The following is a 115343-nucleotide window of genomic DNA, read 5'->3' as shown; positions in this document are numbered from 1 at the left end:
CTTTGATAATAAATTTCTAAATCGACTATGACTACAGTTAGCAGTACATTCGATTGAACTTTATTATCGAAGGCTCCTTTCATACATCTTAGTCATATATCTCACATAAGCGCGAGCAGCTGGCGAAGCATGTACATATTTCTTAAGGCTCCAATTAATAGATTTAATTAAAGAAGTTTTATCTGACTTAAATGGTGTTTTTTTACTACTAAAATCAGATGACGAGAAAAAAGGATAACTGGACAAGGAATAAACTTCTGATGCTGAAACTTCAAAGTTCGAAACTTCAAAGCTACCAATAGACTCTACACTAGAAATATCTAATGGCTTATTAAATTTATTTCCCCTATCACTTGACTTAAGAGAATTAGACGGACTATTTATTTCTAGATTACCATCTTTTACAAATTTAAAAGCTTTATTCCATAAACATAACAGCTCTGGTGATACATAAGAAGAAGTTTTCTTAAATGAAAACCTTAATGTCATATAAATATCCAATTCAGGAATTAAATTTTGTAGTTTATCTATTAGGTCATATTTTTCTTTTATCTTACCTAATTCACCAACACCAACTTCATAAATAATACAAAAGTTTATGTTTGATAAACACATGTTTTTAAATTTAAAAACAAATTTATGAATTGTATCCAAATCTAGATCAGATAAATCTAAAAAGAAAATATATTTCTCAGATTTTACAATTTCTAACTTACCTATCTCATTTACAGATAATGTATAACTGTAAAACACATCTTTAGAGCCAGGAAGTTCACCAATTAGGGTAAAATCATCCCCATTATTTTTAATGTAAATTAGTTCTGTTTGCATTAAATTTACAAGCTTCATAAAATTCATCATTATAAAATTGTAACATAAATAATAAGCATAGAATTAGCTATATTTTAATAAAAAAGCTATTCTTTGATATGGACTTCTTGGAGTATAAGAACAACAAAAACTTTTAAAAGAGCCTTTCCACTTAACTGTGTAAATTCACTTACATGAATCTCTGAATTCTATGCTCAAACTCGATAGCGAAATAAGGCATAGCCTCATTCCAATATTTAACAGGCATAGACCATTTTTTAGTCAAATAATCTATAGCCAAGTACAAAGATTTGAAAACAGAGTCATCTTTAGGAAATAGCTTTTTATTCTTAATGACTTTCCTAAACTGGCTATTAAGCGATTCAATCGCATTAGTAGTGTAAATAACTTTACGAATTTTTGGAGGATATTGCAAGAATACAGTTAAATTATCCCAATTATTTATCCATGACTTTGAAATTAAAGGATATTTAGTATCATATTTATTTGCAAAGTTATCAAGCTCAGATTGAGCTATTGCAATGGTATCAGCATCATATATTTTCTTTAACTCTCTAGCTACCTCTTTCTTGTCTTTATATGGCACATACTTAAGACTATTACGAATTTGATGAACGATACAAAGCTGATGCTTTGTCTCAGGGTATATAGCTTGTATAGCATCAGACATGCCTTTTAAATTATCAGTACATGCTATAAATATATCCTGTAAGCCTCTATTCTTTAATTCAGTAAAAACACTAAGCCAATATTTAGCACCTTCATTTTGACTGATCCAAAGACCTAATACATCCTTATGACCAGTTAACGATATGCCAAGAGCCACATACACAGCTTTATTAATAATATGCTTGTCTTCTCTAACTTTAACGACTATACAGTCAAAAAACACTATTGGATAAACTGACTCTAAAGGTCTATTTTGCCATGCTTTAACATCATCAATAATAGCTTCTGTAACATCACTTATAAAGCTTGTACTTATCTTTGTATCATATAACTCAAATAACTGTTGTTGGATATCTGTAGTACTCATACCTTTAGCATACAAAGATATAATTTTTTGGTCTAAGCCGTTTATCTTGGTGACTCTTTTGGGAACTATTTGAGGTTCAAAGTCACTATCTCTATCTCGTGGAACTGATATTTCCAAATTACCTGTGTCTGTAGCTAATGTCTTGTTACTATAGCCATTCCTAGCATTTGATGAATTAGTCCTTTGGTGTTTTGAATAACCAAGATGACTATTCATTTCTGCATCTAGTGCTTTTTCTAATAATCGTTTTGTTAGTTGCTTTAGCAAACCATCTTTCTCAAACATTTGATTAATATCAACACCTGAATCTATTATTTGATCTGCAATAGCTGTGTAAATATCTTCTGACTTCTTATTCTTAGACATTGTTTCTATCCTTAATATTTCGCTAGAAATAATCTAGCAGGTTAATTAAGAATTTACACATTTATTTGGAAAGTCCCTTTTTAAAACGTCCATCCCTTTATTTATGATTCTATTTAAATCAAAGAAATTTGTATACCCAATATAATTCTACTTACTCGTATCCAAGAAAAACTCTTTTCTTTGGAAGGTCTGGTTATTTTTATCCAAATATAGACGATCCCCTTTTAACCAAATAGCTATATCTCTGCCGTCATCAAACCTAGCACCATCGGCCGACACTACTTGAGGTAAGGTATATTCTTTACCTTGGTAAATTAACTTAATAAAACTAAGACTCTTATCCGATAATGAGTAAAACGTTAAAATTATTTCTTCTTTTTTATTATCCACAAAGATACTTTGTGCATCTTTTTCTACATCTAAAGCATAACTATAACATTCTAAACACGCATAAATAAATAATAAGAAGTATATAGATAAACATTTAATTTTTCTCATAATATAGACCTTTTCTTATGGATGCAAGTTAGTAGTACTATTGTAATAACAGATGTAATAATCATGGTTATAGCAATAGGAAGAGAACTAGTTGCTGGAAATATCATCGCAACACTTCCTATCAATCCACTAATAGCAAACTCCATAGTACCAAACAACGCAGCTGCTACTCCTACAATTTCATAAAATGGCTCTAAACTACCACTAGCTCCCGTTCCTGAGGTAAAAGCTGAGCCAAAAGTAGCAAAGAAACAAGGAACAAAAAAACCCCATAAAGATAAACCATAAATAAGATATATTGCCAAAGATAAGACGCCAGCTGTAAATACACAACTGACTCCTAAAATAGCTGTTTTATAAACTCCTATTTTATTTACCACAACACCAGCAAATAATGAACCTACAAGATAAGCAACACCAGCTAAACCAAACATCACATATATCTTAGATAAAGGGTACCCTAAATAAGTAATGATATATGGTGTCATTGAAAATAATACAAAAAATGCTGACATACCTGAGACTGCTGTCAGAGAATAAGCCCAAAATTGCAATGATTTTGAAACCTGCAAATATCTTGCAAAAACATTTAAAGACATTTTTTTACGTCTTTCTATTGGCAAGCTCTCCTTAACAAAAAAAACTATTATTAAAAAAGTTAAAAATGCTAAAAACGTCAGTAAAACAAATGCTGCTTGCCACTCAAAATATATAGCTAACTCGACACCAATAAGAGGGCCTACAATAGGTGAAATGGATATTATCGCATTTATAAAACTATATATCATTGAGCTAGTTTTACCAGAAAAAGCATCTCTTACTATAGCGAAAGCGACTACAGATAAACCACAACACCCTAAAGCTTGAACGACCCTTGAAAAAATTAATAGGCCTATAGTATCTGATAGTGCACATAAAGCTGAACCTAACAGAAATAACAATGATGATAGTAGTATAATTCTAAATCTACCAAACTGATCCGATAACGGTCCAAGAAAAAGCTGACCCACTCCTGTTACTACTAAAAATAACGACAATGTTATTTGTACCATTGACTGAGTTGTTTGTAGAGACTCTTTCATAGCAGGTAGAACAGGCATGTAAACATCCATAGCTAATGCAAAAGCAAAGACCATGGGTCCTAAAATAAGAATAGTTTTAAGCGGAGAATAGTTCCACATAGTAGAGCCCCTTTTTTTTCATTTATCAAGTAACGGATTATACCAGAATAACTTTAGTTTAGAAGGTACTTAAACTAGCTAATCACTTTTTATTAATGTTATAATAGCTTCAAAACATAGTAAACATTAATTTAAAATGTTAAAAAAATTCAACCTAATAATAGTAACCCTTCTTCTGCCCTTACTTAGTTTTGCAAGTGATGGATCATCTTTAGAAGCCATTAGCGTAAATGCTATAAACCAACCACTAGCTATAGCCGCTATTGTGGTTTTTGTTTTAGCTTATTTATTCGTAATGACAGAAGACTATACAAAGCTTAATAAATCCAAGCCAGTTATACTTGCAGCTGGTGTTATCTGGATACTTGTTGCTATTGTAGGCGAATCTTTTGGAGCTAACAATATCGTTCAAAGTAATTTTGACCATATAATGACTGAATATGGTGAACTGCTTTTGTTCTTGTTGGTTGCTATGGCTTATATAAACTTAATGGAAGATAGAAATATATTTGAGAAACTCAAAAGCACTCTTCTAAGGTCAGGTTTTGGATATTTAGCAATATTTTGGCTTACAGGAATAATTGCATTCTTTTTATCTGCAGTGGCTGATAACTTAACCACAGCTTTAGTAATGAGTACCGTAGTAATCTCTATAGGTAAGGACAATAAAAAATTTATAACTATGGCCTGTGTTAATATTGTAGTAGCAGCTAATGCCGGTGGTGCATTCTCACCTTTTGGAGATATCACTACACTTATGGTGTGGCAAACTGGTGCTGTTAGTTTCAATGGATTTTTTGCTATTTTTATTCCTTCATTAGTTAACTTTTTAATTCCTGCTGTTATTATGAGTTTCTTTTTACCAAAGATGCAGGTTAAATCTATTATAGAAGAGAAAGTACAACTAAAAAGAGGCGCTGTACCAGTTATCATATTATTCATTTTAACGATTATAACAGCTGTTTCTTTTGAGCATGTTTTACACTTACCTCCATCTCTTGGTATGATGACCGGACTTGGATACGTCATGATATATAACTATTTCTATGGGTTGAAAATAAATAGAGAAATTAGACAAGGTCACAAAATGCCTCCTCAAGCTTTTGATATTTTCGACAAAATAAAAGAAGCTGAATGGGACACTTTACTTTTTTTCTATGGAATACTAATTTCTGTACAAGGTTTAGCTGCACTTGGATACTTAGGTGTTGCCTCTCAGTATATATACAAAGACATGCAATCGATCGCTCCAAACTTATTCTCAGCACATACTCAAGCAAATACAATAATTGGGATACTTTCTGCTATTGTTGATAATATACCTGTTATGTTTGCGGTATTAAGCATGCACCCAACTATGGAGCATACCCAATGGTTACTAGTTACTCTTACAGCTGGAGTTGGAGGTAGTTTATTATCAATAGGCTCAGCTGCTGGTGTAGCTGTTATGGGCAAATCAAAAGGCAAATATACCTTTATTGGTCATCTTAAATGGACATGGGTCATTGCAGTAGGATATTTTGCTAGTATTATAGTGCATTTGCTTATTAATTAACCTCTTTTTTGAAATTAGTTGGAAGAGATTTCTAGATGTGTTTCTGATTTTATTACTGTTATCAAAAACCCATATGCCTTTCGCGTTTATATACTTTCTTATAGAACACAAGGCTTCTGGAGAAAGAAATTTATGCTCTATCACAGCAAATTCCAATTTATATTAAATTCTATTCGTTTGGAAAGCCCCAACAATGTAGACCAAGATAGATCTTTAGCTAATCTATTTTTAAAAACCATAAATCCACTATACGGATGGGCTAATAAGGCTTATGACGGTCATTGCTCCAATTGTGCTTTCAATGTATACATGTTTTTATCAGGATTTAAACTAAATAGATCATTTATGGATAATGATAATGAATTTATGCCAATTAGCACATTTATATATAATGGTCTTTACAGTGGCGCTACATCACAATTACAGCTAGAAAAAGATGGGCCTATTAATAAATATAAAATGGACCAAGGAGAAGGTTATCGTAAAATTCTGGGGTATCATCGACTACAAGCAGACTATGCTGTATATTTACATTGTATAAAATATGAAACTAATTGTGTGATTGTTTCCATCGCGGAAGGAACTCACTGGTACGCAGCATTTTACGATGGATGCCGCACTTGGTTCATAGATGCTCAAACTGGAAAAGGTTTCAATCTTTATGACGAACACGATGATCTTCAACGCATGCCTACAATAGATACTAACAGATTCAAAAAAGGAAAAGATAACGAATATAGTAGATTTGGATCAACACTTACGTTTATTAGTTTCTCTAATGAGCAACTCGTTGAGTTTCTAAATAAAAACCCTAGATTAGCTCAGCTATACTCACCACAAGTTCAACCAATTAAACCAGGTGTAAATAGTACTACTAGACCTCTATCATTTCCAGAATACGTTAATAGCCAAAATAAACAAAACCCTAGAAATGCAGACTATAGCTATAGGTATCAATATGGGAAGCCAAAAGATGATTTTGCTATTTTTAATAAACCAATAAGTGCAACATTTAAAAGTGACTGCGCCCCTATCATGAGAAAAAGTAAAGATGATTACTTCGACTATTAATACCTATAACAAAATAATCATTAAAACAAGCTTACTAAGCTTTGCTGCATAGCGTAAATTTTGTAGAAAAATTTAGATATGTTTATCTTATTTAATACACTTAAAGTTATTAATTTGATACTTTAAGGCCTTATTCTTTTGCTTGGATTTTGATATCATTTTATTAGAACTTTCTTACTAAATTATATAAATGTCATATCAAGCACTAGCACGCAAATATAGGCCCAAATCTTTTTCAGAAGTAGCTGGACAACAGCATGCTCTTAATAGCTTAATACATGCTCTTAAAACTCAAAAAGTGCATCATGCCTACCTATTTACAGGCACCAGGGGAGTTGGTAAGACTACTCTTGGTAGGCTACTTGCCAAATGCCTAAACTGCAAAACAGGTGTAACAGCTGAACCATGTAATGATTGTGAAAACTGTTTAGCGATAAATAATAACAGCTTTATCGATTTAATCGAAATTGACGCTGCCTCACGCACTGGGGTAGAGGAAACAAAAGAGATTCTAGATAATATTCAGTATATACCTTCACAAGGTAGATACAAAGTATATTTAATCGATGAGGTCCATATGTTGTCTAAACAAAGTTTTAACGCTCTATTAAAAACTCTCGAAGAGCCTCCTGAATATGTAAAATTTATCTTAGCAACAACTGATTATCACAAGATACCAGTAACCATACTTTCTAGATGTATACAATTACATCTTAAACACATATCTCAGCTAGATATCAAATCCCAGCTTAAAGAGGTTTTATCTAAAGAAAATATCTGCTCAGATGAGCGATCTTTAGACTACATAGCGTACCATGCTAAAGGCAGCCTTAGAGATGCTTTAAGTCTACTTGATCAAGCAATTAGCTTTTGTAACGGTAAGATAGAACAATTCAAAGTAAAGCAAATGCTTGGTATTGTCGATAATGAAGAAATATATAATATAATAAACGCTATCATAGACGACAGTCCAAATGCTATATTACCTGCTATTAAAAACCTTTCTCTTTCTGAAAATAATGCTGAAACTATACTAGATAAAATAGCTGAAATCTGGTTTAGTTGCTGTGTATATAGTCTAACGAAAAGCCTTGATGCAACCAATAATATTAGTACAGATATAATTAATAGAGTACTTAATAAAATATCTACTGAGCAAGCTCATTTTTTATATCAACTAACAATTTCTGCAAAAAAAGATATTTCTCTAGCGCCTAGCTTTGAAACTGGTGTAACCATGGCTATACTTAGATTAATAGCGTTTCAAAAAAAAAACTTAAATAATTCTAGCTTTGACTATTCAGAAACAACTACAAATACTACTAAAAAAAACTTTTCTGAATTAAAGCAACAACTTTCAAACCCTGTCTTTAAAAGTAGTGACCAAAAACCTATTAATAAAGAATATACTAAAGACTCTCTTGATAAGCTATGGTTTGAATTATTAAATAAAATGTACCTTAAAGGTTTTACAAAAACACTGGCTTTCAACAGCAACTTACTAAAAATTAATGGAGATTCTTATGATATCCAACTTAATGAAGATGCTAAAAAAATCTTAGAACTTGATCCTCAAAGTATAGCGAAACTACAAGCAAATATTAGTAAGCACTTGAACAACTCCAGCTTTGAACTAAATATTAAAAATATACCTAATAGTAATATTGTAACAAGTCAGAAATCACCAGCCGAGATAAAAAAAGATAATGCTATAGAAAAAATTCATAGTAACCAAAATGTAAAACTTATAAAAGAAAAGTTACAAATCCATATAAAAGATGAAAATATAATTTTGACCGATTAAGGGGCTGTTGCAAACTAAAATTATATGTTCCGAACTGTGTTAAAAATATTCCCATGCATCTTTATCAGCAAATATAGCATGTAGCAGCTTATTATTAAGAGTATGTCCAGACTTATAGCAATTAAAATGCCCTAGTATATAACCTCCAACATAAAAATCACCAATTGCATCCAGTAGCTTATGTCTTACAAATTCATCTGCGTATCGTAAACCACCTTCATTCAAAACACCTTCATTTGTAATACCAACAGCATTATCTAAAGAAGCACCTTTTGCAAGGTTGTTTTGGTGTAAATAAGCAAGCTGCTCATAAAAACCAAAAGTTCTAGCTCTTGAAATCATTTTAATATATTCACCAAGGTTATATTCAAAAACTATATGATCATTAGTAGCTGCAATTACAGGGTGGTCCCATTTAATTTTAAACTCATACTTAAGACTATCGCTTGGTAATACCTCTGCGAATTTATCCTCATCCTCGACTCTTACTGGCTTTAAAATTTTGATACCTTTTCTAGCTGTATTTTGCTCAACTACACCGACTTGCTTTAATAAATTAACAAAATCATGAGAACTACCGTCCATAACTGGTAACTCTGGAGCATTGACCTCTATCAAAACGTTATCTATTTCAAACATCGCAAAAGCAGACATCAAATGCTCAATTGTAGAGATAGATAAACTTTGATCACCATCTTTAGTTAAAAGAGTACACATAATAGCTTCTTTGATATTAGATGGAGTAACCTTAATATCTACGACTGGCTGTAAGTCAGCTCTACGAAAAATTATACCAGTATCAACAGTTGCAGGTTTAACTATCATAGAAACGTTAACTCCAGAATGCAAGCCTATTCCTGATACAGAAAACTCCCTTGCTAAGGTTTTTTGTTTCATAAGCAACTTCTCTTTATAGCTTTATTTAACTAATCTTGTGGCTACTTTCTTCTTAGAAAACTAGGTATATCTGACTTATTAGCATCATCAGATCCAGAACCAGGAGTGATACTAGTAGTAGCAACTTCTGCTTCCCTTCTTAGGAAAGAAGCAGCTGGTGCTGCTCTTTCAGAAGAAATTTCTCTTTGAGAGTGGTGAGCACCTTTTTCTAATCCAAAACCTTTCTTCATAGATACTTTTTCTATACCAGTAACAACAACTGTCACTTTCATAGAATCAGTTATATCAGGATCAATAACTGTACCTGCTATAACAATAGCATCATCAGAAATGAAAGATCTAATAACCTCTCCAACTTCCTCAAACTCCCCTATAGACATATCCATACCGGCTGTAATATTCACTATTACACCTTTAGCACCATCTAGATTAATATCTTCTAAAAGAGGGCTTGAAATCGCAGCTTCTGCTGCCTCTCTTGCTCTATTTTCACCAGATGCCTCACCCATACCCATCATAGCTAGACCCATATTAGTCATAACAGCCCTAACATCAGCAAAGTCAACGTTTATCAAACCTGGTCTAGTTATTAACTCAGAAACTCCTTTAACAGCATTTCCTAAAACATCATTAGCCGCATTAAAAGCATCTATTAAACTAGCTTCTTTTCCTAAAACACTAAGTAGCTTTTCATTTGGAACGGTGATTATTGAATCAACATGTTTAGTTAATTCTTCAATTCCTAACTCAGCTGCTTTCATTCTTCTAGGTCCTTCAAACGGGAAAGGCTTAGTAACTACAGCAACTGTAAGTACACCCATATCTTTTGCAACCTCTGCAACAACTGGGGCCCCACCTGTACCTGTACCACCACCCATACCAGCAGTGATAAAAACCATATCAGCACCTTCTAATAGTTGCTCTATCTTAGCTCTATCTTCTGTAGCTGCTCTTTTACCGATTTCTGGATTTGCACCAGCTCCCAGTCCTTTAGTCAAATTTGTACCTATTTGTAGTACATTTTGAACTTTTGACTTTGATAAAGCTTGACCATCAGTATTTAAAGCAAAAAATTCAACATCTGTAACCTCATCACACATATGCTGAACAGCGTTACCGCCACCACCACCAACGCCGATTACTTTAATTACAGCATTTGAAATCATTGAATCGTTAAAGTCAAACATATTTACACTCCTTTATTTATATATTTACCTATATCACTATCTTAAAAATTATTAGAAAACCACCCCTTTACTGAAGAAACAATTTTTTTCTTAGGCTTATTTTCTTTTGTTGTATCTTCTTCTACTTTTGACTCAACTAATTTACAGTGGTCGTGCTCACTAGCGTATTTAAGCAAACCTACAACTGTAGCATATGACGGGTTATGGACAACCTCATTTGCTCCAGAAACCTCTATAGGCCCCCCAACTCTTGCAGCAGGTAACTTAAACATATCTAAAGCAAGCCTAGCCAATCCTTTTAGTTTAGCGCCACCACCTGTGAAAACTATCCCTGATGGCATAAGTTCAAGCAAACCATTAACCTCTAATTCATCATACAAAGATCTAAATATTTCTTCTACCCGGGCTTCTATAACTAATGATAAATCTTGTAAAGATATTCTTTTTTTAGCATTTCCCAAAGAGTTTGGAATATCTATCTTCTCATCTGGATTTTTTAAATACTTACTTGCTGCATATCCGTATTGTAGTTTTAAACTTTCTGCTGCTTCTATTGGAAGTTTAAAAACTTTTGATACATCGGATGAAATATTATTCCCACCAGCAGGAATAGTTGATGTGTAGCAAATACCGTTGTCTGAAAAAACTGAAAAACTTGTTGTATCAGCGCCCATGTTTACTAAACAAACACCCATTTCTTTTTCACTATCTGTAAGAATAGCCTCACTTGAAGCCAGCTGCTCTACAACTATATTGTTTATCTTATAACCACAGTTTGAAATACATTTTCTAACATTTTGTAATAAACGAGATGAGATAACTACTATATGTACATTTGATTCTAACCTTACAGCAAACATGCCTATTGGTTCTGTGACCCCTGACTGGCCGTCTACTACGTAATCCCTTTGCAAAACATGAAGCATTTCTGTATCTGCTGACATAGGCACAGCCTTAGCAGTCTTAATTGCCATGGCTAAATCTTCCATAGCAACCTCTCCATTTTCTACTGCTGCCAAACCATAAGAGTTAAAGCCCTTGATACTAGGCGCACTCAGACCCAAGGTGATATCTTTAGTATCAACACCAGCTATGCTTTTTGCTTCGTCTAAAGCTTCGCTAAGAGTTTCCATAGCCATTTCAAGGTTTATTACTGAGCCTTGTTTTATACCCTTTGATTTTTTTTGGCTGACCCCTAGTATTTTAATAGTATCATTTTCAACCATCTGACCTATAGCTACTGTGATCTTGTGAGAACCTAAATCAACTGCACAAAAATTACTACTTCCGAAGCCCATTATACTTACCTTAGTTATTAAAATAGATTTGTATTTCTAGTTTTTTAATGCGTACCTAGACTACATTATAAGCTTATTTATTATAGAAAACCAACAAAATGGGAATTTTATTTTTATTTATACTTTATGGCAAAACCATTGGCATATCGCATATCAAAATATTCTACAGATTCATAATCTTTAACTCTTTTGTAGTTCCTAAAATACTCCTTTAGACGAAAATCAAGGTTCCTTGATCCAAGGATTACAACCTGACCATTTAAAAGTTGTAATTTAAACTGGTTACCTTGGTAAAAAATTTCAATAATCTCTGAAGAATTTGTTTTTGCAATATCATTTAACTTTTGATAAGTTTCGTAAATATAGTGTCTATTATTTTCATCATTACTTTGTATATACGGAAGCTCTTGATCATAATTAAATATAGCAGGTTTGACGATATCCATATTATCAATCAAAATCTTATTGTTACCCCAGTAGGCTATAGGTTTTCTATTATATAAATATATAACTAATGTTGAAGGCCACACTTTTTTGACCAAAATATAATCTACACCCTTTATTCTATACAAGTGTTTCTCTATATCTTCAATATTAAGATCAAACCATTGCTTGTTATTCAAACTTGTTATCTTGTTTATTAATTCCTGCCTAGAAACGTATACTAAACCATCATTAGAAACGACATCTACCTTTGAAATACTTCTGTCTGTTTGTAGCATTAAATAAACTACTATCCCAAATAACGTAACAAGTATTGACAAAGGTATTATCAATCGTCTAAAAGCTTTCATCACCGTGCTTGTTCTATAATTATTTTTACAAAATTATCAAAATCAATACCTTCTGCTGCTGCAGATTTTGGAGATAAACTATGTTCTGTCATACCTGGAGAAGAGTTAATTTCCATTAGGTAAAACGTATCTTGGTCATATATAAGGTCAACCCTAGCATGCCCCTTACATTCCAAAATATCATAAGCTTTTTTTGCTAGCTGCCTTGCCTCAAGTTCTTTTTGTTTACACAGCCCACTAGGACTATGATAAATTGATTTACCGCTATATTTTGACTCATAATCATAAAAATCATTTAATGGCTCAATCCACACAGACGAATACACTTCATTATTAACAATAGCTACTGTTATCTCCTTGCCAGTTATCCACTGCTCAACCATTACATCACCATATTTAGAAGCTTCACTATAAGCTGCTTTTAACTCTGAAACTGAATTAACCTTAAATGTAGCTATACTTGAACCACCACTACATGGCTTAACAGCAACTGGAAAACTAATTTCTTCTTCGTTAATCAACCTAGCTGTAAGAATCTTAGCCTTAGGAGTAGGCATTTTGTGATGCATCCATATTTCTTTAGAAAGCATCTTATCCATAGTTATTACACTAGACTTCATATCAGAAGAAGTATGTTTTATCTTCAACATTTCCAATAATGCTGATACTTTACCATTTTCTCCATCTTCACCATGTAACGCGACAAAGCACTTATCAGGATTTAACTTAAGTAATCCTTTTACAAGTTCTTTTGAGCTAGCATCCAATCCCACAGCATCATAGCCCTGTTTTTGCAAAGATTCTAGTACAGCTTTACCAGACTTTAATGAAACTTCCCTTTCAGGCGAATCTCCACCGTACAAAACCACTATTTTTTCTTTTTTCATCTTTTTCCCAAAAAAAATTCTTTTAGAAGGCTGCCGCACTTATCTGCCATCACGCCTTCTGTTACTTTTAGATTATGGTTTAAGTTCTTGTTGAGGTGGTACTTTTCTTGAGAAAAAGCTCCAACCCGTTTATCTTTACATGCATATATTACTTCTGTCACTCTAGCTTGGACTAAAGCGCCCAAACACATTATACATGGCTCAAGGGTTACATACAATTTTGTATTGACTAATCGATGATTTGTTAATAAGTTAGCTGCCATTTGAATAGTTAATATTTCTGCATGGGCAGTCGGGTTAATATCTACTATAGTTCTATTATAACTCTTAGCAAGAATTTGCCCCTCTTTGACTAAAATAGCTCCTATAGGGACCTCTCCCAAATTATATGCTATTAAAGCTTGCTCATAAGCTTGTTGCATAAAAAAATTATGCTCTTGTAACTGTTTTGACACCTGAAAATACTTTTTAACTTGAAGTATTAGATTCTCTTATATAATATTATACATTAACAAAATTGTTTGCTACGTGTTTTTTTGTACTTCCAGTGGGACACAAGCAAACTATGTTTAACTAACCACACTGGAATGGAAATAATAAAATGTCAGAAAATTTCAAAGAACTATTTGAACAATCTCTGAAACAAACAGAGATGAGAGTCGGTAAAATCATAGAAGCAACGGTTGTAAGCATTGATAAAGAATATGCTATGATCGATGCTGGTCTGAAGTCAGAGTCATTCATACCTGTTTCTTCACTAAAAAATAGCTGTGGTGAAATAGAAGTTGCTCCAGGAGACAAAATAAATGTTGTACTTGAAGCACTAGATAATAGCTGTGGTGAAACTAGATTATCACGTGACAAAGCTAAGAAAATCGAGCTTTGGGACAGAATTGAAAAAGCTTTTGAAAGCAATGAAACCGTTCTAGGTAGAATAACTAACCACGTACGTGGTGGTTATACGATGGATGTAGAAGGTTTAAGAGCTTTCTTACCAGGGTCATTAGTAGATACAAGACCCATCAAAGATGTCGCTCACTTAGAAGATAAAGATATCGAGCTTAAAGTAGTAAAGATTGATACAAAGAGAAACAATATTGTTGTTTCTAGAAAAGCTGTTATTGAAGAGAGCAACTCTGGTGATAGAGATGCAATGCTTGAAAAAATCTCTGAAGGTAGTGTTCTTAAAGGTATTGTTAAAAACATTACTGACTTTGGTGCATTTATCGATCTTGGTGGCGTTGATGGATTACTACACATCACAGATATCTCTTGGAGCAGAATTAGTCATCCAACAGATGTACTATCTATCGGCCAAGAAATAGATGTTAAGGTAATTAAATTTGACAAAGAAAAACAAAGAATCTCTCTAGGTATTAAACAGCTTGGTGAAGATCCTTGGTTGAATATCGCAAAAGAGTTACCTGTAGGTGCTAAACTGGCAGGAAGCGTTACTAATATTACAGATTACGGCTGTTTTGTTAAGCTTAAAGAAGGAATCGAAGGTTTAGTACATACTTCTGAAATGGATTGGACAAACAAAAATATTAACCCACATAAAGCTGTATCTATTGGTCAAGAAGTTGAGGTTATAGTACTAGAGCTAGATGCTGATAACCATAGAATCTCTCTAGGTATCAAACAGTGCAAACCAAATCCTTGGAGTGAATTTGAAAAAAATTACAAGCCTGGTGATAAGGTAACTGGCAAGATCAGATCTATAACAGAATTTGGTGTATTTATTGGTCTAGATGGTGGGATTGATGGACTTGTGCATATCTCTGATGTTGCATGGGATAATCCAGCAAAAGCTATTAAAGAACTTAAAAAAGGTGACGAAGTAGAAGCTGTATTAGTTTCTGTAAATACTGATCTTGAAAGAATAGCTCTTAGCATGAAGCAACTTTCCGAAGATCCTTTCAAAAACTTTGTTAACTTACATCCTAAAGGCTCTTTAGTTAAAGGTAAAGTTACTAAAGTACAAGAAAATGGTGCTGTAGTAATGCTTGATGAAGATAATAACATAGATGGTTTCATCAGAATTGCTGAAGTTTCTGTAGACCATACTAAAGATGTTCGTGATGAGTTAAGCGAAGGTCAAGAAGTTGAAGCTAGGATTATCAACATAGACACTAAGAAAAGAGGTATTGCTCTTTCTATTAAAGCTGTTGAGGAAGAAGCTTCTTCTACTAATAAGACTAACTACAAAGTTGAACAAATGACTCCAACAACTTTAGGTGATTTAATAAAAGAGCAATTAAATAAAAAATAATTGCCTTTTATATCATTTATCTATTTATTTAAATACAGCCTACAAGCTAAATTTTAGTTTGTAGGTTTTTTTATTTACAATACAAGTATAAAATATCATCTAGTACAAATAATGTAATATGAAATATGCTAACTAAAGATATAGATAAGATTATAGCCTGCTTAATGGCTCAAGAAATAGTTAGTATCCCTACAGATACTGTATATGGTCTAAGCTGTATTATAGAGCCTAAAGTTGTTAACAAACTAATTAAGCTAAAACAACGTAGCTCTAGTAAGGGCTTTATTATAATTTCTCATAATTTTGAACATCTCTTACAATATATAGATAAAGATTCACTATCAGAAGAACAATTTAAAAAAATATCTACTATCCAAGAAACTCCTACCACATGGCTTGTTCCAGCGAAACAAAGTATAAGTTGGCTTACTGGAGGAAAATCGACAATTGCTATTCGCTTAGTAAGGATAAAAACAATTAAAGACATCTGTAGTAAGCTTGAGCGAGCTATTATTTCAACTAGTGCAAACATATCCGGTGAGCATCCTATTGATGATGTCAATTTAATTGATAAAACCTTTGAAGATATAACTGTACTTATAACACCAAATAAAAGCTCTACAGCTCCATCTAAAATAATAGATATTATAAATAACGAACAAATTAGGTAGCCTAGAGTGATAAAAATTTGATAAATAATATAAAATATAATAGCATTAGATTTGCACCTTCGATTTATAAATATAAAGACATAGGAATAAAATGGAAAAGATTAGCCAAAAAGATATACAAAATAAGCTATGGAGTAATGAGGATGAAAGTAATTTCTCAAATGAGCAATATAATGCGTTACTAATTGAACAATACCGCATCTATGTTGAATTAACTGATAGGACAAGCTATAGAAGAATTGTAATAAATCTTTTTTTCTTAGTTATAAACTTACTTTTAGTAGGCATCGTAGCACTAGCTATTAGTAATAACATAAATATCGATAATCCTCCTTCACCTGTTTTAGTCATTATTCCATATTTTGCTGGACTAGTTTTTTGCTACGCTTGGTGGAAAATTATTAGATTCTTCAGGCATCATATTCAAATTAAAAGTAGTATCGTACCATCCTTAGAAAGACGTCTGCCATCAAGAGTGTGGCTTACTGAAGAACACATAGCAGAAGAAAAAGGTTCATTTAAACCTATTAGAGTGCTTGAAATATACATGCCTTTCATTTTTATGGGGATATATTCAGCTTTATTTTTATTTGTTGAGCTTTCTTGGATACCTAAAGTTCTATAAAAAAATTATTCAAACCTCTAATAGATTATGGAACTGTTGGAACTTATCTACTAATCTCTTGTTGCATAGCAATGTATTTATCATTCTGAAACCATAAATTATTTAACCAGTCTTGAAAAGCCTGCTTGTCCTCATTATTGTTAAAATAGTCTCCTATAGGAATATCTGATAACGGTATAAAATCTACTTTTACTGTAATTTTCTTGGTTTTACGGATCATAAAATCCCATAAAGTTTGGTTAGGGTCGTCATATACAATTGTAGTATTTAGAATCCCCTTGACTCTATCAGACAAACTCCTAAGAATCACCGCCGCCCCACCTGCTTTAGGATTTAGAAGATGTTTATAATTACTACTTAACGCCTTTTCAACAGTAAACCTTGTACCCTCGACAAAATTTACTATTGTTGTTGGTCTATGAGATAATTTTTTACAATACTCTTTTGTTTTAGCAATATCTTGACCCTTTTTCTCTGGATGCTTTTCAAGATACTGTTTTGAATATCTTCTCATAGCAGGAAACTCCAAAGCCCAGCATACAAGACCTATTACTGGAACAAAAAACATTTGAAATTTCATAAAAAATTTTGGAAAAGCTATTTTTTTATGAAAAGCTAACATTAAAACAAAAGTGTCTAACCAACTCCTATGATTACTAATTATCAGATAAGAATCTTTGCTATTTAACCCCTTACTTTGTTCTAGCTCAATCTCCGTTGGAGAAAAAAGTTTTGTAACAATGATAGCAAAACTTACCCAAAAACTTGCTAAAGACTGTATTATAGTTGTACAGTAGTATTTTACCTTTTTGATTGGTGTTACCAGCTTTAGTAAAGAAAAGAAAATCAAAGGCAAAAAGACTATACCTGTATTGATTAATAAACAAAAAATTGAAAATAAGGCATAGTAACTATATTTTATAGCTTTAAACATTATGTAATACAAAAACTTATTTGACTATTACCATATTATCATTTATTTAGTTTTTTTTTAACCAAGCTGTGAAAATATACTTAGTACATGGTAAAAAATTGCAAACTAAAACCCAATTTGTAGTGAAAACATCTATTAGATGATGAGAGTGTTTGAATGGTGATATCCGAATTGGTTGTAATTGACCATAACCTACTATAAAAACTATCATAAGATGTTAATTATAGACTGTGACTATCAGAATTTATGGCTTTAATATATATACAGATGTTATAAATTTATAAGTACATTAACAAACTTTAGAACAATAAAGATGTATAAAAAAATATTAATCGCATTATGCTTGTGTATATTAAACTGTAATTTATTTGCAGTAAACCTTCCCTTTTATGTAGGCACCTATAATGCTTCTTGGGGAGTACCGAATAATGATGGAATATTTTATGGGGAACTCTATACTGAGAGTAAAACTGTATCTGAACTGACACTAGCTGCTGAGGCAGCAAATCCATCTTATATCCTAATTGATGGTAATATGATATTTGCAGTAAATGAAATAGAGCCAGGAAAAGTTACCTCATTTGAAAAAGATGGTAAAACACTTAAAGAAGTTTCTAATATATCGTCTAATGGTAATAATGCTGTACATATTACAAAATCTGGTAATGAAATATTTATAGCAAACTATGGCGACTCCAATGGGGTAAGTAGTGGTATATCAATATTTAGCAATAATAATGGGATATTTACTTATGAAGACTCCAAGATATATGGACAAATGCAAGCGAGATCGCATGCTCATTCAATTTATCCAATCACTATTAATGACAAAAAATACGTCTACTCTACTGATTTAGGTACTGATTTAATACATGTGTATGAAAACAACAATGGCATTTTGAACGAAATACAGTCTTTGCAATTACAAAAAGGGGCTGGGCCTAGACACATGACTATATCAACAAAAAATAATAAAATATATGTTGCTAATGAATTAGATTCAACAATTTCCATATTAGAAATAAATTCAGATAATGGTGAATTGAGCATTATTAAATCTATCCCAAGCTATGCAGGTAAATTAAACGTAGAAAGAAATTACCCTTCTGAGATTATGCTAACTAAGCAAGATAAAAACTTATACGTAACCAATAGAGGTATGAATGATGTAACATTATTTGATGTAGACCAGGATGGGTTACTTAAATACAATAGCTCATATTCTACTCATGGTAATTGGCCAAGAGACATGGATATAAGTGAAGATGAGGATTATATGGCAGTTGCAAACCAAAACAGTAATAACGTTACTTTCTTTAATATAAACGATAATGGTGAGCTAAGATACCTTACTAGTGTTAAGGTAAACAATCCTGTTAGCATTAAGTTTGATGGTAAGAAACTACCTTAATGACATGTATTTACTTAGGTTAGACAAAGCTATCTTGGAAATAGCATAAATTATTACCAATACCTAAGTTTGATTCAAACAAATTAATTTATTCTAGATCATAGGAGTTAAGAATATGAGTGTTACAAAATGTCAAAGTTGTGGATTTATGTGGGACTCACTTTCTCAGTTTGGTAACTCTAAAAAAGACCAATGCTATAGATGTGGATCAACTCACTTATCTACCCAGGAAATGCCTTTCCAATATAACATTATGCAAAAACAGCAACAAAAAGAATATAATAATAGGAACATCATTTCTAATAAACCAATACAAAGAGCTATAGGAGCATACAAAGGTATAGAAATATATGGCGATAAGCACTATATTGAGATGGATAAAACATATAAAACTCACTTAATTGTAGGACCAGGCTCTGAAAAAACATCGGGCTGCGCGGTCTTTATATCTAATATTGAATTTTCTCATATAACCACTATATCCACCCATGATTTGACTGGCTGCCAATGTATAACTATTTATGGTAGATCTCAACATGGAACTTTTGATATTTTTTTCGCTCATTCCCGCCTTTATGATAAGTATGATGATGAAATCATTAAAAAGGCCAGAGAATTTATAAAGACACATAATCAAAATCAATTATATTGGGGTACTGAGTCTAGGTTGGATACTAATCCAAGAGATGCTCAAATAAAATTAAGTAAAAATCTGGGTTGCTGGGTTAGAGATTCTCATTATATAGGAACAAAAGAAATCACTTTTTTTCCAACATTAGGTTTCGCTACAGAAGGATATCGCGAAAAAGCGGTGAGATACCTAAGGAATGGATGGTTAGACAGCGGTATTATAGAATCGAAGCAGCACACTATTGAAGCATTTGAACCAGCCCCAGAAATAAGCGAGGAGATCCAAGAGTATTTAAAGGGATTAGAAAAGAAAAACGGTAAATTTTTCCGGCGGGTATGGCACGATAGCCGCAGGAAAGATAAAATTGATAAAATGAATAGACTCTTACCTTCATATCGCTGTGGAAACTTAAATGTGTTAATTGACATGCAAAAAAATACAGAAGACATTAGCGTTCAAGGTTGGAAAGGCATAAAAGCTAAACAATTAACAATTAAAGCTGCAAGAGATGCTGTTGCTCGTACACGGGCACTTGATCCAAATTATAATTGCGGAATAAAAAAGGATGGCACCGAGATTTTTTGTGATCCTTTTAACTCACCTAAATTAGATACCAATCTCCAAAAAAAAGTGGATATGATATTGCAGAGCGATTAAAAATAAAAAATTATTCCCTAAGAATGACTCTGTATAAAAAAACGCCATATTTGACTTTAGGTAATTTGACTAAAAAATGGGCTATGCCTGTAAGATATTGGAATGAAACTATGCCTTATTTCGCTATAGAATTTAATGAAAGGATCCAGAAATTTATGTAACTGAATTTACATAATTAGATCGAAAAGTTCTAAAGTTTAAACATTTACGTATAAATGAAAGACCTCAAAAAATTTTATGCTTCCTCTTCAACCGCGTCTGTCTCTTGAACTTCATCGCTAGCTGAATTATCATTATTATTTTTTAATTTCTCAGATTTTGGGATTATTTTTTTATCTAGAAATATTTCGAAATCTTTAATCAGAATCTCTCTAATTTCCTGTATATTGATTTCCCCTCCATCAACTTCGCCGGATTTAACAAAACCTACAAGCTCATCAAAAATTTCTAGTGTTGAATTAGATATTTTCTCTTCCATTTTTGGGAGAATGACTCCTAGCTGTATTTTAAAAGCAATATTATCCATATTTTTCCTCGCTCTATTGTTCCAATTATTTTATTTAAATCTCTCATAATTTAATGATATTGTAAACCCTTTTTTCTTTTTTAGAAACCTAAATATTTTAAGTTTTTCAAGAAAGGAAGGTTTTTTAGTGCATGTCTTTTCTAATTAATCTACTTGCGTAAATATCATTTGGTCTAAATATGAAACAATATATTTATCATTTGTACTATGTGCAATGTTTTTGAATAAAAGAAAATTATTTTTTTGTTGCGAACTTAATATAGTCGTTAAATATTTAAAACAATCTAACACCAGCTCTCGGTAAAATCTACTTAAATTAAGTTGTTTAAAAATATAAATAAGTGAGTTAAAAAAATTATTTCCTTCGCTAACAGTAAGCTTTGATATTGTTTTCAAATGATTTATATCAATTTCGTCTACTTTTGACAAGACATCAATTATATTGAGCTTAAATTCCAGTAATGATTTAATTAAAATATCTCCTTTACGCGGAGCGCAAATTTGGTCTTTTAAGTAACGCTTTTTATATATTTCATAAGGTACGGATTCTATTAACCCTCCAAAATGCTCATTAAAATAAGCGGTTTTGTTATCAAACTCATTGTAAGAACCATCACATTCACCGTATTCGATATTAAACGTAAATTCTTTGTTTTGCGTGGCAGATATACTATTACTGTCTATTATTGTTTTTGACAAAAATCCAACTGTGTATATTTTTCTAAAACCAGCATTATCCAACTCCTTTATTAATTCACTGGCAAATCTAACTGAATGACAGGCAACCACATATATACCCAACCCTGACCTAACCTGTGTTGATTTAGATAAAACTTCTGTAATATCTGTGGCTGAAATTTTATTGTTTTCATAATAAGCAGTTTGTTTACTATTTATAGCCAATATTCTTTGTGTTAAAAAATCGTCTTCTAAAGACCCATGGGCCTCGATATAAATCCTAGATTTTTCATTAATTTCTGTTTTTCTGAGTTGATTAATTAGTAATTCTTTATTTTTTTCACTCATTCCACCAGTAGGATTAAATTTGATAAATGGACCAGTAAATGAAGCTGAAGAATGATTTTGTATTTTAAATTCACTTACAAATATATTATCTGTTACATTCATTTCCTTATTAATAAAAGGAAACGTGTGTGTAGAAGTATTAACAGTTATAGTAGGTTTTAAGTCGCCATTAAAACTTATAAATATATCGCTCATTTCGTTACACCTCGTTTATTAAGCAATATATAGGCAATATTTCTCTGAATAAAAACACGTAAAAGTACACTCCCTAAACTGCTCTATGAATCATAAGCCTAGGAGGATACCTCCTAAAACCATATTATATAATAACCAAGTAGATTTTAACCTAATATACCCTAAACTACCAAATGAATTTTCTCATCTGAAACATATCTGCTAAACATTTTACTAATAGTTACCAGGATGAGTATGTAGCGCTATTATACTTGAAAAATATCTTTAAATTCATTTGTGCTATATACAATATTTTTTATTAAGGTATATAATAAAAACATTCAAGTTAACTGTGACTTCACGTAAGTACGAGTATGACACTTACTGCAAAAAACAACTTTTTTATTTTGATGCAAAGAAATGTATTGGTTACAGTTTTTATTGCTACATTCAACTGAAGTTGTTAAGTAATATTGAACTTTTTTAAAGTCTTCTACCTTTACACGCCAACTTTTAAAGTAATTTTTTAATATTTTGTATTTTTGATCTTCTAAATATTTATTAAGTGATGGTTGACTTTGAAAACCAAATTTATTAAAAGACTGTGGGCTAGTAATATAAGTCTCGTTATGTTTTTTCACAAGGTTTATATAATATTTAGTATCCATGTAATGTTCAATAATATGTAACCTAGGATTACTGTTAACTAGTTTACTTACTTTTTTACTATAATAAGCTTCAGGAGGAATAATTTTATTTTTTGGAATAATATGGTCAAAACCATTAACCTTTATAAGCCCGTAAGGAATAAACTGATCATAATAATTAATAGTGCCATCTATAAAATGTATATCCTTATCCAGATATGAAGAATATAACGATATTGCGGTAAGCATACAGCTCCCTATTAGATAAAATTTATTTCTTAATAGGTGTGGTTCTTTTATATTTTCAACAGAGTTTGTAGTAGCCAAATTTTTTAACTTTACAGTACCTGCTTCATAAAGGATTTGTGCAAAACCGATAACAATAGTCGGATCTTGATTTAAAATAGCATAAATGCATACCGCTTCTTTATCTTTAAAACTAGATTTTCCTTCATAACTTGCTAACAAGCCTGCATACAATTCTTTGGTAACGTCTATTTTATTACTAAAGTGTGAAAAGGTTTGGAACATTAGTTTGTCATTGCCAGTAACATTTTTAGAATTAGTGATGAAAATCTGTATATTCTTATTCATTAATAAATTACTATACCATTCTGGAACAGTAATTTTTTTCATTTCTAGAAAGGAGATATACTCCATATTAAAAAACATAAAACTATCTTATTAAAAAATAAAATTAATTTAGTATATTTAATTTTTAATTTTATGTAAACAATAAATATAGTTATTTATGGCATTATTTTTATTTTAAATAGAGATTCTGAGTATGAGTGGCTCGCCTCATAAATGAAAAAGCTCTTTATTCGGCAAAAGATGACTAGGTTCTGATTATTATTTACTAAAAATAAGATTATCAGCCTCTACACTAACTATTATCTTCTCACCTGCTTTAAACTCACTATTTAGTAATTTAAGAGCTAGAGGGTTTTCTAAATTATTTTGGATAGCTCTTTTAAGTGGCCTTGCTCCAAATACAGGATCAAACCCAGCTTCCGCAAGTTTATCCATAGCCTCAGGTGTAACTTCTAAACCAATCTCTAGATCTACCAAACGTTTTTCCAAGCGCTTAATTTGTATCTTAGCTATTTCTTCTATCATTCCTTTATCTAAAGGCTCAAAGACGATAGCATCATCAACTCTATTCACAAATTCTGGTCTAAAGTAAGTTAAAACCATCTCCATAACTGCTGATTTTACAGTTTCATAGTCTTGCCCTTGCATTTCTTGGATTTTATGAGAACCAAGATTAGAAGTCATAACTATCACAGTGTTTTTAAAATCTACTGTTCTGCCCTGACCATCTGTTAAACGACCATCATCTAGAACCTGCAGCAGTATATTAAAAACGTCTGCATGAGCTTTTTCTACTTCATCCAACAGGACTACAGAATAAGGTCTTCTTCTAACGTGTTCTGTTAAGTAACCACCTTGCTCATATCCAACATATCCAGGAGGCGCACCTATTAGTCTTGCAACAGTATGTTTTTCCATAAATTCAGACATATCTACTCTAAGCATTGCATCCTGGTCATCAAACAAGAATTCAGCTAAAGCTTTCGTTAATTCTGTTTTACCTACCCCAGTTGGGCCTAAAAACATAAATGAACCTATAGGTTTATTTGGATCAGACAAGCCAGATCTGGATCTTCTAACAGCATTAGACACCGCTATTATTGCTTGATCTTGGCCTATAACCCTTTTATGTAAGAATTCTTCCATATTTAGAAGTTTCTCTTTTTCTCCTTCCATCATCTTAGATACAGGTATACCAGTAGCTTTAGAAATCACATCTGCTATCTCATTTTCTGTTACAGAAGTTCTAACAAGCTTATTCTCTGTAGATCCAGCTTCTGTTTGCTCTATTTGCTTAATCTGAGCTTCTAATTCAGGTATTTTTCCATATTGAAGCTCTGCCATTTTACTCAAATCACCGGCTCTTTGACATTTTTCTAGCTCAAACTTAGCTTTTTCAAGTTTTTCTTTAAGTTGACTAGCTCCTTGCATTTTAAGCTTTTCAGATTTCCAGATTTCCTCTAACCCTTTATACTCAAATTCCAAGCCCTTTATTTCTTCCTTAAGAGCCTCTAATCTTTTCTTAGTAGCTTCATCTTTTTCTTTTTTAAGCTGCTCACGTTGCATCTTTAATTGAATAATCCTTCTATAAAGTTGCTCCATCTTTTCTGGTTTAGAATCAATCTCCATACGGATTTGGCTTGCTGCCTCATCTACTAGATCTATAGCCTTATCAGGTAGTTGCCTGTCTGTTATGTATCTATGAGATAAAGTGGCTGCAGCAACTATAGCTGAATCTGAGATATTAACACGATGATGCAGCTCATATCTTTCTTTCAAGCCACGAAGTATAGCTATAGTATCCTCGACTGTAGGTTCATCTACTAAAACTTTTTGGAATCTTCTTTCTAGAGCTGGATCTTTTTCAACATACTCACGGTATTCATCTAAAGTCGTTGCACCAACACACTTTAACTCACCACGAGCTAAAGCAGGTTTAAGCATATTACCAGCATCCATAGAGCCTTCAGCTTTACCAGCTCCAACCATAGTATGTAACTCGTCTATAAATAAAATTATATTACCTTCTTGCTTGGATAAATCTTTTAAAACAGCTTTTAGACGCTCTTCAAAATCTCCCCTAAATTTTGCTCCAGCTAGCAAAGCACCCATATCTAAAGATAAAACTTTTTTACCCTTAACTCCTTCTGGAACTTCATTATTTACTATACGCTGAGCTAAACCTTCTACAATAGCTGTTTTACCCACCCCAGGCTCACCTATAAGTACTGGATTATTTTTTGTACGGCGTTGTAATACTTGTATAGCCCTACGAATTTCACTATCTCTACCAATGATAGGGTCTATCTTGCCTTTTTTTGCAAGTTCCGTTAAATCCACAGTATATTTGTCTAACGCGCTTTTCATGTCTTCTTGGTTTTGACTACTCACTTTTTCTCCTCCACGATATTCACTTATCGCCTTAGTAATTTTATTTTTTGTTATCCCAAATTTATTGTATAAACTTGTTAAACCTCTATCTTCTAGAGACGCTAACAAAAATAATTCACTTGAGATAAACTCGTCTTTATATTCATTTGCCAATGTTTGCATCTTGTGCAATGTAGTAATTAAATCTCTCGATGGTTTTACTTGTGGATTACCATCCCCTTTTAATATAGCTACCGCGTCTACCATTTCATTTACAGCTTTTTTAAAAGCTTGTATATCCAACTCACACACACTCAAAATAGCTGCTATTACACTATCATTTTGCTCTAAGAATGCTTTTAACAAATGTACTGACGCAAATTCAGTAGCTTTTTGTTGAGTAGCATAAGATTGAGCTTCCGCTATAGCTTCTTGAAGCTTTATGGTGAACTTATTTATATCCATAATCCTCCTTACAATATAATTTTTTGTTTATGCATCTTATTCATTTAAGGTCATACGACCATTTTTCAATATATAAAGCGTATATGAAAAATTTATAAACGCTCTCTACATGTAGTTAAATATAAGTTCCTAAAGCTAAATAATTACATATAGTATAAAAGAAATACTATATATCTGGATCACATTGGTCAACTCTTTTATGTTTTTTACATAAACAAAAAAACTTACATAAAAAATACTTATAAAATACTTAGATAGTCTATAAAAGCTATTTCTATACGTTAAAAATAAAAATTTGAGGATCACAAGACTATTAGAAAAAACTTCTAGTAACCATACCTGTTTAGGTGTTTTATTGTATATATTATTTTGCCTTGGTAAAATGTAATCATAATATAACATCTGATTAGGGGGTCATATGTCTATCATAAAAGGCAAAGAAAAGAGAGTCGAAAAAGAAAATAAAGTAGCTCTAAACTTCGAAATTGATGAGTGTGTGGCTGCTGAAATAATAGAATATTTAAAGTGGGCAGATATAAAAGATAAAAATTATTTTTTAGAAGAAGCCTGCAAATATCTGTTTCAAGTAGATAAAAACTGGGATAAATTCAAAAAAAATCACTTTGAATCTACAGGAGCAGAGCTCATTGAGAAAAAAGAAACAGATGTCGATATAAAAAACCTAATGGTTGGTGAAGATGAAGGTATGCTTAATTTAGAAGAAGAGAAAAACTTAGGAAGAAAACTCCAGAAAAAGAAAACTTAGTTATTTATTTGTAGCTTCTTTCATTTGTTTAATAAAAACACTCAATTCTCTAAGCATTTTTTCTTTATTACCCAAATTTTCTTGAATTATTTTAACGGTAGCAGAGCCAGATATTGCACCAGCTGCACCAGCTTGTATAGCTTGAGAAACTTGTTCTGGCTTAGAAATACCAAAACCTAATATTGGCTTAGGGGCATTAAATTGCTTTAACTTAGCAAGGACTTTTTCTACAGGCATATTGGCTGCTGTTTCTGCGCCTGTTACACCCACTCTGGATAATAAATAGGTATAGCTACTACCTATTCCAGATATTTGCTGCAGTAAATCATCATCAGCATCGGGGGGTGCTATAAATATTTGAGAAATACCAACTTTTTTAGCAATATCTAAAAACTCTTTAGATTCATGAGCTGGTACATCGGCAACTAGTATAGAATCAACTCCAGAATCTAAACATTTTTTGTAAAAATTCTCTATACCATTTGCATAAACAAGATTAGCATATAAAAGTAATCCAATAGGTATATCGGGATACTTTTGTCTAATTTTAGCTAAAATATCAAAACAATCAGCTGGTGTCATACCACTGTCTAAGGCTCTAATATTTGCCTCTTGGATAGTTGGACCATCTGCTAAAGGATCTGAAAATGGTATCCCTAACTCTAAAGCATCTGCTCCAGCGTTAACTAATGTATCTATAATTTCTAAAGATAACTCTTTATTAGGGTCTCCTATAGTTACGAAAGGAATAAAAGCACCTTGTTTTTTAGCTTCTAAAGCTTGGAATAACTGTGTGTATCTATCCATAACTATATCTCTCCCCTTTGCTTTAATACATCATGTACTGTAAAAATATCTTTATCTCCACGACCAGACAAATTCACTACTAGTACTTGCTCTTTTTCTGGATTCTCAGAAGCAAGCTTAAGTGCATAAGCCAAAGCATGAGATGACTCTAAAGCAGGAATAATACCTTCTTTTCTAGATAATAACTTAAAAGCTTCTAAAGCCTCATCATCTGTAATAGATACATACTCAGCTCTACCTATAGACTGTAAATATGCATGTTGTGGCCCAACAGAAGGAAAATCTAAACCTGCCGAAATAGAGTAAGACTCTTGTATCTGGCCATTTTCATCTTGCATGAGTGGTGCTTTCATTCCAAAGAAAATTCCCAGCTTACCATGCTTCAATGGTGCTCCATGCTCACCTGTATCAATACCTTTTCCAGCTGGCTCAACACCTATAAGTTTGACTTCTTTTTCATCTATAAAATCAGCAAACATACCTATTGCATTTGAACCACCTCCAACACAAGCAATCACAGCGTCAGGAAGCTTATTCTCCTTTTCTAAGATTTGCTGTTTAGTTTCTTGACCAATCATTTTTTGAAACTCTCTTACAATAGTTGGAAAAGGGTGAGGCCCCGCTGCAGTACCTAATAAATAATGCGCTTTTTGATAATTAGCTGACCAATCTCTTAAAGCTTCATTACAAGCGTCTTTTAAAGTAGCCGAACCACTATGTACAGGTATAACTTCCGCACCCATTAGTTTCATCCTAAAAACGTTAGGACTTTGACGCTCTACATCTTTTGCTCCCATGTATACACGACACTTTAGATCAAGCAAAGCACAAGCTAAAGCTGTTGCAACGCCGTGTTGACCTGCTCCTGTTTCAGCAATTATTTCCTTTTTACCCATTCGCTTTGCTAATAAAGCTTGACCTAAAACCTGATTAGTTTTATGAGCTCCACCATGTAATAAATCTTCTCTTTTTAAATATAGTTTTGTCTTTGTTTGTTTAACTATATTCCTTGTTAAGGTTAAAGCTGTAGGACGGCCAGCATATTCTTTTAATAATTCCTTAAATTGTTGTTGGAAAATTTCATCGTTTTGGGCCTTTATAAACTCTTGTTCTAGTTGGTTTAAGGCTGGTGCTAATACCTGGGGTACAAATTGCCCCCCAAACTCACCAAAATAAGGATTCAGTTTTGACATTTAGATCTTTGTTTGCTCTTACATTAGAGTACATTATCGCTAATATTCACAGTAAAGACTAGACTAAGTTATGTTATTTAAAGTTAATTTTCATGCTTACTAGATCTTTTATCTTGGTAATTTTTTCAACTCTTGCTCTATTTGTAAGTCATATCCTGGTTGAGATTGATGAATTAGGTACCACTCTAATGCATTCTTTCTATCGGATATTACAGTGTCTCTGATTGAACCTTTATAGCTCTCTAAAAGCCACGATATGCTCCTATTATCCATAAGTTGGCATGCATAGATTAAAGGGGTTAAAACTAATATGCCACCATTACATAGAGGTAGGCTCCATACCGTATTAATATTGAACCATGGGAATACATTCTTTAAACTTGTTAATATCATATTGTTTGAATCTCTATCACACCCCCCGCTAAAGTATTGGCTAACCATTTGTGGCGAAGTATTTAGGTTTTCACATGTTAATAATAATTCTACTATATCTGTATGACCTTTTTGACAAGCTACAAATAAAGGAGTTTTGCCACTATTGCTAGCAATATTTGGATTAGCCCCACGGGCTAATAATAACTGTACTATGTCTACATGACCATTTTGGCAAATTATAGATAAAGGAGTAAGCCCATCTTTATCAGCAAAGTTTATGTCAGCACCATGACCTACTAATAACTCAGCTATGTCCTTATGGCCATTTTGACAAACAAGCCAGAATAAATAATCATTCCTCCAGGATTCTTGCTTTATAATTCTGTTAACAAGATTCTCTCTATAACATCTAAGATCCAAACTCTTTTTGAAACCTTCTTCAGCTTTCTGTCCGTAAATAAAATTTTTATGTTTATAATGCTTTGGGTTTATATAAATAGAGACATTTAAAGCTAATAAATTGGAATTACTTTTATTAAAACTAAAATTATTAAAACTAAAAGAATTAAATACCTCACAAGAAAGTTTTTCATAACTGCACGGTGTTGTAACCAACAGACTTTTAGCTTTAATTTCAGCATAATGCATGTTATTAGCATCGTACACCAGTAAATAACCATTTTCAAAGCTTAGTGCTATAGAATGATTTATACTTCCTAAAAGGATATAAAAATGATATTTAGAATTTATACACTTAGTAATTAGATTTTGAAAAAAGTCAGTATACTCTAAAATGCTCCCATATAATGGTTCATTATACACTTGTAACAATGGAAAATTTTCTTTATATGTTATGTCAGACTTTTGGCCATAAGATCTACTAATACTACAAGTTAATTCTCCACTTGTTACGTATGTAGAGGTTTTTAATATACTATTACTTATTATTTTATTATATTCAGAACTTTTTAAAAACGTATTATAAGGACAATGATAAGCCAATAAACCATCTAAAAAAGCTCTTATAGAAACAACTAAATTGTCTATCTTGGTTCCTATATAATAATTAGCTTGAGCTACAGGTTTATTATTAGAGGGCATTTTTCGTTGGAAATTAACATGCTTATTTATTACAACACTTAGCTTCTCAGATAGAGGTAGATTACCGTAATCTGTGGTTAATATCTTTAAACGCTTATAAAAAGTTACTAAATCTCCTGCTAGAAAAGCCTGACCCCACATAGCAGCAAGTCCAAAACATAATCCTTGTGGCAACTCTAAGAGCTTATAATAGTTACCTCAATCACAGTTAGTTGATATATCTTTTATGCTTTCTTTTAAGTTATTATAATAATTCATGTTAAATTTTTTCCAAAAAAATTTTCAATAGATAAAAAAGTTAAGTAATTATACAAGAAAGTTTAATTTTTTATTTATTTTTTAATAAAAAAATACAGAAATTATGATTCAATATCTATGTTCGCCAAAATAATTAGGCAGCAGTTTCACCAAATTACTTCTTCACATTTTAAGCAACGACGAGGCTGGCTTGGATCAGCTAATGGATGAAACTCATGCTCATACATTATTATTGAATGCTTATATTTTTCTAATACAGGGTTTAAAAGTTTCCCTAGCTAGCTTGTAATAACGATCTCTCTTTCAACTATTTAGTAAATTTTGAGAATACGACCTAAGCATAATAATTATTAAATATGTAAAACTCCATATTTGCCATAAAGCCTTAGAAAATTCATACCAACAAGCTCAAGTTGTAAAAAAATGCCTCATCAAGAAAATAATCTTTTAATTTTTATTGACAAAAAAAAATAATATATGCAAAATACTTTAGCTATTAGATTATACATTGATGTTTCTTCGCATATCCCCTTTAGGAGAAACCAAAATTATATAAAGTTTAAAATTTAAAAATTAATTGGAGAAATAAAGTTGGCTAACTCAAAACAAGCAAAAAAGAGAATTGTACAAGCTGAAAACAACCGCAAACACAACGTTGCTCGTCGTTCAGTAATGAGAACTTTTTTAAAGAAAACTGCTTATGCTATAGAAAAAGGTGATGTTGAAGCTGCAAAAGAAAACTTTGCAAAAGCTATCCCTCTTCTAGATAAATATGCTACAAAGGGCTTAATTCACAAAAATAAGGCTGCTAGACATAAATCTCGTCTAAGTGCTAAAATTAAAGCTCTCGCTACAGCTGCTTAACTACCAATAACCATAAAATCAAATCTTATTCTTTAGCAATTTCATTTGCTATGTATGTAACATATACAAGCCAGATTAAAATATGGATTTTTAGTTTTACTAAAGATCTCACTAAAGACTAGGTGTCGTGGCTATTAGCTTTTTAGCTACCGGTTTTTGCTTTCTTAATAATAAAACAAACAACGGGTCTTTAGAACACAGGATCCTTAGTTGGTGGAGCATAGTTCCCAGATATCCCTACTAGTTTATCCTGATTATCAAAAGTTAGTATAAGTCTAGATTCATCAAAGTTTTCGTCTTGCATATGTGCCTTATACGTATTAACGTATATAAACTGATTTGGATTAAAAGTATCTATAATATCTGGAGAGCCTAATATGTATTTGACTTCAGCTTTGGTCATATTTGGTTTGATTTCAAAAAGCTTTTTATCTTTAATCACTTTTCCTTGCGGTACTGGCGCTGTATACGGTGTGATTATGCCACATCCTCCTAGCATAGTAGATAGCAACAAAATAACTAATACATATATTCTACAATACATCTTCTAATCTTCTAAACCAGCAAAAAGTCTTTGGTCAATAATATCACATAAGCAATGTATTATAAGAAGGTGGCTTTCATGAATGTTTGCAATATTTCCAGAAGGAACTCTCAGTTCAATATCATGCAAGTCATAAACACCTTGTAGTATTCCACCGTTTGAACCTGTTAATGCTATTACTTGCATATCTAAATCATGTGCTTCTTCTATAGCCTTTAAAATATTTGCTGAACTACTACCTACCGAAATAGTCAGCAAAATATCTCCCTCATCACCTAAAGCAGCAATTTGTTTCGAGAAAATTTCGTCAAAACCATAAGTACTTCCAATAGCTGTAATAGTTGAACTATCTGCAGTCAAAGCAATCACTGGTAAAGGTGGTCTTTCTAGCTCAAAATGACTTAATAATTTAGATGAAAAATGTTGAGCTATAGAGGCTGAGCCACCATTACCACAAACAAGTATCTTGCCACCATTTTCCAAACATGAAACCATAACTTTTGCTGCTTGAGCAATTGCTGGTGGCAAAATATTAGCTGTTTCTATTTTTGCTTGAATACTATTTTCAAAATAATTATTTATTTTTTCTAAAGAAGTCATAAATAGGTACAAAAGCAACTTAACTATGGGGAAAATTCTACTATATAAAGTTTTTGATAGCTAGGGTATATAAAACAATAATTATTTATCTAAAATAAAAAACCACATGTAATTAGTCTTTCGGTTTTACTAATGAAAGTAAAAATAAACATACTATTGGCAAAATTATGCATGTTAATACAAATTTCCAGATGTAGTCAAAAGGTAAATAACCCATTACAGATACAGCTATTACAGCTGCCCCCATATTAATAAAATTCATAGCACCTGATGCATTTGCTTTATCTTTAATAGCATTTGACGCTATATGCGATGCTGTAGGATAAATAAAACTACAGGTAAAATACATAAGCGTTGCTATCATAAAAAATATAACTGGTGTTAGTAAATCTTCTAAATACATAAAACTTAAAAATCCTAGAAAACCTGCCATAGCAAGCAAAGCCACACCTAATATAGCCAAATCACTGTATTTATTAATAACCCTTGCCACAGCTATAGATCCACCTATAATACCCACCATAGTTAATGAATTCCAAACCCCATATTCAGCACTACTAAATCCAAATAGATCATCCGTAATAAAAGGACCGGCAGCTGAGTAACAATAGCTAAATACAGACATCACTCCTATAACCAACGAAAACACTATTAGTTTGAAATTACATAAAGCATTTATATATCCACTAAGAATATTGTTTATATTTAAGGTTTTTCTCTGAATTTCACTATCTGTATACATAAAGCTTAACCCAAACATAATCAATCCATGTACCAGTAAGACAAAAAAGCAATCTCTCCAATGTAGGTAACTATCGACCAAACCGCCTATCAATATAGCCAAACTCAAAGCCAGAGCAAATGATATAGTTGCATATGACAGTGCCAATCTTGCTTTTGCTGGCTCAACTGAGTTGTTTAATATGATAAAAGTACATACTAAACCAGCTGATGAACCAAGAGCCGTTATAAATCGGCCAATTAGTAATACTTTCATTGAAAAGACATAACCTCCTGCCAAGCAAAGTAATACCCCTAGCAAATTCAAAACTAAGCCGAACCTTAGAGCTTTGACTTCGCCATATCTATTTGCTATTGGCCCATAAATAATTTGTCCTATAACATACCCAACTAGAAATATACTAACTAACCACTCAACTTGTCCAGTAGCTAATCCAAGCTCTTTAGAAATATGAGGTAAAGCTGGATTTATGATAACTGCAGAAGCACTAGCTATACTTATATAACTCAGCAAAACTATAATTTTATACTGTTTCATTAGTTTCCATTTTTTTATTTCACAATATTATTTTGCTATAATAAACCAAAAAATATTTATGTACTATCAAAAAGAAAAGTTTGTTCAGCTTAAAAAGAATTCGTTGCCATTGCACTAGCTAACTTTAAAAAATTTGATTCAACTCTTGACTCTATCTCCAAATAAAGAGCTTCCAATTCTAACCTCTGTGCTACCATATGCTAAAGCTATATCGTAGTCAGCGCTCATTCCCATTGATAGTTCAGATAATTTAACCCCAGTGGGTAAGTGTGAGTTTATCTTATCAAAGAACAGTTGCATCTTAGCAAAGCTTTGTTTGGAATCTGTATGTTTAGCTGGCATACACATTAAGCCTACTACCTTAATATTTTTTAGGTTTTTAGAATAATTTATACAATCTAAAACCTCTTCACCTTGATTGGAGTTAAAGCCAGCTTTATTTGGATCACTATCGATATTTATTTGTAAAAATATTTTTATTTGCTTATTTTGTTCAACCGCGTTAAAACTTATCTTATCAAGATGCTCTATTTTCTCAACACTTTGAATAACGTTTGCATATTTTACTATCTTTTTTATCTTCTTTGACTGTAGCGATCCTATAAAATGCCAAATCAAATTTGGTAGCTCCAAAGCTTTTTGTTCTAGCTCTTGAAGGTAATTTTCACCAAAATCAGCTTGTCCAAGAGAGTTTAAAAACTTTATTTTTTCAATAGATTGATATTTACTTACTGCTAAAAGTTTAGCTTTGCCATTAAGTTGAGATAGAATTTTTTCATAAGATTTTTTTATAAATTCTTTATCAAACATCGTTTATTTTCTCATAATAATTAAATTTCTTTTCGCATCTAGAAAAGGTACTTTTATTTCATGTTTTGACACTTTTAGTGGTAGTTTAAGCAAGTTTTGCTCCTCACAATCAGCTCCTTTCATAGCTAACATTTGGTTATCATTAGTTAAAAAATGCTTACATAGTTCATAAAAGGTCTCAACATCGCTAAAAGCTCTAGAGATAATATTATCAAACGAACCAGTTAAAGCTTCAATTCTAATATTCATTGGCTCTATGTTTACCAGCCCTAAAGTTTTTTTGACATTTTTTAAGAACATGATTTTTTTACCAACACTGTCTACTAAGGTAAATTTATGCTCTGGATACAAAATTGCCAAAACTACTCCTGGCAAACCACCTCCTGTACCGACATCTACGGTTGTCGAGCCTTTTATATATTTAGCTACGGACAAACTATCAAATAAATGTTTTTCGAGCATGTCATCAAAATTTTTTATAGCGGTCATATTGTATACTTTATTCCACTTTTCAAGCAGCTTAAGATATTCAATCCAGAGATTAATTTGTTTGTTATTAGCACTAAGGTTTAACTCTATTAGAGCTTGTTGAATTTTATCGTCTACCGTCATTTTTATGAAAATAAAGCTTTTAGATACGTTATAATGATTATATTATAAGCTTTTTTAACGGATATAGTTAGCGAGTGTAAGGTATTGCAAGCAAAACATAGGCTTACTGTGAATTTTGTAAGCTAAAGCGATGCCCTAAATAACCTTATGACCACTAATAACTAATTAAGATTTGAATATGATTTTATCTAGAAAATTTGGTGCTGCCATGATTATCTCTGGTACATCTATAGGTGCTGGTATGCTAGCAATTCCAACGACTGTAGCAAGCTGTGGATTTTTTATAGGCTCTATACTAATCATCTCAATCTGGGCTTTGATGACTTTTACCGCTATAGTTTTAGCAGAAGTTAACTTAAAGATGAAAGAAGGTGCAAACTTTATAGAAATGACTCAGCAAACTCTTGGACCCATAGGGGTCTGTATAGTATGGATTTGCTATATACTTTTATTATATTCATTAGTTGCTGCCTACACTGTTGGTGGAGGTCTATTAATAACTGCTTCACTATCAAGTATAGGCGTTATATTACCAGAAAAAATTACCAGCATAATATTTATTTTAATTCTTGGACTATTTATTTATAAAAGCACTAGAATAGTAGATCATGTAAACAAAATAATGTTTACCGGCAAACTTTTAGCTTTTTTCCTACTAGTGATAGTTTTATTACCACATGTTTCTACAGAACAGTTAGGATACTCAATAAAAAACCCTAACTTTATATGGGCTTGTTTTCCTATCTTACTAACTTCTTTTGGTTTCCACCATATAATTCCAACGCTTAGAACATATGTGAAATCTGACAAAAAAGCTTTACGTCAAGCTATTATATTAGGAAGCACAGTCCCTTTAGTAGTCTATCTACTATGGATATTTGCTACTCTTGGCTCTATACCTGTTGAGACAGCGGATGGTATATTAGGAAAACAGTCTGGAGAAATAACCTCTATAATAATAAGTCATTTTAGCTATCATTCAGGCTATATAGCATCAATCTCTTTTTTGTTCGGTTTTTTTGCTTTAGCCACTTCTTTTCTTGGCGTTGCCCTTGGACTTTTTGACTTTAGTCGTAGTACTTATAAACTTTCTGCAAACTCACATAACCATAAGATATTGGCTTTTATTATTACTTTTTTACCAGCTTATGTATATGCTATTGCCTACCCTGAAGGTTTCAAAGCAGCTTTAGGTTACGCTAGTATTTTTGTAGCCATACTCCAAGTAGCTCTACCTGTAGCAATGTTATGGGTCATTAACTATAAAAAACGTAAGACTATGTTTTATACCTCGATAATAACTAGTATAATTATCGCAATTGCTATTTTGATAATAACTCTACAAATTCTAAGCTCTTTAGATTTATTACCCACCTTACCAACTACATAAACTTAGTAATTGACTAAACCTGTCTTTTTCTATACAATGTCGAAACTATTTCTATGATATGTCAAGAATAAATTTTAAAATTATAAAGAGGATATTAAAATGAAAAGAACGTTCCAACCTTCAAACCTAAAAAGAAAAAGAACTCATGGCTTTCGTGCTCGTATGAAAACTCTAAGTGGTAGAAAAGCTATTAATAACAGAAGAGCTAAAGGTAGAGCTAAGCTTGCAGCATAAGTTTTGTTTATCAAAGCAAAATATACTTAATAAAAATGAGATCAAGCAAGCTTTTGATAGAGTACAAACAAAGCTACACTCTTTACACTTTACGTTTTTAATAAGTGAACGTAATTCTAATGAGCCTGGCTTATGTGTGATACTGGCTAAAAAAAATATCAAAAAAGCCACTAAAAGAAACTTCTGTAGGCGGCTTATTAAAGAGTACTTTCGTCAACACAAGGGACTTCTTGATAACAAAAGCTTGATTGTGTTAGGCAAAAAACAAGCATCAGAAGCTACTAAGGAAGAGTTGTGGCGGTCTATAGAAAAATTTCATCAATTTTTAGAAAAATAGCTAAAGCTCCCTTTATAACTTTTATAAAGTTGTATCGCTATTTTATTAGCCCATTGATTCCTGCTAGATGTCGATACTATCCTACCTGCTCACAATATGCTCTAGAAGCTTTAGAAACTCATGGTATACTAAAAGGATTGTATTTAAGTATTTGTAGACTCGCTAGATGTCATCCGCTATCTAAAAGAGAGTACTTCGATCCAGTTCCTAGCAAAATAGAAGGTTTAAAATCAAAATGAAATCTAATCATATAAGAATACTGTTATTAGTTACGGTAGCAATAATGTTTGTTTCACTGATGGGTAAATGGGAGCAAACTTTCCCACCAAAAGATGATAGCTCACAAACAAGTGCTGTTGAAACAAAAACTAATCACTATGCTGAAACCACTGCTGAGTCAATAAATAGCAACACTTCTCAAGCTAGCATAAAAAATACCTTATCTACAAAAACTAATTTTTCAGAATACGATGATGCTAAGAGCATTACTATAAACACAAAAGTCTTTAAAGACTTAAGAGTTAGTCTACTTAATGGCGCAATAATGTCAGCTTCATTTAAAAACTACTCTATAAGCTTAGAAGATAAAACTCCAATGAGTTTACTTACTGAGCAAAAAGGCTCTGAGTATATAGCTAAAAGTACAATTGTAGTTGATAAAAACCCGTTATCAATAAACTTCGAAAGCAAGGGAGTTAAAAAGGAAGGTGATAAACAAGTTCTTACCCTTTTTGCTAAAGTTGATGGTTTAGAGATAACTAGAACCTATACTTTTGATGATGATAAATACAATATTTCTATTGACCAAAGTATCATAAATACGTCATCTAAAACAATTAATGTAATAGCAGATAACTCCTTAGTTAGAGATTTTGACCCTTCTGGGGATAGCTTTAGTTTACTAAATGCTCATAGCTATACTTTTACAGGGGTAGCTTACTCAACTTCTCAAGATAAGTTTAAAAAAGAAACTTTTAAAGATATTGCAAAATCTAATGGTAAACCAACTTTAGTAAATAACGTCGGACAAGGCTGGGTTGCTCTATTACAACATTACTTTGTAAGTGCATGGATTCCACAATCTCAAAATTCGATAATATACTACAAAAACATTAATCAAAATGTATTTGAAGCTGGCGAATATACTACTGTAATAATGCAGCCAAACCAAACGCAGAATATATCATCTATCCTCTATACTGGTCCTATCATAAAGGATAACTTAGTAAATTTAGCTCCCAACTTAGAGAAAACTCTTGATTATGGAATGCTATCCTTTTTCTCAGAAATAATATTTTGGGTAATGTTTCATATCCATTCTTTTGTAGGCAATTGGGGATTAGCAATTATCTTAGTTACCATACTTATTAAGGCTATATTTTATCCTCTTTCTGCAAAAAGCTATCGTTCTATGGCAAAAATGAGGATGCTTCAACCTAGAGTTAAGCGTCTTCAAGAAATGTACAAAGACGACCGTCAAAAGCTAGGCAAAAAAATGATGGAACTATACAAAGAGGAAAAAGTAAACCCTTTAAGTGGTTGCTTACCTATGCTTATACAGGTTCCTATCTTTATTGCTTTATACTGGGTATTATTAGAGTCCGTAGAATTAAGGCAAGCTCCTTTTATATTATGGATACATGACCTGTCTACAAAAGACCCTTATTTTGTATTACCAATTTTAATGGGTCTATCAATGTTCTTGCAACAAAAACTATCTCCTGCGCCAGCAGACCCTATGCAAGCTAAAATAATGATGTTTTTACCAGTGATATTTACTTTCCTATTTGCATCATTCCCATCTGGATTAGTACTATACTGGTTAACAAACAATTTAATTAGTATTTTGCAACAATGGGTTATCACAAGACGTTATCAAGCAACGCATAAAAGATAAAAAATGAATAAATCTTTACTTACCCCTAAATACTGGGGGCTATGGATTATAATAGGGTTTTCTAAAGTTATTGTAAATATCTTACCTTACAAAGCTTTAATGCATCTAGCTGTTGGCGTAGGTTTTTTGGCAAAACCCCTAGCTAAAAAAAGACAACAAATAGCTATTATAAACCTTAAAATAGCATTTCCAGAAAAATCAGATAAAGAAATAAAAAAGCTTGCTAATGATAGTTATAAATCAGCTTGCATGGCCGGGTTTGAAAGCATAATAGCTTGGTTTATGTCTGATAAAAAGTTTAAGAAAATAAAATTTGAAACTATTGATGCTTCTTTATTTGAAAAAATACATTTTGATAAGAATAAGGTCGTGATTGTCCTTGGTTTTCATTTCCATTGTTTAGAGATAATCGGCAGATATATTGGCCAAACCTACAAGCCTTTTACAGTGATGTATCAAACACATAAAAATCCCTTAATGGAATATGTTATTACATCAGCAAGGAAAAAGTATGTTCACGAATGTTTCCAAAGAAAAAATATCGTCTCAGTGATTAAAAGTTTAAAAAGAAAAGTTTCCCTATGGTACGCTCCAGACCAAGATTTTAGGGAACATATAGTGTTTGCACCGTTTTTTGGTAAACTATGCGCTACTCTTACAATTACTCCTTGGCTAGCTGAGAAAACAGGAGCCATTGTAATTCCTGCATACTACATAAGAAAAAATGACTTATCAGGATATACGATATTTGCGGGTGAGCCTCTTAATTTCACAGGAGATGCTTACAAAGACGCCAAAATGACGAACAAGTTTTTAGAAGAAGCTATAAGAAAGCATCCTGAGCAATACTTGTGGCAACATAGACGTTATAAAACCAGACCAAATGGCGAAGAAAAAATTTATTAAGCCTTATTACTTTTTTAAGCTATATGTTAAAATCTACAATAAAAACTTTTAAGTATAAGAGATAAATGTATAAAAACCTTATAAAGCCTAAAAACTGGAGAATATTTATTATACTAGGTATAATGAATATTGGTTCGAAACTCCCTTTATGGAGCCATAAATTTATAGTTTTAGCTATAGGTTTTATCATTAAACCTTTCCTACACAGCAGAAATATTATTGCGCAAGAAAACCTCAAAATAGCTTTCCCAGAAAAATCTCTAAAAGAAATTAACAAGCTTGTTAATAAGAGTTACTATTCTATGGTACTATCTGGAGCTGAGACTACAGCTGCTTGGTTTTTGTCTAAAAAAAGATTCAATAAAATAAAGTTTGAATGGGAAGAAGGAGCTCTAGAAAGGTTCCAAAAGTATCATGATGATCCAAATCAAAAACTTATAGTTCTTGGTTTTCATTTTCATTGTATAGAAATAATTGGTAGATATATGGGAGAACGTTTTCCGCCATTTACTGTTATGTATCAAAAAAATGGTAACGATATAATAGAGGAGCTAATAAAAACGTATCGTGAGAAAAACCTTTATAAATGTCTTGATAGCAAAAATTTTATAGCTGTTATCAGAAGTTTAAAAAAAGGCTATACTATGTGGTATGCTCCAGACCAAGACTTTGGTTTAGAAAGCTCTGGTATGCAAAACTCAGTATTTGCACCCTTTTTTGATAAACCTTGCTCAACTCTCACTGTTACACCATGGTTAGCAGAAAAAACTGGAGCCGTAGTAATACCAGCATACTATGTTCGTGAAAAATGTTTAAAAAAATATAAAATATATACTGGTGAGCCTTTTAAATTCACTGGTGATGCTTACAAAGACGCCGAAATGACAAATAAGTTTTTAGAAGATGCTATAAGAAAATATCCAGAACAATATTTATGGCAACATAGACGCTATAGAACCAGACCAAATGGTGAACCACAAATTTATTAGAGGATAAAGATGTTAAAAAGACAAGGTTTTTCACTAGTGGAACTAATGGTAGTGATAGCTATAATAGCTATCTTAGCAGCTGTTGGCATACCTGCATATAATAACTATGTTCTAAAGAATCATCGTAGTGAGGCAACATCTGAGCTTCTATCAGCAGCTAATGCTGCTGATAACTTTGAAATTCGTAATGGAACTTTTCCTTCAGGTAGTGAGATAAACAGTTTTTGGCATACAAATACTCAAAATGGTTATTATTCTTTATCATATTGCTCCGGGGAGCAAGAATGTTCTAATGTAAGTTATGTTATTATAGCTAAAGCATCTGGTAGTCAAATGGGGGATACTCCCTGCACTACTATAGAACTTGAAGTTAATGGTGGCATTGTAAACAAAACTCCAATTGAATGTTGGAATTAGTAAATTAATAAGATTTTTAAGGATTAAAGTAATGGCAAGTTATAGCACAAACGAGTTTAAAGGCGGATTAAAAGTTCTTATAGATGGTAACCCGATGGTGATTATTGAAAATGAATTTGTGAAACCTGGTAAGGGTCAAGCCTTTAACAGAGTTAAGTTAAAAAATTTACTTAACGATAGAGTAATCGAAAAAACCTTTAAATCAGGGGAGTCTGTAGAAGCAGCTGACGTTGAAGAACTAACTGCTATATACTCATACTTTGACGGTGATAGCTATGTATTTATGCATCCTGAAACTTTTGAACAATATATAGTTTCTGAGGAAAGTTTAGGAGATACAAAAAAATGGCTAAAAGATCAAGATGTATACCAAATTGTGCTTTTTAATGGTCAACCAATATCTGTCGTTGCCCCTAATTTTGTTAATCTTGAGATAGTAGAAACTGATCCGGGCTTAAAGGGCGACACAGCTGGTACTGGTGGTAAACCAGCAACTTTATCTACTGGTGCTGTAGTTAGAGTACCGTTATTTGTCCAAACTGGTGAAATTATCAAAGTTGATACTAGAACTTCAACTTATGTATCTAGAGTTAAAGAGTAAATAAACATGCAATCAACAGATAACCTAATTTGGTTAGATCTAGAAATGACAGGGCTTGATGTTGAGCAATGCCAAATTATAGAAATTGCGGCCATTATTACAAATAAAAATCTAGACATAGTTGCTGAAGCAGAGCCTATAGCTATATATCAGCCAGATAATATTTTGGCAAGTATGAATGAATGGTGTATTAAAACTCATACTCAAACAGGTCTTACTCAACGTGTTAAAGAAAGTAAAGTAAGTTTAGAACAAGCAGAAGAAAAAATTTTAGAATTCATAAAAATGTATGTTCCTTACCAAAGCTCACCTTTATGTGGTAACTCTATTTGGCAAGACCGAAGATTTTTAGCTAAATACATGCCAAAGATTGATGATTACTGTCACTATCGTGTCTTAGATGTAACAAGTATAAAATTACTAAATGAGTATTGGGGTAAACCCAAATGCTTTGTGAAAAAAAATACTCATAAGGCTCTAGATGATATCCAAGAGTCGATAGCTGAACTTAAGTTTTATAAAGAGGAATTATTTAATTGATAAGCTATACTAATTTAGTATAGTTTTGATATAATCTGCACATATCCCTATAATTTACCAGAGAATAAACCTATGAAATATGCTTTAGTTGGTAATCCTAACTGTGGGAAAACAACGATTTTTAATGCTCTTACGGGTCTTAATCAAAAAGTTGGTAACTGGTCTGGCGTAACTGTTGATAAAAAAACTGGTTTTTATGAAATAGCTAATAAAAAAGTTGAAATTGTCGATATACCTGGAATTTACTCACTCGCGGTATCAGATGGAAGCTCTATCGATGAACAAATAGCATATTCTTTCATAGTCAATGAAAAACCTAATGCCATTATAAATGTAGTTGATGCTTCTAACTTAAATAGAAGCCTTTATTTAACTACTCAACTTATTGAACTAGGGTTACCTGTTATACTAGCTGTTAATATGGCAGATATCGCTAGTAAAAAAGGGCTTGTAATCCACTATGATAAACTAGAAAAGATCTTAGGTTGTAAAGTTTTACCTGTAGTTGGTTCAAAAAATATTGGTATAAAAGATTTAAAAGAATTACTTGCTAAAGAACAGCAACCACCACATTTTGATTTAAAAAAGTATTACCCTCAACAAGTCTTTGAACTTGAGCAAAAAATCAGCTCACTAAGAGAAAATAAGCTTGGAAATCTATGGTTAGCAACTGAGTTATTTGACAACAGGTCAGTTCAGCTTTCTCAAGAAATTAATGAGGAACAAGTCAAACTTCTAGAAGATTTTGTAGAAGATAACTTACTTATAGATAGTGACCTAGCTAAAGCTAGATATAAAGCTGTAGCTGATATTATTGAGACAGCAGTAGAAACTAAAAAAATCTCTCGATTTAATGCCACTAAAGCCCTAGATGCTCTCTGTATGAATAAGTATCTTGGTGTGCCAATCTTTCTTTTTATGATGTATTTGATGTTTTTATTTTCAATCACACTAGGTGGCGCAATCCAACCGATGTTCGATGATCTATCACATGCTGTTTTCGTTGATGGATTAGCATATTATGCAAATATTATTGGTTTACCGTTACCTTTGACAGGAATTTTAGCCAATGGTTTAGGAACTGGTATAAATACTGTGCTTGGATTTATCCCTCAAATAGGTTTCTTATTTATATTCTTATCTATATTAGAAGATTCTGGATACATGTCTCGAGCAGCTTTTGTAATGGATAGATTTATGCAGTCTATTGGTTTATCTGGTAAAGCTTTTGTTCCATTAATAGTAGGTTTTGGTTGTAATGTTGCCTCTATTATGGCTGCTAGAACCCTTGAGACTCGTAAAGATCGTTTAATGACTATTATGATGTCTCCATTTATGTCTTGTGGTGCAAGATTAGCAATATTTTCTGTATTTGCTACAGCATTTTTCCCCAATAATGGCGCTACTATTATATTTTTACTGTATTTAGCTGGTATAATCGGGGCTATCATTACAGGATATATTATCAAGTTTACATTTTTAAAAGGAGATACAGCTCCATTTATTCTAGATATACCTAATTACCATACTCCTTCTTTTAAAACTGTAATGCTATATAGCTGGAGTAGACTAAAATCTTTTCTAATTCGCGCTGGTAAAGTGATTGTCCCTGTAGCAATTATTGTTGGGAGCTTAAATAGTATTACTATAAATAATAAAACTACAGCTTTAGAGTATGTTAGTAAAAAAATTACGCCTATTTTAAACCCAATGGGTATTAATGATGATAACTGGCCGGCTACAGTAGGTTTGATAACAGGAACCTTAGCTAAAGAAGTTGTAGTAGGAACATTAAACACTATTTACACACAAGATAACAGCTCAGGGATCCCAGAAAAATTTAGCTTTATGGAAAGTTTAAAAGAGTCATGGGATGCAACTATAGATAATATCAAAAATATAGATCTAGCTACTTTGCTAAACCCAATTGAGGCAAGTAAAGCTGATACAAGTATGGATAAAGGTGCTATAGGAAATATGGTCGCCAAGTTTGGTTCTTTGTCGGCTGCATTTGCCTATTTACTATTTGTACTACTATATATCCCTTGTATATCTGTAGTTGGTGCTATGGTTAGAGAATCCACACGTGGGTGGGCCATTTTATCTGTATTTTGGAGTGCATCAATCGCTTACGTTGCAGCAGTTATAGTTTATCAACTTATGAACATAACTATACACCCTATTAGCTCTACAATATATATTGGACTAGCTACACTTTACACTTTAATAGTGGTCTTTCTAATGAAACACCTCTCTACCAAAATAAAATTTGTAGCAAATTTAACAGGTTGTTCTAGTTGTAACACTAAATGCTCTTAACTGTATTTTTCATAAAAATTTCTTTTCTAAATTGTATTTAAATATGTTACGATGACAATTAAGCGTACATGAGTGTACGTCTTTAACATATATTCAAATAAAAACTTGAGAGGAGTTTTATGTCAAAATTTGTCTATGCCTTTAGTGAAGGTAATAAGTCTATGCGTGATTTGCTAGGTGGAAAAGGTGCAAATCTTAGCGAAATGCTAAACAGTGGTTTACCAGTGCCAGATGGCTTTACAGTAACAACAGAGGCTTGCCTTAAGTATTACGATGACCGTCAGAAGTTAAGCGATATAGTAAAAAAACAAATATTTCAACACATCGCCGACTTGGAGAAAAGAACAGGTAAAACTTTTGGAAGTGGTAAAAACCCACTGCTGGTTTCTGTACGTTCTGGTGCAAGGGTTTCAATGCCAGGTATGATGGATACGGTATTAAACTTAGGTTTAAATGACGATGTTGCTAAAGCTATGGTAGCTAAGACAAATAATGAGCAATTTGTTTATGATAGTTATAGAAGATTTATCATGATGTTTGCAGATGTTGTAATGGACTGCGAGAAAAAACATTTTGACAAAATTTTAGAAGAAAAGAAAGAAAAAAGAAAAGTTAAAAATGATTGCGATTTAAGTGCTGCAGACTATAAAGAAATAGTTTTAGAATATAAAAATATATATAAATCCCTAGTTGGGAAAGATTTTCCTTGTGAACCTATGGAGCAACTATTAGCTGCTGTTGAGGCTGTATTTAGATCTTGGAATGCTGAAAGAGCTATTATTTATAGAGAAATCAACAATATCTCCAACAACTGGGGTACAGCTGTTAATGTCCAAGAGATGGTATATGGTAACTCTGGCAATAATTCTGGTACTGGAGTTGCTTTTACAAGAAACCCTTCTACAGGTGAAAATGAGTTATTTGGGGAGTATCTAATTAATGCTCAAGGTGAAGATGTCGTGGCCGGTGTAAGAACTCCTTCTCATATCTCTACTTTAAAAGATACAATGCCTGAAGTTTTTAATGACTTTGTAAAAATCGCAAAGAACTTAGAGACTGTATACAAAGATATGCAAGATATGGAGTTCACTATAGAAGACGGTAAGCTCTTCATGCTGCAAACAAGAAATGGTAAAAGAACTGCAAAAGCAGCTATCAAAATTGCTGTAGATATGGCTAAAGAAGGTCTAATAACTAACCAAGAAGCTGTAATGATGGTTGAACCACACCTATTAGAGCAACTTCTACATCCTAAATTTGATGAAAAAGCTTTAGCTTCAAAGCGCCCTTTAGGCTCAGCTTTAGGTGCTTCACCAGGGGCCGCTAGTGGTAGAATTTACTTTGATGTTGAATCTTTACTTGCAGCAAAAGCTCGTGGTGAGGAAAAAACTATTCTTGTGAGAATAGAAACCTCACCTGAAGATATTGCTGGTATGAATGCTTGTAACGGTATTTTAACCCTTCGAGGAGGTATGACATCTCATGCTGCTGTAGTTGCTCGTGGCATGGGTAAATGTTGTATATCTGGTTTAGAGTCAGCAAAGATAAATGAAGAGCAACGTACTATCACTTTTGAGAGAGGTCAAGTTTTTGGTGAAGGGGACTATCTATCTTTAGATGGTACAAAAGGTGATGTATATAGAGGTATTATAAAGACTGTAGACCCTGAAGTTACACCTGATTTTGAAGAGTTTATGAAATTTGTGGATAGTGTGCGTAAACTTCGTGTTAGATGCAACGCTGATACAAGACATGATGCCGAAGTTGCCAGGATGTATGGTGCCGAGGGTATAGGACTTTGTCGTACTGAACATATGTTTTTTGAAGAAGATCGCATCTCTTATGTAAGGCAGATGATTTTAGCTAAGGATAAAAAAGAAAGACAAAAAGCTCTAGATAAACTACTTCCTGTACAACAACAAGATTTTGAAGAATTATTTGAAGCTATGGATGGGTTAGCTGTAACTATTAGGTTTATAGATCCTCCATTGCATGAGTTTTTACCAAGAGAGATAGAGGAAATAGAAGCCTTAGCTAGAGAATTTAAGATTAGCTATGACGAACTAGAAGCACGTATAGAGGCTCTTAGTGAAATGAACCCAATGATGGGTCATCGTGGCTGTAGACTAGCAGTTACATACCCAGAAATTATAGAAATGCAAACTAAAGCTATTATTTACGCTGCTATATCTGCCAAACGTATGGGAGTAGAAGTCAAACCAGAGCTGATGATTCCATTAATCAGTACGCTTGGTGAGTTCAAACTTTTAAGTGGTATTATTCACGAAGTAGCTAATACAATATTAAAACGCGAAAAAATAGATGTAGATTATAAAGTAGGTGTAATGCTTGAAACCCCACGTGGTGCAATAGGAGCTGGCATGCTTGCCCAAGCTGGTAGTGAGTTCTTCTCGTTTGGGACAAATGATTTAACTCAGATGACTTTTGGCTTTAGTAGAGATGATGCTAATAAGTTTATTAGAGAATATCTTGAAAGAGGTATCCTAAGCTTTGATCCTTTTGCAAGATTGGATCCAAAAGGTGTTGGTAAGCTAATGGAAATAGCTAAAGAAGGAGTAAAAGCTGTTAATCCAAATGCTAAAATGGGAATTTGTGGTGAGCATGGTGGAGAGCCTTATTCTGTTGCATTTTGTCATGACTTAGGTCTTGACTATGTATCTTGTTCTCCATTTAGAGTACCTGTAGCTAGACTATCAGCAGCTCAAGCTAAAATATATGCTGATAGAAAGTCTTTTTTATAACTATAGAAATATTTTCAATATATAGATAAACTCAGCCCACATTGGAAAAATATTGAAAATAAAAGTATTTTTGAATCTAGTACAGATAAGTAACCCTTACTTATCCTCTTTTTTAATAGAAATCCCAAGCTCATTAAGCTGATCTAAAGTTACTACTGAAGGTGCTTCTGTCATCAGACAGCTTGCCGTTTGAGTTTTAGGAAATGCTATTACATCACGGATATTTGAAGTATTTGTAAGTAGCATAATCAGTCTATCAACACCAAAAGCTATACCACCATGAATTGGAGTACCATAAGAAAGTGCATCAAGCATAAAACCAAACTTCTCACGAGCTTCTTCGTTAGATATTCCAAGTAGATTAAATACTTTAGCTTGGATATCTTGCTTATGGATACGAATTGATCCACCACCAACTTCATAGCCATTTATGACCATATCATATGCTCTTGATAGGAGTTTTTCAGGGTTTTGATTTAATTCATCAATACTATCTATTTGCGGAGCTGTAAATGGATGATGCATCGCATATAGTCTATTATCATCTTTCTCAAACATTGGAAAATCAATAACCCATAGCGGTGCCCAATCTTTTGTGAATATTTCAAAATCTTCACCGATTTTAGCTCTTAAAGCACCCATTGAATCGTTAACAACTTTTGCTTTACCAGCACCAAAGAATAGTAAATCGCCTTCTTTAGCACCTGTTTTTTCAATTATGTTAAATAATGTTTCTTCAGAAATATTTTTAACTATAGGCGACTGTAGGCCGTCTTTACCTTGAGATAAAGAGTTAATTTTAATATACGCAAGACCTCTAGCGCCATATATACCCACAAATTTAGTGTATTCTTCGATATTTTTACGCGTTAGCTTTTCATTGCCTTCTGGAATTTTCATAGCAATTACTCTAGCTTCCGGATCATTAGCAGGACCTGAGAATACTTTAAACTCTTCATTTTTCATATCTTCTTTGATATTTACAAACTCAAGAGGGATTCTTAGATCTGGTTTGTCAGAACCATATTTATCTATGGCCTCAGCAAAACTCATAACCTGAAATGGCGTTTCAAACTTAACACCAATAGTAGTCTCAAATAATCCTGCTATCATTTTCTCCATAGTAGACATAATAAAAGCTTCATCAATAAATGAAGCTTCTATATCTATTTGAGTAAATTCTGGCTGTCTATCTGCTCTTAGATCTTCATCACGAAAGCATTTAACTATTTGATAATATCTATCAAAGCCAGAAACCATCAAAAGCTGCTTGAAGAGCTGAGGTGACTGCGGAAGAGCATAAAACTTACCATTAAAATTACGACTTGGTACTAAGTAATCTCTTGCACCTTCTGGTGTTGCCTTCGTTAAAAATGGAGTTTCAATATCTAAAAAGCCATTGTCATCTAGAAATTTTCTAACATAACGAATTGCTTTTGAACGAGTCATTAGTTTTTGCTGCATTTCTGGTCTACGCAAATCTATATAGCGATACTTAAGCTTTACATCTTCACCAGTTGACTGATAATCATCTAACTGAAAAGGTATGGTTTTAGATTTATTTATAATTTCTAATTTTTCACCGATAATTTCAACTTTACCACTAACTAAATTAGGATTTTCCTGTCCCGCTGGCCTTAAGCTGACTAAACCTTGTGCTTTTATTACAAACTCAGATCTCAAACTATCTGCAACCTTGAAATTTTCATTATCAGGATTAAAAACTAACTGGACTAAGCCCGTTCTATCTCTTATATCCAAAAAGATAACTCCACCATGGTCTCTACGACGATGCACCCATCCGCAAATTGTAACTTTTTGGTTTTCTAATTTTTCATTTATATCTGAACTATAGTGTGTTCTCATATCCAAAATAATCCTTTAAAAGTTTTATAAAATAAATAGATAAATTTAACTATAATATTATAACAAGAAAAAATAATAAGACTAAAAGAAATTAGAGCTAGATTGTAGTCTTAAAGTTTTAAGGCTAGATTGAAACTAATATTTTATATAAGCCAAAATACAATATCTAAAAGCTAATTTTTAATTCTGTTTCTTAATTAATAACTCAGACAACTTTCTAACTAACTCATAATCAATTTCACTAGACTTCTTATGAAGTTCTTCACTTAAATTGTTCCATACTTCCTCATAATCTTCGGAAGTTCCATCATATAAGTTAAAACCATCTCTTAGAAACTGAGGCATAACGTTATTATAATTGTCAGCTGTTAACATAGGTGTTATAGGTTTAGGATTAGCACCCCCAGTTTCTGAAATAAATATTCTACCAAACTCTCTATTAACAGGACCTTTAGGTCCGTATACACGTACCTTAAAATTACCAGCTAGGTCAGCTGCAAAATTGACTTTCCTTGTTTTTACAGATACATTCTTAGGTATTTTACCAGTCCAACAACATAACACTATAATTTCACGAATAGGTCGCTCAGTTTTATGTAAATTATTTATTATACGTTTTAAATATGAAGCAGGGAAAGCAGAAATTTTCTCAAAACTTGAATCTTGTTTAAATTGAGCAAAAAAAGCTGCTCCTTCGTCATTTCCTTCACCACTAATGAAAAGCCGTCCATTAAACCGAGCTTTTTTATATTTTTCCTCTAATTTTTCTTCAAGGGCATAACGCGGTATGGTTGGCGTACCCCTATTACTAAACCTGATGGGAATTTTATTTTCTTCTACTATACCAAAAATTCTACCAACAGCGTTACGCCCATGGTTATCGTCTGACCAAGCTAATATAGCCGATGACTCTTGAGCTATTTTATTTTTACTTTCTTTGATAAATTTAGTAAGTTTCATTTTTTTTACAAAAGAGCCGGTGACTTTATCTGCAATATTATTTCGAAATATTAAAGCACTCTTTTTCTGCTGATAAGTGCATTCACGTATATCTACGGATGGACAATTAGGACATCCTACTTGCTGTTGATCCTCAATAATTCTTATATTTGACATCCAAAAAAAACCACACCAGTTACAAGTTCTAACCATAATACTGCCTTCCACTTTTAAACATTAATTATTTTCTATAGTGGCAAGAATATAGACTAGGAATGTTTTTTCATATAAGGTAAATTTGATATGAGACTAGGTTTTTTAATAAGCTTATAAAGACTGATTAACAAAGCGAGTCTATGTATGAGGTTATACTTAATAATTTATCATGAAATTTTTTTAATTCTTTATCCTGACTCACGGTAATAAATACTGTTTCTTTTTGCTTAAGAAATAAATATAATTTTTCTTGTGTTCCTAAATCTAAATTTGACGTAGCTTCATCCAGTAAAATCAAATCATATTCTTTAATAAATAGTTTACAAAAAGCTAATTTTTGCTGCTCTCCTTCTGAAAGTACATTGTTCCAGTTATAACACTGACCAATAAATTTTTGCAAATAAAGCAAATCTAACTCTTTAAGTATATGTATAAAGTCTTTATCACTAGGTATATTCGTCATTAATGGTGAAAATATTGCTCGTTTAAAATCATCTTTAGGAAAATATACTCTAGATGTTAGAAATAAAATCTGAGGTTTAGTGTTATAACAAACTTTTCCTTCAAAATTCTTATACGCTCCTTTAATTACCTTAAGTAACATAGTTTTTCCTACCCCTGTTTTGCCTTGTACCAACAAGCTTTGTCTATTTTTTAGCGAAAAGTTTAAATCTGTAAATAAAACCTTTTGAGGGTTAGATACAGTTAAATTTTCTATTTTTAAAAGTTCTTTTTGGGAAGTATCTATGGTGTATAGTTTTTTATCATTAGAATTATCTATTTGCTTTTTTAACTCTATTAATCTTTTGACATTTGTTTTTAATTCTGTGACTTGCTCATAACTATATACAAAAAATAATAATGGAGAAACTACCTTTAAAAAGGCAGCATTAATCTGCATAATTTGTCCGAAACTTAAAGCTCTTGCAAAATATCTAGGCAACGATAAAAATATTCCTATTATTCCATAAATTTGGGAAAACAGGCTTGTTACTAGACTTATTTTGATCTCTCTAAAAGTTAAAGTGTAAAAGTTATCTACTACGTATTTAAAATTAGTCTTTGATTTTAGAAATTTAACCTTTTCAAGACTATTATCATGTATATGATAACTATTATTTCTAATTGTAGCTAACCCAAACCTAAATTCTGCTTCGTATTTTTGCCTATCATATACAAGTTTTCTAAGTGGCTTGCCAACTTTTATCACCATTAGTATATTTACAGCAGCTAGTAACACCGCAAACCAAAATAGATACCCATGTATGGTTAATTGATATCCATAAAAGTTAAATGTAAAACTTCCTGAAAGATGCCATAAAATCCAAGAGAATAAAACAAACGTTAAAACACTACCAACAAAACCCAAGAATAAATATTTAAGAAGATTTACTAACTCTTTTATATCATAACTTATACGCTCATCAGGGTTATCATACTCTCCCAAATCTGATACATAATAGGTCTTAGAATATAGCCAATATTTTGTATAAAAATTTGTCAGATACTCTCGCATTCTTATAACAAAAATCTGACTAATAACGTATAATGCAAAACTATTAGCTAACATAAAAAAGATTATGAAAATAAATTTCATTAATTGATACACCAGCAACTGATAGTTATATTGTTGCAAAGAGTTATAAAAATCAACGTTCCAATAGTTTAAATAAACACTTAAACTAACGCTTATAAATTCTAGTAGGATACAACACAATAAAGCTAGAAGGGTTCTAAAATTTAAATTATTTACCCAAAAAGGCTTGGTTACTAACCAAACACCTTTAACTAAAACCATTTATTCTGCCTTATAGGGGACAGATATTACAACTCTAGTTGCAGTTTTTTCTTCTTTTTTATCCATTGCTGCTATAGCTAATTTTAGCATTCTAGAGTTTTGGTTATGTAATAAAAAATGCCACCATTTAATGTTAACAACCTCTGGGATAACTACTATTGAGTAGCCTCTATCAGGATCTCTAAGGTCATTTTTGCGTAATATTTGTAATATTGGTGTAATAAATGAATTGTAAACGGGTCTTAATATTAAAAGCCGTTCTTCAAAAGCTAAACTTTTCCATTGCGCTTTTATTTTATTAATTTTGTCCTCATCAGCTGATACAAATACAGGTGTGATGTCATCAGACAAATTTCTTGCTAATTGAAGTGCTTCTATTGTACCGCGATGGATACGAGAAACTAAAAGCACAATTTTTGGCTTTAATTTTTCATGCACACAAGCGTTCACTATCGCCTCATCTACACTAAGTGTAAGGTTTTCTTCCCGCCTATTATAATGATTTTTTATTCTAAATAAGCCATACATTATGACCGCGATTGCTATTATAACGATCCAAACACCTTCAAAAAATTTACTTTCAACTGTAGTTATTAACACTATAAAAGTTGCCACACAGCCAAAAGCGTTTATAAAAGCTCTTATACTCCAGCTCTTGTATAAACGTTTATTCTTGTACCAAAACTTAACTAAACCTGCTTGACAAAGAGTAAATGCTATAAATACTCCAAAAGCATATAGTGGTATAAGTTTACTAACTTTCGCCTCAAAAATGATAACTAAAGTAGCTGAAAGTAATGTCAGCATTACTATACCATTCCTAAAAGCTAATCTATCTCCTACACGCTGGAGCTGCTCGGGTAAGTAACCATCTTTACTCATAATAGAAGCTAAAGTTGGAAAGCCTGTAAAACATGTATTTGCTGCCATCAATAGAATTAAACAAGTTGATGCTTGTAAAAAGTAATAACTAACCCCATTTCCTAAAACTTGGTGAGCTATTTGGGATAATACGCTCTCCGAAAAACCTGGTAGAATCTTAGTTTGAGTAGCTATGAAAGTTACACCAGCAAACATCACCATAGAAAATAACGTCATAAAAATAAGCCCAACTAGAGCTCTAGTAAGCATTGGTGATTTGTAGGTAGAGACTCCATTGGCATAAGATTCAATACCAGTCAAAGCTGTACTACCTGATGAAAAAGCTCTTAATATAAGGGTTATAGTCAGTAATCCTGTTGAGTTTTGTATATTTTTTACATAAGAATCACTGTAAACGAACTCTGTCAAAGTACCAGCATGATATTTGTATAAACCAACCACTATCAAAAACATTATTGAAATAACAAACATATAAGTTGGCCATGCGAATATTCTTGCTGTAGAACGAACCCCTCGAAGGTTTATTATCATAAGCAATATAAGCAAAGCTAAAGAGATTTCTACAGTATACTTGCCAACTACTGGAAACGCTGATCCAATAGCTACAGATGCAGTAGAAACAGATACTGCTACTGTAAGAATATAGTCTATAATCAAAGATGCTGCTGTCAGTAAAAGTAGCTTTTCATTAAAATTATTTTTAACAATTGAGTAAGAGCCTCCTCCTTCGGGGTGCGCTTTAATAACTTGGGCATATGAAAAACCCATTAAAAGTATCAACAACACTATCATCATTGATACCAACATAGAGTATTGTGTTACTGCTATTGTCCCTGCTACTGCCAGAATTATAAAAACCTCACCAGTAGCATATGACACTGAAGATAAAGCATTTGAGGATAAAATTGCAAACCCAGAGAGTATTCCTATTTTTTGCTCTTGTTGTTTAGCTGTAGGAATAGGTGAACCAAATATCAAATTTTTTAGTTTCATTGATTATTAACCCTGCTTTCTTAGAAACTCATTTAAGCTTTTTATTAACTCTTCTGTTTTTTCTCTCATTACAGCTGATATCTTATAATACTTCCCGCTATATCCTATTTGCTTAACAAACTCTTCACATTTAGAATCAACTTCATCTGCTAAAAGATCTATTTTATTGATTACCAAAAACCTTGGTTTATCGTAAAGTTCTTTGCTGTATTTTTTGAGCTCTTTTTCAACCGCAAAATAGTTCTCTACTGGATTAGAATTATCAAACGGATAAATGTCCACCACATGTAATACACACCTGGCACGTGTAAGATGCTTTAAAAATCTCAAACCTAAACCAGCACCTTCAGCAGCACCTTCAATCACACCTGGGATATCTGCCATTACAAAGCTGTCTATGCCTACTTGAACAACTCCCAAATGTGGATACATCGTTGTAAAAGGATAATCAGCTACTTTTGGAGTTGCTTGAGATACAGAACGAATTAAAGTAGATTTACCTGCATTTGGTAAACCCAAAAGTGCAACATCTGCTAACAAATTTAATTCCAATCGGACTTCTTTATACTCTCCTTCCTCTCCCAAAGTGAATTTTCTTGGAGCTTGGTTTGTGCTACTTTTAAAATGGGTATTTCCTATACCTCTTTTGCCACCTGATGCTAATTTTAGAGTTTCCCCATGGCTTAGTACTTCACCGATCTTTTCATCTGTTTCAACATCAAATACGCTTGTACCAACAGGAACGACCAAGTATAAATCTTCGCCAGCCTTTCCATAACAATTTCTGCCCTCTCCAGGCCTACCATTTTCTGCTTGATGCTCACGTCTATAGCGATAGTCAATTAAAGTATTTGCATTTTCATCAGCCTTTAGATAAATGCTACCTCCATGACCTCCATCACCACCATCAGGGCCACCCCTAGGTACATATTTTTCTCTACGGAAGCTTACACAACCGTTCCCACCTTTACCAGCTTGAACCTTAATGGTTACTTCATCTACAAATCTCATATTTCCAAAATTATAATTAAAAATCCTAGCCTTATATTATATACCTTAAGCAGCAAATTATCATTTCTAATTTAGAAACTTTAAAAAGGGTTAATATCAAAATATAAATTAACTATTTGACATATAATTACAGCACTACCTAGCGCTATAGCGTAAAAATTTAAAGACATCGTTTTTGAATCTATGCTTCTACTAAGGAATATCGGTGTATAAACAAATATTATTACCGCAAATATAGCTGCATACTGCAAAGCTAGTATAAAACCTTTAGGATAAAAAACTGTAAATATAAGGGGTGGCACAAAACAAATTAAACTTAAACCCAAGTTACTTATGTTTTTTCCGTTTTTTATAAATAAATCTTTCATATAGTGTATTAGTGAAATACCAACTCCAATAAAAGAGGTAATAATTGCAATATGAATAAATATATTTAAACCTAGCTCTAACAAGTTTGAGTTTGAAATTGTTTTAATTTGTTCTACAAAGCCGCTTGGTGTATTGTTTCCTGATAAAAACAATGTTTGATAGCTATGCAAACCTTGTTGAGGAATCAATGCCAAAGCTAAAAGCAACCAGACTATATAAATCGCTAATACACTTATACTCCCAATAAATATACTTTTACGGATACTCTTTATATCTGCCTGCTGATATTCATAAAGTACTGGTATAACATTATGAAATCCAAATGATGGTAGCAATGTGGGCCATGCAAAAACTATTGCTAATAAAGATAAAGGCATACTATTTAAATAAACTGGATTTATATATAGCAACATAATAGCTATAGCCAAAATAAAGAAGATAAATTTTAGAAAAACAAAAAATCTATTTGTATAATCTGAGATCCTATAACTATACATAAATGAACTAAAAATCAGAATAAAAATTAAAGCAGGTAAAAATACATTATTTTTTGTAGGTGCTATAGCAGTATAAGCATAATTAACCAACTCAGCACCTTGCGTGGTATAGGCTGACATCAAAGAATACAATAAAAGCAAATATATTACACTGAAAGATATCTGATATACTTTAGGCACTTTTGATTGCATCATAGTTGTAAAATTTACACCTAACGGATATTTTGCACAAACATTCAATAATCTTATAGCTGTGATATACATCACACTCCATGACATAACTAGCAAAATAATAGCTACTATAAACCCACATGATGCTACAACTAAAGGCAAAGAAAGCATGCCTGCACCAATAGTTGTGCCTATTATCAATAAAGCGCTACCGAAAGATCTAGAAAACATTAATAACCAGGTTTTAAATTAAATTAGTAAAAATAATATAGTATAAATAGAATTGAAGCAAAACTTTACCGATAAAACCTAATAAACTACACTCAGGGCTCCATTTCAATTATTTAGTAAACTCTCAGACTACAATCTAACGACCATTAAATATAGATGTAATATTATTGTAAGCAAGACACAAAAGTTTAAATTTTTTGGTGAAATATAATTTTTTATTATGTTATTATTTAATTATAATTAATAAACATAGAGTTTTAACATATATGAAAAATTTTTTTGTTTTGTATTTTGGTTTATTTTCTGTAGTCTTTGCCGCTCAAAAACTTAAATCAGGTAGTGATAATAACTTATCTTTTCCTGTAACGAACAATACTCAAATAATGAGCTATCAACCAGAAACTGGTGATTTCACTAAAGAAATACCTATAATTAGCACTTCTTTAGATGATGGCTTAAATTTTAATTATAGTGCGTATATTAGTAATAATGGTCAACTCTCTGTTCCTTTAATTATTACAATTGGGTTAGGAAATAAAAATTTAATTGGTTTTGTCAGAGATGTAAATGGAGGTGTTAATACTTTATCTTCAGGGGCAAATGGAGGTAGCGCTGTCTCAAACACTCATTTTCATGGGACTGTAAATGGCAGCGGAGTATTTTCTATTTACTCAAGCGATGGAGTTTTATATACAGGTGATGCTTTCCATGGATATGAAGGCTATATTTATAGTCCACATAAAAAATCTAAAGTAACGTTTTCATATAGTAATGCTAAATACATGATTGAACCTCATACAAGTGAAAAATTGTGTGATTATGGTTTAGGTTTAACTGGTTTATATGTAACTAAAATAAGCCTTTCTAATGGTTACGAGGTTAGCTTTAATATAAGTTCAACGCGGGTCTATGAGGAGCATGCTCGTGGACAGCAATTTTATAAATGTACAGCGGTTTATTATACTAAAATATCAGATAATCAAGGTAGGGTTTGGACATTTGGTCGTAATTCAGGAAATGGTTTCTTACAAAATGTCAAGTATCCAGATGGCAGACAAATTAAGTTTGATTTTTCTCATATAACAGATGTTAATGGAATCACGTATACATATGGGAGCCTAACATCAAAACATCAGTTTCCTTATGTTAATTACTCTGGAGCAAACCTGACTCAATCTCCTAGAGAGTCTTTTTCAGTAGATTCCAGTTATACTAACAACACTATTACACATATGAATGGTAGTGTAGATAAATATTTAGGTTACCCAAAACACTATACCATTTCTGCAGATCCTGGGAACGGCACATATAAGGAACATAAAAAACTCGATAAAAGTGGTAATGTTGTATACGATGAAGTAAATACATGGAATTATACAGCAAATGCAACACCATATTTAATAGAGCAAACAATTACGCAAGATGGAGTTACTATTTCTAAAAAGTTTGCTGATTTTAATGCATATTTGTATCCCCAAACGATTACTGAAACTGCTTCAGATGGACAAATTAGGATTACTAAAACTACATATTTGGAACTTCAAGCTTCAGCTACTCATGGGCATATGGTTAAGCCTAAAAAAATACAAGTTACTGATAGTAGTGGTAAAGTTTTGCATACTATTGTAAACCAATATGATAGCGAAGGATACTTGATATCTAGTACTAACGATGGTGTAGAAAGGGACTTTCCAAATAAATGTGTAAATTCTTAATTAACCTGCTAGATTATTTCTAGCGAAATATTAAGGATAGAAACAATGTCTAAGAATAAGAAGTCAGAAGATATTTACACAGCTATTGCAGATCAAATAATAGATTCAGGTGTTGATATTAATCAAATGTTTGAGAAAGATGGTTTGCTAAAGCAACTAACAAAACGATTATTAGAAAAAGCACTAGATGCAGAAATGAATAGTCATCTTGGTTATTCAAAACACCAAAGGACTAATTCATCAAATGCTAGGAATGGCTATAGTAACAAGACATTAGCTACAGACACAGGTAATTTGGAAATATCAGTTCCACGAGATAGAGATAGTGACTTTGAACCTCAAATAGTTCCCAAAAGAGTCACCAAGATAAACGGCTTAGACCAAAAAATTATATCTTTGTATGCTAAAGGTATGAGTACTACAGATATCCAACAACAGTTATTTGAGTTATATGATACAAAGATAAGTACAAGCTTTATAAGTGATGTTACAGAAGCTATTATTGATGATGTTAAAGCATGGCAAAATAGACCTTTAGAGTCAGTTTATCCAATAGTGTTTTTTGACTGTATAGTCGTTAAAGTTAGAGAAGACAAGCATATTATTAATAAAGCTGTGTATGTGGCTCTTGGCATATCGTTAACTGGTCATAAGGATGTATTAGGTCTTTGGATCAGTCAAAATGAAGGTGCTAAATATTGGCTTAGTGTTTTTACTGAATTAAAGAATAGAGGCTTACAGGATATATTTATAGCATGTACTGATAATTTAAAAGGCATGTCTGATGCTATACAAGCTATATACCCTGAGACAAAGCATCAGCTTTGTATCGTTCATCAAATTCGTAATAGTCTTAAGTATGTGCCATATAAAGACAAGAAAGAGGTAGCTAGAGAGTTAAAGAAAATATATGATGCTGATACCATTGCAATAGCTCAATCTGAGCTTGATAACTTTGCAAATAAATATGATACTAAATATCCTTTAATTTCAAAGTCATGGATAAATAATTGGGATAATTTAACTGTATTCTTGCAATATCCTCCAAAAATTCGTAAAGTTATTTACACTACTAATGCGATTGAATCGCTTAATAGCCAGTTTAGGAAAGTCATTAAGAATAAAAAGCTATTTCCTAAAGATGACTCTGTTTTCAAATCTTTGTACTTGGCTATAGATTATTTGACTAAAAAATGGTCTATGCCTGTTAAATATTGGAATGAGGCTATGCCTTATTTCGCTATCGAGTTTGAGCATAGAATTCAGAGATTCATGTAAGTGAATTTACACAGTTAAGTGGAAAGGCTCTGTAGAAACAAAATACACTTATGATTCTAACGGTAATTTAGCAACTTCAATGGACGCTAATGGTAATACTACAAAATATCAAGGTTATCAATATGGTAAACCTACAGTTGTAATTGACCCTAAGGGTAGTAAAACAGTTTATAGTTATGATTATAGAGGGCTTGTATTAAGCAAAACAGATCCAGAAGGTAACACAACTAAATATTATTATGATATAAATGGCCGTCCAACTTTAATCACTCCTCCAGCAGGTTATTCTATTAGCTATGCTTATAGTAATAATGGTTTAACTGTCACTAAGTATCAAGGTCAAGTTGCTACGGTAATAAACTATGACGGTTTTGGTAAAGTGATAAATAAAACCTCAAGTGTTAGGAATTCATCTGGTTCAATTGCACAAGTTTATAAATACGATATCGTTAATAATAAAGTATTTACTAGTTATCCGTGCTTATCAATAAACCAGTGCTCAACTGGAGATATTTACACTTATGACATATTGGGTAGACCAATTCAATTAATTAAAGATACTAGTTCATTTTAAGGGGTAGCGAAATGAGATATATAAAAAAAATATTTTTGGCTACTTTAGGGCTTCTTGGAGCATTGAACTCTTTTGCTAGTTACACATGGACCGCTCAATATACTGGAAGTAATGGAAATGCAGTAAAAAAAGTTACTAGTCCAAATGGAACAACCACATACAGTTATAGACAAGGTTTTGACGAACCAATTTTATTAAGTAAAACTAGGCAATCTATAAGTAATACTGCTCTTTATGATAATGAAGGTAGACTTCTATCTTTATCTCAAGGTGGAGAAAATAGAAATTATAACTACACAGATTCTACTCATTTAAATTGGTTAATGTCCCAAAACGACCCAGAGCTTGGCACTACAAGTTGGGACTTTCCAAATAAATGTGTAAATTCTTAATTAACCTGCTAGATTATTTCTAGCGAAATATTAAGGATAGAAACAATGTCTAAGAATAAGAAGTCAGAAGATATTTACACAGCTATTGCAGATCAAATAATAGATTCAGGTGTTGATATTAATCAAATGTTTGAGAAAGATGGTTTGCTAAAGCAACTAACAAAACGATTATTAGAAAAAGCACTAGATGCAGAAATGAATAGTCATCTTGGTTATTCAAAACACCAAAGGACTAATTCATCAAATGCTAGGAATGGCTATAGTAACAAGACATTAGCTACAGACACAGGTAATTTGGAAATATCAGTTCCACGAGATAGAGATAGTGACTTTGAACCTCAAATAGTTCCCAAAAGAGTCACCAAGATAAACGGCTTAGACCAAAAAATTATATCTTTGTATGCTAAAGGTATGAGTACTACAGATATCCAACAACAGTTATTTGAGTTATATGATACAAAGATAAGTACAAGCTTTATAAGTGATGTTACAGAAGCTATTATTGATGATGTTAAAGCATGGCAAAATAGACCTTTAGAGTCAGTTTATCCAATAGTGTTTTTTGACTGTATAGTCGTTAAAGTTAGAGAAGACAAGCATATTATTAATAAAGCTGTGTATGTGGCTCTTGGCATATCGTTAACTGGTCATAAGGATGTATTAGGTCTTTGGATCAGTCAAAATGAAGGTGCTAAATATTGGCTTAGTGTTTTTACTGAATTAAAGAATAGAGGCTTACAGGATATATTTATAGCATGTACTGATAATTTAAAAGGCATGTCTGATGCTATACAAGCTATATACCCTGAGACAAAGCATCAGCTTTGTATCGTTCATCAAATTCGTAATAGTCTTAAGTATGTGCCATATAAAGACAAGAAAGAGGTAGCTAGAGAGTTAAAGAAAATATATGATGCTGATACCATTGCAATAGCTCAATCTGAGCTTGATAACTTTGCAAATAAATATGATACTAAATATCCTTTAATTTCAAAGTCATGGATAAATAATTGGGATAATTTAACTGTATTCTTGCAATATCCTCCAAAAATTCGTAAAGTTATTTACACTACTAATGCGATTGAATCGCTTAATAGCCAGTTTAGGAAAGTCATTAAGAATAAAAAGCTATTTCCTAAAGATGACTCTGTTTTCAAATCTTTGTACTTGGCTATAGATTATTTGACTAAAAAATGGTCTATGCCTGTTAAATATTGGAATGAGGCTATGCCTTATTTCGCTATCGAGTTTGAGCATAGAATTCAGAGATTCATGTAAGTGAATTTACACAGTTAAGTGGAAAGGCTCTACAAGTTATTCATATTATTCTAATGGACAGCGTAGAACTGAACAAATCGCAGGCTCAACGTTAACAAACTTTACATATGATGGTAGTGGTAATATTATCCAAGTGAATTACTCATCCTCAAATGGGATTCCTGCATCCCCAACAGTTACATATGGCTACGACGCTAATAATAATGTTACTTCTAAAAATATGGGTGCGGCTAACCAAATAAGTAATACTTACGATGCACTAAATCATCTGTTAACATCAAGCCTGAAATATTCATATCCTGATGGTACTTCCCAAAAAAGTATCTCTTACATCTATGATAACTATGGTCATATTAAATCTATTACTTACCCTGATAGGTTAGTTATTAATTATAATCCTAATGGGCTTGGAAGGTCACAATCTATTACAAGCTCGTCAAATAATATTATTACGGGCATTACTTATAATTCTGCTAATAATATAACCTCTTACGCTGGGGCAAATTTTAGTTTGTCTATAGCTTACGATAATATGAATCGTGCTACTGATATTAAAACAACCAGTGTCAATAGTAGCTATACTTATGATGGCGAAAACAATGTTATAAGTATTATAGATGGTTTAAGCTCATCTAATAATGAATCATTTTCATATGATGGTAATAATCGGTTAATTCAAGCAAGTGGTCCATGGGGACAGGCAAGCTATAGCTATGATAATTTAAACAATATAACCTCCCTTACAACCACTAATGATGGTGCTCATAGCTATGTTTATGATGGTAAGAACCTACTAAGTTTTGTTACATCTAATACAAAAAGAGGCACTCAGAAACTAGATTATGACACTAACGGGAATGTTATAAAAAAAGGTCAAGACACTTATGTTTATGATGCTGCAAATCATCTGATTAGTTTTAAAAATAAAGATCATGAAATTGAGTTTGTGTATGACCCAAATGGTCATGTTATATCTACTACTGAGGATGGTAAAAAACCTGTTATCACATATTACGATGAATCAGGAAGATTGCTTTATAAGTTAGATCCAAATAAAACCACTCAGCAAGTAACTGATTATATATATCTTAATGATAAGCTTGCTGTTGAAGCTAGACATGACCAGGGTGATTTGAAAAATGTATCTTACCACTATATAACAACAAATCCATTAGGTTCTCCAATTGCTAGTACTTTAAATGGGGTTACAGAATGGAGGCAAATTTATCGACCATATGGATTAGAGAAAAGTCAGATTACTCAAGATGAGGACCATATAGGTTTTACAGGAAAAGAAACAGTTAAGAATATGAATCTAGTGAATATGAACGCTAGATACTATGCTCCTGATTTTGGTAGATTTATGGCTTATGATCCAGCTGAGCCAACTGTAGGTGATTTATTTAGCTTCAATAGATATGCATATGCAAATAATAATCCGTTATTATATACAGACCCTACAGGATTATTTTCGTTTAGTGGTTTCTTTCATGGTCTAAATGATTTCGCATCTGGTATGGTAAATGGGATGTCAGCTGGGTTTGTTAATACGGAACATACTCAAGGCTTTGCCCACAAGGCGGGTTGGGCTGTTGGGACTGCTTTGGGATTGACCTATGGAGCTACAGAGCTAAGAGCAGCTAGGTATGCTGCTAGTAAAGCAGGCGGATTACTTGAGTCATCGACTACAGCAGCAATGGAAGAACGCAATCTTGCTGGACAGGCTGATGTGGCTAAGAATGTTGAAACTGTTCAACGATGGATGTCTAAGGCGGAGCTTAAAGCAACAGAGGAAACTGGCTTACTTAGAGGTGGTAGAGCAGGTAAACATTATGTTACAGATTCTGCTAATAATAATCCTTTAAGAGCTCGGCAGAGATCAGCTCTTGATAATACCCCTGAAGTAAAAGTAACTATGGATGTCCCTAAGGGAAAATTTTCAAGTCCAAGCAGAGTTGAGCCTATGTTTGATATGCCTGGTGGAGGAATGGAAAGAATTGCTACAGGTAATATTCCTGTTAATATAAGAAAGGTGGAAATATGGTAAATAATAAGTTTGAAAAATGCATCATACATGGAGAACATAACGAAAGATTTCCACAAATGGATTTAAGGGCTACGATTTTATACAGTAGCTCTAACAAAGATAAACTTTTTCTTCATTTAGAGAATTCTATAGAATATAAAAATAAAAATTATAATTATGCTGTAGCTACAATACGCTCAAAATCATGTAATGATTTTAGCTACGGCATAATTTTCTTTTCTATTGATACTGAATTTGAAGTTTGTAAGGACCGAATTTTGGAACTTGAAAAGTCATGGAGAGGTGGTTTAGCTGGTTTAGCAGGTATTTCTTTTTTAGATTAGTGAATTTTTTAGAGTACGAATATAAAAGAGTCGTAAGATATGGAATTTATAACTGGCCTGATAAAGATATACCGACAACGGAAGAATATGTTATAAAAATAGATTACAGCCTGTTATGGTTTTTGATGGTGAGGAGCAGGTTCAAAGACTTCTTTTAGCCTTATATGAGAAAAGACCTAGTTTGACTTTACAAACAGAACCATGGTTAGATCCATATAGTGATTTTAATAGAGGTTAGTAAGTAATTTACTTAATTTAGTATAGCATGAGGGGTTTGTCCACGATGCCGGTTTTAAAAACACAATTACAAAGTATCTATAACACTTCCTTTAAGGAAACAATAGGAGAATAAAAAATGGATGAGTTAAAAAAGAAGAATATATTTATAAGACTCTACAAAGGAGATCTGTCGCTAGCCAAAACTTTTTGGCTACCTAACATATTGTTATTTTTGGTTGGTACACTTGCAGTTTATACAGCTTCTATATTTATAAAAAGTCCAGGTGCTTGGTTAATATATTTATTTTTCTACTCTATTATAATTTGGATATTCCATCTGTTGATTTTTATATCAATATTGAATGCGTGTAAAAAACATAAAGGCTTACTTATCTGGAGAATTTTATCCAGAATTTACAGCACATTAGGACTTGTAAGTTTCATAATCATAATATACTGTATTGCTTTTGCAGCTACAGTTATTATTACGGATATAAATAATAATAGCAATTTGAGAGATAAAACTTTTCTTTCAAAACTTGATAATTATTTGCTAAATCAAAACTTGCCACAAAAGATAAGTGATGTATTAAATCTTGAAAGAATAATGGATGATCAAAAGCAACAAACCTATATTTTTAAAAATACTGACCCAAATCAAGAATTGATTTTTGATAGGTTGGATAACTTTTTCTGTAGAGAAATGCTAGATTTTAAACAAAATAAGAAAGTAGTATTTCAAGTTTATGATCAAAACAATAAACTAAAACAAGAAAACGAACTTACTTACGATAAATGCTTAAAAATAATTAACGCATCTATCAAGTAATCGAGATAAAAAGTTGCTGTATTGAAAAAAGATGGCGACTACCTACTTTCACCTGGGCAACTGCCAGACTATCATCGGCGTGTTGTAGTTTCACTTCTGAGTTCGGAAAGGGATCAGGTGGTTCCTACAAGCTATCATCGCCAAAACCTGAGTTTTGGTATATAAAGATATTTAACAATTCAGCATAGAAATAGACTTAAGTCTCTCGGATCATTAGTACTGGTAAGCTACATACATTACTGCACTTACACACCCAGCCTATCAACGTCGTAGTCTCCAACGTTCCTTACTAGCTTATAGCTAGAGAGATCTAATCTTGAAGGAGGCTTCCCGCTTAGATGCTTTCAGCGGTTATCCCGTCCGAACGTAGCTACCCGGCAATGCTTCTGGCGAAACAACCGGAACACCAGTGGTTCGTTCACTCCGGTCCTCTCGTACTAGGAGCAACTCTTCTCAAATCTCTAACGCCCACGGCAGATAGGGACCGAACTGTCTCACGACGTTCTGAACCCAGCTCGCGTACCACTTTAAATGGCGAACAGCCATACCCTTGGGACCTGCTTCAGCCCCAGGATGTGATGAGCCGACATCGAGGTGCCAAACTCCTCCGTCGATATGAACTCTTGGGAGGAATCAGCCTGTTATCCCCGGAGTACCTTTTATCCGTTGAGCGATGGCCTTTCCATACAGAACCACCGGATCACTAAGACCTACTTTCGTACCTGCTCGAGCCGTCACTCTCGCAGTCAAGCGCACTTTTGCCTTTATACTCTTGGTATGATTTCCGACCATACCGAGTGCACCTTCGTACTCCTCCGTTACTCTTTAGGAGGAGACCGCCCCAGTCAAACTACCCACCATACACTGTCCTCGCCTTCCGGCTGAGTTAGAACTTCAATAATTCAAGGGTGGTATTTCAAGGTCGACTCCACATGATCTAGCGACCATGCTTCTTAGTCTCCCACCTATCCTACACATAAATGATCAAAGTCCAGTGCAAAGCTATAGTAAAGGTTCACGGGGTCTTTCCGTCTAACCGCGGGTACGCTGCATCTTCACAGCGATTTCAATTTCACTGAGTCTCTGGTGGAGACAGTGTGGCCATCGTTACGCCATTCGTGCAGGTCGGAACTTACCCGACAAGGAATTTCGCTACCTTAGGACCGTTATAGTTACGGCCGCCGTTTACTGGGGCTTCGATCCAGAGCTTCGCCTAAGCTAACCCCTTCAATTAACCTTCCAGCACCGGGCAGGCGTCACACCCTATACTTCCTCTCTCGAGTTCGCAGAGTGCTGTGTTTTTGATAAACAGTCGCAGCCACCTGGTATTTGCAACCCTCAACAGCTTACGTAGCAAGTACTTCACCATTAAGGGCACACCTTCTTCCAAAGTTACGGTGTCATTTTGCCTAGTTCCTTCACCAGAGTTCTCTCATAGCCTTAGTATTCTCTACCTACCCACCAGTGTCGGTTTACAGTACGGTTACTTATACAATATACTTAGAAGCTTTTCCTGGAAGCAGGGCATTAGTAGCTTCGCCAAATAAATTCGGCTTCGTCTCGTATCTCAGATCATCAAGATGCCGGATTTGCCTAGCACCTCTACCTACCTACTTTCACTTGGACAACCATGCGCCAAGCCTACCTAGCCTTCTCCGTCCCTCCTTCGTTCATATAAGCAGCACAGGAATATTAACCTGTTTCCCATCGACTTCACTCTTCAGCTACGCCTTAGGGGCCGGCTTACCCTACGTTGATTAACATTGCGTAGGAATCCTTGGGTTTTCGGCCAATAAGAATCTCACTTATTTTACGTTACTCATGTCAGCATTCGCACTTCTGATACCTCCAGCAAACTTCTCAATTCACCTTCATCGGCTTACAGAACGCTCCCCTACCAATATATTAAATATATTCCGCAACTTCGGTGCATAGCTTAGCCCCGTTAAATCTTACGTGCAGGCCGACTCGACCAGTGAGCTATTACGCTTTCTTTAAAGGATGGCTGCTTCTAAGCCAACCTCCTGGCTGTCTGGGCCTTCCCACTTCGTTTCCCACTTAGCTATGACTTAGGGACCTTAGTTGGCGGTCTGGGCTGTTTCCCTTTCCACGACGGACCTTAGCACCCGCCGTGTGTCTCCCGTGATAAAACTTGATCGTATTCTGAGTTTGCATCGAGTCGGTAAGCTCGTAAAAGCCCCCTAGTCGAAACAGTGCTTTACCCCAATCAGTCAATTCACGAGGCACTACCTAAATAGTTTTCGGGGAGAACCAGCTATCTCCGTGCTTGATTAGCCTTTCACTCCGATCCACAGCTCATCCCATACTTTTGCAACAGTACCGGGTTCGGTCCTCCAGTTAGTATTACCTAACCTTCAACCTGGCCATGGATAGATCGCGCCGGTTTCGGGTCTACTCCTAGCGACTAGGCGCTCTATTAAAACTCGCTTTCGCTACGGATCCCTTATTCAGTTATCCTCGCCACTAAAAGTAACTCGCTGACCCATTATACAAAAGGTACGCAGTCACATGACTAAATCATGCTCCTACTGCTTGTATGCAAGCGGTTTCAGATTCTATTTCACTCCCTTTATAAGGGTTCTTTTCACCTTTCCCTCACGGTACTAGTTCACTATCGGTCATTCAGGAGTATTTAGCCTTGGAGGATGGTCCCCCCATGTTCAAACAAGGTTTCTCGTGCCTCGCCCTACTTGTTCGTATGCTTAGTTCCATCTTAATCATTTCGTATACGGGACTATCACCCTCTATCGTCAAGCTTCCCAACTTGTTCTACTATAATTAAGACTATATCATACCAGGCTCTTCCCACTTCGCTCGCCACTACTATGGGAATCTCAATTGATTTCTCTTCCTAAGGGTACTTAGATGTTTCAGTTCCCCTCGTTCGCTCTCTATCTTATATCAGATAAAGTAACTAGACTACTCTAGTTGGGTTCCCCCATTCGGAAATTCTGGGATCAATGCTTATTTGTCAGCTACCCCAGACTTATCGCAGACTAACACGTCCTTCTTCGCCTCTGAATGCCAAGGCATCCACCGCTTGCACTTATTTTCTTAAGTCTATCTCTATACTAAATTGTTAAATATCTCTATCTTCATGCAAATAAAACAGTGGTGGAGCCAAGCGGGATCGAACCGCTGACCCCCTGCGTGCAAAGCAGGTGCTCTCCCAGCTGAGCTATGGCCCCAAAAAAAATGGTGGGTCTGAGTAGACTTGAACTACCGACCTCACCCTTATCAGGGGTGCGCTCTAACCAACTGAGCTACAGACCCGTATCTTATTTACACTAAAATCTATTATCTACAAACACTCTATCAATTTATCTGAATTAGCAATTAAGCTCTATTCTTATTATTCTTTTCGTATTTCCTTTAAGGAGGTGATCCAGCCGCAGGTTCCCCTACGGCTACCTTGTTACGACTTCACCCTAGTCATGAATCACTCCGTGGTAAACGCCCATTCGTTAAGCTATCTACTTCTGGAGCAACCCACTCCCATGGTGTGACGGGCGGTGTGTACAAGACCCGGGAACGTATTCACCGCGACATTCTGATTCGCGATTACTAGCGATTCCGACTTCATGCTCTCGAGTTGCAGAGAACAATCCGGACTAAGAGTACCTTTCTGAGTTTCGCTCCACCTCGCGGTTTGGCAGCCCTCTGTAATACCCATTGTAGCACGTGTGTAGCCCTGGTCGTAAGGGCCATGATGACTTGACGTCGTCCCCACCTTCCTCCGCCTTGTCAGCGGCAGTCTCAATAGAGTACCCAACTTAATGATGGTAACTATCAATAGGGGTTGCGCTCGTTGCGGGACTTAACCCAACATTTCACAACACGAGCTGACGACAGCCGTGCAGCACCTGTCACACAGTTCCCGAAGGCACCAATTCATCTCTGAAAAGTTCTGTGGATGTCAAGACCAGGTAAGGTTCTTCGCGTTGCATCGAATTAAACCACATGCTCCACCGCTTGTGCGGGTCCCCGTCAATTCCTTTGAGTTTTAGCCTTGCGGCCGTAGTCCCCAGGCGGAGTACTTATCGCGTTAGCTACGCCACTAGGCCCTTTACACCGAACCTAACAGCTAGTACTCATCGTTTACAGCGTGGACTACCAGGGTATCTAATCCTGTTTGATCCCCACGCTTTCGTCCCTCAGTGTCAGTATTAGTCCAGAATGTTGCCTTCGCCATCGGTGTTCCTTCTGATCTCTACGCATTTCACCGCTACACCAGAAATTCCCCATTCCTCTACCATACTCTAGTTTGACAGTATCAAATGCAGTTCCAAGGTTGAGCCCTGGGCTTTCACATCTGACTTATCAAACCACCTACAGACCCTTTACGCCCAGTAATTCCGATTAACGCTTGCACCCCCCGTATTACCGCGGCTGCTGGCACGGAGTTAGCCGGTGCTTATTCTTCAGGTAACGTCAATTCCATTAGCTATTAACTAACAGACCTTCCTCCCTAACTAAAGTGCTTTACAACCCTAAGGCCTTCTTCACACACATGGTATTGCTGGATCAGAGTTTCCTCCATTGTCCAATATTCCCCACTGCTGCCTCCCGTAGGAGTTTGGGCCGTGTCTCAGTCCCAATGTGGCTGATCATCCTCTCAAATCAGCTATGGATCGTCGCCTTGGTAGGCCCTTACCCTACCAACTAGCTAATCCAACGCAGGCTCATCCATTCGCGACAGCAACAAGTTGCCACCTTTAATCCTCAGATATTATGCGGTATTAACAGTCGTTTCCAACTGGTATCCCCCTCAAATGGGTAAATTCCTACGCGTTACTCACCCGTCCGCCACTCGTCAGCATCCGAAGACCTGCTACCGTTCGACTTGCATGTGTTAAGCATACCACCAGCGTTCAATCTGAGCCAGGATCAAACTCTTCAGTTTAATCTATTTCTTGACTCAATTACTAAACTCAAATTCATCAACAAAGTGTTTGTATATAATATATCTCTTAAATATCTTTCAGGCCTAAACCCTCTCTACCGCTAACATCACCCGTCAGCCAGTGAAGACATATAATACACACCTACATCTCTCAACGCAAGAGATTTTTCTAAAATTTTTAAAGTTTTTTACGGTTTTTTAGGCAAATATATTTGTTTATGAAAAAATTCATTTGCAACTCAGAAAAATTTTTTTAAACTTAATAAATTAGGTGGTATAAAATTCAACCCGCATACAACCTTTTCTTTAAGAAGTTCTGTTCCTATGAGCCGAAAAATGTTATTTTTTATTTTGCTTATTAAATTACAAGACTAAAGATTCTGGTGGGTTATCTATATATTTTTCAGGCCTACCAGCGGATTCAACAAGAGTAGCATCTATTATTGCTCCTTTAGCATAAGATATATTTAAACCTAAATCTGTCAGCTGTTGATTCAAATTATCTAGCAATATTGGTAGCTTGTTCTTACGAATTAGTAGGTTTCTAAATTTACAGATACTACTATAATCTGGTAAATCACCTGTAGGAGTAAAACCTGTGAAATATAAAAAATCTAAACGCAATCTTAAACTATCGGATAGCTCTCTATCACTTAGGCTATACATTGGCCAAGTAACAACAACTTAAACATCATCACGCTATCGTAACTCGGTCTGCCTCGATTATTACTATCTTGAACGTATATACCTTTTAAAGCCTTTCTGAAGTAATTAAAGTCTAAAAGACTATTTAATTTTACAAACTTATTATCCTTACCTAATGACTCTTCTATACCTAAAAAGAAAAAATCCATAATTACTAAAATACAAATATCTTCGATATCTGTATTTTACAGAATCTAATCAAAGTTTGGGACATTAAATCAACAGTCTTGAATATAAAAATATAAACACTATACTTTGCTATCAATTAGCAATTTATAATTATAAATGTCAAAATATCGTAAAGCATTATACATATCATTTGCAGCGGAGCAATCATTAATTTTATATGGTCAACACTGTAAAAGTTATTTTGTTCAAAAGGATAAGAGCCTAGATAGAGAGTATAAGATAAGGATGTATGATAATAGACCTAGAAAAGCATTATTTGATAAGGATATACCCTTTGTTCGTATAAACTATTTATATGCGGAAAATAATGATCTTCCATCTAATGATTGGCGAATACATAAAACTCTAAGTAATATTGAATTTGCTAATAACGCAGTATTAAAAGAGCTTCAATATATAGAACCTAATAGTATAATTTATTTAAATGGTCACGGAAACAAAATAGACACATATTTATCACAAATTATTAAATACCCTAATGAGGATCAATATGCATATGGTCGTGTTTATTGTTATCAAATAGCTAATTTGTTATCAAATGGTATTCCCAATCATAAAAAAACTCATATTACTATTAAAATGATAGCATGCGAATCAATAGAATTTGCACAATGGTTAATGGATGAGTTACACCATAAAGGATTCAAAAATACATGTGTTATTTATAGCATAGATAAAATGGCAACATATGGGCCATATACAAAAGTAAGCAAAAATCACTTTTTGATGAAGGACACTAGTTCTATGGCAAGATCTTCTAATCTTGGACTTGTGCTTAGAGGAAGATTTAGATATGGAGAAGAGTATCCAGATATAAAAAGAGTTGTTCATAATTATAGTGGTTTAATTGAAGATGAACCATCACGTGATTTTAAGAAAAAATATATGCAATTTGATAATGTAGTGAGAACATATACTAGTATTGATGGATTGACTGAATATCAAGAAGAGTTTATTCTTCTACAGAATATTTTATTTCAGACGCTAGCTCATTATTTAAATAATTATGAACAATCTTTTTATCATGGAATTTTTCATCGCCATGGAAATAGTGGTCATAAACGAGTTAAATGCTTCTGCGAGCAAATTAATTCAATATCAACAGAGTCTATTGTAAATAGTACAACTTTACCTGAAGATGCTATTACTCAAATAATTAAAGAAATTCAATTATTTGCTAATAAAGGTAGTGATTATACCCAGTATAGTGGAAGTATTAATGTTAATAATAGTTCTGGTATGACATTTATAATGAGGGGCCTTATAAAGTTTATTTCAATGTCAGGAACAATTAAATCCCCAAAATTTCAAACTTTTCTGAACTATATTTTTGATTCTAATAATATAGACATAGAAAATCTAAATAATCGTATTAATTGCCTAAATAAAATCATTAACTTTAAGTTGTAGATATGAGTAAGACTGTTGAATTAATAATGTCTTTGATGCTTAGGTCAACGTTTAAATTGAATTTTTTGGCTGAATAATATTATAAGAAGTCATTCAATGATACTTTCTGGAACACTACTATATATATGTACAACATAGAAATACAGCAGTAACGACCAGACGATTATTAACAAATAGAATGTTGATATATTTAAAATGTCAAAGCCTCCATAGTAGCTTGGAGATAAACTAGATAGTATGGCTAATACAACCACATGAAGAATTAAAGGGAAAGATCTTTTAAAAATAGGGAAAAAACCCTGATCAAGAGATGCCTGCTTGACCACATACAGCATATATAAAGATAACACAAACACAACAACATATCCTGTGTTAGGAAACTTTGAAAATGTAAAAAGGATTGATAAAAATACAAACATAGTTGGTAAAACTATGCTTGCAAAAGGAATGGCAAACCTACTTTTAATTCCATTAATTCTTAGCTTTCCTAAACATATTGGTATCGACATATACGAAATTACGTAAAATAATGACAAAAATGAAACTAAAGACGACCATGATCTAAACAATAGTAGAAAAAGTATAGCCAAACTAACGGTAGCATAAAGAGAGCGTCTACTAAAATTATATTTTGTTATCTTATCAAAGAATTTAGGTGCTTGGCGATCTTGTGACATAGCTGTAAGCATTCTTGTAGTTGAACCTGTATAAATCATACCAGTCCCAGCAGGTGAAATAACTGCATCTACATATAACACTATAGTCATAAGATTTAAGTTCAACATCATAGTCAACTGCACAAAAGGACTCGTGAAGTCCAACCCTGACCAACCATAACGCAGATCATTTGTTGTAAGAGCTCCGATAAAAGCTGTTTGAAGCATAAGATAAACAACCAATGTAATCAGTACTGAAAATATCATTGCTAGAACGATATCTCTTTTAGGGTTTTTTGCCTCTGAACAGAAAGATGCTATATTCTGAAAGCCATTAAAAGAATAAACCATACCAGCACCAATCATAGCGGAGAATATTGATGATGTTCCATAAGGTGCATAATTACCACCGACAGATGTAAAGTTACTACTGTGAAAACTGATCACCATAATTGATACAGCTGTTATAAATGGTATCAATACCTTCATAGTAGTTAAAATAACGTTACTACTTGAAAGTATCTTCACACCCCAAAAGTTAACTAAGCCAAACAAAAATATAATTATAGCTGCTAGGCCAAGACCTATAGGGGTCAGAGAGCCATGACCTGGATTAAATAAGTAAGTAGACACAGTATCAGACAGCGAAGCTAAATATTGAATACTACCTTCAGCCTCAGTAGCTATCACAGCTGTTAGTCCCAACCAAGTTGCTATAGTGCAAATAAAAGCAAAATCTTTGTTGTGACTAATGACTAGAAGCCTAGCCATTAACCCCCTTTTAGGGTAGTTAAAAGAAATCTCCGCAAGGCTTAAACCTAACACTAAAATTATAATTGAAGTAATTATCCAAGCAATGTAGGCGGCTGGACCTGCAATCTTAGCAGCGTAAAAAGAACTAAATAGCCAGCCTGAACCAATCATAGTCCCAACCCCTATAGCTGTTAAACCTATAAGCCCAATTTTATTTTCTTTCATATGATGTTACATTCCTGTAAATAAATAGCCTAAAAAATCATGATTATAATATAACCAAAATGTGTTTTTAGCTAGACAAATAATTTATTTCATATCCTACATTAATAACGTTTGAGCATCATGTTTATCATCTTCTCTTACTCAATAAACTCAAAAACAAATTTTGTTTGTTAACTAATACAATATATGCTATAACTAAGTGTGGCTACCGTAAGTCAAAAGGTAGTGATACTTTAATTCATTATTATAATACTAGGAGAGCTTATGAAGGCTAAAAAGATAATTACTGTTGGACTATTATGTGTATCATTTTTATTACTAAATAGCTGTGTTCTGCTATTAGGCGCAGCTGCAGGTGCTGGCACAATTGCTTACGTTGACGGAAAATATTCTATGAATCTGGAAGGAAGTATTACAAAAATTTATAATGCTGCGCTAGAAGCAATCCAAAACAATAATGACCTTGTAATAACTGCAAAAACAATTACTGCTACACAAGCAATGATAAAAGGTAGCACAAAAACTGATTCTACTGACTTCTATGTTCAAATAGATAAAATTACTGATAACGCTTCAAAGGTTACTATCAAATTTGGTACCTTTGGTGATCAAGCAATGTCTTCTACGTTAATGGATCAAATTCAGAAAAATGCTAAATAAATGTAAAGTAAGGGCGTATATGGTATACCTTAAAAAAAGTTTTTCTACTTTCTTTGCATGTATATTTACACTAACACTAAGTAGCTGTATATTGGCGGCTGTCACAGCTGGTGGAGGCACTGTGGCATATGTAGAAGGGAAATACTCTATGAATATTGAGGGTTATTATAAAGATGTCTACAAATCAGCGCTAAAAACTATAAATGATAATAATGATTTTGTACTTGTCTCTAAAGATTTGAACCTAGATAATGACACTGCTGAAATTGATGGCGCCACTAAAATAGAGAGCGATAATTTTTACATTAAAATTGAAAAATTAAATGCCAATGTGTCTAAAGTAACTATTAAGTTTGGTACTTTTGGTGATCAGGCAATGTCTTCTACACTAATGGATCAAATCCAAGCTAACGTAAATAAGTCTAAAGCTTAATATCCTTACTAATGTTGGCGTATATATACAATGTTAAAAAAATTTAAACTAATAATACTTGGTTTTATAATAGCAACTGCTCTTAACAGCTGTGTACTAGCAGCAATATTAGTTGGTTCTGCTGCAATAGCAGGTGGTACCGTATACTACATAAATGGCAATTATATAATTGAAATACCCAAAGATATCCGCTCTGTATATAATGCAACGATTAAGACCTTCCAAACAAACAGCTTATACTCTTTAAATGGCCAATCGTATGCACAAACTACTGCTTCTATCAATGGCAAAGATAGTTCTGAAGATATCTCCGTAACTCTAAAAGACATTGATAAGCGTAGCACGGAAGTTAAAATACGCTTCGGTATGCTGGGAGATAAACAAAAATCTGCTGACTTAGCAAACCAGATCACAAAAAATATAACTTAAAAATTTAATTTCTATTAATTTAAATTTTTACTTTTTAAATATTTTTTTAAATGTATAATTTGTTATAAGTGCAACCTAGTTAGTTTTAAAGCTTATGAGCAATAAAGTACTAGATAGATATTATACAAATAACAGACATATTTGGGTGTTAGTGTTGTCTGGTGGACTCTTGGGAATCATAATTGGACTAGTTGCAACATCATTTGAGCTACTACTTAACCTTATAGCTAATTTCAAAAAAATGCTATTTGGCTATTGTGGTGCCAATATCTATTTACAAATTGCCGTTTCAATAGTAATCACTACAGCCATGGTAATATTATCTTTATACTTGATTAGAAAATTCGCTACCGAAGCGGGGGGTAGTGGTATACAAGAAGTTGAAGGAGCGTTAAAAGGTTGTCGTAAACTCAGAAAAAGAGTCGCTCCAGTGAAATTTCTTAGCGGCTTATTATCTTTAGGATCAGGTTTAAGTGTTGGTAAAGAAGGACCCTCTATACATATTGCTGCAGCTATTGCCCAGGTTTTTGTAGATAAATTTAAACTAACGCAAAAATATGCCAATGCTGTCGTATCTGCTGGTGCTGGGGCTGGCTTAGCTGCTGCTTTTAATACACCACTATCTGGAATAATCTTTGTAATTGAAGAGATGAATAGAAAATTTAGGTTTAGTGTATCTGCTATAAAATGTGTACTAATAGCATGTATCGCAAGTATTATTGTTTCTAGATCTATCGTGGGTAACCCACCAGCTATTAGAATTGAGACTTTTTCTAGTGTTCCCCAAGATACCCTTTGGCTATTTATGATCTTAGGGATATTTTTTGGCTACTTTGGGTTATTATTTAATAAAATCCTCATAAAAGTTGCTGATTTTTTTTCTGGTGGTTCGCGTAAAAGGTATTGGACTTTGGTAATTTGTGTCTGTGTAATTTTCGGTGCCGGTGTTGTAATTTCACCAAATGCTGTTGGTGGTGGATATATAGTTATTGCAGATGCTCTAGATTACAACTTGCCAGTGAAAATATTATTGCTATTATTTGCTCTAAGATTTATTGGAGTAATTTTTTCTTATGGTACGGGAATTACTGGTGGGATTTTTGCACCTATGATCGCTCTAGGAACTATATTTGGACTTGCTTATGGAATGAGTGTAAACACCTTTTTTCCACAATATAATATAGATGCTGGTGTTTTTGCTGTTGCAGGAATGAGCGCTTTATTTACCGCAACAGTAGGAGCCCCGCTAACAGGAATAGTGTTAGTGATAGAAATGACTTGGAACTACCAGCTTTTACTTCCGCTTATGATTACTTGTTTTAGTGCCTCTATGCTAACCTACATACATCACCAAAAACCTATATACGATACATTACTAAGAAGAACAATATCTACAGAAAGAAAACAACAGGCTAAACTAAAAAATGAAAAAAATTCAAAATCAGCTTCAGACTCTCAAGAATATATTATTGATTAAACAAAAGTATAATCACGCAATACCTTTGAAGGATTGAGATTAAAATGAAAATAGTTTTAATAAGTTTGCACAATATTTAGAAAATATTTAGAAAAGAAATTTGCTCAAGTTTATAACCTTTCTTAATACTTTAATGACATTCAGGTAAATAACTACCGCTTGAATACTAATAAAAAAGTAAATATTATATATAACTAATAACAAAATACTAAATTTAATGTATGAAAAAAACATTTTTTTTGAGTCTAGCTTCTATCACTATCACGACTCTTAGCTTTGCAGATACATCAATTAATCAGCCAAATATTAACATAGTGTCAGATTCAAGTGTTATTGCTACAAAACAAATATCTAAGGACTATCTGCCTACTCCTGAAAGTGTCAATGGAACTAAAATACTAAAAGCTAGTCAGCCTACACAAAGTAGTCACCTAGTTGGCTCAAATCCAGCTACATGGACACCTGCTTACTTAAGCGTTAAAAACTTTAAAAATTGCCTAAAAACTCAAAAGTATAGAGGTTGGGAGGGCTACTGTATGCCAGAGCAACAAAGTAAAGATTGTCCTAATGAGTCTTGGGAAAAGTTAAAACAAATGAATCTAGTTCCTTGTATAAAAGATAAAGATTAAAAAAAACCTGGCTTTAGGTGGATAAATGGTTATTTAATTAACTTCCGTATTCTGTAATTTGTGAGTTATGTTGCTTGACCTTTATACTATATACCCAAAGGATAATAGCTCCTACAAAAATCGGTAATAATACAGAAGGGAAAAGCATAAGTGTAAAATATTCTCCGAAAACCCTAACCCAGAAAACCCCAGCCGCGTTCCCTGAAATAAAAACTAATACACAGACTAAAAAGAAAGGTATTTTCCAGAGGTCTTTTCTTGATCCTTTTAAGGCTCTGCCTATTTCTATACCTAAATCAGTTGTGGTGCCAGTCATATGAGTCGTTCGTGCAAAACTACCAAAAAATAAGGTCGTAAAACTATTTTGCATACCCATAGCCATAGCAAGAAAAAGATCATCTATAACTTGATGATGAATAAAAACATCTATAAGAATAGTTCCAGTTAACATAACAAAACTCTGTAAAACCAAAGATTTTGTATGGTTTTTTGAGATAACGTAAGGGTCTGTATTTATAATAATACCATTTATAGCAGCCCCTATAATAAAGCCAAACACTAGAGCAGTTACTTCATAGGCAAAATGCCAATCGTAGTCTGCTATATTATGACCTAAAATTCTATAGTTACCTGTCATTGCTGCCACACTGGCACCAAAGGATTTATATAAGACTACGCTATCTATCCAACCAGCGTTAAAAATCAAAACGATACAAATGAAATATGTGAATGTTAATTTTTTTGTGAACATTCTTAGTTCCACGTCTTTTTATTACCTAGAGTGTACCATATAAGGATTATTGTTTTGTTGGGTTTTTGCTTTTTGTTAAAACAGTCTAATAATTTTTCAATAAACTCCCTATAGAAATATTCCCTTGCTTATCAATTTTGACTGTTACTGCTCCATTATTATAAGTGTCTATAATTTTAGTTTTACCACTTCTAAATAAACTAATATTTTCTCTAGCTAAACTTTTATCTGAGATATAGATAAATAATTCTGGTTTAAATCTACTAATAAACTTAGAATAAGGAATCTTTGTTGAAATAATAGTGTTTGGACTGATAACACGATTGTATAACTTATAAATCATTTGTTGCACGCTAATAGAAGTATCATCTAGTATTAAAAATTCAGTTTTACCAACTTTAAAACTAATAGAACAACTACTATCATCTCCTAAAAGCTTAACGTTTACTTGCTTTAGTAAAAAGTTATTTTGATATTCACATTTTTGAACAGGCAAGTCTGTAACGATGTTAGTAATGATTTTATTTACTGGTACTAGCTTTTTTAGATTAAAAAGGTCTATAGTATGACTAGAATCTCCTGAGATTATTAAATAGTCCAAATGATCTATTGCTTGTAATTCTAAATATTTTAATAAATTAGTTTGTAGAGAAAAGTTATTAGATAAATTTTTATTTGACGTATAAAGTAAACTTATATCATGCTCTTGTAACAAAACCATAGTTTCTTTTGTATCAAATATGTGTATCTGAATGCTTTGATGTTTTTTTGCTATATTTTCAAAAGGTTGAAAGAACACTAAACATAATGAAAATCCTAACAAACGTAATGGCTTACCTATAGGTAAAAAAACTAGAATTAAACCAATCATGACTATAGTTAGGCTAATAGCAGAAAAATATCCTCCATAATCTATTAACTGAACATAATGAGTTAAAAATTCCAAATATGAGTTGAGGATGCCTAATAAAAAGCTAGGAATGATCCATAATTTAATGCCGATAACTGATAAAAACAAGCATAAAAATAATAACGGTACGATTAACAAGCTAACTAATGGAATAGCAACTATATTTGCTATAATCGAAACTAACGAAAAACTGCCAAAAAAATATACTGATACAGGGATAAGTAAAATGGCTAAATAACTCTGACTTAGCAAGCTTATCCAAACCTTTGATTTATATTGCTGCAAAATAATAGTAAGAAATATAAGAAATGCTACTGCTGAAAAACTTAGCCATAAACTCGCACTATGGATAGAATTAAAATCCAATATTAATATCAAAGCTAGAGCTATACTAAGTGATCTGGTTATAGAAACTCTTTTTTTAAAAAACCATAAAATTGCTACTACAGAAAGCATAACCACAGCCCTTTGAGTCGGTAGACTAAAACCAGCAAGCAAACTATAAAAAAAAGCTATAATTAATGAAAAGCATACAGCTACATATTGTGCTGGAATCTTACGACATAAAGTTGGTGAAAAAGACCAGAAAACTCTAACTATAACAAAAGCTATAAAACTTAATAAACCTATATGTAAGCCAGATATAACCATCAAGTGTGATGTTCCAGATTCTAAAAATAAATTTTGTTGCTCTTGGTTAAAATCTTTTTTGCCTATCAATAAGGCTAATATCAACTCTCTTGTCTTATAGTTTTGTAAATCCGTTTGCAAATAGTTATATAAATAGTATCGTAACCGTTCAGGCAAATAGCTGATAGCTGTACCTTGGAATTTTATCTCAGAATTTGGCACCAACTTACCTAAAGCAACTATATTATTATGCTCCAAATACTGAGTATAATTAAAAGAGTTAACGTTACTATACTCATGAGGTTTATATAATTTTACCTGTAACTGTAATTCATTAGCTGGAATTAAATAATGAGCGTATTCCCTACTGGCTTTTAAAAAAAGGGTTCCATAATTATATGAATGAAAGGTAAATTCTAGCTCTTTTTCGCTACTTTGTGGAATAGAGCTAACAACCCCACTTAAGGTAACATTGCTATTATATTTATAACTTTCTATATTTTGATATGGTTTACACGAAACTAGACAGCATAAAATAAATAGGATAAAGAACCACCTAACTACAAACACCACTTTAATTTTTTTTAACTTAATGGTATTTAAATACTACAATATTTAAAATTTTATTTTAATATTAACGTGTAAAAAAACTCCTTTCTTTTTGGGTTGTATTTTTTTGAAAAAAGTGGATAATAACTTTGTTTTTCAGACCATCTCACATTTAAGGACAAGATGAAATCTTTAAAAATACTCATTGACCATGAGAAAGCTTGGTCACCTTACTATCCAACAGAAAATTTAATAACTATAGATAAATATCTACAAAACATAAGTCAAAAGCCAAGCTATATAATCAATCTATCAGAAAAAATCGCTTACTTAGAACAAGGATATTATGCTTGCCTATTAGCCAAAGCTAACAATGATACAATAATCCCAAATGTAACAACTCTTAACAACATAAAACATTTTGAAGAAATACACCTTGCTGAACTTGCTCTAAAAATAAATCATAATGCTCTTAACCATATTACTAAAAACAATATCTTGGATATTATGATCTTTTTTGGAACCACGAATATAAAAGGATTTGAAAAAATAGCTAAAAAAATATTTGAAATGTACCCAGCCCCATTACTATCAGTAAAACTAGAGAAAAGGGATTCTTCGTGGCATTTCAGAAATCTAGAGATAGCTAATATAGGCTCATTAACTGACCAAGAGCAAAGTCTATTTGCTGAAGCACTAAATAATTTTAGTACGAAAGTCTGGCGTAAAAAGAGAAATAAAAAAACTTATCAATATGATCTTGCTATTTTGCATGATCCCAATGAGATTCTTCCGCCTAGTGACCCTAAAGCATTAAAAAACTTCAAAAGAGCTGCTAATCAATTAGGAATATATGTAGACATGATTACCCAAGATGACTATATGAAGTTACTTGAGTATGATGGTTTATTTATTAGAACAACAACTTCTATTAATCACTATAGTTATAGATTTGCTAAAAAAGCTGAAGATAATAACCTAGTTGTTATAGATGATACAAAATCCATAATTTGTTGTACAAATAAAGTTTATCTACATAATTTACTAGTCAAAAATAAAATACCAACTCCTGAAGCCCGATTAATTTTTAAAGATAATACTTTACCTTTAGAGGAATTGGTTGCTGAGCTAAGCCTGCCAATAGTACTTAAAATCCCAGATGGATCATTCTCAAAAGGTGTAAATAAAGCTTCAACTATTGAAGAATTACAGGAAATTTTAGAAAATATGTTTCAACAATCTTCTATAATCATTGCTCAGAAATATTATTATACAGAGTTTGATTGGCGTATAGGTATACTAAATAGTAAGCCTATTTATGCTTGTAAGTATTATATGGCAAAAGGACACTGGCAAATAACTAATCACAGTAAAAAATCTACTCAACATGGTAGTACAGAAGCTTTTGCTATACATCAAGTTGAAAAATCTATAATAAAAACTGCTATTAAAGCTGCAAAGACTATTGGTAACAGTTTATATGGTATAGATATCAAAGTAGTCAATGGTAAACCTATAATTATAGAAATTAACGATAACCCATCTATTGATTCTGATATAGAGGATGCTTATATTGGTGAGCAACTTTATTCGACTATAATGTTAGAATTCCTAAATAGGATGAATTATAAGAAACTACCTTATGCAAATTTATAAAGCTAGCTTAAATGATTTAAAATCGCTTGTAGAATTAGAGGATTCTATTTTTAATAGTGATCAAATATCTAAAAGACAATTTAAATACAATATAAAAAAACAGAAACTATTTTTTGTTGCTAAGGTAAATGATCAGTTAGCTGGCTATATACTTTGCTTTGAATACAAAAAAAGTATAAGAATATACTCTCTAGCTGTAAATGAAAAATTCCAAGGTAAGGGTATTGGGAAAAGCTTACTTAACTATTTAATAACTAACTCAACAAAAAATATATATCTTGAAGTAAATGTAAATAATTCAAACGCTATAGCTCTTTATGAAAAACTAAATTTTATTATTTACAAAACTATTTTAAACTACTATCAAGATGGTGATTCAGCTTATAGAATGGTTCTAAGCAGAAGTTAGATACTCTTCCAGTAAATCTGGAATTTTCTCTACATTTAGAGATATTATTTTGTGTCTAGATGTTATACCTTTAACTATAGCTATATCTTTCTTTTTAACATTAAAATGCTTTGATAAAAAATCTATCACAGCTTTATTTGCTTTACCATCTACAGCAGGAGACGATATTTTTATTTTTAAAGAACCATTATGTTCACCACAAACTTCAGATTTTGAGGAGTTAGGTTGGATATATACAGATATTTTATACATCTAGCCTACGAGAGAGAATAACTGTACTAACACACTTTGCAAGAAAATTTGGATACAAAATAGACTTAATAGTACAATAATAGGCGAAAAGTCAAAACCTGATCTAGGTTTTATTAATTTTCTTGCTCTTGCTAGTAAAGGTTCTGTAACTTGAAATATTATTATAAACAGAGGATTGTATCCTCCGTGAATAAACCAACTAGCGATAGCTCTTATTATTATTAAATAAACGTACATATTTATAACAGCAAACACTATATCTAGGACTGGTTTAGCAACTACAAATACTAAGCTTACATCAAAACCCTTTAGTAAAGCTAAAAGCAAATTCTGTACAATAAAAACAAAATACGTAGCGACTATACATGACCAATCTAAACCAAAAAACCCAGGCACAAGCTTTCTGACAGGAAGAATAATAATATTTGTAGCTCGCATGACTAGCTGGCAAATAGGGTTATGAAAATCAGCTTTCACCCACTGTAAAAAAAATCTAAATAAGAGAATAAAAGCATATAAACCAAAAACAATATTTATAAGAAATTCTGCGACATTTACTATACCACTTAGCATTATACGTTAACTCCAATCTTGCATTTTACAATTTTAAATATTCTAATGCTGCAACTACAGCTTCAACCTGTGCTTGTATACATTCATCAGGATTAGTTTTAGGGCTATCTGGATAAACTTCCGTTGTCGTTGTATATTTAGCATCAGTAAATGACATACAAAGCTTTGAACCTGCTGAATCACATTGTGTTAAACCATCAACAACTGCTATCTCCCCAGAGATTTGTCCTTTCTCATCAATTTTTGCTAGATGGGTAACCTTAGCTACAGCAGATATTATGTACTCTTGAAAATTTTTTTCTAATTTGTTTTGGTTCGCTACTAGATAAAATCCATCTGTTATACCCCATTTATCAATCACTATAGCATCTCTAGCAGCTAGTGCTGGTCTAAACTGGCTATCATCGGTATCTGTAGTCTCATGTAAGTCTATATGCATAGATATATCTACACCAAGAGAAAATACATATTCCATAGCCTCAGTAGCTTCTGGAGAGGCACTACCTAAATAAAAAGAACGGTTTGGATCTACAGCATCTGGATTCCAACGGTTGATAGTCTCATAACCCCATGGACTAATACACGGTAAAATTATGATGTTAAAATATTTTGAATACTCTAAAGCTCTTGTTTGCGCGAAGTTAATAGCTCCTTGGACGCCACTTGTCTCATAACCATGCACTCCACCAGTTACTAACACATATGGCTTTGAATCATCCCAGTTTTTTGTTTTTATAGCATATAAGTCATATTTACCTACTAAATACTCTAACTTGCCATATATTTCTATATCAAAGTCTTTAACTAGCTCTTTTATCTTAGTAACCACTTCTTCATGGTAAGAACGCTTAATCTTTTGTTCTGCTAACCACCGTTTTTTTTCTACCTCGCCCCACTTTTGACCTAAGGTACCGATATGATAATGTTCCATAATTTTGATATTAACTAGTTCAATTCTATAATTATCTAATTATATATTATTTTACCAAGACATCAGAGAAATTATTTGTAGCGGAAATTTATTAAGAATTTTTATGGCTGGGCTACCAGGATTCGAACCTGGGAATGACGGGATCAAAACCCGTTGCCTTACCGCTTGGCGATAGCCCAACAGAAGCTAACCTAAAAGTTAGTAGACATAGTTTAATGTCTTAACTAGCCACTTGTCAAGAGGTTTATTGATTTTTGTTGCAAGTTGCTGCAATCGTGCCTTATCATCTGAGAATAAATAAAAACATGAGCCTGTTCCTGTCATTCTAAAATTAACGTCTAAACTTTTAAGATAACTCTCAAATTCTGGATAATTTGCGAAAAATACTTTCTCAAAAGCATTTTGCATAATGTCACTATCAAATTCTAAGTCTTTTGACAGTAGTTTAGAACTTTTAACAAGTTTTTTACTACTAAAAAACTCCTTTGTACAAATATGAATATTTGGCTTAACTAACAGTATAAACTTAGTATCAAAATCCTTTGGGTACAATACTTCGCCAACCCCCTCTGCCCACGCAGAACGACCATATAAAAAAATTGGCACATCTGCACCAAGCTTTACCGCCAAACTTATCATTTCTGAATTTTTAAGCTCTGGTGCATAGTGATCACGCATAGCAATAAGAGTGGTTGCTGCATTTGAACTACCACCGCCTAGGCCCGCGCCCATTGGGATATTTTTAACTACATCAATATCAACACCAATACGTTGCACACCATAGGTTTGTTGAAAGGTTTTAATTGCCTTAAAAATCAAATTATCCTCTCTTGAGGATATTGCAACGTCACTTGTTATATTTATGTTAGTTGAGTTGTTAAAACTAAATTTTAGCTGATCTTTCAAATCCACAAAAGTAAACCAAGTTTGTAAATTATGATAACCATCTTCACGCTTATTAAGTACATGCAAAAATAGGTTTATCTTTGCGAAACTGTTGTATGCTTTAGGTTTTATAGTCGCCATGATTTTATAACTACTTTTAGTAAAATATCACCTCTAGACATCTTAAATTTTGTTGGAAGTGGATATTTTTGATCTATTAACTCATAACCTTGATAACTTATTTTCCAACCTTGTTGCGAAAGTTCTCCTGCTAGATTATTAGCTTTTAATTTTAAGTTTGCCGGAGTTTGTGGTACAGCTATAGCTTTGATCCAATATTTTAACCCATCTAATGGAACATACCAACCCAACTCATCTAACATAAGTGTTTTAACATCTTTAGCTTCAAGGATTTCACCTTTGCTGTTTTTTAAAATAACCTTGTTTTTGTCACCTGAAATCTCTACTTTCCCAACACCTAAAGGTCCATAGAGGCTCATAATAAAGTTATCCTTATCTTGAGAATATGTATAATTAGCAGAATCAGCTTTATTATTATAAATAATACCTATCACGCCACTAACTTGCCATTTAACAAGATCTAGCAATTGTGAATCTAACTTAGCTCTATCAAACTTTTTATGTGCATCTATAGTATTTGTATCCAAAGTAGAGCATGCGACCAATAGAGTCGATAATATAAAAAATGTAGCAAACTTAAATTTCTGCTTTATATCTATTTTTAATCGTAACATAATGATTTGCATTTTCTATAATATCTTGTTTTTCTTTTTCACTTAACTGGCGGATTTTCTTTACTGGTGAACCTAAATACATGTATCCTGATTCTAACTGTTTTCCGGGAGGGACTAAACTTCCAGCACCAACCAAAACATTTTCACCAACAATAGCGCCATCTAAGACTATAGCTCCCATACCTATCAATGAGTTATTCCCTATATGGCAACCATGTAATACTACCCCATGACCTATAGTCACATAATCCCCTATTTTTAGATCATAACCTTCACCAGAGTCTTTTGGATATTCCGTAGTGTGCAAGGTACTGCAGTCTTGAACATTACTACATTTTCCTATCGTTATTTTTAACAGATCTCCTCTAACACTTACTTGCGGCCAAATAGAAGCTTCTGCCTTTATAACTACATCACCTATTACAGCAGCTGATTCATCTATATATGCTGACTCTACAATTTCAGGATACTTACCATTAAAAGCTCTTATACACCTAGACATAATTGCTCTTTGTTTTTATTATCATCTTTTAATGATACCAAACTATAACTTTCTGATTTAATCTTTTTATCCTTAAAAAAAGGTTGAACATAGCCATTACTATCAATAGTAAATAAAGGAATAGCATTAGTATTGTCGACAAAAAAATTCTCTAGCGTGTAGTTAGGAGTTATATTAGTGCTTCTAATTTTAGCTCCTTGATTTAGTCTCTCAATTAATACATTAAAGTCTATTCCTTCATCAAATAGTAAGGTAGCTAAGTTAGTCTCTATAGAGCCTATACCTTTATAACTTTCTTTTTGCGATGCTCTTAGCACATATGTGTTATTTGCACCAAATTCATATTTATATTTCATTGCTGAAACAGCATTTACATATTCACTGGTAGATAAGCCTAACATAGCACCTATCCCAACTAAGCTAATACTCCAATCAGCATGGACTGACACTGGGCTTCCATAATAAGTATTTAATCCTAATTGTCGACATTTTTGTACATTTGTCCAAGATGAATCTGTGATCAACACCTCAATGTCATTTTTAACAAAAACTTCGGCAAGTTCACGCGCAAACCTATTTCCACCGATAATTAAAAAGCCTTTACCTTCTGGTTCAGTAACCTTAAGTAACTTAGAAATAAAAGGCGCAAATACACTTTGAAAAATTACTGTAAAAACGATGATCATAAACACAAAAAATACTAATGTGTTAGCTTCATCATATAACTCTGGTTGCGTTTTAATTATTTTAACAGATGCTAATGCTGCTACTGAAGCTGCTACTATACCACGTGGATATATCATTCCCATAACAAACCTTTCGCTTAAAGAGGTTTTTGAACGAAATGTGCATAAGTAAACAACTAAAGGACGTAATACAAACTGTAAAAAAATAAAAACTTCTATTAAAGAAAGCCAATATTCTATTACTAAACTAAAATCAATTTCTGCACTAAGTACAATAAAAAGTATAGATATAATCACTATACTAAGGTTTTCCTTAAAAGAAACTATATCAGACATCCGAATGTCTTTCATATTAGCCATAACTAGACCAGCTACAGTAACCATCAAAAGTCCAGCACCATGCATGATGCTGTCTGATACAATAAAACCAACAACAACTACTGCTAAAACAAAGAAACTTTTAAGATACTCCGGGATATAGTGCCTCTTAAAACTAACGCCTATTAGATACCCTACAATAAAACCTATTACAACACCAAGTACGCAAACAAATATTATATAGGCAATAAATAGCCCTATACTATTTACCTCACTAGAAAAACCACCACCAATAACAAACCATGAGAGCATAAAAACTACAACTAATGCGCCTATAGGATCTACTATTATAGATTCCCATTTAAGGATATTTGCAATATGGCGCTTTGGACGAACAGCTCTCATTAAAGGAGGAACAACTGTTGGGCCACTTACACAAGTAACTCCTCCTATTAATAATGACAATTCCATATTCAAGCCTACAATATAATGGCAAAACCAGGCTGTAAAAACTACTGTTAAACCCAATCCTACTGTTACCAATAAAAAAACGACTCTACTAACATTTTTTATTTTATTAAAATTAAGTGATAAGCTTCCCTCAAATAATATAATTGACACACAAATTGAGACAAATGGCGAAAGGGCCTCCCCAAATATAACATCACCATCTACTAACTTAAAACCCATAGGAAATGCCGCTTCAGATATTGGACCAAGAATGATTCCACTTAAGATCAGAAAAAGGATAGATGGAAGCTTAAGTCTCCATGATAAATATTGTGATACTATTGCAAAAAGCAATATCAAACCCGCTGCTAACAATATATAATTAGATGAGTGTAAAAATAGCTCGATATTATTACTCAAGTTTTAACCTTAGAATATAATAAAAGACTTAAGATATTATATGATATATATAACTTTATCAATACTTTACGATAGTACTATAAGGTCAAATAAAAAAAGCCAAAACCCAGCAATTTACAATAAATTTTATAACCTTATTAATTCAAAATATAGCTAAATTATTTTATATAAAAAACAATAATTTTAAAAAAGTTTTACTAATAAATAATTAAATATAAGATTATACGTAAACTGATAAATCTAAAGTTATTGTATTCATGTGTTCGCCATTATATAGTTCTTGGTAGGAATATTCTGGACCCAACAATACATTGTCATCAAAATATGATCTTTGGGCTGAGAAAATAAGTTGATTCCTAATACCAGAAGAGGTTTTACCAAACGTTGGTGATGCGTTAGACAAAGGCATAGGAATATTTGCAGCATTGTAAGATTGGCCATAAGTAACGTTAAAGTTGGTATTTTTACCTGCTAGAGTTAAAGCATACACCAAACCAGCATACCAAGCACCTGTATTAACATTTGTACCATTCTTATTGAAATCTTCTGCGGTAGTTGTTGATGACCAACCACCTTGTATCTGCCAGATACCCCCAAGCATAGCATACGCTAAGTTAGCGTCAAAGTTAATAACACCTATATTTTCATTTTCTCTACCAACACTTTTTAAGAATTGTGGAATACTACTATTTCCAGCTCCAGCTATATTAAATACGTAGCCAGCATTAAAACCGGCTGATAAATTTTCTGTTAGAGCATCAGCATAAAATAAACCTGTTGAGAAGTTTGCTCGTTTATCATCAGAACCAAAAACAGCAACGTTAGCGTTGATAGTATCTGTTTTATAGTTAACTGATACGTTAGTTACCTTATCTGGGGATAAAAATTCATCAATAATACCACTACTCCAAGGTCCTCCACCACCGTAAGATCCTACCGATAACTTACTTCTACCAGCCGTTATGAAAAACGGTGAAGTATCTAGATTACCAAAAATTACAAAAGCATTACCTAAGCCAAAGCCACCTGATTCATTTGTGTCAAAATCAAACTGTGCTGTTACATAATGTCCTAAGTTTGAAAGGAAGTATAACTTAGCATTAGTTAAATATATATTTTCACCTGTCGCTGAAAAGTTAGTTCCTGATATTCTCTGGATTGAACTACCAAACCAAGTCTGAGCATCAGCTTCTATATAGCCACCGAAGAATACTGAATAATCATCAAACTTATCTCTTTGACCTAACAGTGTAGAAGCAAAAAGGTTTGAAGATATCATCCCGACTGGAATTGTGTTATTACCAGAATAAGAACCTAGATAACTTACTTGACCTCGAGTTGTAATTGCTGGTGTACCACCAACGTCAATACCATTATTTGAAGCAAATACCCCTCCACTTTGACTACCACTAACCTCTATAGAATTTCCTTGAGTTATGCTTAAAGAGATATCTTCTGGGTCTATTTCACTAGTTTTAAGGGTTCCAAGATCCAAATAGTTTTCTGTTGATCCCAAATTACCACCTACTTTAGAGCTATACGTAGCAAACTGTGAGCTACCACCAGAGGTGTTTCTAATATTACCTTGCTGAGATTTAAGTTGATTTACTTGTCCTTGTAATAGTTGAACTTGAGCTTGTAATTGCAGCAAAAGCTCTTTTTCATTTAGGTGTTGTGGCGTTGATGTAGAACTGCTTTCAGAAGAAGAACCTGTCAAACTAAGATCTTGTTGCCCAATACTTGTAGCTCCAAGAGGCCCACCTTGCGAAACTACCTCAGTATTTTGCTCAGCGTATAAGTTAGTTCCAAAAATCAAACTTAAAAAAGCTATTTTGAGCATTTTACTTTTAAAAGTATAAGACATAAACCACCTTTTTTTTAAAAACTTCAACGTGTATACAGACAAATCTGAACACTAATTTACAGACTTTTAATAATATACTCAAATAAAAGCAAATTAAATAAAAATAACCCAGCAAAAAATAGTTTTGTTTATAGGACCGTTACAAGCTAGAGTTAGACAGATGATGACAAGGCATTTAACTTGATTAAGTAACCATTACATTTTTTTGATATACTCAACAGCGTTCTCGTCTAAAGAAAGCATACCTATGTTTGAATCGTAGAAGATAAGTTCAGCGTAACGCGCCCAATCGATAAATGTATCAAATACACGTGCAGCAACATCCGCTGGAAAGTAATCGTCTAATTCTGCAAGAAACCTACTTTTCGGTGCTGAATTAGATTCTCTATCATGTAAAACCTTAACTACATGCCTTGCTAGTGGTATATATTTTAAAAACAATCTACCAAATATAAATTTTCTCTCATCAATATTTGAATCAATAAATTTGCGTCCCATAGCTGTCATTTTAATATCACCATCAGAAACTTCTGCAAATCTTAAAATAGATAATATCTCAATAATTGGGAATAAATCATCAATATCAAGATGTAGCTCATCTGCTAATTGTGATAAATCTATAGCATCAGCGTTTTTAATATCAGACATTTGATCTAAAAGACCATTCATTTCTGATATATCAACGTCAGGTATACGATAACCTATCGTCATTGCTGTTTTTTTATTCATCCGCTCTGTAAGCTCTTTAGTTTGGGCTGTAGTCATCATCCTATAAACCTCATCTACCAAATCTGCCACAGCAGGATCTTGGGAACTTCTTGGATGAGGAATATTAACTTTTAACTCGCCCCGTATAAAGCCAGGATTACTACCAAATATAATAATCCTATTAGCAGTTAATACTGCCTCTTCAATACTATGAGTCACATATAAAATACCTTTCATAGCGTCATTAGTTTCCCAAAGCTCTAACAAGTCTTCTCTTAGATTTTCAGCTGTCAAAATATCTAAAGCTGAAAATGGCTCATCCATTAAAAGTACATCAGGTTCTAGTACCAAAGCTCTAGCAAAACCAACTCTTTGTTTCATACCACCAGAAAGCTCTTTAGGATAAGCGTTTTCAAAACCATCAAGCCCAACCATATCAATAGCCTTTAAAGCTCTTTCTCTACGCTCTTGTGAGCTTATATTGCGAGCTTCTAGACCTAACTCAACATTTTGCAACACTGTAAGCCATGGCATAAGAGCAAAACTTTGAAAAACCATCGATATATCAGGAACTGGAGCTGAAACCTTTTTACCTCTGTATAAAACTTCTCCTGTAGTAGGGCTTAACAAGCCAGCTATAATTCTTAGTAAAGTAGATTTTCCCGAGCCAGATTTCCCCAGTAAAGCGACAATTTCTCCTTCATACAATGTGAAATCTATATTATCTAAGACCTTTAGTAAGTGCTCTTCTTTAATCAAGAAGCTCTTACTTACATTTCCTACTGAAATTATTTGCTTGCTCATTTATTTTATCCCCTATACTACATATTCATACTGAAGCGATTTTCTGCATAGCTATAAAGTCTTCGCCAAAAAAGCTTATTTGAAGACACTACTAATATGCTCATCACAATAACACCCAAAAGTACATTAGCTGTATGATCTCCCTGTATATTAGTATATTTAGTAATGTAGCTACCTAAACCTGCAGCCTGTATAACTGTATCCTTACCCCAATTTATATACTCACATACTATACTTGCATTCCATGCACCTCCGGCAGCAGTTATAGCCCCTGTTACATAATACGGCATAACAGCTGGAAAGAGAAATCTTCGCCACTTAGTCAACCCCTTTAACTGCATATTTCTTGCAGCAAGTTTTAGCTCTTCTGGCACTGCCGAAGCTCCTGCAATTACATTAAATAAAATATACCACTGTGTACCAAGCGCCATTAGTAAGATACACCAGATATTAAAATTCAAATTGAAAGTAATTACTAAAGTACCAAACACACCATAAAGTACATTTACTGGAAAAGCTGCTGCCATTTGTGCATATGGTTGCACTTTTTGGGCTATTTTAGGACGCATACCAACCCACACACCTATTGGAACCCATATAATAGAAGTTATTAATATCAAAACAACTACCCTTAAACCAGTAAAAAGTCCACCATACAAAGCCTCAAAAGCATCAGGTAAGCAAACATTGCCTTTAACAAAGATAGTTTCATAAGCAAAATATAAAAGAGCTAATACAGCTAATGATATAAAGCCAGACCATATAACCTTCTGCAACATAGTTTCTTTTTTATCTTCTTTCTTATGTTTTTTTTGATTAAAGGCTTTAGTTAGGTCTTTTTTAAAAAAGTTGTTATTAATAATCTGTCCTATAATTTTACCAACTAAGCCTGTAAAAAATTTTATAGCTAAAGATTTTTGTAAAATTTTAAGAAACCAAGATTTAGTATGTACTTCGGTCTGGTTCTCTCCTAGCATAAATTTCTCTGACCATGCAACCAAAGGTCTAAATAAAAGCTGGTCGTATAAAATTATAGTTACAAGCATAGTAATAATTGCTGCAGCAACTGCTATAAAATCTTGAGCATTATTTGCTGCATCAATAAATGAACCTATCCCTGGTAAATTCACGAAAATTGATTGAGAGGCACCAAAATTAACGACTATAGTTTCAGAAGCAACTATCATAAACCAAGAGGCTGACATTGACATCATAGTATTCCATACTAAACCTGGCATAGAAAAAGGAACTTCAAGTTTCCAAAATTTTTGCCATGCTGATAACTGATACATATCAGCTGCTTCCTTTAGCTCTTTAGGTATGGTTTTTAATGACTGATAAAAACTTAAAATCATATTCCATACTTGAGCAGTTATAATCCCAAATATAACTGCTGACTGAGCCCCCCATAAAGAACTAGGAAAGAGCACTAAAAACCCTGTTACTGTAATAGCAAAAAAACCAAGTATTGGTATTGATTGTAATATATCAACAGCTGGTATTATTATACTTTCTGCTCTTTTACTTTTTGCTGCCCATGTACCAAATACAAAAGTTATTAGCAAAGAAAAAGCTAAACCAATAAACATACGTATAGTTGTTTCAGCGGTATAATAAGGCAATAACCACAAACTTAGCGAAATTTCTGAATACTTTCGTACGCTTGCTTGATCAGTATAATCAACAGCCCCACCTAGCCCAGATGTTGACCATACAAATATACATAAAATCAACAAGATGATTGACAAAGCTAGAATGTCCCACTTGGTTTTAGAAACTCTCGTTGACATATTTGCAGTATACAATCTTTTCATATGCCAGCTACCTTTATTTTTGACAACAAGCCTTAGTATATGCCATTTAAGTTTTTTTTTGTATTATTAATTTGGCCTAATTTTTGTTAAAATCTAGCCAGTTAGTATTTCTAAAAAGCACTAAAAAAAATGAAAAAAGAGCAAAAAATTATTAAAGTAAAAAAAGGTGAAAGAGTTTGTTGCCCAACTAAATATCATGAAAATTGGGATTTGCATCCAAGAGTGTTTATAGATCTTAAAGATAAAAAATCAAATACTTGCCCATATTGTGGTACGGTTTTTAAAATTGAAAAATGATTCAACTTCTTGATACTCCTAGCTGACTCTAATCAAAAAGTTTTAACTTATAGTGGTTAATACTCACTCTGTCGTATTTTTTGGTAGTGTTTTTATATTACTCAAAATTAGATCCTCTAAACTATAAATATCTGTGATGTCATCGTCAATTTTATTAGCATCACCCTCATCACCTATATCTATTCCTAAATATACCCTACCGTTCATGTTTATAGCATAAAAGGCTACTGGTTGATTATACTTATTTGAAAAAGCCCAAACTCTAGATTTATTATCTCCATAATCACTTGCTTGAAGCTTAAATTCTTTAGGATTATTTTTTATAGTCTCTCTGATAGCATCATACAGCTGTTTAACTGTGATTCCTTCTTGCAGCTCTAGACTATGAAGTCCAGCATCAGCATCAAAAATATCGTCATGAGTCACAAAACTTCCTGTAACCACTGGTATACAACCACTTAAAATTAAGCCTATCAAGAACATTAAGGTAGCTATACTTTTTTTCATTTATATATCCCTACTACTAAATAAAATGCTACAACCACTGCAAATAATGAAAAAATTACACTTGCTAGAATATATCCAAATGCTAGAAAACCTTCACCTCTTTGTAGTAAGTTTAGTATATCTAAACTAAAGCTAGAAAAAGTTGTAAACCCTCCTAAAAAGCCCGTTACAAGTAGAGCTCTGGTATACGCAGATATATCTTCATTAAACAAGTTTGTTTTTATTAAAAACGCAGCAATTAAACCGATAAAAAAAGAACCTATAATATTACATAAAAAGACACCTACAGGAATCTGTTTAGATATGCTAGCACTAGCTTGAGTTACCAAAAACCTAGCTATAGCACCAAGCCCACCACCAAGGCCTACTAATAATACCATTAGTCTCATTTAATTCTCCAATATTCCATACGCCCCTAATTCTATCATTTCTTGAGCTAATAATTTACCTAAACTTTCAGGGTCTGCTCCACTTTTTGACCTTCTTATAATTTTTTTACCATCACTACTAGCTACCATTGCTTGCAATGTTATTTTTTGATTCTCTACAATTGCATAAGCACCTATAGCAACATGACATCCTCCTTTTAACTCTTGGTTAAAAGCTCGTTCTGCTTTAGCAGCAAGAAAACTAGTTTCATCATTAAGTTTTTTTAACTCAGCCAAAAGCTTTTTATCTTTTTCTAGGGCTTCTATTGTAACTACACCTTGACCAACAGCAGGTAATGATATCTCTATAGGTATGTATTGGGTAATTCGAGTCTGTAAGCCTAATCTAATAAGCCCAGCACTAGCTAATATAATAGCGTCATAATCATTATTATCTAATTTAGATAATCTAGTTTGAACATTACCTCTTAGATCTTTGATGACCAAATCTTTTCTATAGTTAAGCAGTTGAGCTTTACGACGTAGACTAGAAGTCCCAACAACCGCTCCTTTAGGCAAATCGTCTAACGATGTATATTTATTTGCAACAAACGCGTCTCGCGGATCTTCTCTAGGCATAAAACTTGCTAAACAAAATCCTGCTTGAAGCTCATAAGGAACATCTTTTAAAGAATGTACTGCGATATCAGCTTGATTGTTTTGCATAGCTACTTCTAGTTCTTTCATAAATAAAGCTTTACCACCAATTTTATTTAGAGGCTTATCTAAAATAATATCCCCTTGAGTCTTCATTGTGACTATTTCGCATGAGATACCTAATTTATTTTGTATTTCAGATTTAACAAACTTAGTTTGCCAAAGAGCTAGTTTACTTTCTCTACTTGCTATTATGATTTTTTTATTCATACATTAAATACTTGCGATATATAATTAGATATATCATTTATTTCTTCCATACACACACTATGCTGCATACCATTATAAGATTTATACTTAATTTTAAAGCCTTGTGCAGCTAGTTTAGCAGATAGCTCTTGTCCTAAAGCTTCTGGCAAAACTTGGTCATGTGTACCATGACACACCAATACTGGAGCATTTTTGTTAATATCTGTAACATCTTTCTTAAACTCATCCCATGCCGGCAAATATGTTGACAAAGCCATTACTCCACCAAGTTTATGTTTAGTGGTAAGCATTGTATAAACAGCAATAACTCCGCCCTGTGAGAATCCTGCCAAGATAATATTTTCTCCTGCGATTGCTTGAGCAATCTGTTTATCAATTAGAGTATTTAACTTAGCTACTGAATTCTTGATACCCTCAATATCTACAACTCTATTTAAACTATTAGCATCAAGAGATTTAATATCGTACCATGCTGACATTTGCATACCCATATTTATAGTAATTGGCATTATATCAGCATGCGGGAATATAAAACGAATATTATCTAGAGGAATACCTAGAAGATCAACTATATCAACAAAATCATGACCATCAGCACCTAAACCATGTAGCCAAATTACACAATATTTTGGATTTACCCTTGCTTCAACTAGCTCGTAATTCATAAATTCATAAATTTTACAGAACACTGTGTAAGATGATACATTAATTTACATAAAATTTACTCAGATAAATAATTTTTATGCACAAACCTGATTGACGTAATTATAAATTGGACTATCAAAAAAATATTTATCCCTTTAAAAATGTTGTACTTCAAGGATCCTAATTTAGCGCGTGATAAGAAGAAAAGCTCTCCTCTTTATGTGGATAACTATGTTTATATTTATGTAACTTTCTGTGATAAATAGTTATCTTTTTATTTTTTTTATTTTTCTTAAAAGCTTGAAATTACCAGTATATAAGGTTTTTAAAACAAAATATTTGCCAAGGGAAGTAAGAACAACCAACCCATACCTCCCTGTGGATAAGAATGTGTGCTTTTTGTTAAAACCCAGTTAACTATTTTCTAGAACCTTAAAATAAGCTTCCTGATTTACAAGGTTTACTGAGCTATTTTCTAAAACTAAAGTGCTATTTAGATCTAGTTTACTATTGACAGATATCTTCTTTGTCATAGCTAATTTCTCTATAGATACTAATACTTTGTTTCTTTCTAGTAACTCTACAACTGTAGCTTTGAATTTCATATTAGGGTTTTGTATTAGATATACTAGCTTCCAATGTAAATTTGAATCTCTTTCAGTTTGCCTGTTTATTCTTATTGGAGTATCTACTTGTGCAATAATTTCATTTACAGTATCAATACTTAATAATTCTTGATGACCTAAAAAACGTCTAATCTGATAGTGAACTAGCAAATCAAGATATCTTCTTAAAGGACTAGTTACTTGTACATAGTTTTCTAAACCCATACCAGCATGCTTATCAGCTTGTGTAGCGTATTTCCCTCTTTGTAACTTTTTCCTCGCAGCGAACATATGCGCTGGCGTTATGAGAGATTCTAACTCTTCTTTAGTAAGTTCATGCTGTGGCTGTGTAGAAAAAGGAACTGCTATATTATGCTCTAGACAAAATTTACCTACAGCGACACCTGCCATAAGCATTGTATCTCTTACTAAAATTCGCGATTCTAGCGTGTGTAAGTCATATATACTAACTCTTTTATCAGCTTCTATCTTAATTTTAGCCTCGGGGAAATTAAGCTCAACTCCTCCTGCTTGTAAACGTTTTTCTGTAAATCTTCTTGCAAACTTTGTAATATCACCAAGCTCAAGGTAACTTATGTTTTCTTCTGCAAACTCATAACTTAACCTAATTACTTTAACTTTACTAAAGCATATTTGTATATCACCTATATCACCATTAGTAGTGATACTAAAGCCAATAGATAAAGCTGGAGATATTTCTTGTAGTCCTAATCCTAAAACTTCCGTAGCTTCAGTTGGAAGCATCGAAATAATTTTCTCAGGAGTATACAAATTTGAACCTCTAGCTCTAGCTTCTAGATCTATTTGCTCACCAAAAGCAATACTTGAAGATGGATCAGCAACATGTACCCATATTTTACTATTTTTAGTGTCCCAGCTTATAGCATCATCAGGGTCATTACTATCTTCATCATCTATTGCATAAGCTTTTAGGTAAGTTAAGTCTACTCTACCAATATCCGAACTAGAGTTATACTCAAACTTTGCTGGGTTATTCTCTAGCTCTGCTTTATACCTGTATAAATATGGATTAATATGCTCATCCCAATAACCTATATCTAAAAGTAGTTTATAAGCACTACTTTCTGATTCTTCTATATTAAGGTACTTAAAAAATCTACAGTTTGGGCTTTTTAATAACGCTAAAGCTTCTATCTCTTTTAGGAATTTTTCATCTTCTTGTAAATATGTTTTATTGTTTAGGCGTGCTATAAAGTTATTAAGCTCTTGTTCTTTTTTGTGTTTTTCTTGCTTTTCTCGAATTATTGTTTCTTTTTGCGTAGGCGAATGTATGTTTACACTAAAATCTTCGTTAAAACTGAAAAACTCTCCTTCTGACACTAAAAGCCAAATCGTATATGCTTGCTTAACTCCTGTAGTTTCAAACAGCAGCTCGCTTAACTCCTCTATTGAAGTTTCTGTTTGCTCTTGCAAAAGCTCCCAAGTTAACTCAAGATCATCAATTTGTAGTTGTTTTAACTCTGCTAACTCAAAGTCGCTCTGTGTATCTATTAAGAATTGGACATTTTTAGGTGGTAATTTTATTTTTTTGCCATCTATGGTTTCTATTTCTATCTTTTTATCTAAAACGTCTATAATCTTAGCTGGTTTAGACTTAAAGATAACTAAGCTATTTTTTTGCATTTTTCTATTCAAGAATATAATTAGTTACCTAACTATAAAACAAGCAACAAGAATTGCAAGTATATACCAAAACTTTAAGCTTTTAATTTGGAGCAATAAAAAATCAACTGATAATACCAAAGTAGCTAGCGATATATTTAAATAATGCTTTATGAACTTGGTATGTCGGATGAACTTTATCAAAAAAAGCAAATTCTTGAGGATTAGCGCATAAAGTTCCTGTCTCTGCCGCTAAGATAGCAGAGGTTATATCAGAATTAAGAGGAATTTTATCCATAACATTTAAATTTAAATCCATATCATTTAATTGTAACTGTCTACTATCATTTTCCTCTATCTCTGGATTTGAAGCTAATAAATTTTTATAAAATTCTTTTTTGTCTAATAATGAATTTAATGCAAAATAAGATCCCAACCAGCAGCTTTTATGTATTTTGTCAGGAGACAGGTTGGTACTATAAGTTTGGTTAAATTTATCTGTATCATTAATTAGAGTATTAAACATTTCATCTAAAGAAAGAAAATCAACATTATCATCCATATCAGCAAACTGCTTGAGATATTCATTATGTAATTTAGAAACTTCTTTTAATAAAGCTTGATTTCCTATTTCTATTGACTCAGGCGTTAAACTTAAATCAGGCAGACCAATAATTAAAGTTTTTGATGCTTTTACTGATTGTATAGCAACCTTTATTTTATCTGTAACTTGTTTTGCTATATCTGGAATTGTACTAGGGTCTTGTGATACATCAATAGTCAAATAATCATTAGCACCAATAAAAAATATAGCGAAAGTTTTGTCAGTATCATGAGCACCTGTATCCACTGAGTATGAGCTAATCTCAGTACCTAATGTATATGGCAATCCAATATCTGTCCATGATGGTTCAAATACAACTGTAGCGCCACCAACCGCATAATTACTTATTTTGATTTTATCTTTTAACGAATTATTTAAAATATCACTCCATACTGCACCGTTAGAAAACATTCCTTTATTGTAAGGGATTGATTTAGGAATTGTACCATTTGTGTAACCATATAAATTCCCATAGTCACTTAAGCTATCACCAAAAATCAATATTCTTTCAACATCTTTTAATTTGCTGCCTCTTATTTCTATTTGAGTTTTACAGGCAGAAACTGTAAATATTGGAATCCTGCGCTTTAATGTAGTAGTGTAGCTATGCCATTCATATGAATAATCACTATTTTGATGTTCTATATTAATATCTCCAATTAAGTTTTTGAAATCTGCGTAGTTTGCAGTAAATCCATTAGTTAAAATATATTGTAAAGAACCACTATCATTTGTAGAATCTAATGAATGGAAATCTATATTTATAGTTGATACATAATTGATTATTTCACTGTTTGTATAATCTCCTATATTTATGTACTCAAAAGGTTCTAATTTTTTGTTTATTATCGTTGCTCCAGAACTATCTCGTGGACGAACATTAAATTCTACAGGTGTTGAACAGTTGTTTTCTAAAATTAGTTCCGAGCGGGCATCTGCTAAACAAATCGAAGGAAGTATAAAGCTAAAACCAATCAAAGCTGAATATAAGCTTCTCTTAACACATAATGTTTTAATCATTTTTTTTCTCATGGTTATTTATCTCAAGATGTAGTTATGTATGAATTTGATTCCAGGTAGTAATTTATTCAGTATTAATATATTGATTTTTTCTAATATATTTACAAATTCAAAACCTGTCCATTGTGATTCTATAGATTCTTAATCTTAAAATCCTAGCATGGCTTCAGGCCACCGTCAAGTTGGCTTTATCGTTGAGGAAGTAATAGCCTTAAAAAGCTTTCAAAATATAAGATATATATGTGAAAATTAGCCGTGTTTTATATATTTGTTAATATCTAACGGTGAAAATTTAATTTTATTACAAAAATATACTTAAAACCACCCCAAAAACACAAATAATGAAAACTTGACTAAACACTCTTTACAGATAAGTTTTGGATCTCTAGAATACTTTCAATTTGTCCATTAACTTTATAAAAGTAAATGATAAACAACTTTTTCAAATACCTTTTTTCTTTAATTCTCATTCATCACAATAAGGTTATTTTATGATATTAGCTAATGATATGACTAACGCATTATTGGTTTTCCCAGATGGCACATACTATTTAGGTAGATCAATAGGGGTACGAGGTTGGACAGACGGAGAAATATGTTTCAATACATCAATGACAGGTTACCAAGAAACCTTAACAGATCCTTCTTATGCTGGACAGATCATTACTTTTACTTTTCCTCACATCGGTAATGTAGGAATCAATAACGAGGATAATGAGTCACTAGGGGTATTTGCTAAAGGGTTAATCGTGCGTGAGAATCTCACAAACCCATCAAATTTTAGAGCTAAAAAAAGTATCGATACTTGGCTAAAAAATAGAAATATCGTCGGTATCTGTGGTGTTGATACGCGTGCAATCGTACGTAAAGTACGCAAAGAAGGTGCTGTAAGAGTAGCGATATTATCAGTTAAGCCAGGTGAATTCCTCGATGCAAACTATGTCAGATCAAGAATCAAAAACAAATCTAACCTTAATGGCAGAGACTTAGCTATAAGTGTCACTACAAATAGAGAATATGACTGGAATGAGCATACTTTCTCACTTGGACAACAAGTATATAAACAACAAGAAAGCTATAAATATAATGTTGTAGTTATCGACTATGGTGTCAAATACAATATCCTAAGAAACCTAGTAGATGCTGAATTTAAAGTAACAGTGGTACCTGCTGATAGTACTTATGAAGACATTATGAAGCATAATCCTGATGGAGTATTTTTATCTAATGGTCCGGGAGATCCATTTGCAACATCTGACTATACTATGCCCGTTATCAAAAAACTTCTAGAAGTCAAAATGCCAATATTTGGTATTTGTTTAGGCAACCAATTATTAGCTCTAGCTGCTGGCTTAAAAACCAAAAAAATGCACAAAGGTCATCGTGGTGTAAACCAACCTGTACTGGATGCTAATACTAAAAAAGTTCTTATCACAAGCCAAAACCATGGCTTTGTGGTTTGTGATGGCAATGTTCCTGATAATATTCAAATTCATATGAGTTCTCTGTTTGATGGTACTGTTGAGGGCTTAAGATTTAAAGATAGACCAGCTTTCGCGGTCCAATACCATCCGGAGAGCTCTCCAGGTCCACATGACTGTAAGTATTTGTTTAATGAATTTGCCAAGATGATAGCAGAAAGTAAAAAAGGGAATTGAAAACATGCCAAAAAGAACAGATATAAAAAGTATTTTAGTACTAGGTGCCGGTCCAATCATTATCGGTCAGGCTTGTGAATTTGACTACTCAGGAACTCAAGCATGTAAAGTTTTAAAAGAAGACGGCTACACAGTCTTTCTAGTAAACTCAAACCCTGCAACAATCATGACAGATCCAACAACAGCAGATAAAATCTTTATCGAACCAATTACAGTTGAGAGTGTTGGTAAAATTATCGCTAGAGAAAAGCCTGATGCAATCCTACCTACAGTTGGTGGACAAACCGCCCTTAATTGTGCTTTAGAGTTAGACAAAGCCGGTGTTTTAGAAAAATACAATGTCGAAATGCTTGGTGCAAAAGCTGACTCTATAGAAAAGGCCGAAAATAGAGAAAGATTTAATAAAGCAATGGCAAAAATTGGTTTAGAAGTACCTAGAAACATGGTAGTACAATCTATGGAACAAGCTTATAAAGCTCTAGAAGATATAGGACTTCCTGCTATTATTAGACCTTCTTTTACCCTAGGTGGTAGTGGTGGTGGTATAGCTTACACAAAAGAAGAGTTTGAAAAAATTGTTAAAAATGGTCTAAACCTATCGCCAACAAATGAAGTTTTAATTGATGAGTCAATCCTAGGTTGGAAAGAGTATGAAATGGAAGTTATCCGTGATAAAGCTGATAACTCAATTATTGTTTGCTCAATTGAGAATATCGATCCAATGGGTATCCACACCGGCGATAGTATCACTGTAGCCCCAGCACTAACTTTAACAGATAAAGAGTATCAAATAATGCGAGATGCTTCGATTGCTGTACTTAGAGAAATAGGTGTAGAGACTGGTGGTTCAAATGTGCAATTTGCTGTGAATCCTAAAGATGGTAAATTAGTTGTTATCGAGATGAACCCACGTGTATCACGATCTTCGGCACTAGCTTCAAAAGCTACAGGTTACCCAATCGCAAAAGTTGCCGCAAAATTAGCTGTTGGCTATACTCTTGATGAAATTGATAATGATATTACAAAAGTTACTCCAGCATCATTTGAGCCAACTATTGATTATATAGTTACAAAGATTCCTCGTTTTACATTTGAAAAATTCCCGACTACTTCAGCTAAATTATCTTCGCAGATGAAATCCGTTGGTGAAGCTATGGCAATTGGCAGATCATTCTCTGAGAGCTTACAAAAAGCTCTTGTATCACTTGAAACTGGTCTAACAGGTCTAGACCAAGTTGAGATACCTGGTTATAATAAAGAAAAATCTTTTTATCAAAATAAAGCTGTTATTTTAGAGTGTCTAAAAGAGCTATCTCCTATGCGCATATTAAGAGTAGCTCAAGCTCTTAGATACGGTATAAGTGAAAAAGACATCCATGATGCTTGTAAAATAGATCCTTGGTTTATTGAACAAATTGCAAATATTGTTGCTGCAGAAGAAAAGCTTAAAAAGACGGGGCTACCAAATAGTAAAGAAGAGTTTTCTATTTATAAAAATCTTGGTTTTTCAGATGCTAAGATTGCCGAACTTGTTGGTAGAACAGAAAGGTACATTAGAAACTTTAGGTTTGGTAAAGAAATCTATCCTATATTTAAGAGAGTAGACACATGTGCTGCTGAATTTGAGTCACAATCATCATATTTGTACTCTACTTATGAACACTATAGCTATGAAGAAATCGTGCGGGATTGTGAGTCAGATATATCTGCTAATAAAAAGGTTATCATCTTAGGTGGTGGCCCTAATCGTATTGGTCAAGGTATAGAATTTGATTACGCTTGTGTTCATGCTGCTAAGTCTCTTAAAGAAGAAGGTATCGAAACTATCATGATTAACTGTAACCCAGAGACAGTTTCTACAGATTATGATACTTCTGATAAGCTATATTTTGAGCCTTTATGTGCCGAGAATGTCCTAAATATTATCAAAAACGAAATGCGTAAAGGTGAAGTTCTTGGAGTAATTGTACAGTTTGGTGGACAAACACCACTAAAACTAGTATCAGCTCTACATGAGAATAATATCCCTATACTTGGTACAGATCCAGATAAGATTGATCTAGCAGAAGATAGAGAGAGATTCAAAGAGCTACTTGATAAAGTTGGTTTAAAACAGCCTCTAAATACAATTGCATATACTATTAATGAATTAAAGAAAAAGATTGTTAATGTCGGTTACCCTGTGGTTGTGAGGCCATCTAATGTCTTAGGCGGTAGAGCAATGGAAATTGTCCATTCACAAGAGGAGCTAGATGCTTATATCAAAGCTAATAGTAAATGTATCCTTGAAGGACCTATTTTGATTGATAAGTTCCTAGAAGATGCTACAGAGCTAGATGTAGATGCGCTTGCTGATGGTGGTGAGCGTGTCTTTGTTGCTGGTATCATGGAGCATATCGAAGAGGCTGGTATTCACTCTGGTGATTCAGCTTGCTCTATTCCTACTCGATCTCTATCTAATGAGCAGATTGAAGAAGTCAAACAAGCAACTATCAAACTAGCCAAAGAGCTAAATGTAATCGGTCTAATGAATGTTCAGTTTGCTTATCAAAATGGACGATTATATGTAATTGAAGTAAACCCTCGTGCATCAAGAACAGTACCATTTGTCGCTAAAGCTACTGGTAATAGTATCGCAAATATCGCTACTAAGCTTATGCTTGGTAAAAAACTTTCGGAGTTTATCTTAAATAACCCTATCCCTCGCCATTTCTCTGTCAAAGAAGCTGTTTTCCCATTTGGCAGGTTTGCTGATGTCGATTGCTATCTAGGTCCAGAAATGAAATCTACTGGTGAAGCTATGGGTATGGATAGATCTTTTGGAGTAGCTTTCTACAAAGCTCAAGAGATGTCTTTTAACAAGCTCCCACTAAAAGGAAATATCCTAATATCAGTAAGTAATGCTGATAAGCCTAAAATATTTCAACCAGTTAAAGAGCTGATAGAGCTTGGTTTTAATATCTTTGCAACTAAAGGTACCGAAAGCTTTTTAAGAGAGCGTGGTCTACAATGTAAACTCTTTGATAAAGCTTCTGATAATATTGGCAATGATCAAGTACACAGTACTGTCAAAGCTATTGAAGCAGGCGAAGTTGATTTATTGGTTAACACATCAATAAGACAAGAGCTAAAAATAAGCTTAGCGTTAAGGAGAGCTGCTATTATGAGTAGAGTTTCTTATGTCACAACTGTTGGTGCCTTTGAAGCCTTTGTAACTGCTGTCAAAGATATGCGTAAGATTAATAATAATTTTGATGTTAAAACTGTTAAAGAGTGGATTAATAGTTAATTTTAAAAACTACCCCATTCTCCTCTTGAGAGGGGTAACGACAGGCGAGGTGTGTTGTCTTCGACTACCACTACTTTCTCTACTAGAAATGGAATAAAAAATTAGTTAAAAAATAAATAAGCTATGCTGAATTTATTTCAGCATGACATTAATGTTGAGGGTTTTCAATGCTATCGTTTCAAAAGCTACTACGCGGTGATCAAATTACTAAAGATGACTTATATAAACTATTTAATCAAGCGGATATATATAAAAATAAACTAGCTAAATCGGAGATTATAAAAGATCTAGAGGGCAAGGTTTTAGCATCATTATTTTTTGAGCCAAGCACAAGAACAAGGTTTTCATTTGAATCTGCAATGAATAGGTTAGGTGGTAAAGTCATATCACTAGAAAACGTCTCGTCAAGTTCACTACAAAAGGGCGAAACTCTTGATGATACAGGTAGAATGATCGATCAATATGCTGATATTATCGTTATGCGTCACCCTAAGCCTCATAGTGTCGAAGAGTTTTCAAAACATGTCAGTTCACCGGTAATAAATGCTGGCGACGGTGCAAATGAGCATCCCACACAGTCTCTAGTTGACTTATATACAATTTACTCTGAAAAAGGTTCTATTGAGAATCTTAAAATAGGTTTTATAGGAGATCTTAAGTATGGTCGTACGGTTCATTCACTCACTAATATACTCACTAAATATAATGCTTCTTTTAAATTTATATCTTCTCAAGAATTACAGATTCCTGATAAACTTAGAAGTTTTGTTGAGCAAAATGGTAACTCTTTTGTGGAGCTAGAAGAAGTAAGCAGTACAGCTCTAGAAGATTTAGACGTACTGTATGTAACTCGCGTTCAAAGAGAAAGATTTCCAGATGAAGAAAGCTACCTAAACAATAAAGATTTATGCTATTTAGATAAAAAACATATTTCAGCTAGCAGTAACTTTATAATTCTTCATCCTCTGCCTAGGGTTGATGAGATGGATAGATCCATTGATGAACTTGACTGTGCTAAATATTTTGAACAAATTAAATATAGTGTACCTATAAGAATGTCTTTACTGTATTTATTAGCAAAAAATGAATCTAATTAACCAACTTAGAAAAGTTTTGTACTTTTTATAGAAAAATAATTCTTTGTCTTTGACTTTAAAACATATTTTTTTATTAAATTGTAATTTGGCTTGGAAATTCTATTTATGGCTCCATATGTCCTATATACAAAAGATATTTACTATATAAAATTGACTTTTTAGTAAATAATCTATAAATTTGTATCCACACTAATGGGGGCGAATATGGTTTCGACATGAACGTCAAACTCTAAGGTGCATGCCGAGGAAGTACCGTAACCTCGTAAATAACAGTACAAATGCCAATAATAACTGGCAACAAAAAAGCAAACCGCGTAGCGGCTAACGACAGCAACTTTGCTGCTGTTGCTAAAGCTGCCTAGTCTAGCTTAATAACCTAGATGCGCACGGATATGATAGCCTTTCTTATGACGCTATCTATGCATCCGTTCATATTGACGCATAAGACGGTCTTTGCTTTTTGTCTGGGAGTCAGGGCTGTATTTAACAGACTCGCTAACTATTACCCTGGCTAATTGGGGAGTAGCTAAGCTAAACTCAAGTAGATTAGCCTAAGCATGTAGATCCAAAGATGGAGAGTTTATGGACGCGGGTTCAAATCCCGCCGCCTCCACCAACCCTATGTATCAAAAGTCTATTAATATAACAAATCTATCTTTTTTATCTTGAGCATTTCTAGTTTACAAAAAGCCACTAATGAGCAAAAAATATGATTTCTTTGAGTTTTCTTAGTTTAACTGTATCTTTCGTATGTAAGCCTTTTTGTGATGTAAGAAAAGTTAAAATAGTTGACCAATTTGGTTCTGATATATAATATATAATATTCCATGTGCATTAAGTATATTTTTTGTTTCGCAAAAGTATTTAAATATACTTACTTGCATATTGCAAAAAATTTTGTTCATGGAACCTAATCGCTCTATGAAGTTATACCTTAAACTTATAAACTTATAAACTTATAAACTTATAAACTTATAAACTTATCATAAGGAAAAATATGTCAGCAGTCCATTGTATCTGGGTGGGTCAAAAAGAGATCCCTTTAAATTATCTTGAAAATATTAAAAAATTGAGGCAAGAAAATCCTTTGAATAATCATTATGTATGGCTTAATAGAGGAGCGACGAAAGAAGAGTTAAAATATGCATCAATCGAGGGGGTATTTTTTAAACATATCAAAGAGTTACATTCAGTAGTTAAAAATCTAGAGCAACCTCATACTGCTAATCAATCTAAAAACCTAGAGCAACCCCATCCAGCTAATCAATTGTATAAACTTGCTTTGCTTGAGGCTGACACAACTTTTGGTAAAGCTTTTGCTAACAATATGTTGAAAGAACTCATCCTATATTTAGGGATATATAGCGAGGATGATGGGTGGAATATTGTAAGAGATATAGGAACAACATTTTATAAAGACCGCATCCCAACGGTACAACAAATATTTCTTAAACAATATAGACAATATGATTATTATGTGCAGAATAGAAAGACTCCTGTGATAGTAGGAAAAAAAGGGAGTTGTGGACTAATTTACGAAGGAGATAAAATCATACCTATTCTAGAAAGTTACGCAAAAGCTAATTGGTCAAACTTATTTACAATAAAATCTCATATCTCTCTGGATTATCAATTTGATATGAATGGGGACTATAAGTTACAACATGAAACGGTTATAAAATTTAAAAAAGACCTCCCTGTAGAAGGGCTTCTATCTCTTGCCTACCTAAATATACAAATTCGTGAAATATGGGCGAAACGTTTTTCTGATAACCCTTACTCTTCCACTCGTTGTGTAACCACTAGTACGCGACATAAAGAATTGTCTATACAACTTAAAAAAATGGTAGATGAGCTAGATTCTTTAACCGTGAAACAGATAGCATACGAAACCTTAGAGAATAAGGAGATGATGCTTGCTTATAAGGCTAAACAAAAAGAAATACAGGATTTATATTCTAAAGTGTCATTAGTTACACACTATAGTGAACTACACTCAACAAGACTGATGCGTGCAGCATGTGATGAGATTTATAGTAGCTGCGTAGATGGCATGGTACGCACAAGATTCAATGTAAGCAACGTTCCAAACTGTTCTTTAAATTACGATGAAGGTAATGTCGAAAATAACCGAGGAACATCTTGGATTCCCGGTGCTAACAATTTTAAAAAATTATCACAAGGGTGGAAAATGACTGATGTTAACAGACTTAGGTCTAAAAGTGTTTATGTAGAACATAATATCAATCATGAAGACCTCCAACTTAAAGTCGGTGATAAATATGTTCGATTAAAAGTATTACCGCGCATCTTGAAGACTAAAGATTACTAATTTACTGTGTTATTACTTGTGATTCATAGATTAAAGTCAAAAAGGTTACTTAAAGGGGTAATTTTATCTATCATGCTTAGCTAAAAATTATTTTGACTTACTAAATAAATTATTATTATAATATTTAAAAATTAAATATTAAGTTAATAAGTATGAAAAAATTTTTTGTCATCATAGGGCTTATATTTTTTATAAATATGCCTGCATTTAGTGAACCTCAACTAGTAGTACATCCGGTACATATATATCTTGCAAATGAGGTTTCTGAAACACACAGTCTGGGTAGTACAGAAAGAGATGATAAATTTTATGATGTATATTTTAGATTGTTTAATGATATAGCTGTAGTTTTAGAAGGAGATAGTGATATAACAATAAGAGATACCAACTCTTATAATGGTAAAGTAGTTGACCATAGATATAATGCTATGAGTGATGTTAATTGTGTTGCTGTATGTAATGGTGGATATGATTATGTAGACATATCTCTAGATAACGGAAAATTATTCTGGTTAGATAAAGTATGGAAAGTATTTGGTTATAGATACCACTATTGTAATATAGGTTTAGATGTCGACGCAGTAGTCTATTACGTTGAGAAAGATGGTAATAAACTTAAACTAAGAGTTATAGAAAGTGATGGAAGTAAATGTACATTTACTCTGTCTAGTGGAACTAAAGCTGGCGTGTTAGCAGATAATAGCAAACCACCTGAAAGCTATTTTTACAGTGCTCTATCTGATCCTGATGTTCAGCAAAAATTAATTACAGGTCAACTTGAGTTTGTTAATGGTGAATTGAGAGAAAATGGGAAAAATAACTACAAATTAGAATTAGAGTCTAATTCTAATTTGGATGACCATTTGAATCAAGTCTACACTAAAATCACCGGTAAAAAGGTAAATAAAAGATAGGTTCCATGAACAAAAAGATCTATAAAGAAAGATATTTAATAGCAAATATTATTTTCTAAAATTAAAGGTTAATCACATAATTAGCAGGACTATTAACGCTAAAATAATAACGTTTAGAAAAATTTATAGTTTAGATATTTTGACAATTATTTTCTTCTGCAGCTTTAACTGCCTTAGCAAAAGTATAGTCATTTTCTTTATCAAAAACTATTTAACAAGTCATAACTCAAGTAAAATATAAGAAAATTATTTTTTAAGATAATTGTTTTTTAGAGATAACGCTACTTAAAAAATTAAGTAGCCTTGCAAAGAAGAGAGCTTATTTAGTAGAAGTAGAAATAGGATAAAACTGTTCCATTTGTTTTGCAAATTCTATCGGATCTATTGTAGTTGGTGTCTGACCTAATGACCAAACCATAAATCCATTAAAGTTAGAGTAGCTATTAATTGCTGGACCATAAGCATCACCTTTATCAAATACAGCTTTATATTCTTCTGGTGATACATAACTACTTTCACTAGGTGCAAAATCATCACCTAAAACTATTTGAGTTACATTATTTTTCGCTACTTTTAATGCATCAGCTGCAATCTTAACAGATTGTGTAGGTGGTTGGTTAGGCCATCCTGGAGCATTTAAATTGTTATAATTTTGGATTAAAATAGCATCAAAACAAACCTTACCACCACATGCTTCTGGATTTAACATAGCAGCAAATGGTTTTGCTTGACTATCTGTCCAGTATATAGCAGGTTCTACTCCTTTATCCTCATATGTTTGAGGGGCTGATGTTATAAAAAAGCCTCTAGGAAAATCATCAGCTCTAGCTTCAGCATTTTCCCTCATTTTAGCTATTAAATCTTGGATACTCTCAGTCCAAGCTTCACTACCATCAATAGAGTTACCTTCTAAGTCAAAATCTAATCCATCTAAGTGATTTTCTGCTAAGAAATTAACAATATTTTTTGCTAAAGTATCTACATTATTTAAGTCTGGGGCCCATACACTAGTATTAAATCCACCAACTGATGCTATTACTAAAGCTCCTTTTTTATGTAATCTATCTACACCATCAACAAAGTTTTCAAGTATCACAGCATCTGCAAAGTTATTAACTGTAGTTCCCTTAACCAATAAGAAACCTGGTAGGATAACATTATAGTAATCACCGAAAGATTCCATATAAGAAGCTAAATTACTACTTTGTCCGTTTGTCCATGTACCCCAATATCCTGCCATAACTCTTTCAGGCCAATTACCTACTTTTTCATATGCTATAACATCAGTATCGACTACTTTACCATCAACTATAGTTAAAGGAGAAGCTTTGTAAGTTTCTCCTCTCTCTTTATAGCTATCTGGAGTAACTGTAAACTCACCTTGAGAAGGTATACTGATAGTATTTGAACCATTTACTAATTGTACAGTTTGGTCATAACCACTAGAGTTTGTAACTTTAGCTGTAGTAGAGTCTGGAGAAGTTCCTGTTGCGTAGGTAACATTTAAACTAACTGTAGTAACTTCAACAGCTTTGGTTTTAAAATTTATTTTTAAGCTTACTTCTTTAGTACTTTCATCTATAATTATTGGATTAGGTGTAACCTTATTAGCAATATAAACTTCTAAAGCATCTGAGCTCAAAATATTAGGTACTGAAACATCAAAACTACCCTGACCTAAAACTATAGGTGTTTGTCTGGTAGAGTCTATAGTATATGATTCACCGCCTATTACAACATCAAAAGTTTTTACTGTTTGAGGTAAACCTGTAGTATTAACAGAAACCTTTGCCTCAACAGCTTGTCCACAATACTTCCAAACATCACTAGTTCCTGGAGCTGCATTTTGAGTCCACCATTTTGCTTCGTATATCCCGCCATTATATTTTGCAAAATCTTTTGCTACATATATAGAACTATCTGAGTAAGCAGGGACTTTTGAAGCATCATATGGATCACAATCGCCTTCTGGAGCAGGAGGAGTTGGTCCTGGAGGAGTTGGCTTAATTTTTGCTTTATATTCTAAACTAATATTTCCACTATTGCTTGAAACTGTAATATTTGATGGAGATATAGAACCTTCTGCATTTTCTAACTTAACCATATATTCAGAGCCGCCTTTAGCATAATCTAAATCAACAACTCCATTATTAACTGTATGAACATTATTATCAGGGTCAATAAACTCTACTTTTGCATTTGCTGGTAACTCATCACCTGTAATGTTTACGTTAGCTACAATATGCTGGTCCATAGGCTTCGGAGCTGGTCCTGGGCCTTGTTCATCCCAAGCATCTGCACCATATATACCTATAGGCTCATAAGCAGCAATAGTACACCAAGAACCTTCTGGAAAGGCTTTACACTTATAAGTATTACCTCCTTCTGTAACCAAAGTTCCTGGAGTATAACTACTTACCTTCGAAGCAGACCACGGTTGTATATCTGCTGCTGATAAAGCTGATATACTACCAAAAGCTGCTAACGTTGCTAAAAAAGTTTTTTTATACCTCATATCAAAATCTCCGCTAGTTTTATTTGATAATATTTTGCATGCAATAACTATGATTACATTTTAAAGGCTTTCTCCTTTATAAAAATAAGTATACAAGTCTAAATCATAAGTTTATATAAAAAATTTTAACAAGACATAAGTATTTTTAACAATGGTAAAGAAACTAAAAACTAAATTTCTAATATAGAGTAATGAAAATACCTATAAATTTATAACTTTTTTGTAACTTTTTAGTATTTAAAAATTTTAAGCTTACATTAAAAGGAATTGTTGCAAACTAAAATTATAGTAAGAGAAGTAAATTATTTTTCTAGATTTTCATAGGCATAATAATAAATAGACTATTATCTTTTTCATCTTTTATTAAAGCACTCATATTAGGATTATCAAGGTATATAGACATAGTCTCCTCACTAAGAACATTTATAATATCTAATAAATATCTATAATTAAAACATATTTCTATAGGCTGATCATTATATTGTACTTCTACAGTATCTTCTGCTTTTTCATTGTCAGGATTATTTGCGGATAAAAGCATCTGACCAGCTGAGACATCTAAACGTATACCTTTATATTTATCGTTAGCTAAGATAGACGTTCTTAACAAAGAGTTTTTAAATATCTGTTTATCTACAGCTAAAAGCTTTGTGTTGTTTTTAGGAATAACCTTTTGATAGTCGGGGTAACGGCCATCTATAAGCTTAGAAATAAAACTAAAACTACCAAACTGTGCTTTTAAATAATTTTTGCCAAGACAAATTTTTATAGGTTGCTCAGTTTTGCCTACTATCTTTTTAAGTTCCAGGATAGCTTTTCTAGGAATAATTGATTGGCTAGTACTGTCTAGTACTTTACTATCAATTATAGCTTCTGTAATTGACATTCTATGACCATCTGTAGATACAGCCCTTAAAAGATTTGAATTTATTTCCCAAAACATACCATTTAAAAAATATCTAGTATCATCACTAGCCATAGAAAAATCTACTTTCGAAATAATATGGTGAAAATCTTGTTGCGTTAAATCAAAACTTGCTTGCTCATTTATATTGCTGTCAATAAGAGGATAATTATCCGCATTTAATGAAATAAGATTAAAAGTACTATTGTTAGAAACAATAGTTACTTTATTATCATTTATATTAAAATCAATTATTGAATTATCTGTTAAACTTCTAACTATGTTAAAGATTTTATCAGCATTTAAAGCTAGTTTTATAGGAGTGTCACAAGTAACTGGAATATCACAAGATATCTCAGTATCAAGGTCAGAAGCAGTAATTTTTAAGTTATTATTATTTATATCAAATAAAATACAAGACAACAAAGGCATAGTACTTTTGCTATTTGCTACAGATAGCATAGATTGCAAAGGTTTTAATAAGCCATCTCTATTTATTGCAAAATTCATTTTTAAAAAACCCCTTTATCAATTAATATAAGTCTATTTAACGAGAAATTTTATCTAAAAGCAACTCATAATCATCAGAAATCGATGTGTTACTTTGCCTTAACTTAGTTATTGCTTTAACAGCATGCATCACTGTAGTGTGGTCTCTACCACCAAAAGCATTACCAATCTCTGGTAAACTATGTGATGTTAACTCTCTTGCCAAACTCATAGCTATTTGTCTGGGTCTAGCTATGTTTCTACTTCTTTGATTAGAAGTTAAATCCTTTACTCTAATTCTATAAAAATCCGCAACAACTTTTTGAATATTATCTATTTTAACTTTCTTCTCTTGAATTTTAATTATATCTCTTAGGCAAGATTGAGCAACTTCTACAGTAGGCTCTTTATAATTAAACCTAGAAGTTGTAAGTACTCTATTTAAAGCTCCTTCTAATTCTCTAACATTAGTTCTAACATTTTCAGCTATAAATACAGCTGTTTCGTTAGGTAATTTTTGACCCAAGTCATGAGCTTTTTTAAGCAAAATAGCTATTCTAGTTTCTAAATCTGGCATGTCTACAGATACTGTTAACCCATACCCAAAACGTGAAACCAATCTTTCTTCCAAGCCTTCTATTTCATTTGGGTATTTATCACTTGTTAAAATTATTTGTTTTCCATTTTCATACAAAGAATTAAAAGTATGAAAAAATTCTTGCGCTGTACCTTCTTTACCTGCTATAAACTGAATATCATCTATTAAAAGAATATCCGCTGATCTATATACTCTTTGAAACTCGTCTTGATCTTGTAGCCGTATGGAGTTTACATAATCTTTTATGAATTGTTCTGAATTTGTGTAAATAATTTTTGCTTGAGGATTCACATCCCTAGCATGGTTACCTATAGCTTGCATAAGGTGAGTTTTACCAAGCCCACTTCCTCCATATATAAACAAAGGATTATGTAACTTACCTGGATTAATAGATACTTGCATTGCAGCTGCTCTAGCTATCTTGTTAGCATCCCCCACTACAAAACTATCAAAAACGTATTTTTCTTTTAATGGTAATCCAAAAGAATACTCTTCACCTGCTTTAGCTGTTATTAACATAGCTTCATCAAAACCAAATAATTCTTGAGATGGTTTTATTTGTTTAAGCTTTTTTGTTTTTGTAGGCTCAGCTATTACAGTTGTATGTTCTTCAATATCATCTTTTATTTCCACATTTGAAGAGCTAAAAAAATTTGCTTGGGGTCCAGCTGAAACAGTGTTTTCTAAACTAGTATCACCAGAAAACTTTTTGTTAGAGTATTCAACTACCAAATCATTTCCGTGATGTTCTTGAATTGTAGATATTATGATATTTCCATATTTTGCTTTTATATGTTTTTTAAAATACTCATTATTACAATAAATTGTAAATAGATTTGCATTTTGGACTACAGTAATAGGCTTTATCCACGTTTTATATTCAAACGTGGTTAGGTCTTTTTTAAGCTTTTTTAAGCATTTATTCCATGTAGCCAT

At 32.9% G+C, this 115343-nt stretch carries 96 protein-coding genes, 3 tRNA genes, 3 rRNA genes, 1 other RNA gene and 2 pseudogenes; 47 read left to right on the top strand and 58 right to left on the bottom strand.

Features of this window, described 5'->3' with window-relative positions:
* Positions 1-63: 63 nt before the first annotated feature.
* The 4 genes from E3E15_RS00520 to E3E15_RS00505 form a co-directional block, all read right to left on the bottom strand.
* The gene (locus tag E3E15_RS00520; RefSeq protein WP_172106195.1) at positions 64-831 is read right to left on the bottom strand and encodes a hypothetical protein; all 768 of its coding nucleotides are present in this window, start codon (positions 829-831) and stop codon (positions 64-66) included.
* Between the two features lie 169 nt (positions 832-1000).
* On the bottom strand, positions 1001-2233 hold the full coding sequence (locus E3E15_RS00515) for an IS256 family transposase (protein ID WP_172106156.1): 1233 nt from the start codon (positions 2231-2233) through the stop codon (positions 1001-1003).
* Positions 2234-2380: 147 nt separating this feature from the next.
* On the bottom strand, positions 2381-2731 hold the full coding sequence (locus tag E3E15_RS00510; protein WP_172106194.1) for an MliC family protein: 351 nt from the start codon (positions 2729-2731) through the stop codon (positions 2381-2383).
* Positions 2728-3912 (bottom strand): multidrug effflux MFS transporter, encoded by a 1185-nt coding sequence (locus E3E15_RS00505; RefSeq protein ID WP_035720706.1) that lies wholly within the window; start codon positions 3910-3912, stop codon positions 2728-2730. Before E3E15_RS00505 ends, E3E15_RS00510 begins: the two co-directional genes overlap by 4 nt.
* A 136-nt stretch (positions 3913-4048) precedes the next feature.
* Between E3E15_RS00505 and nhaD the strand changes: the two genes are divergently transcribed.
* The 3 genes from nhaD to dnaX all read left to right on the top strand — a co-directional run bounded on the left by nhaD (position 4049) and on the right by dnaX (position 8342).
* Positions 4049-5467 carry a sodium:proton antiporter NhaD gene (nhaD, locus tag E3E15_RS00500; RefSeq protein WP_172106193.1) on the top strand — a complete coding sequence of 473 codons (1419 nt, stop codon included), beginning with the start codon at positions 4049-4051 and terminating at the stop codon, positions 5465-5467.
* A 132-nt stretch (positions 5468-5599) separates the two neighbouring features.
* Entirely contained in the window at positions 5600-6538 is a 939-nt protein-coding gene (locus E3E15_RS00495) for a hypothetical protein (RefSeq protein ID WP_172106192.1), read from the top strand.
* A 190-nt stretch (positions 6539-6728) separates the two neighbouring features.
* Positions 6729-8342, top strand: coding sequence for a DNA polymerase III subunit gamma/tau (gene dnaX, locus E3E15_RS00490; protein WP_172106191.1), 1614 nt, complete (start codon positions 6729-6731; stop codon positions 8340-8342).
* A gap of 39 nt (positions 8343-8381) precedes the next feature.
* On the opposite strand, the gene lpxC is transcribed toward dnaX, so the two are convergent.
* From lpxC to E3E15_RS00460, 6 genes are all read right to left on the bottom strand, one after another.
* On the bottom strand, positions 8382-9239 hold the full coding sequence (gene lpxC, locus E3E15_RS00485) for a UDP-3-O-acyl-N-acetylglucosamine deacetylase (protein ID WP_172106190.1): 858 nt from the start codon (positions 9237-9239) through the stop codon (positions 8382-8384).
* Between the two features lie 41 nt (positions 9240-9280).
* Positions 9281-10426 (bottom strand): cell division protein FtsZ, encoded by a 1146-nt coding sequence (gene ftsZ, locus E3E15_RS00480; RefSeq protein ID WP_035720692.1) that lies wholly within the window; start codon positions 10424-10426, stop codon positions 9281-9283.
* Positions 10427-10467: 41 nt separating this feature from the next.
* Positions 10468-11724: a cell division protein FtsA gene (gene ftsA, locus E3E15_RS00475; RefSeq protein ID WP_172106189.1), complete on the bottom strand. Its 1257-nt coding sequence runs from the start codon at positions 11722-11724 to the stop codon at positions 10468-10470.
* Between the two features lie 113 nt (positions 11725-11837).
* A complete protein-coding gene (locus E3E15_RS00470) occupies positions 11838-12518 on the bottom strand; it encodes a cell division protein FtsQ/DivIB (protein WP_245313667.1) in 681 nt (226 codons plus the stop codon).
* A complete protein-coding gene (locus tag E3E15_RS00465) occupies positions 12518-13405 on the bottom strand; it encodes a D-alanine--D-alanine ligase (protein WP_172106187.1) in 888 nt (295 codons plus the stop codon). The genes E3E15_RS00470 and E3E15_RS00465 overlap by 1 nt, the downstream gene beginning before the upstream one ends.
* Complete coding sequence (locus E3E15_RS00460; protein ID WP_245313666.1) at positions 13402-13860, bottom strand: nucleoside deaminase; 459 nt, start codon at positions 13858-13860, stop codon at positions 13402-13404. Before E3E15_RS00460 ends, E3E15_RS00465 begins: the two co-directional genes overlap by 4 nt.
* A 146-nt stretch (positions 13861-14006) precedes the next feature.
* Between E3E15_RS00460 and rpsA the strand changes: the two genes are divergently transcribed.
* From rpsA to E3E15_RS00445, 3 genes are all read left to right on the top strand, one after another.
* Entirely contained in the window at positions 14007-15677 is a 1671-nt protein-coding gene (gene rpsA / locus E3E15_RS00455) for a 30S ribosomal protein S1 (RefSeq protein WP_035720681.1), read from the top strand.
* A 125-nt stretch (positions 15678-15802) separates the two neighbouring features.
* Positions 15803-16348, top strand: coding sequence for an L-threonylcarbamoyladenylate synthase (locus E3E15_RS00450; protein ID WP_172106186.1), 546 nt, complete (start codon positions 15803-15805; stop codon positions 16346-16348).
* 91 nt (positions 16349-16439) lie between these two features.
* A complete protein-coding gene (locus E3E15_RS00445; RefSeq protein ID WP_035720678.1) occupies positions 16440-16973 on the top strand; it encodes an intracellular proliferation membrane protein RipA in 534 nt (177 codons plus the stop codon).
* Positions 16974-17016: 43 nt separating this feature from the next.
* Here the strand turns inward: E3E15_RS00445 and E3E15_RS00440 are convergent, their stop codons facing one another.
* Positions 17017-17907 (bottom strand): acetyltransferase, encoded by an 891-nt coding sequence (locus tag E3E15_RS00440; protein WP_172106185.1) that lies wholly within the window; start codon positions 17905-17907, stop codon positions 17017-17019.
* Positions 17908-18220: 313 nt separating this feature from the next.
* On the opposite strand from E3E15_RS00440, the gene E3E15_RS00435 reads away from it, so the two are divergent.
* The 3 genes and pseudogenes from E3E15_RS00435 to E3E15_RS00425 all read left to right on the top strand — a co-directional run.
* Positions 18221-19318 carry a lactonase family protein gene (locus E3E15_RS00435; protein WP_172106184.1) on the top strand — a complete coding sequence of 366 codons (1098 nt, stop codon included), beginning with the start codon at positions 18221-18223 and terminating at the stop codon, positions 19316-19318.
* Positions 19319-19433: 115 nt separating this feature from the next.
* A complete protein-coding gene (locus E3E15_RS00430) occupies positions 19434-20606 on the top strand; it encodes a hypothetical protein (protein WP_172106183.1) in 1173 nt (390 codons plus the stop codon).
* Positions 20596-20767 (top strand): annotated as a pseudogene (locus E3E15_RS00425) (IS256 family transposase); the annotation flags it as partial. The gene E3E15_RS00430 and the pseudogene E3E15_RS00425, both read left to right, overlap by 11 nt.
* A 74-nt stretch (positions 20768-20841) precedes the next feature.
* On the opposite strand, the gene E3E15_RS00420 reads toward E3E15_RS00425, so the two are convergent.
* The 4 genes from E3E15_RS00420 to clpB form a co-directional block, all read right to left on the bottom strand.
* On the bottom strand, positions 20842-21132 hold the full coding sequence (locus tag E3E15_RS00420) for a hypothetical protein (RefSeq protein WP_172106181.1): 291 nt from the start codon (positions 21130-21132) through the stop codon (positions 20842-20844).
* A 144-nt stretch (positions 21133-21276) separates the two neighbouring features.
* Positions 21277-22353: a hypothetical protein gene (locus E3E15_RS00415; RefSeq protein ID WP_172106180.1), complete on the bottom strand. Its 1077-nt coding sequence runs from the start codon at positions 22351-22353 to the stop codon at positions 21277-21279.
* A gap of 320 nt (positions 22354-22673) precedes the next feature.
* On the bottom strand, positions 22674-23573 hold the full coding sequence (locus tag E3E15_RS00410) for a hypothetical protein (RefSeq protein WP_172106179.1): 900 nt from the start codon (positions 23571-23573) through the stop codon (positions 22674-22676).
* A 258-nt stretch (positions 23574-23831) separates the two neighbouring features.
* Positions 23832-26408 (bottom strand): ATP-dependent chaperone ClpB, encoded by a 2577-nt coding sequence (gene clpB / locus E3E15_RS00405; RefSeq protein WP_172106178.1) that lies wholly within the window; start codon positions 26406-26408, stop codon positions 23832-23834.
* A gap of 418 nt (positions 26409-26826) precedes the next feature.
* Between clpB and E3E15_RS00400 the strand changes: the two genes are divergently transcribed.
* Positions 26827-27174, top strand: a complete 348-nt coding sequence (locus E3E15_RS00400) for a hypothetical protein (RefSeq protein ID WP_172106177.1) — start codon at positions 26827-26829, stop codon at positions 27172-27174.
* On the opposite strand, the gene trpA is transcribed toward E3E15_RS00400, so the two are convergent.
* The 3 genes from trpA to E3E15_RS00385 all read right to left on the bottom strand — a co-directional run bounded on the left by trpA (position 27175) and on the right by E3E15_RS00385 (position 30824).
* Complete coding sequence (trpA, locus tag E3E15_RS00395) at positions 27175-27981, bottom strand: tryptophan synthase subunit alpha (protein WP_172106176.1); 807 nt, start codon at positions 27979-27981, stop codon at positions 27175-27177.
* A 2-nt stretch (positions 27982-27983) separates the two neighbouring features.
* Entirely contained in the window at positions 27984-29174 is a 1191-nt protein-coding gene (gene trpB / locus E3E15_RS00390; RefSeq protein ID WP_172106175.1) for a tryptophan synthase subunit beta, read from the bottom strand.
* A 108-nt stretch (positions 29175-29282) separates the two neighbouring features.
* Positions 29283-30824: an ankyrin repeat domain-containing protein gene (locus E3E15_RS00385; protein WP_172106174.1), complete on the bottom strand. Its 1542-nt coding sequence runs from the start codon at positions 30822-30824 to the stop codon at positions 29283-29285.
* 675 nt (positions 30825-31499) lie between these two features.
* Here E3E15_RS00385 and rpsT point away from each other — a divergent pair.
* Positions 31500-31772, top strand: a complete 273-nt coding sequence (rpsT, locus tag E3E15_RS00380; protein WP_035720657.1) for a 30S ribosomal protein S20 — start codon at positions 31500-31502, stop codon at positions 31770-31772.
* A gap of 190 nt (positions 31773-31962) precedes the next feature.
* On the opposite strand, the gene E3E15_RS00375 is transcribed toward rpsT, so the two are convergent.
* From E3E15_RS00375 to rsmG, 5 genes are all read right to left on the bottom strand, one after another.
* On the bottom strand, positions 31963-32316 hold the full coding sequence (locus E3E15_RS00375; RefSeq protein WP_155960892.1) for an outer membrane protein assembly factor BamE: 354 nt from the start codon (positions 32314-32316) through the stop codon (positions 31963-31965).
* A 3-nt stretch (positions 32317-32319) separates the two neighbouring features.
* The gene (locus E3E15_RS00370) at positions 32320-32916 is read right to left on the bottom strand and encodes a D-sedoheptulose-7-phosphate isomerase (protein ID WP_172106173.1); all 597 of its coding nucleotides are present in this window, start codon (positions 32914-32916) and stop codon (positions 32320-32322) included.
* Positions 32917-33028: 112 nt separating this feature from the next.
* Positions 33029-34195, bottom strand: a complete 1167-nt coding sequence (locus E3E15_RS00365) for an MFS transporter (RefSeq protein WP_172106172.1) — start codon at positions 34193-34195, stop codon at positions 33029-33031.
* 138 nt (positions 34196-34333) lie between these two features.
* Positions 34334-35005, bottom strand: a complete 672-nt coding sequence (locus E3E15_RS00360) for a YggS family pyridoxal phosphate-dependent enzyme (RefSeq protein WP_172106171.1) — start codon at positions 35003-35005, stop codon at positions 34334-34336.
* 3 nt (positions 35006-35008) lie between these two features.
* The gene (rsmG, locus tag E3E15_RS00355; RefSeq protein ID WP_035720654.1) at positions 35009-35617 is read right to left on the bottom strand and encodes a 16S rRNA (guanine(527)-N(7))-methyltransferase RsmG; all 609 of its coding nucleotides are present in this window, start codon (positions 35615-35617) and stop codon (positions 35009-35011) included.
* A gap of 178 nt (positions 35618-35795) precedes the next feature.
* On the opposite strand from rsmG, the gene E3E15_RS00350 reads away from it, so the two are divergent.
* The 12 genes from E3E15_RS00350 (at position 35796) to ppdK (ending at position 48009) form a co-directional block, all read left to right on the top strand.
* The gene (locus E3E15_RS00350) at positions 35796-37007 is read left to right on the top strand and encodes an amino acid permease (RefSeq protein WP_035720653.1); all 1212 of its coding nucleotides are present in this window, start codon (positions 35796-35798) and stop codon (positions 37005-37007) included.
* A gap of 99 nt (positions 37008-37106) precedes the next feature.
* Complete coding sequence (rpmH, locus tag E3E15_RS00345) at positions 37107-37241, top strand: 50S ribosomal protein L34 (protein WP_035720651.1); 135 nt, start codon at positions 37107-37109, stop codon at positions 37239-37241.
* Complete coding sequence (rnpA, locus tag E3E15_RS00340) at positions 37231-37578, top strand: ribonuclease P protein component (RefSeq protein WP_035720650.1); 348 nt, start codon at positions 37231-37233, stop codon at positions 37576-37578. The genes rpmH and rnpA overlap by 11 nt, the downstream gene beginning before the upstream one ends.
* The gene (gene yidD, locus E3E15_RS00335) at positions 37536-37817 is read left to right on the top strand and encodes a membrane protein insertion efficiency factor YidD (RefSeq protein ID WP_035720648.1); all 282 of its coding nucleotides are present in this window, start codon (positions 37536-37538) and stop codon (positions 37815-37817) included. The genes rnpA and yidD overlap by 43 nt, the downstream gene beginning before the upstream one ends.
* On the top strand, positions 37814-39475 hold the full coding sequence (yidC, locus tag E3E15_RS00330) for a membrane protein insertase YidC (protein ID WP_172106170.1): 1662 nt from the start codon (positions 37814-37816) through the stop codon (positions 39473-39475). Before yidD ends, yidC begins: the two co-directional genes overlap by 4 nt.
* Positions 39476-39478: 3 nt before the next feature.
* A complete protein-coding gene (locus E3E15_RS00325; RefSeq protein WP_172106169.1) occupies positions 39479-40381 on the top strand; it encodes an LpxL/LpxP family acyltransferase in 903 nt (300 codons plus the stop codon).
* 65 nt (positions 40382-40446) lie between these two features.
* Positions 40447-41370, top strand: a complete 924-nt coding sequence (locus tag E3E15_RS00320; protein ID WP_172106168.1) for a lysophospholipid acyltransferase family protein — start codon at positions 40447-40449, stop codon at positions 41368-41370.
* 9 nt (positions 41371-41379) lie between these two features.
* Positions 41380-41787, top strand: a complete 408-nt coding sequence (locus E3E15_RS00315) for a type IV pilin protein (protein WP_035720641.1) — start codon at positions 41380-41382, stop codon at positions 41785-41787.
* A gap of 31 nt (positions 41788-41818) precedes the next feature.
* Entirely contained in the window at positions 41819-42388 is a 570-nt protein-coding gene (gene efp, locus E3E15_RS00310; protein ID WP_035720640.1) for an elongation factor P, read from the top strand.
* A gap of 6 nt (positions 42389-42394) precedes the next feature.
* On the top strand, positions 42395-42928 hold the full coding sequence (gene orn, locus E3E15_RS00305; protein ID WP_035720639.1) for an oligoribonuclease: 534 nt from the start codon (positions 42395-42397) through the stop codon (positions 42926-42928).
* Between the two features lie 72 nt (positions 42929-43000).
* Entirely contained in the window at positions 43001-45247 is a 2247-nt protein-coding gene (gene feoB / locus E3E15_RS00300) for a Fe(2+) transporter permease subunit FeoB (protein WP_172106167.1), read from the top strand.
* A 119-nt stretch (positions 45248-45366) separates the two neighbouring features.
* Complete coding sequence (gene ppdK, locus E3E15_RS00295) at positions 45367-48009, top strand: pyruvate, phosphate dikinase (protein WP_172106166.1); 2643 nt, start codon at positions 45367-45369, stop codon at positions 48007-48009.
* Between the two features lie 96 nt (positions 48010-48105).
* Here ppdK and aspS read toward each other — a convergent pair whose 3' ends face one another.
* From aspS to E3E15_RS00265, 6 genes are all read right to left on the bottom strand, one after another.
* Positions 48106-49875, bottom strand: coding sequence for an aspartate--tRNA ligase (gene aspS, locus E3E15_RS00290; RefSeq protein ID WP_172106165.1), 1770 nt, complete (start codon positions 49873-49875; stop codon positions 48106-48108).
* 180 nt (positions 49876-50055) lie between these two features.
* Entirely contained in the window at positions 50056-51027 is a 972-nt protein-coding gene (locus E3E15_RS00285; protein WP_172106164.1) for a hypothetical protein, read from the bottom strand.
* Positions 51028-51154: 127 nt separating this feature from the next.
* Positions 51155-52828 carry an ABC transporter ATP-binding protein/permease gene (locus E3E15_RS00280; protein WP_172106163.1) on the bottom strand — a complete coding sequence of 558 codons (1674 nt, stop codon included), beginning with the start codon at positions 52826-52828 and terminating at the stop codon, positions 51155-51157.
* Positions 52829-54703, bottom strand: coding sequence for an APC family permease (locus E3E15_RS00275; protein WP_172106162.1), 1875 nt, complete (start codon positions 54701-54703; stop codon positions 52829-52831). It lies immediately after the preceding gene.
* Between the two features lie 6 nt (positions 54704-54709).
* On the bottom strand, positions 54710-55714 hold the full coding sequence (gene cgtA, locus E3E15_RS00270) for an Obg family GTPase CgtA (protein ID WP_172106161.1): 1005 nt from the start codon (positions 55712-55714) through the stop codon (positions 54710-54712).
* An 80-nt stretch (positions 55715-55794) separates the two neighbouring features.
* A complete protein-coding gene (locus E3E15_RS00265) occupies positions 55795-56982 on the bottom strand; it encodes an amino acid permease (protein ID WP_172106160.1) in 1188 nt (395 codons plus the stop codon).
* Positions 56983-57248: 266 nt separating this feature from the next.
* Here E3E15_RS00265 and E3E15_RS00260 point away from each other — a divergent pair, with 266 nt between their 5' ends.
* The 9 genes from E3E15_RS00260 to E3E15_RS00225 all read left to right on the top strand — a co-directional run bounded on the left by E3E15_RS00260 (position 57249) and on the right by E3E15_RS00225 (position 65637).
* Positions 57249-58697, top strand: coding sequence for a hypothetical protein (locus E3E15_RS00260; RefSeq protein WP_172106159.1), 1449 nt, complete (start codon positions 57249-57251; stop codon positions 58695-58697).
* 45 nt (positions 58698-58742) lie between these two features.
* Positions 58743-59975, top strand: a complete 1233-nt coding sequence (locus E3E15_RS00255) for an IS256 family transposase (RefSeq protein WP_172106156.1) — start codon at positions 58743-58745, stop codon at positions 59973-59975.
* 79 nt (positions 59976-60054) lie between these two features.
* Entirely contained in the window at positions 60055-60549 is a 495-nt protein-coding gene (locus tag E3E15_RS00250) for an RHS repeat protein (RefSeq protein WP_172106158.1), read from the top strand.
* Between the two features lie 11 nt (positions 60550-60560).
* On the top strand, positions 60561-60941 hold the full coding sequence (locus tag E3E15_RS00245; protein ID WP_172106157.1) for a hypothetical protein: 381 nt from the start codon (positions 60561-60563) through the stop codon (positions 60939-60941).
* A 45-nt stretch (positions 60942-60986) separates the two neighbouring features.
* Positions 60987-62219 (top strand): IS256 family transposase, encoded by a 1233-nt coding sequence (locus E3E15_RS00240; protein WP_172106156.1) that lies wholly within the window; start codon positions 60987-60989, stop codon positions 62217-62219.
* 133 nt (positions 62220-62352) lie between these two features.
* Entirely contained in the window at positions 62353-64266 is a 1914-nt protein-coding gene (locus E3E15_RS00235; RefSeq protein WP_172106155.1) for an RHS repeat domain-containing protein, read from the top strand.
* Positions 64260-64589: a hypothetical protein gene (locus E3E15_RS00230; protein WP_172106154.1), complete on the top strand. Its 330-nt coding sequence runs from the start codon at positions 64260-64262 to the stop codon at positions 64587-64589. The genes E3E15_RS00235 and E3E15_RS00230 overlap by 7 nt, the downstream gene beginning before the upstream one ends.
* 115 nt (positions 64590-64704) lie before the next feature.
* Positions 64705-64827: a hypothetical protein gene (locus tag E3E15_RS07930; RefSeq protein WP_280954103.1), complete on the top strand. Its 123-nt coding sequence runs from the start codon at positions 64705-64707 to the stop codon at positions 64825-64827.
* A 117-nt stretch (positions 64828-64944) separates the two neighbouring features.
* Positions 64945-65637, top strand: a complete 693-nt coding sequence (locus tag E3E15_RS00225) for a hypothetical protein (protein ID WP_172106153.1) — start codon at positions 64945-64947, stop codon at positions 65635-65637.
* Positions 65638-65666: 29 nt separating this feature from the next.
* Here E3E15_RS00225 and rrf read toward each other — a convergent pair.
* The 6 genes and pseudogenes from rrf to E3E15_RS08020 all read right to left on the bottom strand — a co-directional run bounded on the left by rrf (position 65667) and on the right by E3E15_RS08020 (position 71415).
* A 5S ribosomal RNA gene (gene rrf, locus E3E15_RS00220) occupies positions 65667-65782 on the bottom strand.
* A gap of 47 nt (positions 65783-65829) precedes the next feature.
* A 23S ribosomal RNA gene (locus E3E15_RS00215) occupies positions 65830-68718 on the bottom strand.
* A 52-nt stretch (positions 68719-68770) separates the two neighbouring features.
* Positions 68771-68846: transfer RNA gene (locus tag E3E15_RS00210), tRNA-Ala, on the bottom strand.
* 8 nt (positions 68847-68854) lie between these two features.
* Positions 68855-68931 (bottom strand) — tRNA-Ile (locus E3E15_RS00205).
* Positions 68932-69031: 100 nt separating this feature from the next.
* Positions 69032-70561 (bottom strand): 16S ribosomal RNA (locus tag E3E15_RS00200).
* Together the 16S, 23S and 5S rRNA genes with 2 tRNA genes alongside form the textbook arrangement of a ribosomal RNA operon.
* A 363-nt stretch (positions 70562-70924) precedes the next feature.
* Positions 70925-71415 (bottom strand): annotated as a pseudogene (locus E3E15_RS08020) (transposase).
* 136 nt (positions 71416-71551) lie between these two features.
* On the opposite strand from E3E15_RS08020, the gene E3E15_RS00190 reads away from it, so the two are divergent.
* Positions 71552-72865, top strand: coding sequence for a hypothetical protein (locus tag E3E15_RS00190; RefSeq protein WP_172106152.1), 1314 nt, complete (start codon positions 71552-71554; stop codon positions 72863-72865).
* 89 nt (positions 72866-72954) lie between these two features.
* On the opposite strand, the gene E3E15_RS00185 is transcribed toward E3E15_RS00190, so the two are convergent.
* Complete coding sequence (locus E3E15_RS00185) at positions 72955-74499, bottom strand: APC family permease (protein ID WP_172106151.1); 1545 nt, start codon at positions 74497-74499, stop codon at positions 72955-72957.
* 264 nt (positions 74500-74763) lie between these two features.
* On the opposite strand from E3E15_RS00185, the gene E3E15_RS00180 reads away from it, so the two are divergent.
* The 5 genes from E3E15_RS00180 (at position 74764) to E3E15_RS00160 (ending at position 78127) form a co-directional block, all read left to right on the top strand.
* Positions 74764-75159 (top strand): DUF3568 family protein, encoded by a 396-nt coding sequence (locus tag E3E15_RS00180; RefSeq protein WP_035720612.1) that lies wholly within the window; start codon positions 74764-74766, stop codon positions 75157-75159.
* 19 nt (positions 75160-75178) lie between these two features.
* Positions 75179-75592 carry a DUF3568 domain-containing protein gene (locus tag E3E15_RS00175; RefSeq protein WP_035720619.1) on the top strand — a complete coding sequence of 138 codons (414 nt, stop codon included), beginning with the start codon at positions 75179-75181 and terminating at the stop codon, positions 75590-75592.
* 30 nt (positions 75593-75622) lie between these two features.
* Positions 75623-76021 carry a DUF3568 family protein gene (locus E3E15_RS00170; protein ID WP_172106150.1) on the top strand — a complete coding sequence of 133 codons (399 nt, stop codon included), beginning with the start codon at positions 75623-75625 and terminating at the stop codon, positions 76019-76021.
* A gap of 94 nt (positions 76022-76115) precedes the next feature.
* Positions 76116-77498: a H(+)/Cl(-) exchange transporter ClcA gene (gene clcA / locus E3E15_RS00165; protein WP_172106149.1), complete on the top strand. Its 1383-nt coding sequence runs from the start codon at positions 76116-76118 to the stop codon at positions 77496-77498.
* A 221-nt stretch (positions 77499-77719) separates the two neighbouring features.
* Positions 77720-78127 carry a hypothetical protein gene (locus tag E3E15_RS00160; protein ID WP_172106148.1) on the top strand — a complete coding sequence of 136 codons (408 nt, stop codon included), beginning with the start codon at positions 77720-77722 and terminating at the stop codon, positions 78125-78127.
* A 37-nt stretch (positions 78128-78164) separates the two neighbouring features.
* Here E3E15_RS00160 and E3E15_RS00155 read toward each other — a convergent pair whose 3' ends face one another.
* Complete coding sequence (locus E3E15_RS00155; RefSeq protein WP_172106147.1) at positions 78165-78878, bottom strand: YoaK family protein; 714 nt, start codon at positions 78876-78878, stop codon at positions 78165-78167.
* Between the two features lie 85 nt (positions 78879-78963).
* Complete coding sequence (locus E3E15_RS00150) at positions 78964-80991, bottom strand: ComEC/Rec2 family competence protein (protein ID WP_245313663.1); 2028 nt, start codon at positions 80989-80991, stop codon at positions 78964-78966.
* A 159-nt stretch (positions 80992-81150) separates the two neighbouring features.
* On the opposite strand from E3E15_RS00150, the gene E3E15_RS00145 reads away from it, so the two are divergent.
* Both E3E15_RS00145 and E3E15_RS00140 read left to right on the top strand, forming a co-directional pair.
* Entirely contained in the window at positions 81151-82623 is a 1473-nt protein-coding gene (locus tag E3E15_RS00145; RefSeq protein ID WP_035720608.1) for a RimK family protein, read from the top strand.
* Positions 82610-83032: a GNAT family N-acetyltransferase gene (locus E3E15_RS00140; protein WP_172106146.1), complete on the top strand. Its 423-nt coding sequence runs from the start codon at positions 82610-82612 to the stop codon at positions 83030-83032. Before E3E15_RS00145 ends, E3E15_RS00140 begins: the two co-directional genes overlap by 14 nt.
* On the opposite strand, the gene E3E15_RS00135 is transcribed toward E3E15_RS00140, so the two are convergent.
* The 11 genes from E3E15_RS00135 to E3E15_RS00085 all read right to left on the bottom strand — a co-directional run bounded on the left by E3E15_RS00135 (position 83018) and on the right by E3E15_RS00085 (position 93994).
* Positions 83018-83284: a DUF167 domain-containing protein gene (locus tag E3E15_RS00135; RefSeq protein ID WP_172106145.1), complete on the bottom strand. Its 267-nt coding sequence runs from the start codon at positions 83282-83284 to the stop codon at positions 83018-83020. The two genes, E3E15_RS00140 and E3E15_RS00135, sit on opposite strands and share 15 nt — an antisense overlap.
* On the bottom strand, positions 83285-83857 hold the full coding sequence (locus tag E3E15_RS00130; protein ID WP_172106144.1) for a YggT family protein: 573 nt from the start codon (positions 83855-83857) through the stop codon (positions 83285-83287).
* 25 nt (positions 83858-83882) lie between these two features.
* Entirely contained in the window at positions 83883-84791 is a 909-nt protein-coding gene (locus E3E15_RS00125; protein ID WP_209451687.1) for a M14 family metallopeptidase, read from the bottom strand.
* 101 nt (positions 84792-84892) lie between these two features.
* Positions 84893-84967 (bottom strand) — tRNA-Gln (locus tag E3E15_RS00120).
* A 19-nt stretch (positions 84968-84986) separates the two neighbouring features.
* The gene (gene ispE / locus E3E15_RS00115) at positions 84987-85814 is read right to left on the bottom strand and encodes a 4-(cytidine 5'-diphospho)-2-C-methyl-D-erythritol kinase (RefSeq protein ID WP_035720603.1); all 828 of its coding nucleotides are present in this window, start codon (positions 85812-85814) and stop codon (positions 84987-84989) included.
* Complete coding sequence (gene lolB / locus E3E15_RS00110) at positions 85802-86428, bottom strand: lipoprotein insertase outer membrane protein LolB (RefSeq protein ID WP_245313662.1); 627 nt, start codon at positions 86426-86428, stop codon at positions 85802-85804. Before lolB ends, ispE begins: the two co-directional genes overlap by 13 nt.
* Entirely contained in the window at positions 86391-86930 is a 540-nt protein-coding gene (locus E3E15_RS00105; protein WP_035720601.1) for a gamma carbonic anhydrase family protein, read from the bottom strand. Before E3E15_RS00105 ends, lolB begins: the two co-directional genes overlap by 38 nt.
* Entirely contained in the window at positions 86915-88804 is a 1890-nt protein-coding gene (locus E3E15_RS00100) for a cation:proton antiporter (RefSeq protein ID WP_172106142.1), read from the bottom strand. Before E3E15_RS00100 ends, E3E15_RS00105 begins: the two co-directional genes overlap by 16 nt.
* 220 nt (positions 88805-89024) lie before the next feature.
* The gene (locus tag E3E15_RS00095; RefSeq protein WP_425352911.1) at positions 89025-90668 is read right to left on the bottom strand and encodes a DUF3573 domain-containing protein; all 1644 of its coding nucleotides are present in this window, start codon (positions 90666-90668) and stop codon (positions 89025-89027) included.
* A gap of 195 nt (positions 90669-90863) precedes the next feature.
* Positions 90864-92180: an ABC transporter ATP-binding protein gene (locus E3E15_RS00090; RefSeq protein WP_035720598.1), complete on the bottom strand. Its 1317-nt coding sequence runs from the start codon at positions 92178-92180 to the stop codon at positions 90864-90866.
* 17 nt (positions 92181-92197) lie between these two features.
* Positions 92198-93994 carry an ABC transporter permease gene (locus E3E15_RS00085; protein ID WP_172106141.1) on the bottom strand — a complete coding sequence of 599 codons (1797 nt, stop codon included), beginning with the start codon at positions 93992-93994 and terminating at the stop codon, positions 92198-92200.
* Between the two features lie 129 nt (positions 93995-94123).
* Between E3E15_RS00085 and E3E15_RS00080 the strand changes: the two genes are divergently transcribed.
* Entirely contained in the window at positions 94124-94291 is a 168-nt protein-coding gene (locus tag E3E15_RS00080; protein ID WP_081835939.1) for a zinc-finger domain-containing protein, read from the top strand.
* A 63-nt stretch (positions 94292-94354) separates the two neighbouring features.
* Here the strand turns inward: E3E15_RS00080 and E3E15_RS00075 are convergent, their stop codons facing one another.
* The 6 genes from E3E15_RS00075 to E3E15_RS00050 all read right to left on the bottom strand — a co-directional run bounded on the left by E3E15_RS00075 (position 94355) and on the right by E3E15_RS00050 (position 100611).
* Positions 94355-94798 carry a hypothetical protein gene (locus E3E15_RS00075; protein WP_035720596.1) on the bottom strand — a complete coding sequence of 148 codons (444 nt, stop codon included), beginning with the start codon at positions 94796-94798 and terminating at the stop codon, positions 94355-94357.
* Entirely contained in the window at positions 94795-95187 is a 393-nt protein-coding gene (gene crcB, locus E3E15_RS00070) for a fluoride efflux transporter CrcB (RefSeq protein WP_035720595.1), read from the bottom strand. The genes E3E15_RS00075 and crcB overlap by 4 nt, the downstream gene beginning before the upstream one ends.
* The gene (gene hemC, locus E3E15_RS00065) at positions 95188-96093 is read right to left on the bottom strand and encodes a hydroxymethylbilane synthase (protein WP_172106140.1); all 906 of its coding nucleotides are present in this window, start codon (positions 96091-96093) and stop codon (positions 95188-95190) included.
* Positions 96090-96758 (bottom strand): alpha/beta hydrolase, encoded by a 669-nt coding sequence (locus tag E3E15_RS00060; RefSeq protein ID WP_172106139.1) that lies wholly within the window; start codon positions 96756-96758, stop codon positions 96090-96092. The genes hemC and E3E15_RS00060 overlap by 4 nt, the downstream gene beginning before the upstream one ends.
* Positions 96759-97151: 393 nt before the next feature.
* Entirely contained in the window at positions 97152-99008 is a 1857-nt protein-coding gene (locus E3E15_RS00055; RefSeq protein ID WP_172106138.1) for an RNB domain-containing ribonuclease, read from the bottom strand.
* 103 nt (positions 99009-99111) lie between these two features.
* Entirely contained in the window at positions 99112-100611 is a 1500-nt protein-coding gene (locus E3E15_RS00050) for an SGNH/GDSL hydrolase family protein (protein ID WP_172106137.1), read from the bottom strand.
* A gap of 491 nt (positions 100612-101102) precedes the next feature.
* Between E3E15_RS00050 and carA the strand changes: the two genes are divergently transcribed.
* The 6 genes from carA to E3E15_RS00020 all read left to right on the top strand — a co-directional run bounded on the left by carA (position 101103) and on the right by E3E15_RS00020 (position 109901).
* Positions 101103-102269: a glutamine-hydrolyzing carbamoyl-phosphate synthase small subunit gene (gene carA, locus E3E15_RS00045; RefSeq protein ID WP_172106136.1), complete on the top strand. Its 1167-nt coding sequence runs from the start codon at positions 101103-101105 to the stop codon at positions 102267-102269.
* Positions 102270-102273: 4 nt separating this feature from the next.
* Positions 102274-105558, top strand: coding sequence for a carbamoyl-phosphate synthase large subunit (gene carB / locus E3E15_RS00040; RefSeq protein WP_172106135.1), 3285 nt, complete (start codon positions 102274-102276; stop codon positions 105556-105558).
* A 167-nt stretch (positions 105559-105725) separates the two neighbouring features.
* Entirely contained in the window at positions 105726-106655 is a 930-nt protein-coding gene (gene pyrB, locus E3E15_RS00035) for an aspartate carbamoyltransferase (protein ID WP_172106134.1), read from the top strand.
* A gap of 194 nt (positions 106656-106849) precedes the next feature.
* Positions 106850-107271: a transfer-messenger RNA gene (ssrA, locus tag E3E15_RS00030) on the top strand.
* A gap of 381 nt (positions 107272-107652) precedes the next feature.
* On the top strand, positions 107653-108987 hold the full coding sequence (locus tag E3E15_RS00025) for a hypothetical protein (protein WP_172106133.1): 1335 nt from the start codon (positions 107653-107655) through the stop codon (positions 108985-108987).
* Between the two features lie 152 nt (positions 108988-109139).
* Positions 109140-109901, top strand: coding sequence for a hypothetical protein (locus E3E15_RS00020; RefSeq protein WP_172106132.1), 762 nt, complete (start codon positions 109140-109142; stop codon positions 109899-109901).
* 319 nt (positions 109902-110220) lie between these two features.
* Here E3E15_RS00020 and E3E15_RS00015 read toward each other — a convergent pair whose 3' ends face one another.
* The 3 genes from E3E15_RS00015 to dnaA form a co-directional block, all read right to left on the bottom strand.
* The gene (locus E3E15_RS00015) at positions 110221-112416 is read right to left on the bottom strand and encodes a glycosyl hydrolase family 18 protein (RefSeq protein ID WP_172106131.1); all 2196 of its coding nucleotides are present in this window, start codon (positions 112414-112416) and stop codon (positions 110221-110223) included.
* A 310-nt stretch (positions 112417-112726) separates the two neighbouring features.
* Entirely contained in the window at positions 112727-113830 is a 1104-nt protein-coding gene (gene dnaN, locus E3E15_RS00010; RefSeq protein WP_035720558.1) for a DNA polymerase III subunit beta, read from the bottom strand.
* Between the two features lie 37 nt (positions 113831-113867).
* The gene (dnaA, locus tag E3E15_RS00005) at positions 113868-115343 is read right to left on the bottom strand and encodes a chromosomal replication initiator protein DnaA (RefSeq protein ID WP_035720556.1); all 1476 of its coding nucleotides are present in this window, start codon (positions 115341-115343) and stop codon (positions 113868-113870) included.

It is taken from the genome of Allofrancisella frigidaquae (genome assembly GCF_012222825.1).
Taxonomy (GTDB): domain Bacteria; phylum Pseudomonadota; class Gammaproteobacteria; order Francisellales; family Francisellaceae; genus Francisella; species Francisella frigidaquae.
The sequence above is the reverse complement of the archived record's forward strand: the minus strand, read 5'-3'. Positions and strand labels throughout refer to the sequence as shown.

Bases quoted from the DNA above. Each gene is read 5' to 3' on its own strand.
- E3E15_RS00520 (WP_172106195.1), bottom strand. From the start codon at position 831: ATGCAAACAGAACTAATTTACATTAAAAATAATGGGGATGATTTTACC.
- E3E15_RS00515 (WP_172106156.1), bottom strand. From the start codon at position 2,233: ATGTCTAAGAATAAGAAGTCAGAAGATATTTACACAGCTATTGCAGAT.
- E3E15_RS00510 (WP_172106194.1), bottom strand. From the start codon at position 2,731: ATGAGAAAAATTAAATGTTTATCTATATACTTCTTATTATTTATTTAT.
- E3E15_RS00505 (WP_035720706.1), bottom strand. From the start codon at position 3,912: ATGTGGAACTATTCTCCGCTTAAAACTATTCTTATTTTAGGACCCATG.
- nhaD (WP_172106193.1), top strand. From the start codon at position 4,049: ATGTTAAAAAAATTCAACCTAATAATAGTAACCCTTCTTCTGCCCTTA.
- E3E15_RS00495 (WP_172106192.1), top strand. From the start codon at position 5,600: ATGCTCTATCACAGCAAATTCCAATTTATATTAAATTCTATTCGTTTG.
- dnaX (WP_172106191.1), top strand. From the start codon at position 6,729: ATGTCATATCAAGCACTAGCACGCAAATATAGGCCCAAATCTTTTTCA.
- lpxC (WP_172106190.1), bottom strand. From the start codon at position 9,239: ATGAAACAAAAAACCTTAGCAAGGGAGTTTTCTGTATCAGGAATAGGC.
- ftsZ (WP_035720692.1), bottom strand. From the start codon at position 10,426: ATGTTTGACTTTAACGATTCAATGATTTCAAATGCTGTAATTAAAGTA.
- ftsA (WP_172106189.1), bottom strand. From the start codon at position 11,724: ATGGGCTTCGGAAGTAGTAATTTTTGTGCAGTTGATTTAGGTTCTCAC.
- E3E15_RS00470 (WP_245313667.1), bottom strand. From the start codon at position 12,518: ATGAAAGCTTTTAGACGATTGATAATACCTTTGTCAATACTTGTTACG.
- E3E15_RS00465 (WP_172106187.1), bottom strand. From the start codon at position 13,405: ATGAAAAAAGAAAAAATAGTGGTTTTGTACGGTGGAGATTCGCCTGAA.
- rpsA (WP_035720681.1), top strand. From the start codon at position 14,007: ATGTCAGAAAATTTCAAAGAACTATTTGAACAATCTCTGAAACAAACA.
- E3E15_RS00450 (WP_172106186.1), top strand. From the start codon at position 15,803: ATGCTAACTAAAGATATAGATAAGATTATAGCCTGCTTAATGGCTCAA.
- E3E15_RS00445 (WP_035720678.1), top strand. From the start codon at position 16,440: ATGGAAAAGATTAGCCAAAAAGATATACAAAATAAGCTATGGAGTAAT.
- E3E15_RS00440 (WP_172106185.1), bottom strand. From the start codon at position 17,907: ATGTTTAAAGCTATAAAATATAGTTACTATGCCTTATTTTCAATTTTT.
- E3E15_RS00435 (WP_172106184.1), top strand. From the start codon at position 18,221: ATGTATAAAAAAATATTAATCGCATTATGCTTGTGTATATTAAACTGT.
- E3E15_RS00430 (WP_172106183.1), top strand. From the start codon at position 19,434: ATGAGTGTTACAAAATGTCAAAGTTGTGGATTTATGTGGGACTCACTT.
- E3E15_RS00420 (WP_172106181.1), bottom strand. From the start codon at position 21,132: ATGGATAATATTGCTTTTAAAATACAGCTAGGAGTCATTCTCCCAAAA.
- E3E15_RS00415 (WP_172106180.1), bottom strand. From the start codon at position 22,353: ATGAGCGATATATTTATAAGTTTTAATGGCGACTTAAAACCTACTATA.
- E3E15_RS00410 (WP_172106179.1), bottom strand. From the start codon at position 23,573: ATGAATAAGAATATACAGATTTTCATCACTAATTCTAAAAATGTTACT.
- clpB (WP_172106178.1), bottom strand. From the start codon at position 26,408: ATGGATATAAATAAGTTCACCATAAAGCTTCAAGAAGCTATAGCGGAA.
- E3E15_RS00400 (WP_172106177.1), top strand. From the start codon at position 26,827: ATGTCTATCATAAAAGGCAAAGAAAAGAGAGTCGAAAAAGAAAATAAA.
- trpA (WP_172106176.1), bottom strand. From the start codon at position 27,981: ATGGATAGATACACACAGTTATTCCAAGCTTTAGAAGCTAAAAAACAA.
- trpB (WP_172106175.1), bottom strand. From the start codon at position 29,174: ATGTCAAAACTGAATCCTTATTTTGGTGAGTTTGGGGGGCAATTTGTA.
- E3E15_RS00375 (WP_155960892.1), bottom strand. From the start codon at position 32,316: ATGTATTGTAGAATATATGTATTAGTTATTTTGTTGCTATCTACTATG.
- E3E15_RS00370 (WP_172106173.1), bottom strand. From the start codon at position 32,916: ATGACTTCTTTAGAAAAAATAAATAATTATTTTGAAAATAGTATTCAA.
- E3E15_RS00365 (WP_172106172.1), bottom strand. From the start codon at position 34,195: ATGAAACAGTATAAAATTATAGTTTTGCTGAGTTATATAAGTATAGCT.
- E3E15_RS00360 (WP_172106171.1), bottom strand. From the start codon at position 35,005: ATGTTTGATAAAGAATTTATAAAAAAATCTTATGAAAAAATTCTATCT.
- rsmG (WP_035720654.1), bottom strand. From the start codon at position 35,617: ATGACGGTAGACGATAAAATTCAACAAGCTCTAATAGAGTTAAACCTT.
- E3E15_RS00350 (WP_035720653.1), top strand. From the start codon at position 35,796: ATGATTTTATCTAGAAAATTTGGTGCTGCCATGATTATCTCTGGTACA.
- rpmH (WP_035720651.1), top strand. From the start codon at position 37,107: ATGAAAAGAACGTTCCAACCTTCAAACCTAAAAAGAAAAAGAACTCAT.
- yidC (WP_172106170.1), top strand. From the start codon at position 37,814: ATGAAATCTAATCATATAAGAATACTGTTATTAGTTACGGTAGCAATA.
- E3E15_RS00325 (WP_172106169.1), top strand. From the start codon at position 39,479: ATGAATAAATCTTTACTTACCCCTAAATACTGGGGGCTATGGATTATA.
- E3E15_RS00320 (WP_172106168.1), top strand. From the start codon at position 40,447: ATGTATAAAAACCTTATAAAGCCTAAAAACTGGAGAATATTTATTATA.
- E3E15_RS00315 (WP_035720641.1), top strand. From the start codon at position 41,380: ATGTTAAAAAGACAAGGTTTTTCACTAGTGGAACTAATGGTAGTGATA.
- efp (WP_035720640.1), top strand. From the start codon at position 41,819: ATGGCAAGTTATAGCACAAACGAGTTTAAAGGCGGATTAAAAGTTCTT.
- orn (WP_035720639.1), top strand. From the start codon at position 42,395: ATGCAATCAACAGATAACCTAATTTGGTTAGATCTAGAAATGACAGGG.
- feoB (WP_172106167.1), top strand. From the start codon at position 43,001: ATGAAATATGCTTTAGTTGGTAATCCTAACTGTGGGAAAACAACGATT.
- ppdK (WP_172106166.1), top strand. From the start codon at position 45,367: ATGTCAAAATTTGTCTATGCCTTTAGTGAAGGTAATAAGTCTATGCGT.
- aspS (WP_172106165.1), bottom strand. From the start codon at position 49,875: ATGAGAACACACTATAGTTCAGATATAAATGAAAAATTAGAAAACCAA.
- E3E15_RS00285 (WP_172106164.1), bottom strand. From the start codon at position 51,027: ATGGTTAGAACTTGTAACTGGTGTGGTTTTTTTTGGATGTCAAATATA.
- E3E15_RS00280 (WP_172106163.1), bottom strand. From the start codon at position 52,828: ATGGTTTTAGTTAAAGGTGTTTGGTTAGTAACCAAGCCTTTTTGGGTA.
- E3E15_RS00275 (WP_172106162.1), bottom strand. From the start codon at position 54,703: ATGAAACTAAAAAATTTGATATTTGGTTCACCTATTCCTACAGCTAAA.
- cgtA (WP_172106161.1), bottom strand. From the start codon at position 55,714: ATGAGATTTGTAGATGAAGTAACCATTAAGGTTCAAGCTGGTAAAGGT.
- E3E15_RS00265 (WP_172106160.1), bottom strand. From the start codon at position 56,982: ATGTTTTCTAGATCTTTCGGTAGCGCTTTATTGATAATAGGCACAACT.
- E3E15_RS00260 (WP_172106159.1), top strand. From the start codon at position 57,249: ATGAAAAATTTTTTTGTTTTGTATTTTGGTTTATTTTCTGTAGTCTTT.
- E3E15_RS00255 (WP_172106156.1), top strand. From the start codon at position 58,743: ATGTCTAAGAATAAGAAGTCAGAAGATATTTACACAGCTATTGCAGAT.
- E3E15_RS00250 (WP_172106158.1), top strand. From the start codon at position 60,055: ATGGACGCTAATGGTAATACTACAAAATATCAAGGTTATCAATATGGT.
- E3E15_RS00245 (WP_172106157.1), top strand. From the start codon at position 60,561: ATGAGATATATAAAAAAAATATTTTTGGCTACTTTAGGGCTTCTTGGA.
- E3E15_RS00240 (WP_172106156.1), top strand. From the start codon at position 60,987: ATGTCTAAGAATAAGAAGTCAGAAGATATTTACACAGCTATTGCAGAT.
- E3E15_RS00230 (WP_172106154.1), top strand. From the start codon at position 64,260: ATGGTAAATAATAAGTTTGAAAAATGCATCATACATGGAGAACATAAC.
- E3E15_RS07930 (WP_280954103.1), top strand. From the start codon at position 64,705: ATGGTTTTTGATGGTGAGGAGCAGGTTCAAAGACTTCTTTTAGCCTTA.
- E3E15_RS00225 (WP_172106153.1), top strand. From the start codon at position 64,945: ATGGATGAGTTAAAAAAGAAGAATATATTTATAAGACTCTACAAAGGA.
- E3E15_RS00190 (WP_172106152.1), top strand. From the start codon at position 71,552: ATGTCAAAATATCGTAAAGCATTATACATATCATTTGCAGCGGAGCAA.
- E3E15_RS00185 (WP_172106151.1), bottom strand. From the start codon at position 74,499: ATGAAAGAAAATAAAATTGGGCTTATAGGTTTAACAGCTATAGGGGTT.
- E3E15_RS00180 (WP_035720612.1), top strand. From the start codon at position 74,764: ATGAAGGCTAAAAAGATAATTACTGTTGGACTATTATGTGTATCATTT.
- E3E15_RS00175 (WP_035720619.1), top strand. From the start codon at position 75,179: ATGGTATACCTTAAAAAAAGTTTTTCTACTTTCTTTGCATGTATATTT.
- E3E15_RS00170 (WP_172106150.1), top strand. From the start codon at position 75,623: ATGTTAAAAAAATTTAAACTAATAATACTTGGTTTTATAATAGCAACT.
- clcA (WP_172106149.1), top strand. From the start codon at position 76,116: ATGAGCAATAAAGTACTAGATAGATATTATACAAATAACAGACATATT.
- E3E15_RS00160 (WP_172106148.1), top strand. From the start codon at position 77,720: ATGAAAAAAACATTTTTTTTGAGTCTAGCTTCTATCACTATCACGACT.
- E3E15_RS00155 (WP_172106147.1), bottom strand. From the start codon at position 78,878: ATGTTCACAAAAAAATTAACATTCACATATTTCATTTGTATCGTTTTG.
- E3E15_RS00145 (WP_035720608.1), top strand. From the start codon at position 81,151: ATGAAATCTTTAAAAATACTCATTGACCATGAGAAAGCTTGGTCACCT.
- E3E15_RS00140 (WP_172106146.1), top strand. From the start codon at position 82,610: ATGCAAATTTATAAAGCTAGCTTAAATGATTTAAAATCGCTTGTAGAA.
- E3E15_RS00135 (WP_172106145.1), bottom strand. From the start codon at position 83,284: ATGTATAAAATATCTGTATATATCCAACCTAACTCCTCAAAATCTGAA.
- E3E15_RS00130 (WP_172106144.1), bottom strand. From the start codon at position 83,857: ATGCTAAGTGGTATAGTAAATGTCGCAGAATTTCTTATAAATATTGTT.
- ispE (WP_035720603.1), bottom strand. From the start codon at position 85,814: ATGGCGACTATAAAACCTAAAGCATACAACAGTTTCGCAAAGATAAAC.
- lolB (WP_245313662.1), bottom strand. From the start codon at position 86,428: ATGTTACGATTAAAAATAGATATAAAGCAGAAATTTAAGTTTGCTACA.
- E3E15_RS00105 (WP_035720601.1), bottom strand. From the start codon at position 86,930: ATGTCTAGGTGTATAAGAGCTTTTAATGGTAAGTATCCTGAAATTGTA.
- E3E15_RS00095 (WP_425352911.1), bottom strand. From the start codon at position 90,668: ATGTCTTATACTTTTAAAAGTAAAATGCTCAAAATAGCTTTTTTAAGT.
- E3E15_RS00090 (WP_035720598.1), bottom strand. From the start codon at position 92,180: ATGAGCAAGCAAATAATTTCAGTAGGAAATGTAAGTAAGAGCTTCTTG.
- E3E15_RS00085 (WP_172106141.1), bottom strand. From the start codon at position 93,994: ATGAAAAGATTGTATACTGCAAATATGTCAACGAGAGTTTCTAAAACC.
- E3E15_RS00080 (WP_081835939.1), top strand. From the start codon at position 94,124: ATGAAAAAAGAGCAAAAAATTATTAAAGTAAAAAAAGGTGAAAGAGTT.
- E3E15_RS00075 (WP_035720596.1), bottom strand. From the start codon at position 94,798: ATGAAAAAAAGTATAGCTACCTTAATGTTCTTGATAGGCTTAATTTTA.
- crcB (WP_035720595.1), bottom strand. From the start codon at position 95,187: ATGAGACTAATGGTATTATTAGTAGGCCTTGGTGGTGGGCTTGGTGCT.
- hemC (WP_172106140.1), bottom strand. From the start codon at position 96,093: ATGAATAAAAAAATCATAATAGCAAGTAGAGAAAGTAAACTAGCTCTT.
- E3E15_RS00060 (WP_172106139.1), bottom strand. From the start codon at position 96,758: ATGAATTACGAGCTAGTTGAAGCAAGGGTAAATCCAAAATATTGTGTA.
- E3E15_RS00055 (WP_172106138.1), bottom strand. From the start codon at position 99,008: ATGCAAAAAAATAGCTTAGTTATCTTTAAGTCTAAACCAGCTAAGATT.
- E3E15_RS00050 (WP_172106137.1), bottom strand. From the start codon at position 100,611: ATGATTAAAACATTATGTGTTAAGAGAAGCTTATATTCAGCTTTGATT.
- carA (WP_172106136.1), top strand. From the start codon at position 101,103: ATGATATTAGCTAATGATATGACTAACGCATTATTGGTTTTCCCAGAT.
- carB (WP_172106135.1), top strand. From the start codon at position 102,274: ATGCCAAAAAGAACAGATATAAAAAGTATTTTAGTACTAGGTGCCGGT.
- pyrB (WP_172106134.1), top strand. From the start codon at position 105,726: ATGCTATCGTTTCAAAAGCTACTACGCGGTGATCAAATTACTAAAGAT.
- E3E15_RS00025 (WP_172106133.1), top strand. From the start codon at position 107,653: ATGTCAGCAGTCCATTGTATCTGGGTGGGTCAAAAAGAGATCCCTTTA.
- E3E15_RS00020 (WP_172106132.1), top strand. From the start codon at position 109,140: ATGAAAAAATTTTTTGTCATCATAGGGCTTATATTTTTTATAAATATG.
- E3E15_RS00015 (WP_172106131.1), bottom strand. From the start codon at position 112,416: ATGAGGTATAAAAAAACTTTTTTAGCAACGTTAGCAGCTTTTGGTAGT.
- dnaN (WP_035720558.1), bottom strand. From the start codon at position 113,830: ATGAATTTTGCAATAAATAGAGATGGCTTATTAAAACCTTTGCAATCT.
- dnaA (WP_035720556.1), bottom strand. From the start codon at position 115,343: ATGGCTACATGGAATAAATGCTTAAAAAAGCTTAAAAAAGACCTAACC.